This is a genomic window from Sorangium sp. So ce381 (genome assembly GCF_051473845.1).
GTDB classification, from domain to species: domain Bacteria; phylum Myxococcota_A; class Polyangia; order Polyangiales; family Polyangiaceae; genus Sorangium; species Sorangium atrum.
The window spans coordinates 2,994,245-3,109,587 of the sequence record NZ_CP150336.1; the positions used below are offsets into that span (position 1 = coordinate 2,994,245).

General features: G+C 69.7%; 93 protein-coding genes and 3 pseudogenes (1 of these 96 cut by a window edge). 47 read left to right on the forward strand and 49 right to left on the reverse strand.

Features of this window, described 5'->3' with window-relative positions; genetic code table 11:
* Both WMF29_RS11405 and WMF29_RS11410 read left to right on the forward strand, forming a co-directional pair.
* A protein-coding gene (locus tag WMF29_RS11405) for a DDE-type integrase/transposase/recombinase (RefSeq protein WP_437324083.1) crosses the window boundary here: on the forward strand, positions 1–361 show its 3' end. The gene continues 1,010 nt to the left of window position 1, outside the view; only the last 361 of its 1,371 coding nucleotides appear in the window; its start codon lies beyond the left edge, outside the window; it ends in the stop codon at positions 359–361.
* Positions 358–1,173, forward strand: coding sequence for an ExeA family protein (locus WMF29_RS11410; protein WP_437324082.1), 816 nt, complete (start codon positions 358–360; stop codon positions 1,171–1,173). Before WMF29_RS11405 ends, WMF29_RS11410 begins: the two co-directional genes overlap by 4 nt.
* Positions 1,174–2,015: 842 nt before the next feature.
* Here the strand turns inward: WMF29_RS11410 and WMF29_RS11415 are convergent.
* Both WMF29_RS11415 and WMF29_RS11420 read right to left on the reverse strand, forming a co-directional pair.
* The gene (locus WMF29_RS11415; RefSeq protein ID WP_437328862.1) at positions 2,016–2,918 is read right to left on the reverse strand and encodes a hypothetical protein; all 903 of its coding nucleotides are present in this window, start codon (positions 2,916–2,918) and stop codon (positions 2,016–2,018) included.
* Between the two features lie 216 nt (positions 2,919–3,134).
* Positions 3,135–6,014, reverse strand: coding sequence for a P-loop NTPase fold protein (locus tag WMF29_RS11420; protein ID WP_437328863.1), 2,880 nt, complete (start codon positions 6,012–6,014; stop codon positions 3,135–3,137).
* Between the two features lie 175 nt (positions 6,015–6,189).
* Here WMF29_RS11420 and WMF29_RS11425 point away from each other — a divergent pair, with 175 nt between their 5' ends.
* The 3 genes from WMF29_RS11425 to WMF29_RS11435 all read left to right on the forward strand — a co-directional run bounded on the left by WMF29_RS11425 (position 6,190) and on the right by WMF29_RS11435 (position 7,481).
* On the forward strand, positions 6,190–6,531 hold the full coding sequence (locus WMF29_RS11425) for a helix-turn-helix domain-containing protein (protein WP_437328864.1): 342 nt from the start codon (positions 6,190–6,192) through the stop codon (positions 6,529–6,531).
* 22 nt (positions 6,532–6,553) lie between these two features.
* On the forward strand, positions 6,554–6,748 hold the full coding sequence (gene tnpB / locus WMF29_RS11430) for an IS66 family insertion sequence element accessory protein TnpB (protein WP_437328865.1): 195 nt from the start codon (positions 6,554–6,556) through the stop codon (positions 6,746–6,748).
* Positions 6,749–7,034: 286 nt separating this feature from the next.
* Positions 7,035–7,481, forward strand: a complete 447-nt coding sequence (locus WMF29_RS11435; RefSeq protein WP_437328866.1) for a hypothetical protein — start codon at positions 7,035–7,037, stop codon at positions 7,479–7,481.
* A 331-nt stretch (positions 7,482–7,812) separates the two neighbouring features.
* On the opposite strand, the pseudogene ltrA reads toward WMF29_RS11435, so the two are convergent.
* A pseudogene (ltrA, locus tag WMF29_RS11440) lies at positions 7,813–9,302 on the reverse strand (group II intron reverse transcriptase/maturase); the annotation flags it as partial.
* 516 nt (positions 9,303–9,818) lie between these two features.
* Between ltrA and WMF29_RS11445 the strand changes: the two are divergent.
* Positions 9,819–10,136, forward strand: coding sequence for a hypothetical protein (locus tag WMF29_RS11445; protein WP_437328867.1), 318 nt, complete (start codon positions 9,819–9,821; stop codon positions 10,134–10,136).
* A 260-nt stretch (positions 10,137–10,396) separates the two neighbouring features.
* On the opposite strand, the gene WMF29_RS11450 is transcribed toward WMF29_RS11445, so the two are convergent.
* On the reverse strand, positions 10,397–10,951 hold the full coding sequence (locus WMF29_RS11450) for a MarR family winged helix-turn-helix transcriptional regulator (protein ID WP_437328868.1): 555 nt from the start codon (positions 10,949–10,951) through the stop codon (positions 10,397–10,399).
* On the opposite strand from WMF29_RS11450, the gene WMF29_RS11455 reads away from it, so the two are divergent.
* Both WMF29_RS11455 and WMF29_RS11460 read left to right on the forward strand, forming a co-directional pair.
* Positions 10,950–12,086 (forward strand): FAD-dependent oxidoreductase, encoded by a 1,137-nt coding sequence (locus WMF29_RS11455; protein ID WP_437328869.1) that lies wholly within the window; start codon positions 10,950–10,952, stop codon positions 12,084–12,086. The genes WMF29_RS11450 and WMF29_RS11455 overlap by 2 nt on opposite strands.
* Before the next feature lie 4 nt (positions 12,087–12,090).
* Positions 12,091–12,299, forward strand: a pseudogene (locus WMF29_RS11460) (IS3 family transposase); the annotation flags it as partial.
* Between the two features lie 162 nt (positions 12,300–12,461).
* Here the strand turns inward: WMF29_RS11460 and WMF29_RS11465 are convergent.
* On the reverse strand, positions 12,462–13,328 hold the full coding sequence (locus WMF29_RS11465; protein WP_437328870.1) for a DUF899 domain-containing protein: 867 nt from the start codon (positions 13,326–13,328) through the stop codon (positions 12,462–12,464).
* Positions 13,329–13,752: 424 nt separating this feature from the next.
* Here WMF29_RS11465 and WMF29_RS11470 point away from each other — a divergent pair, with 424 nt between their 5' ends.
* Positions 13,753–14,745 (forward strand): aldo/keto reductase, encoded by a 993-nt coding sequence (locus WMF29_RS11470; RefSeq protein ID WP_437328871.1) that lies wholly within the window; start codon positions 13,753–13,755, stop codon positions 14,743–14,745.
* Positions 14,746–14,804: 59 nt separating this feature from the next.
* On the opposite strand, the gene WMF29_RS11475 is transcribed toward WMF29_RS11470, so the two are convergent.
* From WMF29_RS11475 to WMF29_RS11510, 8 genes are all read right to left on the reverse strand, one after another.
* A complete protein-coding gene (locus WMF29_RS11475; RefSeq protein ID WP_437328872.1) occupies positions 14,805–16,214 on the reverse strand; it encodes a PLP-dependent aminotransferase family protein in 1,410 nt (469 codons plus the stop codon).
* Between the two features lie 381 nt (positions 16,215–16,595).
* On the reverse strand, positions 16,596–16,784 hold the full coding sequence (locus WMF29_RS11480; protein ID WP_437328873.1) for a hypothetical protein: 189 nt from the start codon (positions 16,782–16,784) through the stop codon (positions 16,596–16,598).
* 283 nt (positions 16,785–17,067) lie between these two features.
* On the reverse strand, positions 17,068–17,373 hold the full coding sequence (locus WMF29_RS11485; protein ID WP_437328874.1) for a hypothetical protein: 306 nt from the start codon (positions 17,371–17,373) through the stop codon (positions 17,068–17,070).
* Between the two features lie 218 nt (positions 17,374–17,591).
* Positions 17,592–18,218 carry a hypothetical protein gene (locus WMF29_RS11490; protein WP_437328875.1) on the reverse strand — a complete coding sequence of 209 codons (627 nt, stop codon included), beginning with the start codon at positions 18,216–18,218 and terminating at the stop codon, positions 17,592–17,594.
* Positions 18,219–18,503: 285 nt separating this feature from the next.
* Complete coding sequence (locus tag WMF29_RS11495) at positions 18,504–18,743, reverse strand: hypothetical protein (RefSeq protein ID WP_437328876.1); 240 nt, start codon at positions 18,741–18,743, stop codon at positions 18,504–18,506.
* A complete protein-coding gene (locus WMF29_RS11500; protein ID WP_437328877.1) occupies positions 18,740–19,933 on the reverse strand; it encodes a hypothetical protein in 1,194 nt (397 codons plus the stop codon). Before WMF29_RS11500 ends, WMF29_RS11495 begins: the two co-directional genes overlap by 4 nt.
* Positions 19,934–20,314: 381 nt before the next feature.
* Complete coding sequence (locus WMF29_RS11505) at positions 20,315–20,527, reverse strand: hypothetical protein (RefSeq protein ID WP_437331267.1); 213 nt, start codon at positions 20,525–20,527, stop codon at positions 20,315–20,317.
* Positions 20,470–21,048, reverse strand: a complete 579-nt coding sequence (locus WMF29_RS11510; protein WP_437331105.1) for a transposase — start codon at positions 21,046–21,048, stop codon at positions 20,470–20,472. Before WMF29_RS11510 ends, WMF29_RS11505 begins: the two co-directional genes overlap by 58 nt.
* On the opposite strand from WMF29_RS11510, the gene WMF29_RS11515 reads away from it, so the two are divergent.
* The 4 genes from WMF29_RS11515 (at position 21,012) to WMF29_RS11530 (ending at position 26,129) form a co-directional block, all read left to right on the forward strand.
* Positions 21,012–21,149, forward strand: a complete 138-nt coding sequence (locus WMF29_RS11515; protein ID WP_437331268.1) for a hypothetical protein — start codon at positions 21,012–21,014, stop codon at positions 21,147–21,149. The two genes, WMF29_RS11510 and WMF29_RS11515, sit on opposite strands and share 37 nt — an antisense overlap.
* A 3-nt stretch (positions 21,150–21,152) precedes the next feature.
* Positions 21,153–21,476, forward strand: a complete 324-nt coding sequence (locus WMF29_RS11520) for a hypothetical protein (protein WP_437331269.1) — start codon at positions 21,153–21,155, stop codon at positions 21,474–21,476.
* An 89-nt stretch (positions 21,477–21,565) separates the two neighbouring features.
* Positions 21,566–24,607, forward strand: a complete 3,042-nt coding sequence (locus tag WMF29_RS11525) for a glycoside hydrolase family 3 protein (protein WP_437328878.1) — start codon at positions 21,566–21,568, stop codon at positions 24,605–24,607.
* Positions 24,608–25,697: 1,090 nt separating this feature from the next.
* Positions 25,698–26,129 carry a hypothetical protein gene (locus tag WMF29_RS11530; protein ID WP_437328879.1) on the forward strand — a complete coding sequence of 144 codons (432 nt, stop codon included), beginning with the start codon at positions 25,698–25,700 and terminating at the stop codon, positions 26,127–26,129.
* Between the two features lie 190 nt (positions 26,130–26,319).
* Here the strand turns inward: WMF29_RS11530 and WMF29_RS11535 are convergent, their stop codons facing one another.
* From WMF29_RS11535 to WMF29_RS11550, 4 genes and pseudogenes are all read right to left on the reverse strand, one after another.
* A complete protein-coding gene (locus WMF29_RS11535; protein WP_437328880.1) occupies positions 26,320–27,186 on the reverse strand; it encodes a PAS domain S-box protein in 867 nt (288 codons plus the stop codon).
* 117 nt (positions 27,187–27,303) lie between these two features.
* A complete protein-coding gene (locus tag WMF29_RS11540; protein WP_437328881.1) occupies positions 27,304–27,582 on the reverse strand; it encodes a hypothetical protein in 279 nt (92 codons plus the stop codon).
* Between the two features lie 55 nt (positions 27,583–27,637).
* A pseudogene (locus tag WMF29_RS11545) lies at positions 27,638–27,925 on the reverse strand (homogentisate 1,2-dioxygenase); the annotation flags it as partial.
* 19 nt (positions 27,926–27,944) lie between these two features.
* Entirely contained in the window at positions 27,945–28,319 is a 375-nt protein-coding gene (locus WMF29_RS11550; RefSeq protein ID WP_437328882.1) for a transposase, read from the reverse strand.
* A gap of 98 nt (positions 28,320–28,417) precedes the next feature.
* On the opposite strand from WMF29_RS11550, the gene WMF29_RS11555 reads away from it, so the two are divergent.
* The 4 genes from WMF29_RS11555 (at position 28,418) to WMF29_RS11570 (ending at position 29,813) form a co-directional block, all read left to right on the forward strand.
* Positions 28,418–28,555 carry a hypothetical protein gene (locus WMF29_RS11555; RefSeq protein ID WP_437328883.1) on the forward strand — a complete coding sequence of 46 codons (138 nt, stop codon included), beginning with the start codon at positions 28,418–28,420 and terminating at the stop codon, positions 28,553–28,555.
* Positions 28,556–28,673: 118 nt separating this feature from the next.
* Positions 28,674–29,036: a hypothetical protein gene (locus tag WMF29_RS11560; RefSeq protein WP_437328884.1), complete on the forward strand. Its 363-nt coding sequence runs from the start codon at positions 28,674–28,676 to the stop codon at positions 29,034–29,036.
* Between the two features lie 89 nt (positions 29,037–29,125).
* Positions 29,126–29,371, forward strand: coding sequence for a hypothetical protein (locus WMF29_RS11565; protein ID WP_437328885.1), 246 nt, complete (start codon positions 29,126–29,128; stop codon positions 29,369–29,371).
* A gap of 1 nt (position 29,372) precedes the next feature.
* The gene (locus WMF29_RS11570; protein ID WP_437328886.1) at positions 29,373–29,813 is read left to right on the forward strand and encodes a hypothetical protein; all 441 of its coding nucleotides are present in this window, start codon (positions 29,373–29,375) and stop codon (positions 29,811–29,813) included.
* A gap of 410 nt (positions 29,814–30,223) precedes the next feature.
* Here the strand turns inward: WMF29_RS11570 and WMF29_RS11575 are convergent, their stop codons facing one another.
* The 4 genes from WMF29_RS11575 to WMF29_RS11590 all read right to left on the reverse strand — a co-directional run bounded on the left by WMF29_RS11575 (position 30,224) and on the right by WMF29_RS11590 (position 34,967).
* On the reverse strand, positions 30,224–30,373 hold the full coding sequence (locus WMF29_RS11575; protein WP_437328887.1) for a hypothetical protein: 150 nt from the start codon (positions 30,371–30,373) through the stop codon (positions 30,224–30,226).
* A gap of 561 nt (positions 30,374–30,934) precedes the next feature.
* A complete protein-coding gene (locus WMF29_RS11580) occupies positions 30,935–32,137 on the reverse strand; it encodes an IS110 family transposase (protein ID WP_437324568.1) in 1,203 nt (400 codons plus the stop codon).
* A gap of 606 nt (positions 32,138–32,743) precedes the next feature.
* The gene (locus tag WMF29_RS11585; protein WP_437328888.1) at positions 32,744–33,823 is read right to left on the reverse strand and encodes a hypothetical protein; all 1,080 of its coding nucleotides are present in this window, start codon (positions 33,821–33,823) and stop codon (positions 32,744–32,746) included.
* 19 nt (positions 33,824–33,842) lie between these two features.
* On the reverse strand, positions 33,843–34,967 hold the full coding sequence (locus WMF29_RS11590) for a glucuronyl esterase domain-containing protein (RefSeq protein ID WP_437328889.1): 1,125 nt from the start codon (positions 34,965–34,967) through the stop codon (positions 33,843–33,845).
* Between the two features lie 1,208 nt (positions 34,968–36,175).
* On the opposite strand from WMF29_RS11590, the gene WMF29_RS11595 reads away from it, so the two are divergent.
* The 4 genes from WMF29_RS11595 (at position 36,176) to WMF29_RS11610 (ending at position 39,706) form a co-directional block, all read left to right on the forward strand.
* Entirely contained in the window at positions 36,176–36,883 is a 708-nt protein-coding gene (locus tag WMF29_RS11595; RefSeq protein WP_437328890.1) for an RNA polymerase sigma factor, read from the forward strand.
* The gene (locus WMF29_RS11600; RefSeq protein WP_437328891.1) at positions 36,880–38,118 is read left to right on the forward strand and encodes a FecR domain-containing protein; all 1,239 of its coding nucleotides are present in this window, start codon (positions 36,880–36,882) and stop codon (positions 38,116–38,118) included. The genes WMF29_RS11595 and WMF29_RS11600 overlap by 4 nt, the downstream gene beginning before the upstream one ends.
* Positions 38,119–38,277: 159 nt before the next feature.
* Complete coding sequence (locus tag WMF29_RS11605; RefSeq protein WP_437328892.1) at positions 38,278–39,435, forward strand: hypothetical protein; 1,158 nt, start codon at positions 38,278–38,280, stop codon at positions 39,433–39,435.
* Between the two features lie 37 nt (positions 39,436–39,472).
* The gene (locus WMF29_RS11610; protein ID WP_437328893.1) at positions 39,473–39,706 is read left to right on the forward strand and encodes a hypothetical protein; all 234 of its coding nucleotides are present in this window, start codon (positions 39,473–39,475) and stop codon (positions 39,704–39,706) included.
* 290 nt (positions 39,707–39,996) lie between these two features.
* Here WMF29_RS11610 and WMF29_RS11615 read toward each other — a convergent pair whose 3' ends face one another.
* Together WMF29_RS11615 and WMF29_RS11620 are read right to left on the reverse strand one after the other, a co-directional pair.
* Entirely contained in the window at positions 39,997–41,340 is a 1,344-nt protein-coding gene (locus tag WMF29_RS11615; RefSeq protein ID WP_437328894.1) for an endo-1,4-beta-xylanase, read from the reverse strand.
* A gap of 378 nt (positions 41,341–41,718) precedes the next feature.
* Complete coding sequence (locus tag WMF29_RS11620; protein WP_437328895.1) at positions 41,719–42,675, reverse strand: L-type lectin-domain containing protein; 957 nt, start codon at positions 42,673–42,675, stop codon at positions 41,719–41,721.
* 403 nt (positions 42,676–43,078) lie between these two features.
* Here WMF29_RS11620 and WMF29_RS11625 point away from each other — a divergent pair, with 403 nt between their 5' ends.
* Both WMF29_RS11625 and WMF29_RS11630 read left to right on the forward strand, forming a co-directional pair.
* On the forward strand, positions 43,079–43,777 hold the full coding sequence (locus WMF29_RS11625) for an alpha/beta hydrolase family protein (RefSeq protein ID WP_437328896.1): 699 nt from the start codon (positions 43,079–43,081) through the stop codon (positions 43,775–43,777).
* A 296-nt stretch (positions 43,778–44,073) separates the two neighbouring features.
* Complete coding sequence (locus tag WMF29_RS11630; RefSeq protein WP_437328897.1) at positions 44,074–45,462, forward strand: cytochrome P450; 1,389 nt, start codon at positions 44,074–44,076, stop codon at positions 45,460–45,462.
* A gap of 74 nt (positions 45,463–45,536) precedes the next feature.
* Here the strand turns inward: WMF29_RS11630 and WMF29_RS11635 are convergent, their stop codons facing one another.
* Entirely contained in the window at positions 45,537–46,670 is a 1,134-nt protein-coding gene (locus WMF29_RS11635) for a hypothetical protein (RefSeq protein ID WP_437328898.1), read from the reverse strand.
* Positions 46,671–47,987: 1,317 nt separating this feature from the next.
* Here WMF29_RS11635 and WMF29_RS11640 point away from each other — a divergent pair.
* A complete protein-coding gene (locus tag WMF29_RS11640; protein WP_437328899.1) occupies positions 47,988–48,848 on the forward strand; it encodes a hypothetical protein in 861 nt (286 codons plus the stop codon).
* 10 nt (positions 48,849–48,858) lie between these two features.
* Here the strand turns inward: WMF29_RS11640 and WMF29_RS11645 are convergent, their stop codons facing one another.
* From WMF29_RS11645 to WMF29_RS11660, 4 genes are all read right to left on the reverse strand, one after another.
* Positions 48,859–49,503 (reverse strand): hypothetical protein, encoded by a 645-nt coding sequence (locus tag WMF29_RS11645; protein WP_437328900.1) that lies wholly within the window; start codon positions 49,501–49,503, stop codon positions 48,859–48,861.
* Positions 49,504–49,506: 3 nt separating this feature from the next.
* Positions 49,507–50,193, reverse strand: coding sequence for a hypothetical protein (locus WMF29_RS11650; RefSeq protein WP_437328901.1), 687 nt, complete (start codon positions 50,191–50,193; stop codon positions 49,507–49,509).
* Positions 50,190–53,480 (reverse strand): DNA methyltransferase, encoded by a 3,291-nt coding sequence (locus WMF29_RS11655; protein ID WP_437328902.1) that lies wholly within the window; start codon positions 53,478–53,480, stop codon positions 50,190–50,192. Before WMF29_RS11655 ends, WMF29_RS11650 begins: the two co-directional genes overlap by 4 nt.
* Positions 53,481–53,545: 65 nt before the next feature.
* Complete coding sequence (locus tag WMF29_RS11660; RefSeq protein ID WP_437328903.1) at positions 53,546–54,166, reverse strand: glutathione S-transferase family protein; 621 nt, start codon at positions 54,164–54,166, stop codon at positions 53,546–53,548.
* A gap of 539 nt (positions 54,167–54,705) precedes the next feature.
* On the opposite strand from WMF29_RS11660, the gene WMF29_RS11665 reads away from it, so the two are divergent.
* From WMF29_RS11665 to WMF29_RS11675, 3 genes are all read left to right on the forward strand, one after another.
* Positions 54,706–55,314 carry a hypothetical protein gene (locus WMF29_RS11665; RefSeq protein ID WP_437328904.1) on the forward strand — a complete coding sequence of 203 codons (609 nt, stop codon included), beginning with the start codon at positions 54,706–54,708 and terminating at the stop codon, positions 55,312–55,314.
* A gap of 110 nt (positions 55,315–55,424) precedes the next feature.
* Entirely contained in the window at positions 55,425–55,970 is a 546-nt protein-coding gene (locus WMF29_RS11670) for a hypothetical protein (protein ID WP_437328905.1), read from the forward strand.
* Positions 55,971–56,141: 171 nt separating this feature from the next.
* Positions 56,142–56,696 carry a hypothetical protein gene (locus WMF29_RS11675; RefSeq protein ID WP_437328906.1) on the forward strand — a complete coding sequence of 185 codons (555 nt, stop codon included), beginning with the start codon at positions 56,142–56,144 and terminating at the stop codon, positions 56,694–56,696.
* Positions 56,697–56,795: 99 nt separating this feature from the next.
* Here the strand turns inward: WMF29_RS11675 and WMF29_RS11680 are convergent, their stop codons facing one another.
* From WMF29_RS11680 to WMF29_RS11705, 6 genes are read right to left on the reverse strand one after another with little or no spacing between them, the layout of a single operon-like run.
* Positions 56,796–57,383, reverse strand: a complete 588-nt coding sequence (locus WMF29_RS11680) for a chemotaxis protein CheW (RefSeq protein WP_437328907.1) — start codon at positions 57,381–57,383, stop codon at positions 56,796–56,798.
* Positions 57,380–59,146: a methyl-accepting chemotaxis protein gene (locus WMF29_RS11685; protein WP_437328908.1), complete on the reverse strand. Its 1,767-nt coding sequence runs from the start codon at positions 59,144–59,146 to the stop codon at positions 57,380–57,382. Before WMF29_RS11685 ends, WMF29_RS11680 begins: the two co-directional genes overlap by 4 nt.
* Positions 59,143–60,864 (reverse strand): chemotaxis protein CheA, encoded by a 1,722-nt coding sequence (locus tag WMF29_RS11690; RefSeq protein ID WP_437331106.1) that lies wholly within the window; start codon positions 60,862–60,864, stop codon positions 59,143–59,145. Before WMF29_RS11690 ends, WMF29_RS11685 begins: the two co-directional genes overlap by 4 nt.
* 5 nt (positions 60,865–60,869) lie before the next feature.
* Positions 60,870–61,388 (reverse strand): chemotaxis protein CheD, encoded by a 519-nt coding sequence (locus tag WMF29_RS11695; protein WP_437328909.1) that lies wholly within the window; start codon positions 61,386–61,388, stop codon positions 60,870–60,872.
* A gap of 2 nt (positions 61,389–61,390) precedes the next feature.
* Complete coding sequence (locus WMF29_RS11700) at positions 61,391–62,140, reverse strand: GAF domain-containing protein (protein ID WP_437328910.1); 750 nt, start codon at positions 62,138–62,140, stop codon at positions 61,391–61,393.
* Between the two features lie 13 nt (positions 62,141–62,153).
* The gene (locus WMF29_RS11705; RefSeq protein ID WP_437328911.1) at positions 62,154–62,522 is read right to left on the reverse strand and encodes a response regulator; all 369 of its coding nucleotides are present in this window, start codon (positions 62,520–62,522) and stop codon (positions 62,154–62,156) included.
* A gap of 338 nt (positions 62,523–62,860) precedes the next feature.
* Here WMF29_RS11705 and WMF29_RS11710 point away from each other — a divergent pair, with 338 nt between their 5' ends.
* The 4 genes from WMF29_RS11710 (at position 62,861) to WMF29_RS11725 (ending at position 67,588) form a co-directional block, all read left to right on the forward strand.
* Positions 62,861–64,378, forward strand: a complete 1,518-nt coding sequence (locus WMF29_RS11710; RefSeq protein WP_437328912.1) for an isochorismatase family protein — start codon at positions 62,861–62,863, stop codon at positions 64,376–64,378.
* On the forward strand, positions 64,375–65,079 hold the full coding sequence (locus tag WMF29_RS11715; protein ID WP_437328913.1) for a glutathione S-transferase family protein: 705 nt from the start codon (positions 64,375–64,377) through the stop codon (positions 65,077–65,079). The genes WMF29_RS11710 and WMF29_RS11715 overlap by 4 nt, the downstream gene beginning before the upstream one ends.
* 804 nt (positions 65,080–65,883) lie before the next feature.
* Positions 65,884–67,362, forward strand: coding sequence for a vWA domain-containing protein (locus WMF29_RS11720; protein WP_437328914.1), 1,479 nt, complete (start codon positions 65,884–65,886; stop codon positions 67,360–67,362).
* Positions 67,340–67,588, forward strand: a complete 249-nt coding sequence (locus WMF29_RS11725) for a putative metal-binding motif-containing protein (protein ID WP_272102995.1) — start codon at positions 67,340–67,342, stop codon at positions 67,586–67,588. The genes WMF29_RS11720 and WMF29_RS11725 overlap by 23 nt, the downstream gene beginning before the upstream one ends.
* 45 nt (positions 67,589–67,633) lie before the next feature.
* On the opposite strand, the gene WMF29_RS11730 is transcribed toward WMF29_RS11725, so the two are convergent.
* A complete protein-coding gene (locus WMF29_RS11730) occupies positions 67,634–68,431 on the reverse strand; it encodes a CPBP family intramembrane glutamic endopeptidase (RefSeq protein WP_437328915.1) in 798 nt (265 codons plus the stop codon).
* A 275-nt stretch (positions 68,432–68,706) separates the two neighbouring features.
* A complete protein-coding gene (locus tag WMF29_RS11735) occupies positions 68,707–69,585 on the reverse strand; it encodes an alpha/beta fold hydrolase (protein ID WP_437328916.1) in 879 nt (292 codons plus the stop codon).
* 273 nt (positions 69,586–69,858) lie between these two features.
* On the opposite strand from WMF29_RS11735, the gene WMF29_RS11740 reads away from it, so the two are divergent.
* Positions 69,859–70,833, forward strand: coding sequence for a CheR family methyltransferase (locus WMF29_RS11740; RefSeq protein WP_437328917.1), 975 nt, complete (start codon positions 69,859–69,861; stop codon positions 70,831–70,833).
* An 88-nt stretch (positions 70,834–70,921) separates the two neighbouring features.
* Here the strand turns inward: WMF29_RS11740 and WMF29_RS11745 are convergent, their stop codons facing one another.
* Positions 70,922–73,681 (reverse strand): MXAN_6577-like cysteine-rich protein, encoded by a 2,760-nt coding sequence (locus WMF29_RS11745; RefSeq protein WP_437328918.1) that lies wholly within the window; start codon positions 73,679–73,681, stop codon positions 70,922–70,924.
* Positions 73,682–73,997: 316 nt separating this feature from the next.
* Here WMF29_RS11745 and WMF29_RS11750 point away from each other — a divergent pair, with 316 nt between their 5' ends.
* The 7 genes from WMF29_RS11750 to WMF29_RS11780 all read left to right on the forward strand — a co-directional run bounded on the left by WMF29_RS11750 (position 73,998) and on the right by WMF29_RS11780 (position 83,611).
* Positions 73,998–76,523 carry a DUF3656 domain-containing U32 family peptidase gene (locus tag WMF29_RS11750; RefSeq protein ID WP_437328919.1) on the forward strand — a complete coding sequence of 842 codons (2,526 nt, stop codon included), beginning with the start codon at positions 73,998–74,000 and terminating at the stop codon, positions 76,521–76,523.
* Positions 76,524–76,720: 197 nt separating this feature from the next.
* Positions 76,721–77,146, forward strand: a complete 426-nt coding sequence (locus tag WMF29_RS11755) for a hypothetical protein (RefSeq protein WP_437328920.1) — start codon at positions 76,721–76,723, stop codon at positions 77,144–77,146.
* A 700-nt stretch (positions 77,147–77,846) separates the two neighbouring features.
* Positions 77,847–78,875, forward strand: a complete 1,029-nt coding sequence (locus WMF29_RS11760) for an ABC transporter substrate-binding protein (protein WP_437328921.1) — start codon at positions 77,847–77,849, stop codon at positions 78,873–78,875.
* Positions 78,876–78,973: 98 nt separating this feature from the next.
* Positions 78,974–80,512 (forward strand): sugar ABC transporter ATP-binding protein, encoded by a 1,539-nt coding sequence (locus tag WMF29_RS11765; protein WP_437328922.1) that lies wholly within the window; start codon positions 78,974–78,976, stop codon positions 80,510–80,512.
* On the forward strand, positions 80,505–81,587 hold the full coding sequence (locus WMF29_RS11770) for an ABC transporter permease (protein WP_437328923.1): 1,083 nt from the start codon (positions 80,505–80,507) through the stop codon (positions 81,585–81,587). The genes WMF29_RS11765 and WMF29_RS11770 overlap by 8 nt, the downstream gene beginning before the upstream one ends.
* A 2-nt stretch (positions 81,588–81,589) precedes the next feature.
* On the forward strand, positions 81,590–82,594 hold the full coding sequence (locus WMF29_RS11775) for an ABC transporter permease subunit (protein ID WP_437328924.1): 1,005 nt from the start codon (positions 81,590–81,592) through the stop codon (positions 82,592–82,594).
* 24 nt (positions 82,595–82,618) lie between these two features.
* Positions 82,619–83,611, forward strand: coding sequence for an NAD-dependent epimerase/dehydratase family protein (locus tag WMF29_RS11780; RefSeq protein ID WP_437328925.1), 993 nt, complete (start codon positions 82,619–82,621; stop codon positions 83,609–83,611).
* Between the two features lie 76 nt (positions 83,612–83,687).
* On the opposite strand, the gene galK is transcribed toward WMF29_RS11780, so the two are convergent.
* The 4 genes from galK to WMF29_RS11800 all read right to left on the reverse strand — a co-directional run bounded on the left by galK (position 83,688) and on the right by WMF29_RS11800 (position 88,371).
* A complete protein-coding gene (gene galK, locus WMF29_RS11785) occupies positions 83,688–84,800 on the reverse strand; it encodes a galactokinase (RefSeq protein WP_437328926.1) in 1,113 nt (370 codons plus the stop codon).
* Between the two features lie 285 nt (positions 84,801–85,085).
* Positions 85,086–86,096, reverse strand: coding sequence for a vWA domain-containing protein (locus WMF29_RS11790; RefSeq protein WP_437328927.1), 1,011 nt, complete (start codon positions 86,094–86,096; stop codon positions 85,086–85,088).
* Between the two features lie 371 nt (positions 86,097–86,467).
* A complete protein-coding gene (aroE, locus tag WMF29_RS11795) occupies positions 86,468–87,292 on the reverse strand; it encodes a shikimate dehydrogenase (RefSeq protein ID WP_437328928.1) in 825 nt (274 codons plus the stop codon).
* Between the two features lie 176 nt (positions 87,293–87,468).
* Positions 87,469–88,371 carry a bestrophin family protein gene (locus WMF29_RS11800; RefSeq protein WP_437328929.1) on the reverse strand — a complete coding sequence of 301 codons (903 nt, stop codon included), beginning with the start codon at positions 88,369–88,371 and terminating at the stop codon, positions 87,469–87,471.
* 198 nt (positions 88,372–88,569) lie between these two features.
* Here WMF29_RS11800 and WMF29_RS11805 point away from each other — a divergent pair, with 198 nt between their 5' ends.
* Positions 88,570–89,886, forward strand: coding sequence for a metallophosphoesterase (locus tag WMF29_RS11805; protein WP_437328930.1), 1,317 nt, complete (start codon positions 88,570–88,572; stop codon positions 89,884–89,886).
* Between the two features lie 33 nt (positions 89,887–89,919).
* Here WMF29_RS11805 and WMF29_RS11810 read toward each other — a convergent pair whose 3' ends face one another.
* From WMF29_RS11810 to WMF29_RS11825, 4 genes are all read right to left on the reverse strand, one after another.
* Positions 89,920–91,650 carry an ATP-binding protein gene (locus WMF29_RS11810; protein ID WP_437328931.1) on the reverse strand — a complete coding sequence of 577 codons (1,731 nt, stop codon included), beginning with the start codon at positions 91,648–91,650 and terminating at the stop codon, positions 89,920–89,922.
* A gap of 110 nt (positions 91,651–91,760) precedes the next feature.
* The gene (locus WMF29_RS11815) at positions 91,761–97,634 is read right to left on the reverse strand and encodes an AAA family ATPase (RefSeq protein ID WP_437328932.1); all 5,874 of its coding nucleotides are present in this window, start codon (positions 97,632–97,634) and stop codon (positions 91,761–91,763) included.
* 156 nt (positions 97,635–97,790) lie between these two features.
* A complete protein-coding gene (locus WMF29_RS11820) occupies positions 97,791–98,033 on the reverse strand; it encodes a hypothetical protein (RefSeq protein WP_437328933.1) in 243 nt (80 codons plus the stop codon).
* 52 nt (positions 98,034–98,085) lie between these two features.
* Positions 98,086–98,352: a hypothetical protein gene (locus tag WMF29_RS11825; protein WP_272103018.1), complete on the reverse strand. Its 267-nt coding sequence runs from the start codon at positions 98,350–98,352 to the stop codon at positions 98,086–98,088.
* 315 nt (positions 98,353–98,667) lie between these two features.
* On the opposite strand from WMF29_RS11825, the gene WMF29_RS11830 reads away from it, so the two are divergent.
* A complete protein-coding gene (locus WMF29_RS11830; protein ID WP_437328934.1) occupies positions 98,668–101,049 on the forward strand; it encodes a glycoside hydrolase family 9 protein in 2,382 nt (793 codons plus the stop codon).
* Positions 101,050–101,251: 202 nt separating this feature from the next.
* On the forward strand, positions 101,252–103,273 hold the full coding sequence (locus WMF29_RS11835; protein ID WP_437328935.1) for a bifunctional serine/threonine-protein kinase/formylglycine-generating enzyme family protein: 2,022 nt from the start codon (positions 101,252–101,254) through the stop codon (positions 103,271–103,273).
* A gap of 56 nt (positions 103,274–103,329) precedes the next feature.
* Here WMF29_RS11835 and WMF29_RS11840 read toward each other — a convergent pair whose 3' ends face one another.
* Positions 103,330–104,136 carry a nuclear transport factor 2 family protein gene (locus WMF29_RS11840; protein ID WP_437328936.1) on the reverse strand — a complete coding sequence of 269 codons (807 nt, stop codon included), beginning with the start codon at positions 104,134–104,136 and terminating at the stop codon, positions 103,330–103,332.
* A 780-nt stretch (positions 104,137–104,916) separates the two neighbouring features.
* Between WMF29_RS11840 and WMF29_RS11845 the strand changes: the two genes are divergently transcribed.
* Entirely contained in the window at positions 104,917–106,368 is a 1,452-nt protein-coding gene (locus WMF29_RS11845) for a DUF1501 domain-containing protein (protein WP_437328937.1), read from the forward strand.
* 11 nt (positions 106,369–106,379) lie between these two features.
* A complete protein-coding gene (locus WMF29_RS11850) occupies positions 106,380–109,775 on the forward strand; it encodes a DUF7452 domain-containing protein (RefSeq protein ID WP_437328938.1) in 3,396 nt (1,131 codons plus the stop codon).
* A gap of 179 nt (positions 109,776–109,954) precedes the next feature.
* On the opposite strand, the gene WMF29_RS11855 is transcribed toward WMF29_RS11850, so the two are convergent.
* Positions 109,955–110,563, reverse strand: a complete 609-nt coding sequence (locus WMF29_RS11855; protein WP_272103024.1) for an ATP-dependent Clp protease proteolytic subunit — start codon at positions 110,561–110,563, stop codon at positions 109,955–109,957.
* A 123-nt stretch (positions 110,564–110,686) separates the two neighbouring features.
* Here WMF29_RS11855 and WMF29_RS11860 point away from each other — a divergent pair, with 123 nt between their 5' ends.
* From WMF29_RS11860 to WMF29_RS11870, 3 genes are all read left to right on the forward strand, one after another.
* Positions 110,687–111,601 (forward strand): helix-turn-helix domain-containing protein, encoded by a 915-nt coding sequence (locus tag WMF29_RS11860; protein WP_437328939.1) that lies wholly within the window; start codon positions 110,687–110,689, stop codon positions 111,599–111,601.
* A 159-nt stretch (positions 111,602–111,760) separates the two neighbouring features.
* Positions 111,761–112,162 (forward strand): YciI family protein, encoded by a 402-nt coding sequence (locus tag WMF29_RS11865; RefSeq protein ID WP_437328940.1) that lies wholly within the window; start codon positions 111,761–111,763, stop codon positions 112,160–112,162.
* A 435-nt stretch (positions 112,163–112,597) separates the two neighbouring features.
* Positions 112,598–113,728, forward strand: coding sequence for an alpha/beta hydrolase family protein (locus tag WMF29_RS11870; RefSeq protein ID WP_437328941.1), 1,131 nt, complete (start codon positions 112,598–112,600; stop codon positions 113,726–113,728).
* A 43-nt stretch (positions 113,729–113,771) separates the two neighbouring features.
* Here WMF29_RS11870 and WMF29_RS11875 read toward each other — a convergent pair whose 3' ends face one another.
* Together WMF29_RS11875 and WMF29_RS11880 are read right to left on the reverse strand one after the other, a co-directional pair.
* Positions 113,772–114,365 carry an HdeD family acid-resistance protein gene (locus WMF29_RS11875; RefSeq protein WP_437328942.1) on the reverse strand — a complete coding sequence of 198 codons (594 nt, stop codon included), beginning with the start codon at positions 114,363–114,365 and terminating at the stop codon, positions 113,772–113,774.
* Positions 114,366–114,544: 179 nt separating this feature from the next.
* Entirely contained in the window at positions 114,545–115,282 is a 738-nt protein-coding gene (locus WMF29_RS11880; RefSeq protein ID WP_437328943.1) for a hypothetical protein, read from the reverse strand.
* Between the last annotated feature and the right edge of the window lie 61 nt (positions 115,283–115,343).

Here is a 115,343-nt window from a genome sequence, read left to right on the forward strand (position 1 = left end):
GCGCGCCGCGCTGACCGAGCGCAGCCGGCGGCGCGTGTCCAGCGACAATGTGATCTCCATCGACGGCGAAGCGTGGGAGCTCGACCAGGGCTACCTGGCTGGCCAGCTCGTCACGGTGGCTCATTGTCACGTCGCCCCGGACGCGACCCCGTGGGTCGAGCACGAGGGCAAGCGCCTGCCGCTCCGCCACCTCGATCCGGCGAAGAACGCGCGGCGCCGGCGGCCGCCACGCGGCGGTCCGCTCGCACAAGCGCCGAGCCGCCCCACCGACTTCGCTCCGACGAGGGCGCTGCTGCGGGCTGGAGGCGAAAGGCCGCAGGCCCCGGAGCCCGACGACAGCTCCGAGGGAGGTGCTCGATGAGCGAGTCCTTCGTCCGATGCTTCGGGCTCTCCGAGTCGCCCTTCTCCAAGGAGATCCCGGACAGCGATCTCTGGCTGCCGCCCTCGAAACATGAGCTCGTCGAGGAGCTGTGCGACGCGGTCCACGAGCGCTCCCAGGTGCTGCTCGTCGGCGAGCCGGGCGCCGGCAAGACGTGCGTGCTGCGCGCGCTGCGCCATCGCTTGCCGCAGGCCGGATTCCGCCTGACCTACTGCCACAACGCCACGCTCGGGCGCCGCGACTTCTACCGGCAGCTCTGCCAGGCCCTCGGCCTGACCCCTGCAGCGACCGCAGCCGCCGTCTTCTACGCGGTCAGCGCGCACGTCGAGAACCTCGGACGAGAGCGGATTCACCCGGTCTTCCTGCTCGACGAGGCCCATCTGCTTCATCAGGACACGTTGGACCATCTTCACATCTTGGCGAATTACGAATGGGACAGCCGCGCGCTGCTGAGTCTGATTCTGGTCGGGCTACCCGACCTCAAGGACCGGCTTGAGCTGCGCAAGAACCGCTCCCTGTACTCGCGGATCGACCGGCGCCTGTCGATCGGACCGATGACGGCGGATGATACGAGCGAGTATGTCCGCCTGCGGCTCGGCCGTGCCGGTTGCGATCGCGATCTCTTTACCTCCGAGGCGCTGACCTCGCTGCACGAGGCCGCCGGCTCGAGCCTGCGCGAGATCGACCGCGTGGCCACCGCCGCGCTGCGCGAGTCGGCTCGGCGGAAAAAGAAGCTCGTCGAGCGGGACGTCATGGCCCGGGTGATCGGCGACGTGAAGAGTGACGCCGACTGAACGGCGTCTACGCTCACGCGTGGCAGGCGCCGGCAGCCATCGCGCCGTCGGCGCCTACGGGTCATCCGCCGCGATGGCCATCGCGCGTTGAGGGCCCCCGCGCGCCGGAGATGGCCATCGCCCAGCGGCGCCGCCCGTGCACGCGGGTGATGGCCATCGCCCTCCTCGACCTCGCCCGCGCAGGCTCGTGATGGCCATCAACCAGACGGCGCGCAACGCCATCAATCAGCCTGAGCGTCAACAGCTACGAGCGGGCAGGAGCGGGGCGCGTGATGCGCGGCCGCGGAAGGGGGTACCTCTTCAGCGTAAGCGCCCGACCATCGCCATGGGCATGGCCCCTTGCGGCTCTCGCGGGGGTCGACGATGTTGGACGCGGGGCGGCGTCGGCCCACGACTCGGCGCGAGCACAGGTGGTCCTGAAAGAGAGCCTGGCGAGGCGGTCTCTGCCTGCATCGGCGGCCGAGACTCGCGTTGTTCAGGTCGCGTCAGCGTCGCAGGCGGAGGCCACCTCGCCGGGCCCTCGCCCCTGTTTCAGGACCGCCTGCGCCTGCGCCGAGTCGTGCGCCGACGCCGCCCCGCGTCCAACATCGTCGACCCCCGCGAGAGCCGCAACAGGCCGTACCCATGGCGATGGTCGGGCGCTCACGGGGCGCCGTCTTCGCGCGCTCCTCGGGCGTCGCCGGTCGCGCGCTCCTCGGGCGTCGCCGTTGTTGCCCGCGCTCTGCCGTCGCTGTCGCATCGCGGGGACAAGCCTATGTCCGCAGCCCACTCCGCGTCCGGATGCTGGCCGCCGAACGGATACCTGAATTCCAGTAAGCATACTCTGTTGCTGGCTCGGTCAATTACTTAAATTCATCGCTGCCATCCTCATTTCGACACTCTTCCGAATTGAGATGTTGGTCGGACCTATCTCCAGGTATGTTGCTCGCTATTAGATCCGACCGGCGACGCGCTTCTTCGTGCAACGCTATGGCGGACGCTGGGACGATTGCCACGCCAAAAAACTGGCTCTCGATAGCCTTACTGGTGAGAACGCCATATTTGTTCCTGATGTATTCCCACTGAGAATTTCCTACGCGTGGATTTTTGAAGTCCGTATCCAGCATGAGGGCGCGACCATCCCTGGCTAAAATTTCGGCGTCCACTACTGCGCCCTTTTCGTGTACCCGTGAATATACATGACTGGAGCGAAATCGGTCGAGATTGGGCGAATGGTGGTTCACAAAAAGCTGGCCGCCTTCTCGTGTGCACAGCATGGCCGCATCAATTTCCGGACAGCGCTCAAATTCATTGTCGTTATAATAATAACATTTTAGTGGCTCGGGTGATTTGTAGAGGTCACGAAGCGCGAAAAGTAGGTGAGTTCCGAGGAGCTGCTTCTCCATGCAGTCGATCACGAACCTGTCGTCTTGATGGAGAGCAACGACCCAGAGAATGCGAAAGGCTTCGGGAGAAGCCGGAGTTGCGACTAGTTGCGCGCGTGCCTTTATGATGGTGTTCGACAGAATCGTCCAGGGCTCGATTTCTCGCGAGGTCGTGGCATATCCGTTAGCGTGAGCGCGCTCTCTGGCAGCATGCCACTCACGGTGTGGCTCGCGAAACTTTGCTTCGACGACGTACTCTTCTTCGTTCCAAATGGCCCGAAGATCTGCACGCTTTTGCCCCTCCACAACTGAAATATCCTCGACCTCGCAGCCCAGGGAGGAAAAAAATGTGCGTGCGTGTTCAGTGGACGGCTCTCGCATGCGTGTCTCTCATGTTTGGTTGGCAACGATTTGTGCTGCAGGGGTCAGCGTGGTGTAGACAATATTATACAGCCGAGTGAACTCGTTGGATCTGTTGGTTTTTGTAGGCGGATCAGTGGACCGTACTTTTTGTACGTTAGCGGGAGATTCTTGACAGGTCGGAATGGCTTTCGCGGGCTATCCTCCAAAACGGCTATTCGTCACCACAACCACAGGTCACAGATAGAACGAATAGCGACGCGTCCGCTCCAGCCAGAGCGTGAAGGTCGCGAGATCGAGCACATGCGCGTCGTCGCCGAGCGCGGCGCCGAGACACCTCGCCACGTCGCGGTCCTGCTCGTGCGAGCTGTCGGCGAGGGTGGCCAGCCACGCGCCGACCTTCGTCTGCGGCGGCTGCGCCTCGGCGCTCGCCACCAGCGCGAGCGCGCGACGGCGCTGCGTGGCCAGCATGGCGAGCAGCGCCATGCACACGCGGTAGGGCGCCGGGTTCGTCGTGGTGAACACGTCCAGCTCTACGTCCGACAGCGCCGTCTTCACCAGGCGATAGGTGTTGGCGAAGCGCTTGAGCGCGCGCGGGTTGCCATCGAGGAGCGAGCCCAGCGCCTCCACGTGGTCCAGCTCGACCTGGGTGATCTCCACCTTGCTGGTGAGCGTGGCGCTGCGCTCGGACCGCTTCGTGTGCCCGGCGCCCGCGTCCTCGGCGGCGCTCTCCGTCTGCGGTGACCCGGCGCGCGGCTGCTCCAGCGCTTTCTCCTGGATCCGCGGCGTCTCCGGTAATCGCGGCGGCGCCGGCGCCCTGGGACCGAGCAGGGCGCGCACCAGCGCGGGCCGCTGCGTGGTGGGGATGGGGCGCAGCCACAGGGGGATCTGGAAGATCTTCTCCAGGTAGTAGGCCGCCGTCGTGGCGCCGCCGAGCATCTGCAGCTCCTGCTCGCTGAAGGCCGACGCGGCGAGCAGCAGGCCGGGCTCCTGGCGCAGGCATTGGGTGACCCAGCGCGGGTCCACGGCGACCACCACCACGAAGAGCGGGAAGGCGAGCAGAAGGTGGACCGCGCGCAGCACCTCGATCACCTTGTCCTCGGGGCAGCGATCGAGGTCGTCGATGTAGAGCACGATCCGGCTCACCGTCGGCGGCGGCGCATCCTTCTTCTCGGGGTCGTAGTATTCCTCGGAGGCCTTGGTCATGAGGCGCGAGAGGCGTTCGAAGTCGTTCCGCACCTGCGCGAAGATGCCCAGCTCGCGCCGGTAGGTTTGGGTCGCCTCGCGGTCGCCCACGAACTCCTCGAGCAGGACGTTCGTGGAGAGCCGCTCCAGCTCGCGCCTCCGCTCTGACAGCTCGGCGTCGGCCTTCGCGCGGCGCTCCACGGCCTCGGCTCGCTTGCGCTCCAGCTCCGCGAGCTCCTTCTGCTTGGCTGCGGGCGCGTTCTCCAGGCGGCCGAGCTCCTCGCGCAGGCGCGCGATGTCGGCGACGTGCGCGTCGACGGCCGCGCGGGCGTTGGCCAGCTCGGCCTCGTGGGCGTCGGTCACCTGCTTCGCGGCGGCCTCCGCGCGCCCCTCGATGGCCCTCTTCAGCTCCTTCCCCTTTGCCGCGACCTTGCTGAGCCGCTCGCGCCACGCCTCCGCGACGGGGCGCGCTGCTGCGATCAGCGCCAGCGCCGAGCCGATTGTGGGGGCGATCACGTGAGCGTACGTGTTCGTCGTCATGAACCGGGCCACCACGGCGATCAGCGCGACGGCTCCCACGCCGAGCAGCAGGTGCTCGACGCCGAGTGCGGATACCTCGCGGCCTTGCTTCACGAGGTCGTCGAGAGCGCCCTCCGCGCGGCTGATCTCGTTATCCTCGCGGAGCTCGCCGATGACGACGTCGAGCGCGGCGCGCGCGGGAGCCTGGGCGCGCCGGCGCTCGATCTCGTCCGCGACGCTCTGGAGGCGCTCCGCCAGCGTGTCGCGCGCCGCGTCGAAGGCCTGCTCCGCGGTGCTCAGCTCGGCCTGCCTCGCCTTGATGTCCTGGTCCAGGCCCTGGATCTCCGCGGCGACCTGCTCGTGCTCCCCCTTGGCCCGCTCGACCTCGTCCTCGCGCTCCTTCACGGACGCCTCGGCGCCGCGGATGGCCTTGAGCAAGGCCTCCTTGCGCGCCGCGAGCTCGGCCTGCTCCTTCTCGGCGTCAGCCTGCGCGTCGAAGCGCAGGTTGCGGAACAGGTGATCCACCATGCTCGCGATGATGTTGCGCTCGCTGTAGTGCCAGGCGTTGAACTCCACCTGAGCGATCTGCCCGTGGTACGCGCAGGCGGCGCGCTCCTCGCTGGACACGTGGCGGGCCAGCGCGGCGAGCGCGGCCACGCGTTCGCGCACGGCGCGCATGAAGAAGCTCTTGCCCGATCCCCACGCGCCGAAGATGCCGATCGAGAGCGGCGTGATCGTCATGCGCCCGGCGATGAGCATGGCGAACGCCTCGACCTCCCGCTCGATGTTCAGAAGATCGGGCCCACGTGGACCGTCGGCGTCGAAGCCGGGCACGGAGACGGCCGGGGCGCGCGCCGCGAACTCCTTCCATGCCGCCGCCTCGGCGGGGAAGCGCGTGGACATCTCCTCGGCCAGCTCCAGGCACAGGGCGCGCCGATCGATGCGCAGGCGCAGGAAGTCGGCGAGGTGGTAGTTCTTGCGGATCGCGTATGCGGCCAGAAAATGGCGGACGTCGAGCGTCCCGGACCCGGTAGCGTCGCGGATCGCCTTCGCCTCGTGGAGCGCATCGCGGAAGGACGTGGTCGTGAGGGTGGGGCTCGTGGAGACGCCGCCCTTCACGTTCGAGCGCGCGCCAACGATAGCGGCGGTGCCGACGCCCCGCCTGGCGAGGTGGCCGCGCAGCCATACGCAGACGTCATCGCGACCGGCGACCATCGCCGCGAGCATCGACGAGAAGGTGAGGGTGCAGTTGTCCTTGGTTCTCTGCTGAGCGAGGGTCCACCCGTGCCCGTACGCGAAGAGATCTGCCAGCGCGGGCGTGACGACCTCCATCCACGTCCGCCCGCGAGGTGGGTCGACGGTGTCGTCATGGAGAGAGACCGATTTCTCGCTCATGCTGGTGCCGGTGCTCATGGCGCGCCCCTCGGTGCCGCGATGGTACTTGCTTCGCGCGTGGTGTGGTGGCGAAATAGCCGATTTACCGCCAAAACTGAGGCTGCGCGGACGCGCGGGACCGGGGTCACGGTAGCTCGTCTAGCGAGGGGATTCGTCGATGACATTTTCCCCGTGCTGGGCAAAGGTCGCGGCCATGTTCGCGATCGTCGCGGCCGTGATCGGGGTGCTGCTGTCGGCGTTCAAGCCACGAGCGAGCCTGGTGACTGAGAACCTTGCGCTCCTTCAGCAACTGGCGGCGCTGCGCCGCGAGGTGCGCCGGCCGCATCTTCACCCCGTGGACCGAGCCTTCTGGGTCCTTCTGTCACGCGTCTGGTCGCGGTGGACCGACGTGCTGGCGATCGTCCGGCCGGCGACGGTGATCGCATGGCATCGCCGCGGCTTTGCCCGGTTTTGGACGTGGAAGTCGCAACGCATGGGTCGTCCGCCCCTGAGCGAGGAGCTTGTGCAGTTGATCGAGCAGATGGCTCTTTCATAATCGTGCTCGCACCCACCTCAAGTTGCTTTGGCACGACGGTTCCGGATATTGGGTGGTGTACAAGCGACTTGATCGCGGCTCCTACCGCATCCCGCTCGCGATCCCCTCGAATGCTGCGCACGTCACCGTTGGTGCGCGCGAGTTCGCCCTCATGCTCGAGGGGGCCGACTGCGCCGTCCTCCGCGCGGCACGTCCCTCCGCCGCGCTGCCGCGCTGATCTCCTCTCCTGATCTCTTCACGACGTCCTTGCGCCCAGCCGCACGATGGTTATTCGTGCGCCCATCTTGGACTTGACGGCGTGCTCGCAGTGCGACGTTCTTCGAGCCGAGCTCGATGTCGCGCACCGTCGAATCGTCGAGCTGTAGAGGGAGACCGCGTCGCTACGCGGCCAGCTTCGCGAGGCACTCAAGCTCGCCGACGTACAGAAGACCGATCTCGATCGGCTCCGCGAAGAGCAGGAGCGCTCTCGACCCAACCGTCCCGAGCGCGCGCCCAGCCACGAGATGCAGCTCGCCCTCGAGCGCGTCGTCGCGACCTTCGGCGACCTCGCGCCCGCCAACGACTTGCCCGCTGCCGAGCTGCCCAAGAAGCCCGACGACACCGCGGCTGTCGCGTCCTGCGACAAGACCCACGAGCCCAAGGCCAACAAGCCGGACAAGCGACGCGACCCGCACGGTCGGCGGTGGCTCGATCTCACCCGTCTGCCCGTCGAGGTCATCGAGGTTGATCCCGACAGGATCGCAGCGTGGTGTAGACAGTATTACGCAGGTCGGAATGGCTTTGTGCGGGCTATCCTCTCATCGTCTGGCTCGCTTTCGGCCTGCTGGCGCTGGTTCTCGCCTGCTCCGGTCCTGTGCCACCTCGGCCGCCATCGCCGACAGTGCCGGCCAAGGGCAAGACGGTTCGATCTCCGCGGATCTCCGCACCTGTTCTATCCGGGCGCCTCGTGAATGCGGGTTGCTACCGTCGGCGCGACCTTTCTCTCCCCTCCGGTGCTGGCACCAGGCCGAGCAGGCGACCGATCGCCTCGTGAACGATCCGCGCCGCCTCCTCATCCCCAAGGGCGACGGCGCGGTTCAGGGTGCCGGCGAGCGAGGCAACCACGATGGCCCGAGGCGAGGGGTCGGCCGACGCGAGCTTCCCAGGATCGAGGCTCACCGGTTGGGCCCGGGTTGGGCCCACCCCCACCGACGGGCTGCGATCGGTCGATTGCGGTAGGGACGGCCCTTCGCCTTGTGGGCTCGGGCCGCCCCCCGCGCGGATCCCAGCGAGCGGCACTACCGCACTGGGCTCTTGCCTCGGGTTCTGACGCGGAAGCGCTCTTCTGGCCAGGGATGCAGAATGCGTACAGGGGGGATCCAGCGCTGACCGAGTCGCTGCATTCGCGCCCAGGTGGTGCGGTCACGCTGACTTCGGCGGCGGAGCGCTCGATGCCAGTGACGGGTCACCTGGGTACGGAACCACTGCAACGATTGACCGTTGGACGGAACGGCGTAATACAAGAAGTGTCCTTGCACTACACTTCGCAGCCACTTCCCCTGCTCGGGGATGAGGTGATGTCGGCGCCGCTGCAACTCGGCCTTGACTTCGTGCAGCTTCTTCCGCATCCGCTCCCGCATGGTTCGCCGTACGATGAGAAACTTCCCCATCCAAGTCTTCCCGCAAATGTGCGTGAAGCCCAGGAAGTTGAAGCTCTCCGGCTTTCCCTGACCTTTCTCCTGTCGATTGGACGCCGCGTAGCGACCAAATTCGAGGATGCGGGTCTTATCGGGGTGCAACTCCAGCGCAAACTTCCGCAATCTCTCGCGGAGATCTTGCAGGAACCGCTCGGCGTCCGTGCGGTACTGGAATCCAACGACGAAGTCGTCCGCAAAACGCGTGATGATGACGCTCCCGCGCGCATGCCGAATCCTCCATTGCTGGACCCACAGGTCGAGTACATAGTGGAGATAGATGTTCGCCAGCAAGGGTGAAACCGTTGCTCCTTGCGGAGTACCCTCCTCACCTCTCGTCCACTCCTCACCCTCTATCACTCCTGCGCTCAACCACTTCTGGATGAGACGCAGCATCCGCCTGTCCGCGATTCGGTGCTCGAGAAATCTCACCATCCACCCGTGATCGATGGCATCGAAATAACCACGAATGTCGGCATCGAGCACCCAGCTCACCTTGCATCGGCGAATCCCGACGGCGAGGGCATCCAGCGCATGGTGCTGGTTGCGCCGCGGCCGAAATCCGTACGAGAAGCCGAGAAAATCCGCTTCGTAGATGGTATTCAGCACTTCGACGACGGCTCGCTGGACGATCTTGTCCTCCAACGAGGCTATGCCGAGCGGCCGCTGCCGCCCGTCTGCCTTCGGAATGTACACCCTCCGCGACGGTTTTGCCCGGTACGCCCCACTGCGCAATCGAGCGTGCAGATCCAGGAGGGTGTCCTCCAGTTTGCCCGCGTATTGCTCCCACGTCACCCCGTCGACTCCGGGTGCCGCATTCCGTTGCAGGGCAATGAATGCGGCTCGTAGTCGGTCGATGGTGAGATGGTGGAAGAGCGCCGTGAACTTCGCTTTCCTGTCCCATCTTGCGACTTCCCGTACGCGATCCAACGCACTGGGCACGCTTGTCCGGCGCTGCGTCCGGGGCGTGTTTTGCTGGTTCGCGTTCCCCTTGGCCAGACCCCTTCCCTCCACGGCCTCCGCGTCCGGTTGCCCGGCCTTGTTCGGCAGCTTCGTCGGTACTATGGGCCTGTCTGACCTCCCCTGGCCGTTCATCATCGGCTTACGGCCTTGGCCTTTCCTTTGCGTCCCACCTCGCCATCGAGGGTGGGAGGCCAGGGGATCTCCCGGTTCTCGCACACGGAGAGTCCGCACATGCTCGGGGTCTTCGACCGCGCGGGGTCGCCCAGGAGCTCGCGCTGGCGCTCCTGGTCGTGTGGCCTTCCGCTTGCGTGAACAGCGTCGGCACCCCGATCGAGGGTATTTCGCGGCTCAATGTCCCTGCCTGCGCGTACCCCTGCCAACGCTTCGCCGACCTCCTCACGGATGCCTGCGCATGACTCGGGGCCATCATGGCTCGCTACGCCTTTGATGTAGGTCTCTTGCATACCCATCTCCGTGCCGGTTTATCCCGGCGCACTCACGCCCTCCCCAAATCCCCGGGGATGCGACGGATCGCGACGGTTCGCCACCGCGGAATCGTCCCGCCAGAGAAATCGGTCGATGACGAGCGGTCGCCGGAAACAGTAGAGATTTTCATGGTTTCCGCCTGTTTCGCTGCCGAGGGCGGCTCCGGTGTGGCCCAATGGGGCGCCCTCCGCCGTCGCGTCGCCCGCCGCCTGGCTCCGCGACGCGCTTGCGCTGGCCGCGCTCCAGTGGGACGCGTGCCATCGCGCGCCGCTCCTCGACGGCGAGGGGCTCGGCCTCGGCTGGCTCACCGCCGCCCTCCGGCGCCTCTTCCAGATCCACGACGCATGCGTCGTCGATGACCTCGTCGCAGGCGCGCTGCACACCTTCCGCCTCGCCTACCTCGATCGCCTCGGCCCCCCACGGCGTCGACGCGATCATCGCCCTCGTCGAGCGACGCCGCGCCACACTCGCACCCACACATGACGCTGCGACACCCGCGCGCCTCGGTATCATGCTGCCCCACCGGGCGAAACCGCGCCCTCCGCTCGCTTGCCGAACCAGGCGGCAAGACATGGGGATCAGCACAGGGTTCCGACGCGGGCCGGTCGGCCGTGGCGTCCGCAGCAGATCGCGCGGATGCTGAAGTAGGCGCCGCCGCTCCGGCGTGGGGCAGGGCACCGCCTCGCCGGAGGGCGATCGGGAAAGTGCCTTTTGGGGGGCGTCGGATGCGGCGCCTGCTGGGGTCACCGCCGACGCCCGCGCGGATTACGGCGTGTAGCGCGTTCGCGCTCCGCGTGCGCGTCCTCGCCGAGGGCACTGGAGACCTCGCGGAGCAACGCGACGAGCGTCCTTTGCTTCATCTTCGTGAGGCAGCCGAAGATCGCGTCGTTCGCGTCGCGCACGGTGGCGACGGCGGGCTCGACGCAGGCGCGTCCTGTCTCCGTGAGCCGATAGCGTCGCGCGCGCCTATCGTCGGGGTCGGGAGTGCTCACGAGGAATCCGTCGCGCTCCATCCGGGCGAGCATCTGCGCCATCGCAGGCTGGCCGATCTCCGCGCGCCGAGCGAGCTCCTTCTGCGCCAGGGTCTCGCCTTGTCGAAGCGCGCCGAGGACAGGGAGCCACGCGACGCTCACGCCCAAGCGCGCGAGCAACTCGTCGTTCCGGCGCGCGAGCAGACGCGCGAGCCGCGCGACGAGGTAGCCGGGGGAGCTGGTCGGGTCGAAATCGTCGGGGAGGACTTGCATCACCGCCAATGTAATATACATTGGCACCGATATATCTTCCGGAGACATGCTCATGAACCAGTTCCCTCGCATCGCCATCGTCGGCGCCGGCCCTGCCGGCCTCACTACCGCCCGCGTCCTCCGACAGAGCGGCATCGCTGCCACGATCTTCGACGCCGACATCGGCGCGAACGCCCGCGACCACGGAGGCTCGCTCGACCTGCACTCCGACAGCGGCCGAGTCGCCATCAAGCTCGCCGGCCTCGAAGAAGCGTTTCGCGCGAAGGCTCGATTCGAGGACCAGGGCACTCGCCTCGTCGCACACGCGAGCGCAACGATCGTCCACGACTCGCGTCCCGAAGATATCGACGCGCGACCGGAGATCGATCGCCGCGAGCTTCGAGAGCTCCTGCTCGATTCACTCGCCCCCGGAGCGCTGCATTGGGGCAAGAAGCTCGTGCGCGTCGAGTCTGTGAGCGATCTGCAGCGCCTCGTCTTCGAGGACGGCACCACAGACGACTTCGACTTCGTGGTGGGCGCCGATGGGGCCTGGTCAAAGGTGCGCGCGGCGTTGACGGACGTGAGGCCGGTCTACACGGGCGTCACGTTCTTCGAGTGCTGGCTCGACGACGTCGACGCGCGCCACGCGGAGCTCGCCGCGCTCCTCGGGCACGGGACGATGTTCGCGCTCCACGGACGGAAGGGCATCGTCGCGCAGCGCAACGCGCATGGCCATGTGCGCGTCTACGTCGTAATCCACGTCCCCGACACTTGGGGCGCCGAGCTCCTTCGCTCGGCAGGTATCGCTGCTGCGAAGAAGGTGCTCTGCGCGCACTTCGAGGGCTGGGCCCCGGCGCTGATCGCGTTTATCGAGCGTTCCGGCGATCACCTCGCGAGCCGCCCCATCCACGCCCTTCCTCCGGACTTTGCTTGGACATCGAACTCGGGGCTTACGCTCGTCGGCGACGCAGCACACCTGATGCCTCCGGTCGGCGTGGGTGTGAACCTCGCGATGCAGGACGCAGCCGACCTCGCGGTTGCACTCTCGAGCGGTCCCGCGTGGCGCGTGGCGGTGCGCGCGCACGAAGAGAACATGATCGCGCGCGCTCAGGCGCTCGCCCCCGAAGCGGCGGCTGGCTTCCAGGAGATGTTCGGCGCGGATGCGGAAGCCCACGCCCGCGAGCATTTGGCGAAACGCGAGGCCGCCTGAGCGGCACCTGCACAGCAGCATCCGCGTCGTCACGCCCGACGAGCGCCACCGGGGCCGCGATGGCGCGCTCCTCGCCGCCCGGCACGCCCTCTACCAGCGGGCCCGCCGCAGGACGCCCCGGCGCTGGACCGGCCAGACACGCAACTGGACGCCTATCGGCCCGTGACCCTCAACCCCCACACGCACGAGGCTCAAGCACTCACGAGGATGTGACCGAATCAACGGACAACTATCTTGACACCCACCGTGAGAGGTGTTCAGGCGTGATGCCGTGCAGGCAGATCCGTCACGGCGAGGCGAAGCCGCGCGGCCGGCGTGGCCGGTGCCGGCCGTCGGGGGTCGCGCCGGCGCCGCGCGCGGCGCGAGGCCCGCGGTTCAGCGCCGCAGCCGCGAGCAACAGTCGTCGGCCTCGGGAGCGGCGCTCGCGGGCCGCGCGCCGCTCGAGTCGGACAGATCCTCCTGCTCGTCGGGGTAGCGGATGCGCTCGTCGCCGGCCTTGGCGCCCCGCCCGGTGTTGCGCCCCTTGGGCTCTTCCCAGTCCTCCTGGCGCCCGAGCGCGGTCAGATCGAGGAAATAGTATGACCCGCCGGTCGACTCCGTGCCGCGCCCGTAGGTCGAGTAGGTGTGGTACACGCGCTCGCCGTCGCGCAGGAAGCAGCTCAGCCCGTGCAGGTCGAATGGCTGCTCGCCGCCGAGATAATACGCGGAGCCCGCCTGTTCGTGCTCGGCGGGCGTACGGTAGTTGTACTCCACCGGCGCGACCGACTCGTCCAGCGTGACGTGGTAGTCGTGGTTGAAGCGGCTGCCGTCCGACGAGTACCAGGGCACGGGCCAGCCCATGCGCGCCTTGAACGGCGCGATCTTCTCCCAGGGAGCGCGCGAGATGAACGCGAACGTGGTGTCGACCTGGTGCAGGTGCCGCAGGTGGCCCTTCGAGATCTGATCGGCGAAGCCCGAGCAGCTCGGGCAGCCGCGATCCTTGGGTTTGCCGTCCTCGAACAGCCACATGAAGTGATAGACCATCAGCTGCTGCCGGCCCTCGAACAGATCGAGCAGGCGCAGCCTGCCGTGGGGCCCCGAGAACTCGTACGGCTCGGTCACCTCGACCATCGGCAGGCGCCGGCGATCGGCGTTGAGCTGGTCGCGCGCTCGCGTCAGCTCCTTCTCGCGGATGAGCAGCGCCTTGCGCGCCTCCAGCCACTCGGCGCGCGAGACGACGCGCGGTAGTTCGATCCGGGTCATGGGTAAGTCTCCATTGTCATCGGGAACGGGCCGCGCCCGGTGCGGGTGCTGCCGGGGATGGGTCCGAACGATGGACTGCCGGAGCGCGCGGAACTCATCGGTGCATCGTCGAAAAAGGTGTCGCCGGCCGCTCTTTGTATTTCGGCTTATATTTGCGAGGTTTCGCGGGGATGGCGCTCTTCTCGAACGTGCTCCGGGCGACGGTCCTGAGCCTCTTCGGCGGCCTCGGCCTCGGCTGTGCCTCCCGGGATCCGCTCGCTTCGGCGGCGGTGCCCTCGGAGCCCGCCGATCTCGTGACCAGCACGCGGGTGGTCCACGCTGCGCACGCGGGTGGTCCACGCCGGAGCCGCAGCGGCGGTCCTCGTTCCGGCGCGCCTGCGGCCTCATACCTGGGCCCGGACACACGGTCCACGAGGAGGACGCCATGAAGCGACGATGGGAGAGAGCGGGTATCGAGACGAGCGCGCTGGGCCTGGGGTGCTGGGCCATCGCGGGGAAGTGGAACGACCCGGGCGCGAGCTGGGAATGGCACGGCACCGACGACGCGGAGTCGATCCGGGCCATCCGCGCCGGCGTCGACGCCGGCGTCACGCTGCTCGACACCGCGGACGTGTACGGGGCGGGGCACAGCGAGGTCCTGGTCGGGAAGGCCATCCAGGGGATCCGCGACCGCGTCACCCTGGCCACCAAGTTCGGGCACCTCTTCGACGAGGAGAAGCACGCCAACCTGGGCACGACCGACGCCAGCCCGGCGTACATCCGGCGTGCCGTGGAGGGGAGCCTGCGGCGGCTGGGGACCGATCGAATCGACGTCTACCAGCTCCACATCTGGGAGTACCCACCGGAGAGAGCCGGCGAGGTGGTGGAGGTGCTCGAGCAGCTCGTGAAGGAAGGGAAGATCCGCACGTACGGCTGGAGCACCGACGTGAAGGCCTCGGTCGAGGCCTTCGCCCGCGGCCCGCACTGCGGCGCGGCCCAGATCCTGCTCAACGTGTTCGAGGGGAACGAGCGGCTGATCGCCTACGGCGAGGGCAAAGGGATGGCGCTCCTGTGCCGGAGCCCGCTGGCCATGGGCATGCTCTCGGGCCGGTACACGAAGGGCGAGACCTTGCCTCGCGGCGACGTGCGGACCAGCAACTTCGAGTGGATCACCTGGTTCACGGACGGCAAGGTGAACCCCAACTACGCCCGCCGCCTGGAGGCCGCTCGCGAGATCCTGACCAGCAACGGCCGGACCCTGGTTCAGGGCGCGCTGGCGTGGATCTGGGCCAAGAGCCCGAACACCATCCCCATCCCCGGCTTCAAGAGCACGATCCAGGCCGTGGAGAACGCGCGGGCCATGGAGAAGGGGCCGCTCACCGCCGAGCAGGCGCGACAGGTGGCGGAGCTGGTGGCGTACGAGGATCGGAATCTGTAGGGCCGCCCTTCAACTCCGCCTGTCCTGAGCGCAGCGCCGCAGGCGCGGAGACGACGGGCTCAGGGCGAACGGCTCTCACGGCCTGCGTTCCGCTCGACGAGGGCTCCAAGCAGCGTGAGGCCCTCGTCGAGCTTCTCGTCCGCCACATTGCCGTAGCCGATCACCAGCGCGTCGCTCTCGCGCGGCGGCTCGGCCCGGAACTCGGCCTCGGTCGAGATCCGCAGCCCCTCCGCGCGGCAGAGGTCGGCGAAGGTCGGGCCGAAGTGCCGCCCGGCGAAGCGGACGTGCAGGTGAAAGCCGGTCTCGCTGCCGCCGGTGCGGACCTGATCTCCGTACCGGGCCTCCAGGAAGGCGAGGATCGCTTCCATCCGGGCGCGGTAGCGCCGCTTCATGGCGAAGATATGGCGCTCGAGGTGGCCCTCCTCGATGAAGCGGGCCAGCGTCCGCTGGTGCGGGATAGAGCCCCGGAGGTTGGTGCGCCGCACCAGGTCCGCGATCGGGCCGACGAGGTGGGGCGGGGCGATGAGGTACCCGACCCGCACGAAGGGCGCGAGGCATTTCGAGAAGGTCCCCAGGTAGACGACGCGCTCGGCGTCGAGCGCGGCGAGCGGCGGGACCGGGCTGCCGCGGAAGCGGAACTCGGAGTCGTAGTCGTCCTCGAGCACCAGCCCTTCCGCCGGGGCGCAGAGCTCCAGGAACTTCACCCGTCGCTTGAGCGGCAGGAGCGCGCCGGTCGGGAACTGGTGGGAGGGCGTCAGATAGAAGAGCGCGCCGCGGGGCACCTCGCCCAGGCCGGACGGGAGCGCGCCGACGTCGTCGACGTGCACCGGGCGGCAGCGGAAACCGGCCGACGCGAAGACGTCGCGCGCGAAGGTGAGCCCGGGCTCCTCGCAGAAAAGGGTCGTGGCGGGGAGGAGCCGCGAGAGCAGCGACAGGGAATGCGAGGTGCCAGAGGTGATGCAGATCTGCTCCGGATCGGCGGCCAGCCCGCGGAACCGGTACAGGTAATCGGAGATGGCCTGGCGCAGACGAACATCGCCGAGCGGCGGGCCGTAGGAGAGATCGGCGGCGTGCGCCAGCGAGAGCGCGTCCTCGGCGGCGCGGCGCCACGCCTGCCGCGGGAACCTCGCGAGATCGGGGATGCCGGGGGTGAGGTCGAAGCGGATGGTGGGCCGGCGCCCCCGGGGGGTGGCCGCCCCCGAGACGCTGGCGTGCGGCGTCCGCACCGGCAGCGCGGTGGCGTAGGTCCCGTGGCCCGCGCGGGTCTCAAAATAGCCCTCGCCGGTGAGCTGCTCGTAGGCGTCGGTCACCAGCCGCCGGGAGATACCCAGCTCCGCCGCCAGCTGGCGCGAGGGCGGGAGTTTGGCGCCAGGCGCGAGCTCGCCGGCGACGACCGCCTTGCGCAGCCCGTCCGCGAGCTGGAGCGCCAGCGAGCGCCGCGAGGCGCGATCGAGCACGATGCCGAACACGGGACCGATACTAGTGCTGCGCCACCCTGGAGCGCCACCGCAACTCCGTGGGCTGCGGGGTGCTCCCGCGGCTGCTCGGAGCGTGGGCAAATCAAGCCGGATCGCAGCGCGAGGAAGTGTAACGCAGCAAGCCGAAAGGGTGGGAACGCGAGCGTCGTGATGGCTCCGTCCGATCGCACATGTGCCGCGCAAGAGCTCATCTGACGTCGCAGGGCGCGGTCCGATGCGCTTGCGCGCCAACGTGGGCGACTCGCCGAGGCGAGCACCCCCGCGTACTTGACGGTGTGAAAGCGCGGCGCTCGACGTCCTCCTCGACGTCGTGCTCGATCTCGAGATGCCCGTGCCGCCGGAGGTAACGGAGCATCCGCCCGACGGCGTGCTCTATGACCTGACCGACCTCGCGTTTTCGCAGGTGACCGAGCTCGTTCCACACGAGCTCGGCAGCCCGAGCAGCCGACCGAGCGCCTCGTGAACGACCCGCGCCGCCACCTCGTCCCCGAGGGCGACGGCGCGGCTCAGGGTGCTGGCGAGCGAGGCGACCACGGCCGACCGGGGCGATGGATCGGTCACGGCGAGCTCCCCAGGCCCGGGGCTTGACCATTGGGCCCGGGTTGGGTCCACGCCCTCCGAACGGGTGCGATCCGTCGCCACGCCCTCCCGAAATCCCCGCGGAAGCGACGGATCGCCACGGTTCGTCCCCGCGGAACAGTCCCGCCAGAAACATCGGTCGATGACGAGCGGTCGCCGGAAACAGTAGCGATTTTCATGGTTTCCGCCTGTCTCCCCGCCGAGGGCGGCTCCGATGTGGCCCAACGGGGCGCCCTCCGTCGCCGCGTCGTCAACGGGGCCGCGTTCACTCCACAGTAGGCGGCGGCAGGAACAGGGTGGGCCGCCGGTTCCGCCCCTTGCAAGCTGGGCACTCGAGGAGGTCGATCGCAAATGTGCGGCGCAGGAGCTCGTCCCACGGCCGATAGCCGCCACGCGCCGGGGTGCTCGGCTCGACGCAGATGACCTCGCGGGTCATCACCTCCACGACCAGGGTGATGGCCGGATTGCGCCGGGCCAGGATCACCCGCGTCATCACGTCCCGTTCGCTGAGGATGCCGCTCGGGGACGAGTCGATGCTCACGAGCAACGCGCCCACGTGCCTCGCGCACATCAGGGCGGGCGGGTGGTCGGCATGATCTCGATCGGCGATCTCGTGCACTGGGCGAGCCGCGAGCAAGAGGCCGAGATCAAGATGCTCACCGAGTACGTACAGGGCCTATATAAGGGGCAATCCCCCGCGGCGGCCTCCAGCGGACGCGCGCGGGGCGCGTCCAGGGGGCGACGCGGCGATCGGCGGGAGCGCGCCCTGCGCTGGTATCGAGCAGTCCCTCAGCGGCCGCCGCACGGGCCATCCAGGACGGCGAGCCAGGCTCCGCCCTCGCAGACGAGGGCGACAGCTCTTCCGTGACTATCCTTGACGCAGACGTCCTCGTCCGTGTCGGCGCAGGCACAGCCGACCGCGCCGAGATCGTACGCCCTCTCGAGGTTCTGCGTGGGGCTGAAGCACACGGGAGGGAGAGGCGCGCACGGGCCGTCCTCGACGGCGTCCCAGCGCCCGTCGTTGCAGACGAGGGCGACCCCGCGCCCGGTGCTGTCATCGACGCACACGTCCTCGTCCGCGTCGGTGCAGGCGCAGCCGACCGAGCCTGGCTCGTACGCCGTGTCGAGGTTCTGCGTGGGGCTGAAGCACACGGGAGGGAAAGGCGCGCACGGGCCATCCTCGACGGCCTTCCAGCGCCCGGCGTCGCAGACGAGGGCGACGTCGCGCCCGGTGCTGTCTTCAACGCACACGTCCTGGTCCGTGTCGGCGCAGGCGCAGCCGACGGCGCCTGGCGCATACGCCGTGTCGAGGTTCTGCGTGGGGCTGACGCATTCGCCACCGTCCCCATCCACGGTACAGGAGAACATCTGCGCTGACAGGACCACACCGGCCAAGAGCCTTGCTGAGAGTTTCATAATTCACCTTCCTCTGCGCAACGGAATTGCAAGATGAGGGCCGCCGAAAAAAAGCCCGGGCACTCCAGCTCTTGCGGGTGGCATGGCTGTCACGCTCTGGCACAACTCGCTGAAATCGTGCGGTGATCGCTGTCGTGTATTCCGGCCGTGATCCGCGGGCCCACGGGGCGGACAGGAGGAGCCGAACGCGTGAGCCGCGGCGCTGCCCGGCCCACGCGTCTGCCGCGCTGGCGCTCGCATCGGCGGCCGCCCGAGGCCGGCTCGTTCGTGCTCGGCCTCGTCGTCTCAGCGCTTCGCCGCTTCCTTCAGCGCTGCCAGGGTCGCGACCGGGCCCGCGGCGCCGGCGCCGTGCGCCCCGACGATCCGCTCGACGTCCAGCTTCAGGCGGGTGATCGCGTCGTAGAGCTCGCCGGCCGACTTCTCGTTGATCGGGTCCCCAGGGCTGAAGAGGTCGGCGTTGAAGAGGAGCTTCTCCGCGGGCAGGTACACGACCACCATCCCCTGCGCGTGCTCGGTCTCGATCACGTGGAGCTCCACCTCCCGTCCCGCCGGATCGGTGAGCCGCTTGAGGGACTCCACCTCGTCGATGGCGACCGGGACCTTCGCCTGCTCCAAGCGGTCGGGGCTGACAGTGTGCGCTCGACCAGCACGACGTGATCGCTCATCTCGATGAGCAAGCTGTGGTGGGTGGTCCCTGTCAGGAGATGAACGCCCGGGGCGAGCTCCGCGGACTTCGGGGTGCCGGTCTGTATGTCGTAGAAGATGGGCAGTCCCATGAACTCGAAGCTGAGGAGCCACTCCGACGAGCGCTGCGCGAAGGCGGCGTGCCCGTGGTCGTGGGGCGCGGCCGAGGTGTCCCCCAGCAACGCGTAGAAATCCGCGTCCGTGCCGACGTTGAGCTCGATCTTCGAACGCACCTCCTTGTGGATATCCAGGCCGTCGACCCGGAGCGTGACGGCGTGGGGCAGCGTCAGAGCGTCGACCTTGCGGTAATCTCCGTAAATCGCCTCGACGGTGGCGTCGCCGACGGGGGGATGATCCTCGGTGGTCTCGCTCTTCACGGGCAGGTGGCTCGCCGGGTCGAGGAACATCCGGACGTCGGGGCGCCCGGCCAGCGTGATCCGCAGGACCTCGAGCTCTTTCCCGTCGACCTCGGCCAGGCCGTCGGCCCGGATCCCTCTCTCCTCTGCGAGCGCCCGGCGGAGGAGGCGCAGCGGCGACACCAGGTCGGCGTGCTTCTCCGCGCTGGCGACGCGCGCGGCCGGGATCGCCAGAGGGGGCGTCGGCCCGACCGCGAAGACGTTGTCATGGCCGGCCACGTAGCCGCGCCCGCCGCTCCTGACCTCGGTGAAGGCGAGCTCCGCGCGCCTCGGGAACGCGACGTCGACGTTGAGCTCGGTGCGCGCCCTGTCCGCTCCGAGCTCGGTCGTCGCCGTCATGGTGAACTCCGAGACCAGCCACGTGGTGCCGGGGACGCTCGACTCGCCAGGATCGAAGCGCTCCCCGCTGGCCGTGATCCTCTCGTTGGTGGTTGCCTCGATGGCGTCGCGCCCGCCGAGCGCCGCGACGAGCCTGTCGGTCGGCGAGCCCGCGTCCCCGCCGGCCGTGCCGCCGTCGTTGCATGCAGAGAGCGTCAGGACCCCTGCCAGCGCCGCACGCGCGGCGACGACCCCCAAACCCGTGCGTCGATGGACGCTGCTTTGAGCTGTTCGCATGTTGTCCTCGTTCGAATCCAGATGACCCGACGGGAGGATGGCCACGGCGTCATCGGCGGCCATGTCCTGGAAGACACGGTGCATGTCCTGCCGAGCGCGTAGGTAAAAGAAGCCGGATCGCAGCGCGAAGCAGTGTAGCGCGTAGGTAAAAGAAGCCGGATCGCAGCGCGGGCACGTAGGTAAAAGAAGCCGGATCGCAGCGCGAAGCAGTGTAGCGCAGCAAACCGAAAGGGTGGGACCGCGAGCGTCGTGATGGCTCGGTCCTGGGCCGAAAGAGCGTGGTCCGGGCGGCGCCGAGCGCGCTACGGGGCGCATCGACGTGCCGTGGGCACACGTGTCCGTCCGGGCTTTGGTCTGGCCCGGGAGGCGCGTCGCGAGACGCTATGCGGCGTCACCGGGCGCCTTGCGGCGCAGAACGGTGCTCTTCCAGTACGGCGGCCCTCGGTTGGGAGAGCGAGCAGGGACGTCGGTCGGCTCGCCGAGCACGGAGAGGAAGCGGGCGAGGTTCCTTCGCTCGGTCACCATGGCGACGAGCTTCATCCGCCCCTTGCAAGCTGGGCACTCGAGGACATCGATCGCAAATGTGCGGCGCAAGATCTCGGCCCACGGTCGATAGCCGCCACGCTTGCGTTTCGGAGCGGCGTCATCGTCCGCCTTCGTAGGCTCTTGTGGCTTCGCAGGGCGCAGTCCGATGCGCTTGCGCGCCAACGTGGGCGACTTGCCGAGGCGAGCACGCCCGCGTACTTGACGGTGGGAAAGCGCGGCGGCGGGACGCTGGCCGCGAGGCGGCACAGGAGCGAGAGCGGATCCATGTCCACCGCGACAGTCCCGTCAGCGAAGGCGCGCTTGAGCGACAGCCGCACCAGGCCGTCCTGCTGCGGCTCGACGCGCTCGTTTGCGATCGGGGGTCGCAGCACGTAACGCAGCAGCGCCTCCCTCGCCGCGGCATGGTGCGCACCGGCGCGCGTCGCTGCGTGCAAGGTGAAGCCGTCGAGCGCAGCGCACAGCGGCTTGTCGTACGCGAGCGCGCTCGGACAATACGACGAGAGCCCGCGGAGCCATTGCGGGGCGACGACGTGTGGCGCGGCTCTCGTCCCGAGACGGCGGAAGCACAGAGCGCGGCCTCGGGCTCGTCGTCCTCCTCGACGTCGTGCTCGATCTCGAGATGCCCGTGCCGCCGGAGGTAACGGAGCATCCGCCCGACGGCGTGCTCTAGGACTTGACCGACCTCGCGCGTTCGCAGGTGACCGAGTTCGTTCCACACGAGCTCGGTGCCGTCTTCGTGATAAGCCCCGTCGAGGAAGACCACGTGCAGGCTCACCGAGGTGGAACCGCCGCTCGCCGCGCCGGAGGAAGCGTCCTGCTCGGGGTCGGCGCAGGCGGCGTCGAGCAGCGCAAAGGCGAGCAGCGCGCCCGCGATCGTCCAATGTTGCGACATGGCGTTCTTCCTTGCTGCCTTGGTGGCTGGAGGAGGATCGAGGATACCGAAAGCCTGGTTCGCCGAGAAGCGATGAATCGTGGTCTGCGTGTAGGTGTGGCGTGAGCGATGGCCGACAGAGGTCCTGATAGAAGCAGACTGCGGGACTATAAATTTGACGCCCCACTGCGCCGGGACCATGCTCCGGCGCTGGTATGAAGCATTGTAACCAATACGGTAGATGGCTGCTGGTCGCAGCCCTGACCATCCCTGTTCCCGCCTGCGGGGACGACTCCACGGATCCCCCGGCTGACGCGACAGGGGCGGGCGGCTCCGGCGCAGGCTCCACCACCGGCACCACCGGCACCGCCGGTGGCGGCGGCGACGGCGGCTCCGGCGCGGGCTCCACCACCGGCACGGCCGGCGGCGGCGGCGAGGGCGGCTCCGGCGCGGGCTCCACCACCGGCACGGCCGGCGGCGGCGGCGAGGGCGGCTCCGGCGCGGGCTCCACCACCGGCACCGCCGGCGGCGGCGGCGAGGGCGGCTCCGGCGCAGGCTCCACCACCGGCACCGGCGGTAGCGGCGGCGCGGGCGGCTCCGGCGCAGGCACCACCACCGGCACCAGCGGCAGCGGCGGCGCGGGCGGCTCCGGCGCCGGCTCCACGGGCACCGCCGGCGGCGGCGGCGAAGGCGGCTCCGGCGCCGGCTCCACCACCGGCACCGCCGGTGGCGGCGGCGCGGGCGGCGAGAGCGCGTCGGTCGAATGGCCGACGGTGACGAGCGAGATCGCGCTCGACCCGGAGATCGAGGACGCCATCGCCGAGCTGCTCGCGCAGATGAGCGTGGCGCAGAAGGTCGGCCAGATGGTCCAGCCCGAGATCCTGGCGATCACGCCGGACCAGGTCCGGGAGTACCACATCGGCTCGGTGCTGAACGGCGGCGGCTCCTGGCCGGGCCGCTCCAAGCACGCGACCGTGGCCGACTGGGTCGACCTCGCGGACGCCTATTACGCGGCCTCCATCGACACGAGCGGCGCGCCCGGCGAGCACCTCGGCATCCCCGTCATCTGGGGCGTGGACGCGGTGCACGGCCACAACAACGTGATCGGCGCGACGCTGTTCCCGCAGAACATCGGGCTCGGCGCCATGAACGATCCCGATCTCATTGAGGAGATCGGCGCCATCACCGCCGCCGAGGTCGCCGTCACCGGGCTCGACTGGGCCTTCGCCCCCACGCTCGCCGTGGTGCGGGACGATCGGTGGGGCCGCTCCTACGAGGGCTACTCCGAGGATCCGGAGATCGTGAGGAGCTACGCGGGCCGGATGATCCGGGGCCTGCAGGGCCGGCCGGCGGACAGCGCGGACCTGTTCAACGGCGCGCACGTGGTCGCGACCGCCAAGCACTTCATGGGCGACGGCGGGACCGAGCAGGGCAAGGACCAGGGCAACACCGTCTGCTCCGAGGAGGCTCTGCGCGACATCCACGCCCAGGGCTACCTCTCCGCGCTCGCGGCGGGCGCGCAGACCGTGATGGCGTCGTTCAGCAGCTGGAACGGCGACAAGATGCACGGCAATCAGTACCTGCTCACCGACATCCTCAAGGGCCAGCTCGGCTTCACCGGCTTCGTCGTCGGCGACTGGAACGGGCACGGCCAGCTCCCGGGTTGTAACAACACGCGGTGCGCCGCGGCGATCAACGCCGGGGTGGACATGATCATGGTGCCCAACGACTGGATGGCGTTCATCGAGAACACCATCGCCCAGGCGGAGAGCGGCGAGATCCCGATGGCCCGCATCGACGACGCGGTGACCCGGATCCTGCGCGTGAAGATGCGGGCCGGCCTCCTCGGCCCCAGGGCGAGCAAGGGCGCCCCGTCGACCCGGTCGGTCGCCGGCGACGCCGCGCTCCTCGCCGCGCCGGAGCACCGGGCCGTGGCGCGCGAGGCCGTGCGCAAGTCGCTCGTCCTGCTCAAGAACAAGGGCGATGTCCTGCCGCTCAGCAAGTCGATGAACGTCCTCGTGGCCGGCAAGACCGCAAACAACATCCAGAACCAGTCCGGCGGCTGGACGCTGACCTGGCAGGGCACCGGCAACACCAACGCCGATTTCCCGAACGCGCAGTCCATCTACGCCGGCATCGAGGAGACGATCACGGCCGCCGGGCTGAGCGGCGCTGCGACCCTGAGCCCCGACGGCACCGCCGCGGCCGACACCTTCGACGCCGCGATCGTGGTCATCGGCGAGACGCCCTACGCCGAGGGCCAGGGCGATATAGGCAAGTTCGAGACGCTCGAGCACGCGAACCTCTACCCCGAGGACCTCGCCGTCATCGAGACCATCCGCGCCCAGGCGCCGAGCGTGCCCATCGTCACGGTGTTCGTGTCGGGCCGCCCGCTCCACACCAACAAGGAGCTCAACCGGTCAGACGCGTTCGTGGCGGCCTGGCTGCCGGGCAGCGAGGGCGGCGGCGTCGCCGACGTGCTCTTCGGCGATCACGAGTTCCAGGGCAAGCTGTCGTTCTCGTGGCCCTCGGCCGACTGCCAGACGTCCATCAACAGGGGAGACGGCGAGGAGCCGCTCTTCGCGTATGGCTATGGCCTCGTGACCACCGACGCCGACGCGCTCGGCGACGATCTGCCCGAGGTCTCCACGGGCCACGGCTGCGATGCCCCGGACCCGGGGGCGGCCGGCACCACGAGCGAGCCGCTCGAGATCTTCGTGGATGGCGAGGACAAGGGCGACTACGTGCTGCGCATCGGCGGCCCCTCGAACTGGGGCGGCATCGACGTGGGCATGGGGGCCACCCTGCCCGGCGGCGAGGTCAGCGTGAGCACGATCGACGGCGAGATCCAGGGCAGCGCCAAGCAGGTGACCTGGAGCGCGACGGGCCAGATCTACGCGCAGGTCTCGGCGGGCGCGCCCGGGGTCGATCTGTCGCCTTACTACAACTCGGAGACCTCGATCGTCTTCCGGGCGCGCGTCGATGCTCCGCCCGAGGGCCCGCTGGTCACGCTGTCAGCCCACTGCGTGTATCCCTGCCTCGGCGACATCAACATCGCCAATACGCTGACCTCCATCGCGGACGGGGAGTGGCACGAGGTCTCCGTCCCGCTGAAGTGCCTGACGGACAACGGGCTCGACATCACCAACGTCAACACGCCCTTCCTCCTCTACTCGGAGTCGCCGATGGACGTGGCGATCGAGGACGTCCGCTGGGAGCCCTTCACCGCCGGCCCCACCCCCACCTGCACGTTCTGATCCTCTAGAGCGGCGGGCCCCCGCTTCGGATACGGGCCCACCTCGACGTTTTCGGTGCTCAGCTCCCTTTCGTGCGCTTCCGCGCCGAAAACACCGATCTGGGCCCGTCTCCTGTGCGGGTGACCGCCGCTCTGTTTCTCATGTACCGGACGCGGCTGAGCACCGCTCCCGGGCGCCTTTCGGGCGCCCCGCTTCACCCCTGGAGCGCCGGCCGGGCCGCCGCCGCGCGTGCCGGGCGCCTCCCGCGGCCGGCGTCGCTGCCGCGCGCCGCCGCCGCTCGGGTGGTGTACCCGGCGATGCGCGCGTAGCGCGTAGGTAAAAGAAGCCGGATCGCAGCGCGAAGCAGTGTAGCGCAGCAAACCGAAAGGGTGGGACCGCGGGCGTCGTGATGGCTCGGTCCTGGGCCGAAAGAGCGTGGTCCGGGCGGCGCCGAGCGCGCTACGGGGCGCATCGGCGTGCCGTGGGCCCACGTGTCCGTCCGGGCGTTGGTCTGGCCCGGGAGGCGCGTCGCGAGACGCTATGCGGCGTCCCCGGGCGCCTTGCGGCGCACAACGGTGCTTTTCCAGTACGGCGGCCCTCGGTTGGGAGAGCGTGCTGGGACGTCGGTCGGTTCGCCGAGCGCGGAGAGGAAGCGGGCGATGTTCCTTGGCTCGGTCACCATGGCGACGAGCTTCATCCGCCCCTTGCAAGCTGGGCACTCGAGGACGTCGATCGCAAATGTGCGGCGCAGGAGCTCGGCCCACGGTCGATAGCCGCCACGCTTGCGTTTCGAAGCGGCGCCTTCGTCCGCCCTCGTAGGCTCTTGTGGCTTCGCAGGGCGCGGTCCGATGCGCTTGCGCCATGGCCTGCTCCGCCGGGTTGGGACAAGCAAACGCGTTCCGCAACGTCAAGATTCCCGGAGCCGTTCCTGGCTCGTGCAGTCCGACTGTACGAGATCATTGACAGAACGGGCCTTGTGCGATCAGGCAGGTCTTCCACGCCTGAAACACCTGGGATTACCGCGACGTCGCACCAAGCGGAAGGCATGTTACCGTACGACTGTACCCTACTGGCTCGACAAAGTACCCGAATTTCTGGGAAGATAGACCCTATGGGGAAGAACCTGACCTGGAAGACTCAGGACCGTCTCTCCGTGGTCGTGCACAACGAGTGTGCGCCCACGGATCTTGAGTGGAACATCTATCTCAATCACGTGCGTGAGAACGTGAACATTCCCAATCTGAGGGTCTTGGTGTGGACCGATGGTGGATCCCCTGATGGGCGGCAGCGTAAGGCCATGGAGGTGGTGGCACGTCAGGGCTATCCCAACCCTCCGCCGCTCGCGGTGGTGACTCAGAGCATTGTCGTGCGGGCGGTGATGAAGCTCGCGTCCATCTTCAATCCGCATATCCGCTGCTACTCCCCCGATCAGATCTCCTTGGCGTATATGTATCTGGGGCTCACTCCGGCCGAGCGCGACCTCGCCTCCCAGCTCATGAGGGAGCTCAGAGGGGAATTACGCAGCACGAGGATCGCGTCATGAGTCCTCGTACTGCCAACGAGCCATGTTGCCGCGGCAGGCGCGGGAGCCATGGCGCTCCGACGCCACCTCTTGCCTCGACACCCACACGCTCGAAGTGATCGAGGCCGTTGAGCAGCACCTCCGGTGGTATCGACTCGATGCGAGGCGCTGGGGGGCTCGGCCTGCGACGGAGCTGGCGCCTGAGCGCGGGTCAGCGCCGACGCAGGGCGTCGGCGACGCCCTGCTGCAGGGTGCCGCACGTCGTGATCCCGGTCAGATCCATGCCGGCGCGGACGATGTGCTCGGCGACCTCCGGGCGGATCCCGGTGAGGATCGCCCGCGCCCCGAGGAGGCGGACGGCCCGCGTGGCGCGCAGCAAGGCGTCGGCGACCTGCTCGTCCACGTCGGGCACGCCCGTGATGTCCAGGATGGCGACCCGCGCGCGCCTCTCGGCGACGCCGCGCGAGAGGACCTCGATCACGGCGCTCGCCCGCTCCGGGCTCACCGCGCCGATGAGCGGGAGGATCAGCGTGTCGTCGGTGATCGGCAGCAGCGGCGTCGAGAGCTGCGCCACCATCGCCTGCTGGGCGAGGAGCGCTTCCCGCTGCACGAGCGCGACGCGGGTCGCCTCCTCCGCCCGCCTCCGGTCGGTGATGTCCCGGATGATCGAGACCCTCACCGACCGGCCCTGATAGGGGACCTTCCGGCCGCGGACCTCCGCGAAGAACCGGGAGCCGTCTTTCCGGAGGATGTGGTGCTCGTACGTCACCTCGCTCCCGGAGCGGACGTGATCGATCACGATGTGCCGGTCCTCGGGCGCCGCGAAATCCAGGGCGCTCCGGCCGATCATCTCGTGGGCCTGATACCCCATGAGATCCTCGACGCGAGCGTTCACCTCGACGAGGATCCCCTGCTCGCTGATGGCGATGACGTCCGGCGAGGCGTCCACGAAGCGGGACAGCCGCTGCTCGGTCTCCGCCAGCCGCGCCACGGTCTGCTGGTGCTCCGCGAGCGACCGCGTCAGCTCGTCGACGCGACGCCGCAGTTCCTCCGCGTTCTCCCGTGCATCGTGTTCCATCGTCTTCGTAACCCGGACTGTCCCGCCGCCCCTCGCTCCGGCCTCGCGCGCTCGGCGAGCAGGCGCCGGCGACCACGCAGCCCGGCGCTGGCCACGGGAGGGGCGAGCGGATCGAGGCTACAGGCAGCGCAGGACGTTGTCGCGCACGAGCTGCCAGATGGTCTCGGGGATGTGGCCCAGCCAGCAGACGTCGCGCTCGACCGGCGCCTCGGCGTCGTCGAGCGGGTCGTCGGGGCTGTAGGCGAGCCGCCACAGCCGCTCCCTCACCGAGCCGTTCCGCTCGATCACGAAGCGCTGGACGAGCTTCGTCGCCAGCTCCTCGCCCTCGACGTCGAGCAGCAACGAGGGCGGCGCCACCTCGATCTCGCCCGCGCCGCGCAGCGGCTGGAGCCGCACGTACGCCCCCTTCGTGAGCTCTCCTTCGTCCGGCGGCTCGAACCCCGCCGCGCGGTCATGCGCTGCCGGGCCCCGATCCTGGACTTGCGATGAAGCTGTCCTGGTAGCCCGGGTCCTCCACCTCGATGGCGTCTGCGGTGGCCGAGAGCGGGCGGATCGTGTCGAGCATGACCGCAAGCTCGCTCGTCCCGCGGCTCCCCAGGCTCGCCTCGTACGCGCCCGGGTGCGGCCCGTGTGGAACGCCCGCGGGGTGGTGGGAGGTGCTGCCGGGGCCGACGCCGCGCCGCGAGGTGAAGTCACCGCTGCAATACAGGATGACCTTGTCGCAGTCGACGGACAGGTGGTGCTTGCGCGGAGGCAAATCAAGCCGGATCGCAGCGCGAGGAAGCGTAGCGCGGCAGAGCGAAAGGGTGGGACCGCGAGCGTCGTGATGGCAGGGCGCGGTCCGATGCGCTTGCGCGCCAACGTGGGCGACTCGCCGAGGCGAGCACGCCCGCGTACTTGACGGTGGGAAAGCGCGGCGGCGGGACGCTGGCCGCGAGGCGGCACAGGAGCGAGAGCGGATCCATGTCCACCGCGACAGTCCCGTGAGCGAAGGCGCGCTTGAGCGAGAGCTGCACCAGGCCGTCCTGCTGCGGCTCGACGCGCTCGTTTGCGATCGGGGGTCGCAGCACGTAACGCAGCAGCGCCTCCCTCGCCGCGGCATGGTGCGCACCGGCGCGCGTCGCTGCGTGCAAGGTGAAGCCGTCGAGCGCAGTGCACAGCGGCTTGTCGTACGCGAGCGCGCTCGGACAATACGACGAGAGCCCGCGGAGCCATTGCGGGGCGACGACGTGTGGCGCGGCTCTCGTCCCGAGACGGCGGAAGCACAGAGCGCGGCCTCGGGCTCGTCGTCCTCCTCGACGTCGTGCTCGATCTCGAGATGCCCGTGCCGCCGGAGGGTTCGGAGCATCCGCCCGACGGCGTGCTCTAGGACTTGACCGACCTCGCGCGTTCGGCTCGGGCGCTACCTGCAGAGCGATCCGATCGGCTACGAAGGCAGCCCCGTCAACCTGTATGCCTATTGACCCAACCCGCTCGTCCAGGTCGACGTGCTCGGCCTCGACCACGATGGGCAGTCGAGCAAGTCCAACGACCAGGACAAGAGCAAGCAGGACAAGCCGCCAAAGGACAGGGACAAGAACCCCAGCGAGGACGCACCCCCGACGCGCGGAGATCCAGTCGAGATCCGGAGCAAGGCGGGCAAGCCGATCGGCACCTGGATGCCTGGCGAGAGGCTGGAGATCAACCGGGTGGGCAAGAATAAGCCACCGCTTTATGGGGGCAACACCATCAAACTCGATCCGAACAAGACGACCACGCTGACGGGCAGCCTCAGCGATGTCAACGTCGTCGTCGAGCGAGGCGCCCGTGCCCCGGGCCTGACTGCCAGCGGCGAGATCCTGGAGGCATAAACATCCTCCGCTCGCCGAAATGGGGTGAGATCCAGGAGAAGCACAAGCCAATCCTCGACGCCGGCGATGAGCAGCGCTACTGGCGCACCGTGTCGGATGAATTCTGGGAGACAGCGAACAAGCCATGGCTAGACGATGCAGTTGCCCGCGGCGACAATTTTCGGTTCGTGTCGGATCCCAAAGACCCGAGAGCGACACACTACTACGATGACGATGGCGCGCCGATCATGCACAATGGCGAACACGTCAAGTCCATCTTCGGACGTGAAGTAGACTACCTCGAGGCCAACGGCTATACGTTTCAGCCAGATGGAACTGCCGTGAAGGGAACATAACATGACTGATCCTGCGTTCATGACCGAAAAGGTGCTTGGTGATGTACTGGCCGAGTTCGAGTGGCTTGCCCCCTACACGTTGAACGACGAAGACCTGCCGGACGGCATTGACGTCGCCTTTCCGAGGTGCAGCCTGTTCTTCTCCGAAGATTGGACGGGCTGCGTCCATGTCGCGTTCAGCGCTGAGCACACTGGCCTCGATGAAGCCGTCGACATGAGGGGCGTACGCGAGGTGTTGGGCGGTGGTAAAACGCCTGGATTGATCAAGGACATCGCTGGACCAGGCTCATCGAAGAAGGTCCAGAATCAGATCCGAGACCTGGCGAAAATATTGCTCAACGAGTTCGCGTCATCGCTCGTGGGTGAATATGCATGGATCCCTGCGTACACGTCCGTTCTCGCCCGAGAGAAGCAGAGCCGCGAGGGAGGGCAGGGCGCATAGCTAGATAGTCGTTCAATGGTTGATGAGGTGCGCATGTCTCTCATCTCGCCGATGGATGGCTCGGTGCCGGCGTATGCGAGCGGGCGCTCGTCCTTGGCAAGCCAATCGCGAGCAGTCTCAATGAGAACGTCAAGAATCTGCTCGACGCTCCCCGTGGCGTCGGCAGTTCCGCCATGGCGGCGCCATGCAGCATCGCGGCGAGAGGGTCGTCGCCTGCGCACGCCGCCGCGCTTGCCTCCCGGCACAGGCCTGGTGCTTGCCAACATCACTTTCCGGATGCCTCCGGGGCGCTTCGGCACGCAACCACCGCGCGCGGGCGATCCCAGTAGAGCCTGCGGGCACTGGCGAGCGGCAAGGCTCCGGCAGCGAGTCGACGCGGGCGGCGGGCTCGACGTTCGGCCCAAGCTTGCTCACCGCTCCGGTGCCACCGGCAGCCCGAACAGCCGACCGATCGCTTCGTGAACGACCCGGGCAGCCACCTCATCCCCGAGGGCGACGGCGTGGCTCAGGACGCTGGCGAGCGAGGCGATCACCGCAGCCCGACGTGCCGGCTCGGTCACGGCGAGCTCCCCAAGCCCGGGGCTTGGCCCTTGGGCCCGGGTTGGGCCCATCCCTCCCGAGGGTGTGCGATCCGTCGTCACGCCCTCCCAAAATCCCCGGGGATGCGACGGATCGCACCGGTTCGCCCCCGCGGAATCGTCCCGCCAGAAACACCGACGATGAGGCAGCCCTGAGGTCAAGGGCTTTAGCGCTCTCTTTCCGCGGCTGGTCGGCTTCGGCTCGGCATTGGTAGCGCTCGGTGTCGTCAGTGCAGGTCGTTTCGGCATGGACGTCTCCCTTCGCCCCGGTGGGGCGTCGTTACGGTTGGACTGGAGCGCCGCGTCGCGTCCGCAGGAGCGAGCTGTGGCTCAATCGACGATCCGCATTCACAGGCCGGCAGTCGCCTTGGTGGCCTGGATGCACGCTGTGGTCCGAAACGGGATCGTGGAGGCGCAATCTGTCGAACGGCGTGTTCGACCCAGAGGTGGATCACCCTCGGTGTTTCCGCGCTCATCCACGTAGCCCTCGTTCACGCTCCTGGCGTGGCGCGCTCGTGGCGCATGTCCCCCGGGTGGGGGAAGTCAGTTCATCGAGGTCCTCCTTGAGGTCGAGGTCGGCCTCGATGGATCCGCTGCCGCGGCGGCGTCGAGTCCCTTGTCGATCGACCGCTGCCGGCGGCGCGCTTTGACCGTGGCTTGCTTCATGGCCTGTGCCTGCTGCTCGACCGACTGCGCCTGCAGGCGCAGGCCCTTGGCCGAGGCGGCCGCTGCGCTCTGTGCGTCGTAGAGCGTGCCGTCGCGCCACATGGCCCACAGCACCCCCGAAAGCCGCCGCGCCAGCGCCACGACCGCGATGTGTCGACCCCGGCGTTCGGCAATGGCATCGGCCCATCGACGCAGCGGGTCGTCGCCGCTCTTGTTCTTATGCCGCAGGATCGTGTGCGCGGCCTGCGTCAGCAACGTGCGCAGGTACGCGTTGCCTTGCTTGGTGATCGCGCCCAGCCGCCGCTGGTCGCGCCCGCCGGAGGTGTCCTCCAAGGGAACCAGACCCAGGTAGGAGGCGAGTTGGTGGGCGTGGTGAAAGCGCTTGGCTTCATCCACGACCGAGACGAACGCGGCGGCGACGACCAGCCCCACGCCGGGCGCTGTGGTCAGCCGCGCGATCACCGGCTCGTGGGCGCACAGCTGCTCGAGCGCGGCATCGACCAGCGCGATCTGGGGGTTGAGCACCTCCAGCGCGGTCACCAAGGGCCCGATCAGCTGACGGGTCCCGGCCGGCAAGGCGGCCTCGCTCAGCCGCGCGAGGAAGCCCTCGGTGGTGCAGGTCGCGAGCTTGTGTCCGCAGGCGCGCAGCAGGCCGCGCACGGTGGTGACATACTGGGCCCGCGTCTCGACCAGAGCGCGCCGGACGGCCAGCTGGTGACGAATGGCCCGCCGGTGAGGCGACAGCACGTGAGCGAGCGGAATGCCCCCGCGCTCGACGGCGCGCGCCAGCGCCTCGGCATCGAGGCGATCATTCTTGCGGCCGTGCTGGCCAATGCCGAGCTGACGTGCTCGCGTGGTATCGACGACCAAGACGTCGTGACCCCAGTCGCGGAGTTTGTCGTGAACCACCCAGGCCTCGCGGCACGCCTCGATCGCCACCCGGGCCGGCGAGGACGACGGACCGAGGACATCCTGGAGCGAATCGAGCGAGCGGACCGTGCGTCGTAGCACCACGGCCCCGCCCGCCACTTCGCAGAACGAAATCTCGTTGACCCCCAGATCCAGCGCTACACTTCGCATGGCTGACCTCTCGTGGGCCCCCGTCAACTGCGTCATCGAACGCGTGGGGGTGCCTGCAGGCACCCCTGCAGGCGAGAGGTCAGCCACGTTGCTTGCTGCTTCGAGCGGCTCTTTCCTGCGCGCTCCAGCACGCTCTGCTGCCGCTGGGCTGACCTCCACGGTGCTGCGGGCTGTCTTCGCAGGCCCCGCCGCGCGAACGCGTCGAGCAGAAGCTCGGGTCGGTGCGGTCGGCATCGTGGGTCCAGGCGCCGCGTGGGCTGCCTCATCCCATCTGTCGATGAGGAGCGGCGGCCGGGAACAGCAGCGATTTTCGTAGCTTCCGCCTGTTCGCCGCCGAGGACGGCTCCGGTGTGGCCGAGCGGGGCGCCCTCAGCCGCCGCGTCGCCCGCGGTGAAGGGCCCGCGGCATCACCGGTCCCACCCTGCAGCCACGCCGCACGCGCTGGTTGACATAGAACACCTCATGCGACCAGGCAGGCCTTCCACGCCTGAAACGCCTTCGATTTCCGCGACGCAGCACCAAGCGGAAGGCGTCCTGACGTAGAGCTGTACCCTGCTGAGCGTCAACCGCGCGGCGGTTCGACGCGAGCCGCGAAGGAGGTCGCCATCACTCCCAGCCGGACACGCCGTTCGTGTCGCGCAGGATGGCGTGGACGGCGCGCACCTGACCGCCGGACATCTTGATCATATGCATGTCCAGATGCCCGTCCGTCATGAAGTCGAAGATGGTGAGACCGATGGCGATGCCGCGCACCTCGTCGGCCAGGATGACGCGCGGGATGAAGGTGCCGCCGGACCCAGGATCGCCGGCGCTGCAGGATGCTCCGGTGCGGCAAGAGAAGTTGCCGCCCCCGTTCTCCAAGCGCTTGCAGGCTCCCGTGACGTCGCAGACGCCGGAGGGGAACGCGCGGAAGTACTTGTCGATCCAGCTCGTCAGCTCTTCCCGGGTGGCCCGCTCGGCCTCCGGGACCTCGTCGTGCCAACCGATCTCGTCCGAGATGGCGATGATCGCGGCGGGATTCGAGGCGACCGCGAACGATGCCGTGTAGTCGCCCGGGCGGACGACGATCGTCTCGATCTCCGTCAGCTCCGAGCCTTCCACCTTGATGCGGAGGGCGACGGGAAGATCCCTGCCGCCTTCCGGGATCACCGCCTGAGCGCCGGCGCTGCACGCCTCGGTATCCAGGGCACGCTGCGAATACTTCACCTCGCCAGCGTCCCTCCAGAAGTCCGTCGTGCCGATCTCGGCCTGCTTGCCGTTCTCGGTGAACTTCACGCCTTCTGCCAGGGGTAGGCTGGAAGGATCTCCGGCGGCGAGGGCGGCGAAGTAGTCGTCCAGGAGGCCATCCAAGAGCTCGCGCGTGCAGGCGCCACCCGGAGCGCCGCCCGCCCCAGTCGCTCCGCCGGTGGCCGCTCCGGAGCCACCGCCGCTGGAGGTGCCGCCGCTCGGCCCCGCGCCGCCGGTCGACGTCGCGCCGCCGCTGGCGCCGCTCGATGAGGCGCTGCCGGTCTCTTGCGGCGTGCCGCCGGCGCCTCCCGCGGAGCTCTGGCCGCCCGAGCCCACCGCGCTGCCCGAGGCTCCACCACCTCCGGTCCCGCCCGTGGCGTCACCGTTTTCGCCAGGGCCGCAAGCGCCCAGCGTCAGGGCGAGGGCGACCCCGAGAGAGAAAAACGAGCTAGGGTTCATGCGCTACCTCTGCGCTGGATCAAAGCTCGCCGCTGAGCGTCGGCGCTGTCCAGTCGATGTGGTCCAGGTGGTTGGGCTTGTTGGGGAGGTCCGTGGCGAAATTGCCCGTCGCCGTAGCGTTGCTGCCCTTCAGGAACTTGTCGATCATGGCGTTGAGGGATGCAGTGTACTGCGAGCGCCAGCTGCAGTGGCTCCCACCTGCGCCCGTATAGGCGATGTGGTCTCCGACGCCGAGCGCCTCGAAGATCATCTTGCCGACGTTGGCGGTGACCCACGCCGAGTTCCGATCGAGCCCGTTGTACATGGTGCTCGGATTGTCCACGATGTAGAGGCCGCGTGGAGCGATGAGGCCCATCATCTCGTGCATGTCGACGGGCAGCTTGTTCGTGTTGTCGGCCCCAGCGTTGTTGCCCGTGGTGAACTGACCGAGCGCCACCTCCGAGAGCCAGCGGACGTAGCTGATGCCATGATAGGGCCATTCGGAGCCGCTGTAGCTATCGAGCACCTCGACGAGGCGCAGGCCGATCGTGCCCCCGAGACCCGACTCCACCGGGATGGTCAAGGCGATGCGGTTGTCGAGCACGCCGGCGACGAAGGCACCCTTGCCCCAGCGCGAGCAACCCGTCACACCCACCCGGCGTGGATCGATGACGCCGGGGTTCTGCTCCAGGACGTCGAGGACGCGACTGATCTGCCAGGCCTGTGCCGTGAGGTAACCCGCGGGATGATCCGAACCGTACACGCTGTAGAACGGCCCGTTCTTCGCGCCGCTGGTGCCTTGCGACTCGACCGCGGTGAAGGTGATCGTCGCGACGCCGCTCGGAACTGGCATGCCGCTCAGGCCGCCGTAGCCGATGATCGCCGGGGCGGGCGCGGTCGCCCCGTTCATGTTCACGGTGAGGTTGAACGAGGCGCTGCCGCTGCCATCCTTGACCTCGACCGTGATCCTGCTGTTGCTCACGGTACCGGACACGGCTCCCTTTGCCGGGACAGGCTTGTCGCCGTAGATGAACTTGTAGGCTTGCTGGAGGATCTCTTCGCGCCGGCAGGCCCACTCGCTCTTGCTGGCGATGCGGTTGCCGTCCATCTTCTTGAAGGGGTCCGGCAGCTTCGAGTTCGCCGTGAGCGAAGCGACGCTTGGCATCGGTCCGACGGTGCACCCGGCTCCAGGGTTTTCCACCTCGCCCCACTCGGCGCTCACGGCGTTGCCGCCGTCGCCACTGCCCCCGGCACCACCGGTTCCCGGCGCTCCTCCCGTTCCGGCCGGGCCCCCGCCACCGGTGCTGGCTTCGCCCGTCGTCACGTCGCCGCCCGTCCCGGTCGGGGTACCGCCCGAAGAAGAGGACGATCCACCAGTGCCCGTCGGCGTCCCTCCGGTGCCGGTGCCGGTGCCGCCCCCCGTGCCGACTGCAGAGCTTCCTCCTGGACCGATAGGATCCGATTCGCCTCCGGTGGCGCAGGCGGCAAGCATCCAAGGCAGCGCTGCGAACAAGACCAAGGAGATCGTGGGACGTGCAGTGCGTAGACGCATGTTGAGCGCTCCTCGTGCGGGGGGTCGTCAAGCAGGCTCCCGCCGGGGTCGGGCGATGGGATGGCGGACGAGGGCCCGACCCGCGAGTGCCGCCGAAGTTATTCCCCACTTTGCCGGTCGTCTTCAAGCTGATTTTGTGCTACTTTTCGTAACAATCGCGCGCTGCACGTGCCGCTCAGGTGGACTGTTCTCGGGCACGATGAAAGAATACTTTGACTTCTACGCGAAGGTATTAAGATGCACGAACGAGTTCTCGCAGACGTTCGGCGAATGGGCGCTTACGAGATCCGCGGAGGAAGAAGGGGGTGTGAATGACCTCGCAGGGGGCGAGGCTCGCCCAGGGCGCCGAAGCGGCAACTCCGCGCCCTGAGGTACATCTCGCTCCCGAGCGGGCCGTGGCCGAACTCGTGACCGGGAGCTGCGGTGACACTCCCTTGAGCCACGGGCCCCTGCTCCGGGAGGACTGGAAACAGGGACCGGGTTCTCGTCGACGCGACACGCTCGCTGCGGACTCTCGAAGGAGGGAGGGGGGCGCGCGGCGTTGCACGTGATCTGAGCCAGCTCACCCGGGCTCCCGGTAACCACACGACGGCATGGTCTCGTGATCGCTCGCGAGCGTGAGCGCCTCCGTCTCCGCACCCGGTCCAGCAGAGGCAACGGAGGCGTCGACATCTCTCTCCGGAGCCTTGCCGGACTCCTGCCGGGCGGAACCAGGGGGGCGGTGCGGCGGGATCGGGGTGGATAGGGGGCGCGGCGGCGGGCATCCAGGACGATCCTTCGCCGGCCAGCCTGCTTTCCGGCGGATCGGCTACTGAAGGAGCATGGGAACCGCCGAGCCACACCCCCCAAGCCGCCGGCTCAGGCTCGTCTCCTCCCAGGGCGCCGGGGGGCAGGGCGCCGGGGGCCAGCCCTCCCCCGCGACCGCCAGCGACGAGGAGCTCCTGCTTGCCTTCCAGCGGGGCGAACGAGGGATCGGCCTGCGCCTTTACGAGCACCTGCTGCCCGTCGTCGACCGGACCCTCTACCGCATCCTGGGTTGCCGCGAGCAGGACCACGCCGACCTCGTGCAGGGCGCGTTCGAGCAGATCGTGAGCACACTTACCAAACGCCGGTTCGCGGGGGAGTGCAGCCTGGCGGGCTGGGCGTCGGTCATCGCCTGCCATGTCGGCCTGAGCGCGCTGCGCGCCCGCCGGCGCGAGCGCAAGGTCATCGATCGCACGCCGGGGTCGCCGGAGCTCGACGCCGAGCCCGAGCCGCCTTCGCAGGGCGCCGACCCCGAGCGAGAGGTGAGCGCGCAGCGCGATCTCGAGGCCCTGCGCCGGCACCTCGCGGCGATGGACGGCGACCGCGCGGCCGCGCTGCTGCTCCACGCCATGGGCTATTCTCTCAAGGAAATCGCTGATTTGACAGGTGTTTCCGTGGCCGCGGCCCAGTCGCGGCTGTCGCGGGGGCGGCGGGAGCTGCAGGCGCGCTTTGAACCCGAGGCGGCGGCGCGACGCGACCCCGCTCGACCCGAGGAGCCACGATGAAGCAGGACGACGTTGACGCCACCCCGAACGAGCGCGCCGCGGCGGCCGGCGTGGACGGCGTGGAGGCCTCGCTGCGGGCGCTTGTCGAGCAGCCGGTGCCGCCGCTGCCCAGGGTCCAGGCGAGGTACCTCCAGCAGCGGATCGCCGGCCGCATCGATCAGCTCGCCGCCGAGGCGGCGGAGCGGCGCGCCCGCGGCGCCCGGCAGAAGCGGGCCGCCCTCGCCGCGGCGGCGCTGGCGGCCGCCCTGACCGCGGCGGCCGCCGGCGTCTTCATCATGGTCCGGACGCGCGAGGCCCCGCCCGCCGCGGCGCAGGTGACGGCGCTCGAGGGCTCGGTCGAGATCGCGGCCGAGGGCGCCACCCGCTCGCCGCCGTCGCTCTCCCTCGTGCCGCTCGCGAGCGACGAGGAGCTGCGGACCGGCGAGGGCGCGCGGGCGAAGGCGTCGCTCGCGACGGGCGCCACCGTCGAGGTCGGGCCCTCGACCCGCGTGAGGTTCGCGCCGGTGGGCGCCGGGCGCGACCGCGCAGGCGACGTCGTCGCCCTCGAGCAGGGCAGGATCGCCGTCGAGGTGCCGCCGCTGCCGGCGGGCATGAGCCTGTCGGTGCACACGTCGGACGCCGTGGTCACCGTGCACGGGACGCGCTTCTCCGTCGAGCGGCGGCCCGACGCGGCGGGAGAGCTGGCCGAGACGCGCGTGTCGGTCGTGGAAGGGCGGGTCGCCGTGCGCCGCGGCGAGGTCGAGCGCTTCCTGAGCCCAGGCGAGACGTGGTCGTCCCGCGACGAGGAGCGCCGGTCGGACCGGCCCGCCGACGGACAGCCGGGCGACGCGCCGGCGCCGCCTCCCGATGGGCAGGACAGCGCCGCCGGCGAGGGCGGCAGGGGCGACAAGGCCGGCGAGGGCGGCGCCGGGGAGCCGCGCGCGCCGCGCGACGCGCGCGAGGCCCCGGCGCGCACCTCGCTCACGGCCGAGAACGAGCTGCTCCAGGGCGCGATGGCGGCGCGGCGGCGCGGGCAGCCGAGGCGGGCGCTCGAGCGGCTCGATCTCCTCCTCGCCCGCTACCCGGACTCGCCGCTCGCCGAGATCGCCCGCGTGGAGCGCCTGCGCGCCATCGAGATGCTCGGCGACAAGGAACGGACGGCGGCGGAGGCGCGCCGGTACCTCAAGGACTACCCGCAGGGCTTCGGGCGCGAGGAGGCCACGTCCGCCTCCCGCCCCGGCGGCGCTCGCCCCTGAGCGCCCGCGCGCGGGGCCGTCTCGATTTTTTTTTGACGAACCCTGCCTGCTCCCGGCGCCTCCGGCGACTTTCACTTCATCGAGGAGATCATCGCGCCGGCGATCGGGTTCGCCGGCTGCGCTCCAGGTCGTGCTTGCTTTCGAATTGGGAGGATCCCGATGCGTTCATTCGCGTTGACAGGGTGGTTCTGTGGTGGGCTGTTGTCGCTCGCGGCCTTCGGCACGGCGTGCTCCCTATCGGGCACAGGAGATGCAGACGGCCGCATCATCTCCGGCGAAGACTGCGTCCCTTCGGACGACGGGGGGAATGCGCCGGCGCCGAGCTTCCCTGGGTCCGGCATGTCGGGCGCCGGCGACCCCATCACGGCGGACCTCGATCCGCAGTCGTGCGGCGCGAGCGCCCTGGGTGTCCCCGTGGACAACACCGCCCAGGTCGACTGCTATTACACGAACAACAACCCGACGACCCCGATGGCCTTCGTCGAGCGGGTCGTCGAGATCGCCGAGAGCGAGGAGCTCGTGCACGTGCGGCTGACGCTCAACCCCGCGTTCGTCGACAACACGTATGGCGAGACGGCCATCGGGTGGGGCGGCGACCAGGAGCCTGCCGGCCCGCAGCCCGGAGGCCCGCAGCCCGGCGGCCCGAAGCCCGGCGATGGGCCGAAGCCGAAAGGGCATGGGGGCCACACCTTCAAGGATCTCGTGGGCAGCGACAAGGCCCAGTTCCAGCTGACGGACGGGAAGGGAGAGCTCGTGCTCGACTTCTACGTCGACTACCTCTCGGTCGACGAGGCGAGCCCCTCGGGTTATGCGTCGCTCGGCGTGCTCGGCGGAGAGGGCAAGATGCTCCTCGGAGACGCCGGCGCCGTCGTCGCGGCGACCACCTCGCTCGACCGCGATCTCAACGCGTGCGGGTACGGCGCGTACCTCGAAGACTCCCCGGAGACGGACGAGAGCTACACCCCCAATGCGGAGACGCCGAACTGGGATTACCGCGTTGTGTACGACGTGTGGGTGAGCGCCTCGGCGTTCGGCGCGGCGGGCTTCGGCGACGCGACCATCAGCTACGTGCACGCCTCTCCGAGCAAGTACCCGTCGGACACGGTCACCGTGACGCCGGGGCCGTGCCCCACCCCGACGACGTGTGAGGGCGACGACCCGCCCGCCGGCGGCGGGGGCAGCGATGCAGGCGAGGATCCGGGCGGAGACGTGGAATGCAAGGAGTCCGGTGGGGAGTGCACGGCCAACACGGACTGCTGCTCGGACGGCGATGTGTGCCTGAGCGGCGTGTGCCAGCAGATCGTGATCCCGCAGTGAGCTGCGGCTCCTAGGCGCACTCGGGGCACGGTTCGAGGTGCTGCGCGGCCTCGCGCAGCGCCTCCGGCACTGGCGCCCCCTCCGCGACGAGCTCGGCGTACTGCGGCGCGTCGTCGCAGGCCAGCTCGTCGGGCTTCGTCGCGAAGACGGCCGTGGCCAGATTCCGGATCTCTTCCCCTCGCGCCGCGTTCTCCTACCGCCGAACGTTCACGTTTACGTGGTCGTGGTCGTGGTCGTGGTCGTGGTCGTGGTCGTCAACGATAGGCCGTGAACGACCACGACCACGACCACGACCACGTAAACGTAAACGTAAACGTAAACGTAAACGTAAACGTAAACGTAAACGTAAACGTAAACGTAAACGTAAACGTAAACGTAAACGTAAACGTAAACGTAAACGTAAACGTTGGTGACCGATGGTGGGGTGGAGGGGGGCGGGCTTCGCACCGGCTGGTGCGGGAGGACGAGGACCCGCCCGCCGGCGGCGGGGGCGGAGAGACAGGCGAGGATCCGGGCGGAGACGGGGATGAAAGGGTCGCCGCCCGCGGATCGCGGAAGGCGCTACTTGCCCAGCAGGGCGTTCATCACCCGGTTGTAGGTCTCCTTCTTCCCGTACTGGTCGTTGAAGAGCAGCGACTGCGAGCTTTGCCCGTTGCACAGCGCCCCGCTCCAGCTGTTGAGCCACGACCTGCCGTCGTTGATGCCCCAGAAGGTGATGCCCGTGCACTTGGGCAGCTTGAAGCAAGCCTCGACGATGTCGTGGTAGTACGCGAGCTGCTCCTCCGCCGTGACCACGCCGCCGCAGCGGTTGATGTCCATCTCGGAGATCAGCACCTCCAGGCCCAGGTCGGTGAAGCGCTTCAGGTTCGCCGCCACGTCCGCTCCAGTGGCCTCGTTGTTCGGCGGCCCGATGTGCATCTGGAACCCGACGCCGTCGATCGGGACCCCCCGATCGACCATCCCCTTGACCATGTTGTAGACGAAGTCGACCTTCGCGTTGCGCGCGTCGATGCTGTAGTCGTTGTAATAGAGCTTGGCCTTCGGATCCTGCTCTCTCGCGATCTGGAAGGCGAGGTCGATGTAGTTCTCCCCGATCTGGTTGAGGAACACCGAGGGCCTCATGCGGGGATTGCCGACCCCGGTGTCGCTGTCGGTCTGGACGGCCTCGTTGACGACGTCCCAGGTGTCGACCCGGTCCTTGAAGTGCCCCATGACCTGGGTGATGTGCCTTCGCATGGCCGCCGTTACATTGTCCTTGCCGGTCATGGAGCTCATCCAGCCAGGCAGCTGGTTGTGCCACACCAGGGTGTGGCCCTTGACCTTCATGTTGTTCTGGCGCGCCCAGTTCACGATGTTGTCCGCGGAGCCCCAGCTGAAGTTCCCCGCGCTGGGCTCGAGCGAGTCCCACTTCATCTCGTTCTCAGCCGTCACGTAGCTGTGCTCAGCGCCGGCGACGCGCTTGTAGTCGTTGTTGCCGAGACCACCACCGGAGATGGCCGCTCCGATCAAGATCGGGGGGTTCGCCTTCTCACCGGCCTCCCGCAGCGTGCTGGCGCTCGCCGCAGGGACTCTGGCGCTGGCGCCGCCGCCCGCGCCATCGCTGCCGCCCGCGCCTTCGCCGCCCGCGCCGCTGCTGGCGCTCGTCGCGCCGCCGCTGCCGCTCGTCGCGCCGCTGCTGGCGCTCGTCGCGTCGCCGCTGCCGCTCGTCGCGCCGCTGCTGGCGCTCGTCGCGCCGCCGCCGCTGCCGCTCGTCGCGCCGCTGCTGGCGCTCGTCGTGCCTCCGCCGGTGCCGCCCGTCGCGCCGCCGCTGCCGGTCGTCTCGTCTCCATTGCCGTCACCGCTGTCCGAGCAGCCGGCTGCAACCAGGAATGCCGAGAGGAGAAGTGTAAAGGGTGCTGATCTCATGCTCGCATGCTCCAAAGTAAAATGTATTTACTAACTCACGCGACCTGGTGCCTTGATCATCCGCGGGTCCACGTCGCGCGCGGGCGGCACCCGAGGTGGTGCCGAACCGGCAGTATATCGGCCGCTGTCTCCCAAGCATACAGCTTCACGAGGCGGACCCGAAGGATAAGGGGCTCCGGAAGGGAATTCCAGGGCAGTTCGAGAATTTTGACATGGGGATAATGTGCGCCCGAGACCGAGTCGGTAGGGCGCCCCACACGCGGCTCGCCGTGCTCCTGGGGTGCACCTGCTGCTGGGGCGCACCTGCTCCCCGGAACGAGCAGGAGGTCGCCGCAGACCTCGACGATCGCGCGACGAAACGTCCTTTGGCGCCGGCGTTCAGAGGCAGCGGGGAGAGGGGAAAGTGATCTTCACATTCCGGATCTCCTGGCGCGCGGTGGCGTCTCCCGTGCCGGCGGCGAAGCCATAAAAGAACTTCGACCCGACTGGGAAGCCGGGGATGGCGAACCCCTGGAACTGGAGCTTGCCGTCGATGTTCAGGCTCACCTTGCCCTTGTCGAGCTCGATCTGCGCTTTATGGAACGCGCCGTCGCCGAGCGCGACGCCGCTCGTCCCCTGGCCCAGCGAGCCGAGGACGCCCCCGTCGCAAGGCTTTGTGAGATCGTCCACGCCCACGTGGTTCTTGTTGGAGTCTGTGCAACCGAGGTTGTGGTAGGTGTCGATCTCGACGCCGAAGCCGGCGAGCCCGGCCATACCGAGGCCGCCGCCGCCATCGCCCACGGCCGTCTCTCCTGTCGTCTGGAGCATGAAGCCCATCCCGTCGCCGCCGCCGAGGCGGAACTCGAACGTTGCCGTGAAAACATCGGCGGCGATGGGATTCCTGTAGATGATGGTGCCAGCCTGCCCGTGTCTGGCCTCGGTGAGCACGCCAGCCAGCCTGTCGGCATCCCAGAAGGCGTCTCCATTGAAGGACCACCCCTCCGGCGGTGAGGCCATGTCCGCGGCGAGGCTCACGCCGCAGGCGGTTCCAGCGGGGCATGTGCCCTCGTCGGTCTGCCCATCGCAATCGTTGTCGACGAGGTCGCACGCCTCCCCGCGCGCCGGCACGCTCTCGCCGGTGCACGGACCCCAGGCATTGCCGGAGCAGACTTGATCGCCCGCCTTGCACACCCCGACGCCCTGGGTGCCCGGAGGGCCCGAGTAACAGCTCCGTCTTTCGCCCTCCGCGCAAACGCAGCCTTCATCGACGATCCGATCACAGTCGTTGTCGAGGCCGTCGCACACCTCCGGCGCCGGGACACACCCGGGGTCTGGCTCGTCGGGGTCTGGCTCCACGGGGCCTGGCTCCTCCGGGCCTGCTCCCTCGGTGCCTGGCTCCAGGAGGAGTTCGCTCCGACCGCCGCACATGGATACGGCGGCGGCGAGCGCCGGGAGCAGGAAGAGGGCCTTTGCGCGCGCTCGCCGGCCTGCGCCCGACGCCGCGTGTGAAGAGCGGAGTGGCTGTGAAGATTGCATGGACTCGATCCTCGGCGCGACCACGGATCGCGCGGAGGACACAGAACACCCTCGCGCCAGCACGCCTGCACCGCAGCGTACCAGATCGAGGCGAGCGCACCTCCAGGAATCCGGCGAGTGAAGGTCGGGATCCTGCCGAGCTCGGCGCGGCCGCGCCCTCTCGGGGCGTTCGACCGGCGTGCGTCTCGACGAGCGGCGCCGGTCCATGGCATGGATGGGCCTCATGGCCGAGCGCTCCCTCTCGATCCCGATCGTCGGCAGCAGCCCTGTCTCGGGCGTGATCCACGCCCCGAGGACGCGAGCGAAGCGCTCCGGCCTGGCCGTCGTCCTCGGCCATGGCGCCGGCAACGACATGAACGCGCCCCTCGTCGTCGACGTCGCCGGGCGACTGGCGGCGCGAGGGCACACCGTTCTCCGCTTCAATTTCGTCTACAAGGAGCTCGGCCGGAAGGCGCCCGATCGGCAGCCGCTCCTCGAGAAGGCGTTCGAGGCGGCGATCGGGCGGGTGCTCGAGGACCGGCCGGAGCGCCTCGTGATCGGCGGCAAATCGATGGGCGGGCGGATCGCGTCGCTCCTCGCGGCCCGCGGGGTCCGCGCGGACGGGCTGCTGTTCCTCGGCTATCCGCTCCACCCCGCGGGCAAGCGCTCGCCGCTCCGGGACGCGCACCTGCCCGCGATCCCCGCGCCGCTCCTGTTCCTCCAGGGCACGCGTGACCCGCTGTGTGATCTCACGCTCCTCCGGCCCGTCCTGAAGCGCCTCGGGGAGCGGGCCAGCCTGCATGTGATCGAGGGCGGCGACCACTCGCTCGATCTCCTCAAGTCCGCGGGGCGGACCAGGGAGAGCGTTCTCGAGGAGATCGACCTCGCGATCGACGGTTGGCTGAAGGCGCGGGTCCTCGCCTCACGCCCGAAGGCGCCGTGAGGGCGAGCGCCCCCGGCCTGCCGGAATGATGGAGGCGCCAAGGCGCCAGGCACAGGATCTTCTCTTGGCGTCCTCGGCGCCTTGGCGGCCCCAGATTCTGCGCTTCTCTGGTGTCAACCAGGTTGTCGCTCCAGGGGCGTCCGGCCCGAAGGGGCCGGACGGTGATATGGCGATATCTCCGCCGATCCTGCGACATCGTCTCATCGGATTCGGGCCTGGAGCGCTCGGCGCGCGCCGTCGTACGATGCTCTCCGGCCGAACGCAGACCTCCCGCTGCGGGCCAGGAGAGCGCGACCATGCTCGAACAACTCGACCCTCTGTCCCGAGCTGCCCCACCCTCCGCGCGCAAGCCATCGCCGCGCGCCCGCGGCTATCCGGTGGTGGGGCTCCTCCCGGCGCTGGCGCGCGACGCGCCGAGCGTCCTCCGTCAGCTCGCGCGGCAGCACCCGGGTGAGCTCATCGAGCTCGATCTCGGGCTCACCCGGGCCTACCTGGTGACGCACCCCGAGCAGGCCCAGTACGTTCTCAACGACAACTGGCGCAACTTCACCAAGGAAGGCGGGATGTGGAAGCCGATCGGGCGGCTCCTTGGCAACGGCCTCGTGACGGCCGGGGGCGACGAGTGGCTCCGGAACCGCCGGCGCATGCAGCCGCTCTTCTCGTCGCGGCAGCTCGCGGGCCTGGTCGATCTCATGTTCGATGTCGTCGAGAGCGACCTGCCGCGGCTCGAGGAGCGGGCTCGCGCCGGCGCCGTCGTCGACATGGACAGGGAGATGATGCAGCTCACCCAGCGCGTCATCCTGGCGACGATGTTCGGCGTCAGCATCGGCCCCCGGGAGGCCGACAGCCTCGGCGAGGCGATCCTCGTCGCGTTCCAGGCGCTGAACGCGAGGATGTTCCTCTACTTCATGCCCGATCGCCTGCTCCCGGGCGAGCGCGCGCTCAGGGACGCGATCGCGAGGATCGACCAGGCGATCCTGCGCCTCGTCCGGGAGCGCCGCAGGAGCAAGGAGGAGCGGGACGACCTCCTGTCGCTGCTCTTGCGCGCGCGGGACGAGTCCGGCTCCGGCATGGACGACCGCCAGCTCCGGGACGAGCTCGTCACCATGTTCATCGCCGGCAACGAGACGACGGCGATCACGATGACCTGGCTCTTCTACCTGCTCGACAGGAACCCCGTCGTCGAGCGCAAGCTGCGCGCGGAGATCGAGGAGGTCGTCGGCGACCGGCGGCCGACGGCCGCCGACCTGTCGAGGATGGAGTACACGAAGATGGTGATCCAGGAGGCGATGCGCATGTATCCGCCTTCCTGGCTCCTGCCGCGCACGGTGAAGGAGGACGACCAGATCTGCGGCTATCCCGTGCGCGCCGGCGCGACCCTCATCGTCAGCCAGTACGTCATGCACCACGACCCGGCGTTCTGGGAGGCCCCCGCGGAGTTCGACCCCGAGCGCTTCACACCGGAGCGCTCCGCCTCCCGCCCGCGCTACGCGTACATGCCGTTCGGCGGCGGCCCGCGTCAGTGCATTGGCAACCTGTTCTCGATCATGGAGGCGCAGATCCTGATCGCCGTCCTGCTCAGGCGGCTCCGCATGCGCCTCGTGCCCGGTCACCCGGTGTCGCCGCAGGCGCTGACCACCCTCCGGCCGCGCCATGGGCTCAAGATGACGCTCCACGCCGTGTGATCGGGCGGAGCGCGACGAGCGGCGGGCTCGATGAGCCGATGCGCCGCCGCCGTCGTCGCGCTCGCCGTGGGGCATCAATTGATGATGGCCGGGTCCTCGATCGTGAAGCACTCGACGGACGACGCCGCGTACTTGATCGCGTTGTACCAGAACTGCGAGATCTGGAAGACCTGCGCCGCGGATCTCTCGTAGCAGGGGCTGTTCGGGTCCGTATACATCTGCGGATTGAGGCACGCGGCCGTACCGCGCCACTGACCCGAGTAGGTCACCCACTCGTCGCCGAACGCGACGACATGGCCCTTGCCGATCTCCTCGTGCACCGCGAAATTGTTCCTGCCGTCGGTGCTATCGACGGTCGCGGTCGTCGACTTGATCGAGCGCGCGATGTAGGCGCCCACGCTCTGGATGTTCCTGCCGATCGGCGTGTCCTGGTTCCAGGTGCCCACGGCCACGGGGAGGTCGCCGCCGAGCGGCAGCGAGCCGCCCCAGCAGTTGCAGTTCGCGCAGCCGTTCCGCGCAGGGTCAATCAGGCCATCGGAGTTGAACTGGATGTCCGTGAACGAGAGGAGCTGGTTGGTCGCCGTGATGTCGTGGATGGTGCATCCCTGCCCATTGCACTGATAACCGCTCAGCGCGATGAGTCCGCCGCCGTTGTTGACCCAGTCCTTGAGCGCGTTCACCTCGTCCGGCGTGAACTCCCACGGCGCCCCGTCGTCGTTCTGCGCGCCCTTCGTCACCATCCACTGGAGGAGGATCACGTCGTACTTGGCGAGAAACTCCGCCGTGAGCGTCGGTTTCTCCCTGTTGTAGTTGTCGACCTGGGCCGTGCTCTGCGTGTTGAGCCAATCCTGGAGCGCCGTGGTGCTGTCGCTGCTGCACGGGCCCCAGACTCCTTCGCGGCCGATCGACGCGATGTTGATGCAGGTGCAGTTGCCCGCGTCGTCGCACGTCGTCTCGTGACCGGCGTCGGGCGGCGGGTCGCCGCCCGGACCCGTGCTGTTCAGCCCGATGTCGCCGCCGGGATCCTCGCCGGTGCTGGTGGTGCTGACGCTGCTGACGCTGCTGGCGCCGCCGGAGCCGCCGGCGCCCTGGCCGACCTCGGCGTTCCCCGTGGTGTTGCCGTTGCCGCCCGATGAACAGGCGATGACGGGCAGCCAGAGGGCGGCGAGCACAGCGCAACAACGCGTCGCGAAATGAAGTCTTGTCATGATCCCTGAGACTATCACTTCCCGCGCCTTTCCGGAGATCCAAAATCATGCGGAGGCGCTCACTCCGAAGCGCTACAGGCTGCTTGATTTCCAGCTCCAGCCACGCGAGCCCCCGCGCGACAGCTCCGGCGTGAGCGTCGCCCGTCGCCCCCCATGCTCTACCGGCCGGGCAAGCGCGAGCAATGATACGAGCGTGGCGATCGGGCCATGCGGTGTCTTGGGCGCAGCTATGCGCACGTGTGGCTGCGGGTACGTGTGGTGTGGGCGAAAGAAAGCGGTGCTGGAGGAACGGTCGAGAGTGCGGGCGCGGGAAACGTGCCATGCGGTTTTTGAACTCTCGCAGGGCTTGCGCCTGGAACACAGCGTCAGACATCGACGCGCCGGGGTTGCGGCGGCCGGGCCAGGTCGGAACGGGTGGTCAGATACGCCGGAATACGCAATGTAGGATTCCATCTGGGCGAAATCCTTGAGACGAGCGGCTGTGGTGCCTGACCCCCGTCTGTGCTTCACAGGTTGCGAGATAGGGCAGCGCTGCAGGGAGCGTGATGGCCGACGCGGCGACGCGAGGCGGCGCGAGCTCGCCCCGTAATGAGCCTCGGCTGCGACAGCAATGTCGTTGAGGAGCTCGACGATACCTGCAGCAAACGTTGCAGCGGCCGAGCCAGTCGTTTATGTCTGGGAGGGGCCTTCCTGGGGTGGCCGGCGCTTGCCGGACGCGTCGAGGGGCCCTTCGCGACGCACGCCAAGGTCCAGAGTGTCGTCCCCTCGCGGAGATTTTCTCATGTGGCGCCATGAATTGAGGAACTGGGTGGCTGCCCGGAACACCCGGACGGCGGTTCGGCTGGCATCCATGGTCATTACCGCTGCTGCCGCGGCGCTCGCTCTCGAGGGCTGCACGTTCGGCGATGATCCGCAGAGGGCGCAGCCCATCGTCGGGAACTGGTTCGATCAGCACTGCATCCCCGTGGAGTGCTTGCTCGAATGTTGCCAGGGGTGGAGTTATTCTAGAAAGCCGCTCCTCCACGGAGGACAGTGGTATGGCACTCAGTGCGAGAACGTTCGGAGTAAAAATGCTGCCTATTCGGAGTACGTTTCTCTGATGTTGGACGTCCAGAATTGATGCACTGAGGGCTTTACCTACTTCGAGTCGGGATACTGTGCAATCGTTGAGCCCCCCGACGTCGTCAAAGAGTTCGGCCCCGATGGACAGCCCGTGTATGCGGGGTTGAGCTTCTTGGTCTGCCCGCCGAGGGGACAGCCAGCGGCGCACCCGATGGAGGATGTGGAGATCATCCCCGAGGAGTGAGGGGGGTAGTGATGGTCATGCCTGCGCGCATCCTCGCGACCGCCATCATCGTCGCCTCCGCCTTCGTCCGACCCTCGAAGGTCTTTGCCCACGAGGGCCCCTGCACGGCCCCCGAGCCCTTCAACGGGTTCTGGGGCGGTGGGCAGGTTCAAGTGAGAGAGCGCGTGGCGGGAATTCCGCTCCTCGCCACGACACGCTTATGGTACAGGCAGATTCGATACTCTCCCTGCGCCAGCGGGATTCCCGTGTTCCCTCCTGGGGTCGGCGAAGCGAGCATCAGCGTGGGGATCCCTCTCTTCGACAACCGGCGCGGCGGGTTGCTTCTGCAAATGGCCGCCCGGGGGCAGGGCTCGCAGAGGTCGAACGAACCCGTGAGCGGTGTCATCACGGGCGCACCCGCCACCGCGGGCCACATCAACCTTTGGGAGACCTCGCTGCCGTTGATCCAGCTCACGGGGGCTGTGTCGGCGGCCATCATGCCGCAGTCCTCAGACGTTCCCCTGTCGATTGCGTATTTGGGCGGTGTGCGGTTCTACGCTCTTCATAACAAGCACGCGCAAGCGAACTTGGGGATCATGGTCGGCGGCAAGAATGCTGTTGTCAACGCTGTCCCCTCGCTCGCGGTCCGGGGCAGCGAGCTGGCGATATGGAGTCATAAGGTTGCGATCGGATTAGAGGTCCGCTCACCCATCGAGTTCTCTGGTGGCCCGATACCCGTTCGGTGGCGGCTCTGGGGAGCCTTGACCTTCGCGCTCGACAAGCTGGACGACCACGCGCGCGACACGCAAACGCACCGGCCTTCCTTCGACCTGGTCCGTTCACCCGTCGAAGCCGCCCCACCCACCCAGACGGCCTGGGAGATGACATTATGATGACCTCCGTTCATTCGGCAGACAGTCCGAACCTTTTGCGGCATCTGCGGAATGTCTCTCGCACCTCGTTGGTCAAGTTGTTCTTTGTCTTAATTGCGCGGTTCTGTTGTGACTGTGAGATTCTGAATTTTTCTTCTTGCGTTAGCTCGTCTTCGTTCAGATGTTCTGGAAAGCCCTCGAATTTTGAGCACTTTTCGAGGCTATTGACGAGAAACTCTCCAACCCCCGCCTCGTCCACGCATGACGCGCTGTATGTCAAGACGAACAGTAAGTTGCTGTGGTCTGTGATGGTGCCGCAAACATGAGCATCGGCCAAGGTCTCTCGTGCTATGCATTCATTTACCTCCTTTTGCAGTGCCTCGACCTTGGCGGTCTTCTCCAATCCGGCGTCGTCCGTTTCTCCCGGAGGAGACGCCGCCGTGGCCGGCGGGATGGCTGTCGGTTTCGCGCGCGCTCTCAATTCTCGTCGGCACGCAGCGAGCGCTCGCTTCACCTCCGCATCAGGGATGGACGCCGCGCTCTTTCCCATGGCCGGAGGTCTGCGCTCCCGCGTCGCCCAGCCGACCAGCACGCCACCACCAAAGACGAGGCCGAGCACGGCCACCGCTATAAGGAGACGAACCATGAGGCCAGCGCTCTCGGGGCGTTCGCTCATGCGTCAATCTCCCTGAGGCTTCGGTGCCTGCTTCGGCATCGGAGGGAGCTTCGGGGGCGTCTCCGTGCACGTCCAGACGAACTCTTTCAGGCTGCGGAGCAGCTCGTCTTCCGTGAGCGTCCGGCGAACCCGGAGCGCTTCCGCGACGAGGCTCGATTCTTCCTTCGTGAGATCGTCCGAGCGAAAATCAGCGGGAATGTCCGAAAGCGCCGCGCAGCTCTCGAAGTTCTTCTCGATGAGATCGGCAGACCTGGACTTCGGCCCGCACATCAACCCATCCTTCGGTAGAGCCATCAGCGCATTGAACTGGCGAGCGGCGGCGCTGCAAACCTCAGCGTTGACCAGGATTTCGCTTTTCTTGCACCGTTTCAGCTCCGCCTCGAGCTCATCGACGGTAGCCACTCGTCCGGGCGTGTCTTGTCTCTCTTCCCCCGGAGGAGCCTCGGCCGCCGAGGCGGTCGTTCGCGGCTCCGAACGAGCTGCCAGCTCTTCTCGACATGCAGCGAGCTCTCTCCGGTCTATCGGCATCCAGGGATCCGAAGCAGGCTCCGCTCTCTTCTCCTTCGCTGGCGTCCTCTGGTCCAGGAGGGATCTGCCGACCAGCACGCCAGAGCCAAAGGCAGGGACGAGCAAGAGCGTCGCTGCGAGAACACGAATGGCGTGCCCCGTTTTCTTGCCGTTCTCCGTCACGACCCGCCCTCGGCTCCAGCCTGCTTCTCCTCCGCGGCGCGCGCCTCGTTCAGCGCGAACAGCCGGTCGATCAGCGCGTCCTCGAACGCGCTCCGCGCCTGCCGCTCTTCCGGCGTCGCTGGCTCCGCGTACGGGGGGACCTCCACGGCGTCGAACCTGTAGGCCGCCAGGACGGCCCGGTCCATCTCCTCGTGGAGGCCGCGCAGCTCGACGATGCTCGGCTCCTTGCATCTCGGGTCCCTGATGAGGTTGTACGTCTCCGTCAGCCCCAGCCGTGACGCCAGCATCCACCGCGCGCGGGCCACATAGAGGCGCTCGCCGGCGGCCTCGAGGCGGCCGCCCTCGGCGAGGTGGTCCGGGCGAGGGAAGGGGAACGTCTCCACGCAGTCCGACGGCGCGTACCGGAGGCCCTCTCCCATCGTCGAGGAGAGCAGCCGCGCCCAGGACTCGTGCGCGCGCGACTGGAGCACCGCGAAGCGGGCGTAGTCGTCGATCGCGAAGACGCACAGCTGGTCGGAGAACGTCCGGCCCGCGGGCTGGAAGGCGAAGCACAGGTGCTTCGTCACCCGCGCCGCGACGAGGCACCGCTCGAGCGGCGCGATCTTGCGCCGGAGCTCCGGCCGCGTGTTGGCGAACTGCCACCACCGCGCCCGGTGGCCCGCGTCGATGCCGGTGCCCTTCAGGCGATCCCGCGCGGGCTTCACCCGGCTCCGCACGATCGAGAGCAGCGCGGGCCACCGGCCGGCCTCCTCGAGCCCGCGCTCGCCGAAGTCGATCACGTGGCGGTGCGGGCTGTGCGAAGGGGACGAGTTGACCTCCTCGCCGCCGAGGAACGGGCGGAGCACCTCGCCGGCCGCAGGATCGCCCGCGAGGAGCGCCCGCGCCTCGGCGTCGGTCAGGACGAAGCCGTCGCCCCGGAGGAAGCAGCCGATGAAGCACAGATCCCGGCTGGCCCCGAGCGGGCGCGGGTCGGGGCGCTCGGGCATCGCGCGCAGGTGCGAGTTGATGTGGCTTACAGGCACGCCGTCGAGCCGCGGCGGCGGCACGCCGTCGCCCGGCGACATGCCCAGCGCGAGGTGGACGACGGCGACGTGGACCGCGGCGTCTCCTGGCCACGGGACGCTGCGCACGGCGTGGTAGATGAGCGCGCCCCCCGCCTCCACGAGCGGCCTGAGGCCCGAACGCCGGGTGTCGCCCTGAGCTATCGTGTTCGTGGCGATGAGCCCCACCGTCCCGCGGCGCCCGAGCAGCGCGGCCGCGCGGCGGAAGAAGTGGGCGGCCAGATCGGTGTTCTTCGTGGCGCCGTGCAGCTGCTCGAGCCACGCGGCGTAGAGCTCGCCGTGATCCGTCGAGATCCGCTTCCCGCCCAGGAACGGCGGGTTCCCGACGAACGCGCAGAGCCGCGCTGGCCGCGGCTCGAGGGCTCCGCCTGGTCCGTCCGGGCGCGGCTCCTGGAACACCTCCGGGAGCTCCAGCGGCCAGTGGAACGCCGGCAGCGGCGGCGGCCCCCCGGGCGTCCCCTCGCGGAGCGCCCGCTGCATCGACAGGAGCTCTTCCGAAGGCGGCTCGCCGCTTCGGAGCCACGCGAGCGCAAGCGCGGCCCGCCGGTCGCGCTCTTTCAGCCGGTCACGGTCCTTCTCGTGCGCGAAGAACGCCCCTACCACGAGGTCGCCGAGCAGGCGCGCCCGGGCGAGCGCCTCGTCCGCCTCCTCGGCGAGCCGCCGCCGCAGCTCGAGCGCCCGCGCTACCGCGGCGTCTATCGCCTCGCAAAACGGTGATGCCGGCGCGGCGGGCTTCCAGTGGAAGCCGCGCAGCTGGGCAAGGTCGAGCCCGACGAGCGAGTCGCCGTGCCGGAGGGCGTGATCGACGAACGTGAACGGCTCGTCCTGCGCGCGCGTCACGAGCCAGAGCGACAGCCTCGCCAGGCTCACCGCGAAGGGGTTCTTGTCGGCGCCGTAAAGGCAGCGCCGCGCGACGAGCCGCCGCGCGTGGCTCAAGGCGCCCTCGCCCGGCAGGGCGAGCCGCGCCGCCGCAGCAGCGTCGCCGCGCGCGGCCTCCCGCGCCCAGGCGGCCACCACCTGGTCGGCCAGGTACCGGCACGCCTCCATGAGGAACGCGCCGGAGCCCATCGCCGGATCGCAGATCGCGAGCCGGAGGAGCGCCTCGGACGCGGGCTCCTCGCCCAGCTGCCGGAGCAGCGGCTCCAGCGTGCGCGCGACGATCGGCGCGGACAGGCTCCTCGGGGTGTAGTGCGAGCTCGTCCGCCGCCGCTCGGCGATCGGCTGGAGGAACAGCCGCCCCGCCCCGAGCATGTCGGTGTCTCTCGCGCGGAGCGGTCCGAGCGCCTCGAGGACGCCGGCCGCGGTCTCCGCGGCGACGAGCGCCTCCCCGAGCTTCCCCGCCTCCCGCCGCGAGATGCCTGCCCGCTCCGCGAGCCACGCCGTCCGTCGCGCCGTCGGCTGCGCGAGGGCCTCGGCCGCGCCCACCCAGACCCTGTCGGGCCGGAGGCACACCGTCGGCCCGGCGGCGCGCTCGACCCGGTAGCCCATGAGCGCCTCGTAGAGGCCGCCGAGCTGCTCGACGTCGATCGCCCGGTACCACAGCAGGCGCCCGTCGAGCACGAGGAGCCGCTCGAGCACCGCGTGCACCGTGCCGTCGTCCACCGACGGCGCGCGCGGCGCCGCGGGGGCGTCCGGCGCCGCGTGTTTCGTCGGCCTCGCACGGTCCTCTGGCGGCCCCGCGCGTTCCGCTGGCCCCGCACGTTCCGCCGGCTTCGCACGTCCCGCCGGCTTCGCGCGTTCCGCCGGCCCCGCGCGCTCCAGGAACGGGTATCGCTCGGGGTCGAAGAGCTGCCCTCCGCGCGCCGGCAGGGTCAGCTCGGGGCGGTGGAGCCCGTGGAAGATGGCGCGGAACAGCGCGACGAGCCGCGGCCACGCCCCGAAGCGCCGCCGCAGCGCGCCCGGGCGTGCGCCGCGCTCCGCCGCGAGCTGCTGGAACAGCGGGCGCACGCCGAGGTGCGCCGCGTAGTACGGATCAGAGGCCGGCAGGAGCCCGCGGTCCTCCGCGTGCAGCAGGAAGACGAGCCGGAGGATCGCGGTGAGCAGGCCGCCGTGGAGGTGCTCCGGGCCGCGGGCGAGCGCGTCCTCGAGCGCGCCCGTCCCGTCGCGCTCGGCCGCGTCCTCGAAGCCGCGGAGCAGGACGCCGAGCGCGTCGAAGGCCCGCTCCGCGAGCGCGCCCGCGACGTCTGCCTGCTGCGCCCTGCTGTCCCCGGGGACGGGCTGATCCATGCCGAGCGCCCGGAGTGTACGCGAGCGCGGCGTGCTCTGCTGCAGGTTCTAGCTGAGCGGGGCCTTCAGGGCTTGATCTTGGCCGCGAACGCCCGTGTGACCGCCGGCCTCGCCTTGATCGCCTGCTCCCAGCGCGCGAGGTTCGGGTACGGCTCGATGGCTACCCCCATGCGCGCGACCCCGGAGATCCACGGAAACGTGGCGATGTCCGCGATCGAGTACTCGTCGGCGAGGTACTCGGACTCGGCGAGGCGGCCGTCGAGCACCTTGTAGATGCGGTCCTGCTCGTTCTGATAGCGCTCGATCGCGTAGGGGATCTTCTCGGGCGCGGCGCTGCGAAAATGGCCGAGCTGGCCGAGCATCGGCCCCACGGCGCCCATCTGGAACATCAGCCACTCGATGACGCGCGACCGGCCCGGCTCGCTCGCGGGCAAGAGCTTGCCCGTCTTCTCGGCGAGGTAGATGAGGATCGCGCCCGACTCGAAGACGGTGACTGGCCCGCTCGGAGGGTCGTGATCCTGGAGTGCGGGGATCTTCCCGTTGGGATTGATGCGCAGGTACTCCGGCGTTTTCTGCGCGCCGGACCCGATGTCGATCGGCTTGATCTGGTAGGCGAGCCCGAGCTCCTCGAGGAGGATGACAGGCTTGTAGCCGTTCGGCGTGGTCCACGTGTACAGGTCGATCATCTGGCTCTCCCTCCCATCCGCGGTGCCTCCGGCACCCGTCCCGGTGACTGCCGGGATGGTCCTCGGATGACCCGCGGAGGTCAAGCGAGGGCTGAACGGCCCTCGCGCTCCCCCTCGCGCGGCACGTCGATTTCACCCGAGCGAACTCGCGCGAGCGAGCCGCCGTGTGCGCCCAGCACGCCGCCGATGTCGTGGCCGGCCCCGGCTGGGTGGTTCGCCCCGATGTCCGGGACCGCAAGTATCCGAACGCCGACCGGGAATGGCCTTGGCAAGGGGTCTTCCCAGCCGCGGCGGCCTGACCGTCCGCAGCGCACCGGCGGCCCGTCGGCCCGAGTCTGTGGGGTGCCCTCGGATCCCTGGAACGGCGGCGCCTGCACCCGGTGTTAGACCGATCTACTCTACGGCGCTGGACAGCATTTGTGGCTTGCGGCGCAGAGCTGGTCTGTGAGATTTTTCGTGTGGAGGTCCCAAAAGGCGACGAACTGGACAGACCTGGTCCTGCGGCTTCGGTTGACCAGGCGACTGCTCGTTGGCCACACATGACCATGCTCCCCGAAGACCTGAACCCAAGCACGGCCTTCGAACAATCGCGCGCAGTGTTACGCGGCGCCGTCCATGCGGTGGATGTTCCCGAGGTGCGGAAGATGGCCACGATCATCTTGGCGCCGCAGCAGGCCGACGTGAGCATATCCCGTGGCGGCTTCCAGGTGGACTTCGGATTCAGCCAGGGATCGCTGTCGTATTGGCCAAAACTCGCGGCACCTACGCTGTACGCTTTGTGCCGCTCTCATCTTGGCTCACCGTCCGCGCGCTTCTCTTTGAACACCGAGCAGCTCAGGCAGATCCGGATCGGGGAGACCAGGACCGACCGCTGGCTATGGCTCTATGAAGAGCCTCGGCGAATTCTCGTTTTCTGCAGAGAGGCGACCCAGGAGATCCAACCCGAGAACCCAGGTCAGATCGAACGATGGGTGTCGGCGAGAAAGGTGTGGGCCGTGTTCGAGCAGCCCATGACCTGTCCGCACTGTCGCACCAGCGCGGCGCGCTTCCGTGCCGTGGAACGAGCTCTCGTCTGCCAGGCATGTGGACGCTCGTGGGCCGTAGATCGCGGCGTCCTGGAGGGCGCAGTCCTTGAGACAGGTGGCTAACTCGCCGTTGCTGACCGAGGGGCCGCGCCACCGAGCGGAGCGAGGCTGCGCGGCCCTCGGCAGAACGGCAGTCGTCAGGCAGACACGGCAACCCCGCAGGAGGTCCTCGCATGCCCTTCGAAGTTCCACCGCTCCTGCTTGAACGCCTGCGCGCTCGGCGTCTTGACCAACGTCAGCTGCGGGCAACCCGCAGCGCTCCCGGCGCGCCGCGTGAGCAGACGGGCGGCAACTTCGTCGATTCCATCCGACACCTCTTCTCTGGAACTTCTTCCGTCGATCAGGTGGCAGGGCGGTACGTCGCGGCCATGAACGCTTGGCAGCGCGAGGTTGAAGACAAGTACGACGCGTTCTTGCTCGATCCCGGCATGGGACCGATGACCTACCTGACCTCCGACGGCCGCGTCCTCGAAGACCTCCGTGGTTGGGACGGCGATGAGATCGTCGAGGTTGGCGGTTTGCACGCACATTCCGCGCTGATCGTCGGCGCCCGGAAGACGGGCATCGCCGAGCTTCTGGAGCTGATCCCGAAGCCACCTCCGGGGTCGTCAGCCTGCTCAAAGTGCAACGGCAAACGCGTAGCTGAACCGGCGCCCGGATTCGGAATCGAGCTCCCCTGCGACGCGTGCGACGCGCGCGGGTGGATTGATGCTGTCTAACTGCTGATCGTTGGGAGGTATGCGAGCTGTCGTTGTTGACTGCGACATCGTCCAGACAGAGGCCGACATCTTCGATCTCCTGCGACCGTTGCCGGCGCCGTTCTGTGTTCTCCACGTGCTCGTGGCGTCCCCGCTCGCGACAGAGGCCCGTTCGGCAGGAAAGGGGAGGCGATGCTTTCATGGCCTGAAGTGAAGCGGCTGATCTCGCAGATCGTGGGCCCGCGACTCGCCGATCTCGGGTTCAACAACCCAGGCCGTGCCATGTGGCGGGTTCGCCCGTACTTCGTCGACGTCGTATGGTTTCATTGCCCGCGCGCCGGCATCTTCCAGGTCGAGTTTGGCTCTGGGCTGCGAAACGCCGTCCGAAACAATCCGGCTCCCCGGCATTGCCAGTTCCGTACGCAGCCGGCGCGTTCGTTCAACTGGGAGGATTCACCCTGGTCGTTTCGCCTGTCGGAATCGGAGCAGGTCGAGGTCCTTCGGCTGCTGGCCCCTCGGGTCGTGGCCGCCGCAAAGCGGTGGTTCGCTCACTTCGACACGATCGACAGCGCCATCCGCGCACTGGAGAGCAATCCGTGGTCGGGGCCGCGAAATGTGGCGCTCTGCGCGCCAGGCAGTCCTGCATACAACGAAGCGATGTCCGTGCTGCGCGACGCGGCGGCCGGTGTGGCCGGACAATCCGCTGCGGCGGACGAGGCCGGGGCTGTGCACCGCCCTCGTCGCTGAGCCCGAACGCTGTCGCTCGCGATGAGCGGCGCGCAGGCCACCACGCCGGGAACTGAGCAGCTACGGCTGCTCTCTCCCTTTAGCGGCTGACGCCTACGCCTACGCGGAAGGCCGCGGACCGCCGCTGCCGGTGCCGAGCGCGCCGACGCCCGCGGGCTCGCCCTGCGCCGGCGCGCCCGGGAGCGCCGCGCGGGCGCCGCCTTCGGCCTCGAGCGACGCGGCCGCGAAGAGCTCCTCCGGCGAGAGGATCCGGTCGATGTCGAGCAGCAAGAGCAGCCTGTCGCCCACCTTGCCGAGGCCGAGGAGGTGGTCGAGGCGGGCCCGCGTGCCGAACGGCGGCGGCGGCTCGATCGCCGCTGCGTCGAGGTCCACGACGTCGCCCACGGCGTCGATGAAGAGGCCCATCCGGGTGAGCTCGCCGTCGAACTCCGTCTCGACGATGAGGATACAGCTCTGCCGCGTGATCACCGACGCCGGGAGCCCGAGCCGGACGGCGAGGTCGATGACCGGGATCACCCGCCCCCTCAGGTTGAGCACGCCGAGCACGGCCTGCGGCATCCTCGGCACCCGCGTGATCGCGGTGATCTCGACGATCTCGCGCGCGCGGAGGATGTCCACCGCGAGCTCGTCCCCGCCGACGAAGAACGAGATGTACTGCGACGATCGAGGCTCCGGCGCGGCGCTCACGGGACCTCCGCGCGCCCGGAGGTAGCCCGATCCGCGCCCCGCGGCGGAAAGCGCTCGAACTCGGCGTCCTCGTGCAGCGCCGCGGGGGCGCGCGCGGCCCCGTTCGTCCTGGCCCGGGCGAGCGTCGCGAGCACGGCGGCGCCGTTCGAGCCGCCTGGCGAGGCCGGGGAGCCCTGCCGGGAGGGCGGCGGGAGGCGCCGCGCGTCGCCCGCGCCGGGGGCGCGCGGCACGCGGGGGCGCTCGGGGAACGCGAGCTCGTCGCCCACCTGGAAGAAGCGCAGCATGCCCGAGAGCGCGTCCGCCTGCGCCGCGAGCTCCTCGGCCGTGCTGGCGAGCTCCTCGCTGATCGCGGCGTTCCGCTGCGTCACCTCGTCGACGCGGCGCATGGCGCTGTTCACCTGGCCGACCGCGTCGGCCTGGCTGAGAGATGCGGTCGCCACCTCCTGCGTGAGCGCCGAGGTCTGCCGGATCGAGGGCGCCATCTCCTCGAGCAGCTGCCCCGAGCGATCGGCGACCTGCACGCTCGTCGACGCGAGCGCGCCGATCTCCTTGGCAGCAGCCTGGCTCCGCTCCGCGAGCCGGCGGACCTCGCTCGCGACCACGGCGAAGCCGCGGCCGTGCTCGCCGGCCCGGGCCGCCTCGATCGACGCATTCAGCGCGAGCAGGTTGGTCTGATAGGCGATCTCCTGCACGATCGAGACCTTCTCGGCGATGTCGCGCATCGCGGCCACGGTGCGCTGGACCGCCGCGAGGCTCTGCTCCGCGGCGGCCGCGGCGCCGGTGGCGAGCTCGCCCGTCTGCTGGCTGCTCTCGGCGTTCTTCTGGATCGAGCCGCTCACCTCCGAGAGGCTCGCCGACGTCTCCTCCACCGCAGCCGCCTGCTCGCTCGTGCCCTGCGACAGGTTCTGCGAGGTGGCCGAGATCTGCGTCGAGGCCGCGGCGAGCGACTCGGCGCCCGTGCGGATCTCCAGGAGGACGGTCGAGAGCTTGTCCGCCATCTCCGCCATCGCCTCCTCCAGCTGCCCGAGCTCGTCGCGGCCCGCGGCCACGCCCCGGTGCCGCAGATCGCCGTCGGCGATCCGCCTGGCGAGCGCCACGGCCGAGCTCAGCGGCCCGGTGATGCTGCGCGAGACGAGGACGCTGACGATCACGCCGAGCCCGAGCGCCGCGAAGGCGATGAAGCCCATCTCCCTCGAGGCGCTCTGCGCGTCGCCGCTCAGGGACGCCTGCAGCGCCTGCATGTCCTTCGTGCTCGACTCGGCGAAGCCCTCGGCCGATTCCTCGAACCGGTGGATGTCGTCCTTGACGCCGGTCATCACGGCGTTCGCCGCCTGGGCCGTGGGCAGCTGCCCGGCGAGCGCGTCCTGCATCACGCGGCGAAAGCCGATGACGTAGCTCGCCAGGTCGCGCCGCATCGCGGCGACCGACTCCCGCTCGTGGGGCAGCGTCACGAGGCGGTCGAGATCGTCCAGCCGGCGCTGGGTCTGCACCTCGATCTCGTTCCATTTCTCCTGATACCCCTGCTGGACCGGGCGATCGCCCATGCTGAGGAAGCAGTCTTTCTCGTAGCGGCGGAGCTCCATGAGGTCCCGCTCGAGCTCCATCGCGATCGCGAGCTCCCGGACGTCCGACACCAGGATCGAATGCGTCTTCTCCGCGACGGAGGTCAGGCCGAGGTGCCCGGAGATCGCGATGGCGACCATGAGCATCGCCATGAACGCGAGCGAGAGCGAGAGACGCAGCGCTATCCTGAGCCGGTTCATCGTGTCCTTCCCTCCGGATCCATCGCCCCTTCCCGCGCCACCGAGGGGGGAGCTCGCCGCCGTCGATCCAAGGGCGGGAGCTCGCCGCCGCCGTCGCGGCCGCGGGAGAGGTCGTTCAGCAGAGCGTCCACATCGAGGATCAGCGCGAGCCTGCCGTCGCCGAGGACCGTGGAGCCGGTGATGCCCCGGGTGCGGCGGAAGAGCCGGCCGAGCGGCTTGATGACGGTCCTGCCCTCGCCGTCGAGCGAGTCGACGACGAGGCCGGCCTGGCCCCCCTCGTGGGCCACCACCACCACGCTCTCGCGGGCCGGCGCAGGCCCGGAGAGGGCGAAGAGGTCGCGGAGCCGCACGCACGGCAGCGCGCGCCCGTGCACGTGGAGGATGCCGCCAGGGCCCGCGGCGGAGGCGCCGCTCGGGAGCCCGACGCAGGAGACGACCGCGCGGAGCGGGATGACGTACCGCTCGCCGGCGGCGCTCACCGAGAAGCCCTCGATGGTCGCGAGGGTGAGCGGGAGCCGGAGGATCAACGTGGTGCCGACCCCCGCGGCGCTCTCGATGCCTATCGAGCCCTCCAGCGACTCGACGCGGCGCCGCACCACGTCCATGCCCATCCCCCGGCCGGACAGGTCGGAGACGGTCGCGGCGGTGGAGAAGCCCGGCTCGAACACCATGCCGTAGATCTCGCTGTCGGAGAGCGCAGCGGGGTCCGCGCACCTGCCCTGCGCGCTGGCCCGCGCCGCGATCCGGGCGCGGTCCATCCCCGCGCCGTCGTCGGAGACGCGGAGCGCGATGCCGCCGCCCTCGTGGGTGGCGCGCAGGGTGATGGTCCCGCGCGGGTCCTTGCCGCACGCCTTCCGCACCTCGGGCGGCTCGAGGCCGTGATCGATGCCGTTGCGGATGAGGTGGGTCAGCGCGTCGCGGAGGCGCTCGATCACCGCGGTGTCCACCTCGACCTCGCCGTGCACGACCACGAGGCGCGCGAGCTTGCCGTGCGACCGCGCGAGATCGCGCACCGCGCGCTCGTACTGCCGGAACCAGGGGCCGACAGGCACCATCCGCGCGCGGCGGATCGCCTCCTCGAGCTTGGTGTTCAGCCGATCGAGCTCCTCGAGGCCGTCGCGCAGCGCCGCGCCGACGGCTCCGCCCGCGAGCTGGACCTCGCGCGCGATCCGGTTCCGGGTGATCGCGACCTCGCCGATGAGATCGACCATGCAATCGAGCTTCTCGACCGTGATGCGGACCGTCTTCGCGCCCGAGCCCCGGTCGCCCTCGTCCGCGGCGCTCGAGGTGGCCCCCTTCGACGCCGAGGGGGTCCCCTCGCGCTCGGTGCGCCGGGCGTTCCTGAGCCGCTCGAGCACGCCCGCGGGCAGCGAGGTCGACCCCGGCGGCTCCTCTCCGCCGTCCATCTCCGCGAGCTGGCGGCGCGCCGAGTCGACCGTCTCGAGGAGCAAGGAGACCACCATGCCGGTCACCGGCAGCGTGCCCCGGTGGAGATCCTCGATCACGTCCTCGGCGGCGTGGGTGAGCTCGCTCAGCCCGTGGGCGCCGACGGAGCTCGCATTGCCCTTCATCGTGTGGGCGACGCGGAAGATGCGCTCCAGGAGGTGGCCGGCGTCGGGCCGCCGCTCGAGCTCGAGGAGCGCGCCCTCGAGCTCGTCGAGGTGCTCCGCTGTCTCGGCGGCGAACATCTGCATGAGCGCGGCCCGCTCGGCATCCATCGCGATCACAGGAGCTGGATGGCGGCGCTGCCGTCGTCGGTGCGGAAGATGAGCTTCCGGCCCTGGCTGCCGCCCGTGTCCTGGTGGACGACCCGGATCCCGGCGGCGCGCAGCATCATGAGCCCGACCGCCACGTTCTGGTGTCCGAGGTGAGAGTCCCGCTCCCGGAAGGCGGAGATCATGCAGGCGCCTCCGACGATCCGGGCCTGGAGCGAGCGGGGCGTGGCGCCGAAGGCCGCGAGGCGATCGACGAGCTGCTGAAAGGCGGTATCTCCGAAGCGCCCGAGCGCCAGGTTGAGGTTGGGGCAGCTGGGGAGCACGTAGTGATTCATGCCGCCCACGCCGAGCGCCGGCTCCCAGAGGCAGATCGCGACGCACGAGCCGACGATCGTGGTGATGATCGTCGGCTCGTCCGACGCGAAGATGTTGCCCGGCGTGAGGTAGTGGGCCAGCGGGCCGCTCGGGGGGGGCACGCTCAGCCGCGCTCCTCCCGCGCCGAACCGCTGCGACGGGGGCTTGAGCATCGTCATCGCACCTCCAGGGCGCCGCAGCGCTCCCGCCCCGCGCAGAACGGTCCGGCAGCCAGGGTGCCGAGCGCTTCGAGAAGACCCTTATCGAGCGGCCCGAGCGCGGGTTTCTGCGAGAGCAGGTGGAAGACGGCGATGACGCCGACCACGCGCTCGTCCATCGTGAGCGGGACACAGGCCATGACGTCGCCCTCGCCGCGCGCACAGGGGGCCTGGGGGGCGGCCGCGTCGCTGCCGAGCGCGGCGCCCTGCCGGAAATACGGCTCGATCCGCCGCGCCACGCGTCCCACGACGCCCTCTTCCGGCGCCACCAGGACGGCGGACGACGGATCGACGCCGTAGGCCGCGACGACCCTCGCCGCCCCGCCGCCATCGATCTCGAAGACGGCGATCTCCTCCGAGCCGACGAGGTTCGCGATGATGTCCTGGAGGGCGCGGCACGCCTCCTCACGGGTCCGGAGCGGCAGGAGCCGGCGGCTCGCGACATAGAGGCTCGCGAGCTGCGAGCGCTGCTGTTCCTCTGCTGCGCATCGGCCTTCGGCGTGCGCGAGCGCCGCCTCGGCGCGGGCGGCGCGGGCCTCGAGGCGCCCATGGGCCCTCCGAGCCCGGCCGAGCAGCCGGCCGAGCGCGCGGGCGCGCCGCGCGAGCCTCTTCTTCTGCCCTTCGAGCGCGCTCACGTGCGCTCTCGGCGTTCCCTCGCGGCGCACCGCGTGCTCCACCCAGCGCTCAGCTTGTCCATCACGCGACATGTCGGTCTTCACCTCATTCGCCGAGACAGCTCTTGACCTTCTCGAGGAGCTCCAGGGAGTCGATCGGCTTCGTGATGTAGTCCGAGCAGCCACTGCGAAACCCCTCCTCCCTGTGCGAGACCTCGCCTCGGCTCGTGACGAGGACAATCGGCGTCTCCCGCGTCGCCTCCTCCGATCGCAGCCTCCGGCAGGCCTCGAATCCATCCATCGCCGGCATGATCACGTCGAGCAGGATCAGATCAGGCCGCTCGGCGAGCGCCTTGACCACCCCGGCGCTGCCGTCCTTGGCAGTGACCACGTCATAGCTCTTCCGGAGGATCATCTGCTCCATCATCAGGACGGTCTCCGAGTCGTCCACCAGCAGGATCTTCTTTCGAGACACCGCCGCCTCCCCTTTCAGGCAACGAAGACCACTCGAGCGCTCGCCCGTGCGGCTCGACCGCCACCTCTCCCCAAGGGGCGTCGCCTTTGCTCAAGGTACGCTCGGGTCACGCCCCAAGTAAACATCAATCGAGGCGAGACCACTTTGGCATACAGCGTCTTTCCTGCTGAGCCTGCGGTTCGGCCCGCCGGACTCAGCCTCCTCGACAGCGCAGATGCGAGGCTGGGCGCCACGGCGAGAGCGCCCGTGTCTGGCGGAGCCCGGCGGGCCTCTGTTCCGGGTTGCGCGTCGCGGCGCCGGAGCTTGGCCGTGCGATCGTCCGGTGGTACCAGGACACGATGGACGTGAGAGCCGGGCCGCCTTCCCATGATCCTGCGCGCACGGCGCTGCTGATCATCGACATGCAGAACGACTTCCTCGCGGAGGGAGGCGCGTTCTCGAAGCGCCACTGCGATCCGCGCCAGCTCGCGCAGACCGTGGCCTGGCTCGTGCGTGCGGCGCGCGCGCAGGGGCGGGTCGTCGTGTGGGTGACGTCGGTCTACGGCGAGATCGACGCGGCCCCGGACGCGCTCCGCGGGCAGACGCACACCGGCAGCGCGTGCTGCGCCCGCGGCACATGGGGCGCCGAGCTGTTCCCGGCGCTCGTCCCGGCGCGCGCCGAGCGCCCCGCGGGGACCGCGGAATGGCATGTCGAGAAGCGCTGGTATTCGGCGTTCCGCGAGACCGAGCTGCACGCGCGGCTGGAGGAGGCGGGCGTGACCGCCGTGGTCCTGTGCGGCGTCGCGACCAACGTGTGTGTCCTCGCCGCCGCCCGCGACGCGCGCCGGCTCGGCTACGACGTCGACGTCCTCGGGGACGCGACCGCGGCAGGCACCGCGGGCAAACACGCCGTGGCACTGCGCGAGATCGAGGGCCTCGGCGGCCGGCGACGCAGCTGGGCCGACCTCCTCTCCGACGGACCCGGGCCGGTGCACATCGCAGGTATCGGCGCGGGCGAGACGGCGCTGTGGTGCGGCGCCCTCGACGAGCGCCTCGCCGGGGAGGCGGGGGCCTTCGCCGCTGTCGAGCGCGAGGTCGCCTGGACGACGATGCGCCACCGGGGCGGGGAGGTGCCGCGCCTCGTCGCGATCCAGGGCGAGCGCTCGCCCGACGGCGCCATGCCGCTCTATCGCCACCCGGTCGACGAGCAGCCCGATCTCTGCCCCTTCACCCCCGCCGTCGACCGCATCCGCAGGGAGGTCGAGCGCCGCGTCGGGCACCCGCTCAACCATTGCCTGCTCCAGCTCTACCGCACGGGGCGCGACTGGATCAGCGAGCACTCCGACAAGACGCTCGACCTCGTGCGCCCGTCGTTCATCGTCAATGTCTCGCTCGGACGACAGCGCACCATGGTGCTCCGGCCCAAGCGCGCCGAGGACGGGGACGCTCTCCAGAAGGTCCCTTTGCCGCACGGCTCACTGCTCGTCATGGACCTGGAGACGAACGGCCGATTTTATCACGCCATCCGCCAGGAGGGGGACGCGGAGGGCGAGGGCGACGGCCCGACGTCGCCATCGCGCATCTCGCTCACCTTCCGGCACATCGGCACGTTTCACGATCCGGCGACCGGGGCTGTCTGGGGCGTCGGCGCGCCCACGTCCGATCGCGCCGCGGCCGAGGCGCGCGCCCGAGCCCGATCCGCGCTCCCCGGGCCGGAGCGCGAGGCGGCGGAGCGCGCCGAGGCAGAGCGGATGTTGCAGCTCTTCCGCGCCGAGAACATCGACCCCACCTTCGACGCCGCCGCGTACCGCCCGGGCTTCGAGGCGCTCAATTTTCGCACGCTCCGCGCGTTGCAGGAGCCCGGAGGCGACCGATGAGCGCGCAGCGCGCGGTGTATTTCGTGAACGGCTCGATCTCGAGCTGGCGCGTCCTGATGGCGGTTCACGAGAAGGGCCTCGCCTTCGAGCCACGCCGCCTGCGCGTGATGCGGGAGCCCCGGGAGACGCGCACCCCGGAGTTCCTGGCGCTCAACCCGCGGGGCCAGGCCCCGGTGCTCGTTGAGCCCGACGGCACCGTCATGAACGAGTCGCTGGCGATCCTGACGTACCTCGAGCTGCGGTATCCCGAACCCCCGCTCCTCCCGCCGCTCGCCGAGCCCGGCGCGCTCGCCCGCGCGCTCGCCTTTGCGCAGGAGTCCGAGGCCACGGCGTGCGTCTACGACCCGCTGGAGAGCCTCTTCGAGGCCGGCGCGGCAGCCATCTCGCCGGACCGGCGGGCGGCCATCCTTGGCGCGCTCTCGGGCGTGGAGCGGGAGCTCGCGCTGTGGGAAACGCGGGCCCAGGAGACACGGTTCATCGCGTCGGACGCCTTCACGCTCGCGGACTGTGCGTTCTACCCCGTGCTCGCCTACATGCAGCGGCGCGGGCTGTCGCTCGCCGGCTATCCCGCGCTCGACGCCTACGAGCGCCGCGTGCGGAGCCGCCCCTCGGCGGTGGCCTCGTACCCCGAGGGCTGGTCCCACGACCGGCCGCGCCCCGACCTGTTCGCCCGGGCGCGGGCGCTCGCCGCTGCGACGTAGCGCGGCTGCCTCGCCGGCAGCGGGGTGAACGCGGCCCGCTCGACGCGTGGACAGGTCGTCGAGCGGGTCGCCCTCGCGCGCTGGCTCGAGCTCACGAATCTGTGATTCAAGGTGATCGATCGCGTTCGCCGAAATGGTCTCGGGGACGAACTTCGGCGATGCGGCGCTTCATCTGGGCTGAAGTCGGCCATCGCCACTGAACCTTTCGGAGCTGTCATTCGACCGGGACTCACGGAGCACGATCGATCGCCGTCCCATTGCGTGGTGAGCTGAATAGTTGAACTACCTTGTTCTTGACAGGAAAGCGCGTTCGAACGTCTGATTGCGCCGCGATAGCAGCTGCCGTTCCGGTGAGCGCAAATCCAACCGACGAACGTTGATTGTGCTCGCTCCAGGGCAAGCCCCAACGCTGGAATGATGGCGCCGTTCGGAGAGCGTGAGGCCCGGACCGAGCCGATGGCACCGAAGCGTGGAGCGGGCTGCCAGACACCGCCTCTGCCCATCTGGACTCACCCACGGCCTGACCTGTGGCACCGCCCGGCGCCGCAAACGCGTGAGTCCGATGGAGTCAGGGGGCTTGAGCCGGCGCGGTCGCCGCGATGGATAGCTCACCGGAGCGGGCCTGCGCTCTGACGCCGCTGTCATAGAGCAGGCTGGAGAGGCGCGTGGATGCGCGCCCCCGCCAGACGAGGTGCGCGTCGAGGCGTTGGCACTGAAGCTGCACCCTCCGCGGCAGGATGCGGGGCGAGGACGTGTCGCGATCCTGCGCGACCTGTCCGCTCAGGCGTTCGAAGGAGTGACGGCATGAATCGACTCTTTGGGTTCATCATGACGGCCGCGTCGAGCATCGCGGTTGTCGGCTGCGGAAACGACATGGCCTCGGGCTACGCTGGCGATTTCGGCGCGACGCCCGGGGGCGTGAAGGATATGGGCTTCGCCCGAGGTCTCGTCGAGAACGGCAGGGTGCCGCCGCCCGAGGCGTTCGTCGTCGAGGCGATGTTCTCGGAGCACGATTTGCCGCTCGAGGGCGCGCCGTGCGCGACGCTCCTCTGCGTGCGCGCCGCGATGGGGATCGCGCCGGACGCGCAGGGGGAGAGCGCCGCGTGGGTACAGGTCGGCATGTCGTCGACGATCGATCCCGAGACCTTCAAGCGGCCGTCGATGGCGATCGTCGCGACGGTCGACGTATCCGGCTCGATGTCGTGGAGCTACGGCGATGGCGGAGGCGGGATGCCCGCGGCGATAGCGCACTCACTCCTCTGGAACGTGGCGAGCCACCTCGACGCCGACGATCGCTTCGCGCTCGTCACGTATGGCTCGTCGGTCGACACGCCGCTCGACTGGACGCGAGGGAACGACCCCGAGATCAAGGAGGCCATAGGCGAGCTCTCGGAGGACGGCTCCACCAACATGGAGGCGGGCCTCCTTCGGGCGTACGAGCTCGCGCGCGAGGCGAAGGGCACGGCCGACGAGGTCCGCGTCATGCTCTTCACCGACGTTCAGCCGAACGTGGGGGCCACCGGCGGCAGCGAGTTCGAGCGCCTGGTCGCGAAGGGCGCGGACGACGGCATCGGGATCAGCGTCTTCGGCCTGGGCCTGGGGCTCGGCGCCGAGGTCATGAACCGGATGTCGCACCTGCGCGGGGCCAACGCCTTCAGCCTGATGAACGCCGACGACGTCGGGCTCTTCATGCAAGACAATTGGCCGTGGATGGCGACGCCGATCGCCCATGATCTCAGCCTCGTCGCGACCCCTTCGCCCGGCCTCTCGCTCGCGCACGCCTATGGCTTCCCCACGGGGGAGGCCGGCGCGACGTCGATCGCGTCGCTCGACGTGGCGAGCGTGTTTCTCAGCAAGCGCAAGGGGGCGCTGCTCCTTTCCCTCACGCCGGCGTCGCCGGAGGAGATCGCGGGGTCGGAGGTGGAGATCGCGCTCAATTACGTCGACCGCTCGGGAGAGCCGGTCACGAGCTCCCTCTCGGCGCGCTATGACGGCGAGGCGCTCGACGAGCGCGGCGTGGTGATGCCGCAGGCGAGCGTCGACAAGACGGTGGCGCTCGCGCTCCTCGTGCAAGCGATGCACGACGCGGCGCAGGAGTACGGCTCGGACCACGCCGCGGCGATTGCCACCTTGGAGCCCGCGCTCGCGCGCTTCGCGGCCGACGCGGCGGCGATAGGAGACGTCGGCATCGACGAGGAGGCGGCGTTCTGGCCCGCGCTCCTGGACCTCATGAAGGCGGACGCCCCGCGAGGAGATTTTTATGGTGATTTCAGCGGCAACTGACCCTCTCCGGAGGCTCGTGATCGTCCTCGGCTGCGCGCTCGTCACGGCGTGCGGCGCGTCCCCGGATCGAGACGGCGACGGGTTCGACGCGTCGGATGACTGCAACGACGCGAACGCCGAGGTGCACCCGGACGCCGCCGAGATCTGCGACGACGGCATTGATAACGACTGCGATCTCATGGTCGACGTCGCCGACGCGGCCTGCTCCGGCGGGTCGGGCGCGTGAGCTAGGCGCCGAGCGAGCAAGCCCGATCCCAGCACCCCGGACGCGTCACGCCGGGCGGGGCGCAGGCTGCGCCGTGGCGGCGCCCCGTGCCTGTAGCTGCATCCACCGCGCCGTGATCACCGCGGCCACGAGCGCGACGATCGTCGTGACCAGGAGCGGCGTGGCGCCGTCGCCGGACATGTGCGCCCGAGAGACGTTGTCGAAGTGGATGCCCAGGTGCGCCGCCCACGCGACGAGCACGCTGCCGCCGGCGCGGAGGTGCAGCGCCGTCATCAGCACGCTGAGCGACGTGATGAACAGGAGGCTGAGCGGCCACGACCACCACGGGACGCCCGGCAGGCACATGGCGGGCAGGTGCCAGAACGTCCATGCGACGCCGAGGACGAGGCTGGCGCGCACGGGTCCTTGCGCCGGAAGGAGCCGCCGGAGGGCATAGCCGCGCCATCCCAGCTCCTCACCCAGCGGGGCGAGGACGGCGATCCCTCGGTGTTCCGGTGTGACAGGCGTATACAGGAGCGTCGAGGGGAGGCTCCCGCCGGCGAGCGCCAGCAGCCCGAGGCCGAGGAGGTGCAGCGCCGCCGGTATGCACAGCGCGAGCGGCGCGTAGCCCCAGCCCGTCGGGGCGCGGTGGGGTGACAGGAGCCCGGAGAGCCCCGCTCGGCCGCCCTCCTTCCAGGCGCAGACCGCGGCCGCGAGCGAGGGGCCGACGGCGCCGAGCACGAGCGGCGCCATGGCGACGCCGGGAGGGATGCCGGCGCCCCACTGCTGGAGCAGCAGGGGCAGTTGGCAGAGCCATGTGATGGCGTAGGCGAGGAGGAAGAACCGGGCCACCGGACGAGGCATGGACCGGCGGGACAGCGGCGCGCGCAGGATGTTCCCCGTGGCCGCGCCCGGGCGGCAACCGGAAGGAGGCGTCGGCAGCGACCGCCACGGCGGCCGGGGTTGTCCCCGCTCCAGCCATTACGCGAAGCAGCCGGGTCAAATGATGGAACCGCCAAGTCGTCATAAGACGCCAAGACTTTGTGATTCTCTTGGCGTCCTTAGCGGCTTGGCGGTTCAAAAGACCCCCACCTTTGGCCAAAGTCGTCCACCACCCCCGAAGGCATCCCGCGTGGGGCTCACATCCCGCGCGTGCGTCCCAGCAGCGAGCGCAGGATCTCCTCCGCATGCGTCCACAGCAGCGACCCTCCCGCCTCCGGGAGCACGCGCCGCTCTGCCGCGCGCAGCCGTCCGGCGAGCGACGCACCGAAGTCCGGCGAGTGCACCGTGCTCGTGTCCCGCGCGCCGTACCACAGGTCGACCGGCGCGCGGATGCTCCCTGGGTCGAACGGCCATGGGCTCATCGTCAGCACCGTGTCGCGCGCATAACCGGCCGGCCCCTGCGAGAAGGCCTCATCCATCGCGCGCCGGTAAACGCGCTCGAACACCGGGGCGGTGTACACCGCGCGGTCGACGTCCGCGAGCGTCGGAATGACGAAGCTCCACATCGCCTCGGCGCTGAACCCGGAGAAAAATGCCTCGGCGCGCGCAGGGTCGGTCGCCACGAGCTCCACGAGCCGCCGCACGTCCGGCGCCAGCGCATCGGCGAACACCGGATTCGCCAGCTCATCGGTCCCAGCGACCACGGCCACGCCACCCACGACGCCGGCCGCCGCGCAGGCCAGGGCGAACGGCGCGCCCGCCGAGAACCCGACGGCCGCCACGCCGGACAGCTGCCGCGCCTCGAGGAAGCGCCGTATGTCCTGCGCCCAGTCGCCGAGCGTGCGGCCCGGGGCCTGGTCCGACGCCCCGAGCCCCGGGCGATCCACGGAGATCAGCCGCACGCCGAGCCCGCCGACGACGTCGCCCCCGAACCCCATCGACCGGCTCGTGGCGCCGCCGGGGCAGAGCAGCACCGGGATGCCGTCCTCCGGTCCCCACTCCGCCCAGCCCAGCCGCCGGCCGTCTGGAAGCGCCGTCTTCCCGAGCCGGACCGGCTCCACCACGCCGTTGATCATGGCCCCAAGGTAGTTGACCTGCTCCGAGGATGCCAGGTGCTCCGTGCGTGTCGGGAAGGCGCCGAGACCGACCGGGGTCAGGACAGTGTACCAGGGAGCACACGTGTACGAGCTGCGCAGTTCCGCATGGAGCTGCCACGGACTCCCGTGGTACGGTGATGTTGTCAGGGGTGAGTGGGGTGAACCTGTGATCGAGCCCGCGCCGGCCTTCGGCACGCAAGTGCGCATGAATCAACCGCTCGACGGCGCGCCGGCCGGGGAAGGGGACAGGCCATGATCGCGATCGCCGAGCCGGGCGCGCGCACGCTCAGCGACGACGAGTTCGTCCTGTTCCAGAGGCTCGTCAAGCGCCTCTCGGGCATCTCGCTGGGCCCGCAGAAGAAGCCGCTCCTGCTCTGCCGGCTCGGGCCCCGGCTCCGCCTGCTCGGCCTCCGCAGCTTTGGCGAGTACTACCGCCGGGTGACCGCGGCGGGCGGCGAGGACGAGCTCGTGCACATGCTCGACTGCATCTGCACCAACGAGACCCATTTCTTCCGGGAACGCGAGCAGTTCGCGCTCCTCGAGCGCGAGATCCTCCCGGCGTGGGAGAAGAGCGCGGGGCACGGCGCGCCGGACCGCGGAGCGCCCCGCGCGCGCGTCCGCCGCCCGCTGCGCGCGTGGAGCGCGGCCTGCTCGACCGGGGAAGAGCCCTACTCGATAGCGATGACGCTGCTCGACAGCCTGTCCTCCTCCTCCGACGGCAGCGGCGCCGCGGGACGGGCGTCGCGCTGGGCAGGCGGCGCGCCTGCCGGCGTTCCGGGGATCGGCGTCCTGGCGACGGACCTGTCCGTCCGTGCGCTCGAGCAGGCGCGACGCGCGGTGTGGCCGATCGAGCGGGCCTCGGAGATCCCCGACGAGCGCCTGCGCGCCTACATGCTCCGCGGGACGGGCGCAAGCGCGGGCCTGATGAAGGCCGGGCCGGAGCTACGCCAGATCGTCACCTTCCGGCGCTTCAACCTGCTCGACGCGGCGCCCGAGCGATTCGGCCTGTTCGATCTGATCTTCTGCCGGAACGTCTTCATCTATTTCGACGCCGTGACGAAGGCGGAGATCGTGGCGAAGCTCATCGCCAGCCTCGCGCCCGGAGGGTACCTGTTCCTCGGGCACGCCGAGGGCCTCCACGGGACGGACCCCCGCGTGCGATGCATCGCGCCGTCCGTTTATCAGCTCCAGCCTCTGGCAGGGCTCAAGGGAAGCCGGAACCCGTAGCGCTCCTCCGGGAAGCTGCTCCTGAACAGCAGCTCGTCCGACGGAGCCTCTCTCGATGTGACACGCGACGCCGCTCGGCGGTGCGCGGTTAGGGATGGATGTTGAGCTTGTAAACGCCGGATTCCTGGAACGCGCCGTCGACCACGATGACGATGGTCTGCCCAGCGTCGAGCGACACCGTGACCTCCGACGTGAACAGGTGCAGCTCCTCCCCGAGCACGTCGTCGCTGCACGCGATCTCCTCGCCATAGCAGTCCCCGTCGAACACGGCGAGCACGGTGTCGTAGTCGGAGCCGACCGTATCGATCGTGTACGTCCCTGCCTCCGGGGCGGTGAACAGATAGACCACCTCAGGCGCGTCGATGCCGCCGCAGCTCGCGTCCACCTCGGCGAGGCTCCCCTTGGTCGTCCCGGTCGCGGTCTGCGAGGCGAGGGGCGTGAGCTCGATGGGCTTATCGCACGTGCCGGTGCCGTCGAACAGGTCCAGGTTGAGCATGTAGGCGCCCTCCGCGCCGTGGCTGTCGACGCTGATCAGGGCGGTCTGGCCGGCGTCCAGCCACACGAGCTTGCTCGAGTCCCTGCTATCGTTGACGCAGGCCATCTCGTCGCCCTCGCACCCGCCGTCGCGCACGGACAGGACCGTATCGACCGTGGAACCCACGGTGTTCATGCGGTAGAAGCCATCTGCGGGCGCGGTGAAGCTGTAAGTCGCCTCCCCGCCGGGCACCGAGGCGCAGGAGGGCGCCAGGAGATCGGGATAGCCCTCGGTGTTGCCCGTGACCGACTGCGGGACCACGGCGTCGAGCTCGAAGAGGGGGCACGGCGGCGCCTCCCGCTGGGTGATGTTGAGCATGTAATCGCCGCTCGTCGACACGCTGTCCACGGAGACGATCACCGTCTGACCGGCGGAGAGGAACAGGCTCGCCCGCGAGTGGGTGACGACCCCCGCGGGGTCCACGTTGTCATTGCACCTGAGCGAGGGGCCAGAGCACGAGCCGTCCAGCACCTCCAGGACCGTATCGAGCGCCGAGCCGTTCGTGTCGAAGACGTAGAGCGCGTCGGCCGGGGCGGTGAAGCGGTACGTCGCCTCGGGGGCCCCGCGAGAGGCGCAGTCCGGCGCGAGGTGATCGGCGAGATCCGCGGTCGTGCCCGTGACCGTCTGCGGCACCGTCGAGCCGAGATCGATCAACGGGCACGGCACCTCGTCGACCTCGAGCCGGTAGTCGCCCGTCGCGCCCGCGGTGTCCACCACGAGGACGACGGTCTCGCCGGCCGCGAGCGAGAGCGTGATGAGCGCCGGCTCGAACAGGCCGTCGACGCACGCGATGAGCTCGCCGTCGCACGAGGCGCGGCGCGCCTCCATGAGGACGGGGAAGCTCGAACCGGACGCATCGAACGTGTAGAGGCCCTCGCGCGGCGCCGTGAAGCCGTAGGTCGCCTCGCCCCCGGTCGAGAAGGTCGCGCAGGCCGAGATCAGGTTGCGGAGGTGCTCGTTGTTCCCGGTCACCGCCTGCGGCAGGGTCCCGCCGATCTGGACGCCCGGGCACGGCGGGGCCTCGAAGAGATCCAGCGTGAAGCTCGCCAGCGGGCCGGCCGGGTCCGCCACGGCGACGAGCACCGTCTGACCGGCCTCGAGCGTCGCGAACGCGTTCGACTCGCCGGCGCCGTAGCGGCAGTTGAGCGAGGGGCCCGTGCACGTGCCGCCGTCGAGGACCTGGACGATCAGGTCCGACGGGGCGTGCGCGCTGAACACGTAGGTGCCGTCCGACGGGGCCGTGAACGAGTACGTGGCGTCCGGGGTCGCGCTGATGTCGCAGGTCGCGGACACCGTGTCCTCGCGCAAGACGGTCGTGCCCGTCACCGTCTGCGGCACGACGGGATCGAGGGCGGTCGGCGCGCACTGGACCGGCCCGGGCTCGGCCACGCGGAGCGTGAAGTCGCCCTGCGCGCCGCGCGCGCCGCTCACCACCACGAGGATGCGCTCGCCGTCGGCGAGATCGACGGAGATCTGCGACTGGAGGCTCCCCGCGTTGTCGTTGCAGGCGAGCTCCTCGCACGTGTCGGCCCGCAGCGCGCCGAGCGCCGTGTCGTAGGGAGACTCGAAGGTGTCGAACAGGTAGGTCCCCGCGCGAGGCGCCGTGAACAGGAACGCCTGATCGGCCGCGCCGGGCCCCGAGCAGGTCAGCCAGCGGCCGTCGTCGGCGCCGAGCGTCGTGCCGGTCACCCGCTGCGGGACGGCGGAGCCGATGTCCCGGGAGGGCTCCGCGCTGCACGCGCAGGTGCCGCCCTCGCAGGGGCGCCCGGGGTCGCAGGCGCGATCGCACCGGCCGCAGTGCTGCGGATCTGCGGCGAGGTCCACGCAGCTGCCGGCGCAGTCGGTGAGGCCCGGGAGGCAGATCGGCCGGCATGTGGAGCCGGCGCACGCGCGGCCCGGCGGGCAGTGCGCGCCGCACTTGCCGCAATGGTCCGGGTCGGTGCGCGTGTCGACGCACGCGTCGCCGCAGCGCTTCACGTAGCGGCCCTCGCGGCACTCGGATGGCCCGCCGCCGTCACCTCCGCCGCCGCTACCACCGTCGCCGCCGCCGTCGTCACCGCCGGTCCCCAGCGGCTCGCAGGCGCCCTTCACGCACGCCGCCCCGGCCGGACATTCCTGGCCGCACGCGCCGCAGTGCTCCGGATCGGCGTGCAGCGCCACGCAGGTCCCGTCGCAGACCGAGTAGGGAGCCTCGCAGCGCGGCGCCAGGGCGTCGTCGCCGCCGCACGCGGACGTCGCCGAGAGGACCGCGGCCGGGAGCCAGAGCGCGGCCATCGAGAGCGCGTGCCCGAAGCGAAATCCGTGTCTGTTCATCGGCATCCCCCTGCGGCGCGCGCCGTCGACCCGCGCGAGCCGGCGGAGAATGCGAGCGCCTCTCCGACGTCCGGCTCCCGGGCTCCGCGCTGGTGGTTGATGGCTGACGTGGCCGCTCCGCTCATCCGACCCTGCCATCGAGGCCTCGCTGCGCCGGCCGGCGACGACCCGACGGCACCTCGGCCGGGTGGGCCGCTGCACGATCGTGCCTCACGTCGCGAAGCGAGGTCAAGGCGCGCGGTCTGGCAGGCTCTTCGGGAGGGCGAGCTCGCGCTGGAGAGCGACAACGGCGCCACCCCTTGCTAGAACCGCCCCCATGTCGCGGCCCGCGCGCCCTGAAGTCCTCGCTCCCGCCGGTGATCGCGCCGCCATGGAAGCCGCCGTGCGCGGCGGGGCCGATGCCGTCTACTTCGGCCTCCGGGGGGGCGCCGCGGGAGGCGGCGCGGCGTCGCCCTTCAACGCCCGCGCGCGGGCCGCGAACTTCGACGCGGCGGAGCTCGAGGAGGCGGTGCGCTTCCTCCACGCCCACGGCGTGAAGGGCTACGTCACCCTGAACACGCTGGTGTTCGACGACGAGCTCCCGGCGGTCCGCGGCGCGATCGAGGCGTGCGCGGCGGCCGGCGTCGACGCGGTCATCGTCCAGGACCTCGGGGTGATGCGCCTCGCGCGGGCGCTCGCGCCCGGGCTCCCGATCCACGCCTCCACGCAGATGACCTGCACCGACGCGGCCGGCGTCGAGCTCGCGCGATCGCTCGGCGCCGCGCGCGTCATCCTCGCCCGGGAGCTCTCGCTCGACGACATCGCCGCCATCCGCCGGGCGACCGACGTCGAGCTCGAGGTCTTCGTCCACGGCGCGCTCTGCATCGCCTACTCGGGGCAGTGCCTGACGAGCGAGGCCATCGGCGGCCGCAGCGCCAACCGCGGCGCCTGCGCCCAGGCCTGCCGCCTGCCGTACCGCCTCGTCGTCGACGGCGCGCTGCGCGACCTCGGCGACGCAGCCTACCTCCTGTCGCCGGAGGACCTCGACGCCACCGACGTCATCCCCGACCTCGTCGCGCTTGGCGTCGCCTCGGTGAAGATCGAGGGGCGCCTCAAGGGCCCGGAGTACGTCGGCGCCACCGCGCGCCTCTACCGCGCCGCGATCGACGCGGCGGTCGGCGCGGGAGCGGGCCCCGGGGCCACGGACCGGGAGGCGGCGCTCCAGGCGTTCTCGCGGGGCTCGGGCCCCGGCTTCCTGCGCGGCGTCGACCACCAGCGCCTCGTCGACGGCCGCACCTGCGATCACCGCGGCATCGAGGTCGGCGAGGCGCGCGGCGCCGGGCGCCGGCGCGGCCACGAGGTGGTGGTCGTGCGCGCCGCCCGGCCGCTCGCGCGCGGCGAGGGGATCCTCGTGGAGGGCGGGTTCGCCGGCGAGGGCGAGATCGGCGGCCGCATCTGGGGCCTGTGGGCCGCTGGCCGCGAGGTCGAGCGCGCGCCGGCGGGGGGCGACGTCGAGGTCTGGCTCGGGCCGGACCGGCGGCTGCCGGAGGACGTGCTGAGCGGCGCGCGGGGGCTGCACGGGCGCCGGGTCTTTCGCACGAGCGACCCCGTCGCCACGCGCGCGGTCCGCGAGGTGCTCGACCGCGCCCCGCGGCGGGTGCCGATCGACGTCCGCCTCGAGGGCCGCCTCGGCGAGCGCCCGCGGCTCTCGGCGGCGACGGAGGGCGGGGCGTCGGCCTCGGTCGAGATCGACACCCCGCTCGGCCGCGCCGATCGATCGCCGCTCGACGAGGCCACGCTGCGGAAGCAGCTGGATCGGCTGGGCGACACGCCGTTCGTCCTGCGCGGCGTCGGGCTGTCGCTCGACGGGCCTGCGCTCGTGCCGCCGTCGGCGCTCAACCGCGCCCGCCGGGCGCTCGTCGCGGCGCTGATCGAGGCGTCGCACCGCCCCCATCCGTCGGCGCCGCTGGAGGCCGAGGGGCTCGTCGCCGGGATCGCTCCGCCGGACGCGCCGCCGCCGGCGCCGGGCCTCTTCGTGCTGTGCCGCAACGTGGCGCAGGCGCGGGCGGCGCTCGACGCCGGCGCGAGCGGCGTCTACCTCGATTTCCTGGAGATGGTCGGCCTCGGCGCCGCGGCGCGCGAGCTGATGGCGGCCGGGGCCTCCGTCGGGGTGGCGCCGCCGCGGATCCGCAAGCCGGGCGAGGAGAAGATCGACAGGTACCTGCTCTCGCTCGGGCCGGCGGCGATCCTGGTCCGCAGCCTCGGCGCGCTGCTCGACGCCACGCCCGGCGTGCCCCGGATCGGCGATTTCTCGCTGAACGTCACGAACAAGCTGGCCGCGCGCGAGGTGCTCTCGCGGGGGCTCGCCGCGTTCACGCCGTCGTTCGATCTCGACGCCGCCCAGCTCGAGTCGCTGCTGGACTCGCCGTTCGGGCCGTTCGCCGAGGTGGTGGTGCACCACCCGATGCCGCTCTTCCACATGGAGCACTGCGTGATCGCGGCGACGCTGTCCGAGGGCAAGGATCACCGCACCTGCGGCCGCCCGTGCGAGCAGCACGCGCTGTCGCTGCGGGACCGGGCGGGCATGGATCACCCGCTCGAGGCGGACGTGGGGTGTCGGAACACGGTGTTCCACGCGGCGCCGCAGAGCGCGGCGCACCTCGTGCCGAGGCTCGCGAAGAGCGGCGTGCGGCGGTTCCGGATCGAGCTGGTGCGGGAGGACGCCGAGGGGGCGCGGCGCGTGGTGGAGGCGTACCGGCGGCTGCTCGCCGGGGAGGTGGCGCCTGCGGAGGTCGCGCGCGGGCTGCGGGCCGAGGGGAGCTACGGGGTGGTGCGGGGATCGCTGCGCGTGCTGCAGGCGTGACAGGAACGGCCATGGCGCTCGACCTGATCCTCACTTGAGGAGAAGGGCACCCCGACCTCGGGACGGCACACCTTGCTCGGTGCGCCAGCGGCCATGATCGGGGTGTCATGCGCTGCGCGCTCCTCGTCGGCCAACCCCGTTCGCTTCTCGCTCCGGCATGCGAGTTGCTGAGCTCCGCGGGCATGAAAACATGGGCTATGATGGTGGCGGGGTGTTGGTTGCTCGCTGGCTGCAACGGTGCCGATTTCGACGACAACCGCGCGAAATGGCGCGCCGACCGGCCAGCGGAGTATGTCATCCAGATCTGCGGCACTGGCTTTAACGGTGGCTGTACGCTCGCCGCGGTCTCCGGCGATACCGTGGTCGCCACCGCTCACAGCGGGATCGACGCTCCGCGCGGCGATTGGACGTTCGCTGAGGCGCCCGAGCAAGCAGATCCGGTGGAAGCCCTGTTCGACCGAGCAGAGCGCGAGAGCGATAGCTGCGAGCTCCGCAGCGTTCGCTTCGACGACCGCTACGGCTATGTGGCTGATTACTACTGGGACTGTGGTGAAGAAGGAAGCGGCGAGGAAGTCACATGCTTCCAGCCCGACACGAGCGACGTGACGCGCTGCGCGGAGTGAGCGGGGGCGAGGTCGGTCCGGATGAAGGGGGTCCCGGTCCTCATGACGACCCCAGTCCTGGGCAAAGCCAAACGGGCCCAGAGGCATAATGTGAACGTTCACAATACCGATGTCAATTCGAAACGGCCGTCAGCGACCGTCCTCGCGCCCCGATGGCGGACAGGTCTCCTCCGGAGCGCCGCGTCAAGAGGGGCGGGCATCGGGCTGCGGTCACACAGGCGCTTCAGCGCGGTCGCCGCCAGCGCGCGGCGGGCCGGCGATGATCGCGGTAAGGCGCCCGCGCCTCTTGCCGCGGCGCTCCGGAGGAGCCCCTCCAGCCTCGTGCTCCCTCGGGCTCGGGAACCTTACGGCCCGGTCGATTGGAATTGACGGTGCTCATGTGATCGTTCACATTGTTGGCGAGGGGTATCCTTGTTGCTGTGCCTTGCTCGGGTCGCCACGCGCACCGAGGCATTCGTCTTCTGAACGATTTTTACACCAGCTCCGTTCGCTCGGTCGTCGCGGAAGCGATCGCTGAACGATGGGGATTGGCATCGGGCCGAGGGTGCTCCCAGAGAACACGTCATACCGCGCTCGTTCGGCGGCTGTCGTGAAATCTCGAGTGCTGTTCACCGGAGATGATTCCTTACAAAGATCCGGCGGTGCTGGCGACGCGGCCGGCTGACCACCGTCGGGGGCGGCGTGATCTATGTCGAAGAGCATGAACCCTCAAAACCACGTGTCACGGAGGCTCTTCCTGGCCATCCTGGGCTCGGCGTCCGTGGCCGCCGGCTGCTCCCGCGAGGAGAGCGACGCGCCGCGCGCCTCCCAGAAGCCGGCGTCGGACGCCGACGCCGCGGGGCGGAAGCCGAAGAAGCTGTCCGAGATCGTGGTCGGCTTCTCGCAGACGGGCGCCGAGAGCTCCTGGAGGATCGCGCACAGCAAGTCGATCCAGGAGGAAGCGGAGAAGCGCCACGTGCAGCTCCTCTTCGCAGACGGTCAGAACGTGCACAACAACCAGGTCAACGCCGTCAACGGGTTCATCACCAAGGGCGTCGACGTCATCGTCATCGCGCCGCAAGAATCCGTGGGCTGGAAGCCCACATTGAAGGAGGCCAAGCGCGCCGGGATCCCGGTGGTGCTCACGAGCCGGGGCGTGGACGCCGAGGAAGATCTGTACGAGACGGTGATGGTGGCGGACTTCGTCTGGGAGGGGCGCAGGGCAGGGGAGTGGCTCGCGAAGCAGACGAACGGCAACGCGCGGATCATCGAGCTCGTGGGCACGCCAGCGGCGGACGTGGCGGTGATGCGCAAGACCGGCTTCGCCGAGGCCATCGCGAAGCATCCGGACATGAAGATCATCGCGAGCCAGAGCGGTGACTTCACGCGCACCAAGGGAAAAGCCGTGATGGAGACGCTGCTCTCGGCCCACAAGGGCGAGATCAACGCCGTCTACGCGCACAACGACGACATGGCGCTCGGGGCGATCCAGGCGATCCAGGCGGCAGGGTTAAAGCCCGGGCAGGACATCCTGGTGATATCGATCGACGCCGTGAAGCCGGCGTTCGAGGCCATGATGGAGGGGAAGCTGAACGCGACGGTCGAGTGCAACCCCCTGCACGGCCCCCTGCTCTTCGATACGATCGACAAGATCGTGCGCGGTGAGAAGGTGCCGAAGCGCACGATCGTCCCTGGCCAGATCTTCGAACGCGAGCAGGCGGCGGCGGCCATCGCCTCGCGGCCCTACTGAGGAGCGATCGGCGCCGGCGCCCCGCTGGGGCGGCGCGAGCACCATCACGCTCGTGAGCCCGCCCGTCGCGCGGCGCTCACGTACGGAGCAGCAGCCGCATGCCTGGTTCGAAAGCCTTGCTCTCTGTCGAGGGCCTCAGCAAGTCCTTCCCCGGAGTTCGCGCTCTGCACGACGTGCACGTCGAGGCGCGCGCCGGCGAGATCCAGGCGTTGATGGGGGAGAACGGGGCCGGCAAGTCGACGCTGATCAAGCTGCTCACCGGCGTCTATTCTCCCGACGCCGGGACCTTGCGCCTCGGCGGCGCGGTGATCCGGCCGACCTCTCCCCGCCACGCTGAATCGCTGGGGATCAGCGCGGTGCACCAGGAAATCAGCCTGATCCCGCACCTCTCCATCGCGGACAACATCATGCTGGGCCGGCAGCCTCGGCGCTTCGGCCTGATCGACGGGCGCGCCGTCCGCGCGAAGGCGCGTGAGGCCCTCGCGCGCCTCTCGCTGGATCTCGACGTGTCGCGATCGGTGGCGGCGCTGCCCACCGCGCTGCAGCAGATGGTCGCGATCGCCCGCGCGCTCGCCGTGGACGCGCGGATCCTGATCCTGGATGAGCCCACCTCCAGCCTGGATGAAGCGGAGACGCTGCGGCTCTTCGACGTCATGCGGGGGCTGAAGGCGCAGGGGTTGGCGATCCTCTTCGTGACTCACTTCCTGGATCAGGTCTACGCGGTCAGCGACACGATCACGGTGCTCAGGAATGGCTGCTTGGTGGGGCAGTACGCGAGCAGCGCGCTGCCTCGCCTGGAGCTCGTCCAGGCGATGCTGGGCGTCAAGCTCGGCGCAAAAGACAGGGCCGCGCCAGGCGGCCCTGCCGGTCCGGGAGGGGGGGCGAGCGCCGCGGAGCCGGCGCTCGCCGCGCGCGGCCTCGAGAGAAAGGGGGTCATCGGACCCATCGAGCTCGCGCTGCGGCCCGGCGAGGTGGTGGGGCTGGCGGGGCTGCTCGGCTCTGGTCGAAGCGAGACCGCCAGGATGCTCTTCGGGATCGAGCCCGCCGATCGCGGCGAGCTCGCGGTGAACGGGCGCGCGACCGAGATCAAGACGCCACGGCACGCGATCGGGGCCGGCCTCGCGTACTGCCCGGAAGACCGCAAGGTGGATGGCATCATCCCGAACCTCTCCGTGCGAGAGAACCTCCTGCTCGCCTTGCAGGCCTCCCAGGGGGCGCTGCGGGTGCTCCCGCGCCACGAGCGGGAGCGTCTTGTCCAGCACTACATCAAGACCCTGAGCATCAAGACGCCGTCCCCGGAGACGCCCGTCAAGCTGCTCTCGGGCGGCAACCAGCAGAAGGTGCTGCTCGCGCGTTGGATGGCCATGCAGCCGCGGATCCTGCTGCTCGACGAGCCCACGCGCGGCGTGGACATCGGCGCCAAGCTGGAGATCGAGGCGCTGGTGAAGTCGCTCAGCGAGAAGGGGGTCGCCACGGTCTTGATCTCGTCGGAGCTCGAGGAGGTCGCGCGCAACTGCTACAGGGTGGTGGTCCTGAGAGACCGCAAGCAGCAGGGCGAGCTCGTGGGAGAGTCCGTGACGCCTTCGTCCATCATCCAGGCCATCGCCCATCAGAAGGAGGCGCCGCCCGATGCTTGAGAAGATCACGGAAGCGGCGCCCACGAACGCCAACCCCACGGGCATCGCGATCCTCCTCTTCACCGGGTGCGCCGGCGCCCTGCTGCTCATGCGCGGGCGCCGCGAGGCTTGGCCTTTGCTCGGCCTCCTGGCGCTCCTCCTGTTCAATTCGGTCCTGTCCAAGAACTTCTTCTCCATCGTCGAGCGCGACGGGGCCTATTACGGGACGCCCATCAACCTGCTCAACCAGGGCTCGGAGGTGATGCTCCTCGCGATCGGCCTGACCCTGGTGATCGCCGTCAGGGGCATCGACCTGTCGGTCGGCTCGGTCATGGCGTTGTCCGGCGCCACCTGCGTGATCCTGATGAAGGAGGCTCACTGCGGGCCGCTCCTGGCTGCGCTCTTGTCCCTCGCCGTCGCCGGCGGCGTCGGTCTGTTCAACGGCGCGCTGGTGACGGCGCTGAACATCCAGCCCATCATCGTGACCTTGATCAGCATGGTCGGTGTTCGCGGCGTCGCCATGCTCATCACCCGCGCCGAGCCCGTGACGCACACGGATGCGACGTTTGCGTTCATCGGCAACGGTCACGTCGGTGGCTTGCCGTTCTCCATGTTGCTGGTGGCCGCCGTGTTCGTCGTCGCCGCGCTGCTCTGCCGGAGGACGGCGCTCGGCCTGTTCATGGAAGCGATCGGCGACAACGAGCGGGCGAGCCGGCTCGCCGGCGTCGACGACCGCCGCATCAAGCTCTGGTTGTACGGCTTTTCCGGCCTGTGCGCCGGCATCGCCGGCCTCGTGGCCGCCTCGTACATCTCCACGGCCGACCCCGATCGCGTGGGGCGCCTGCGGGAGCTGGATGCCATCTTCGCCGCGGTGATCGGCGGTACGGCGCTCACCGGCGGGCGCTTCTACCTGGGTGGCACCCTGATAGGAGCGTTGTTGATACAAACGCTCTCCACCACGATGTACATCCAGCACGTCCCCTCGGAGATCGAGCCGATGCCCAAAGCCGGCGTGATGCTGCTCAGCTGTCTGCTGGTCTCGGAGGAGTCGCGCCGGCGGCTGCTCGAGCTGCTCGGCCTCAAGCGGGGGCAGTAGGGATGCTCAGCTGGGATCGGCGGGATCTGCCGCTCATGGTGACCGCGGTCCTCCTGATCGCGCTCTACGCGGGGGTGCTGGTCTGTTACGACGCGGCGCGCAGCCTGCGTTTCCTGGTCGACCTGATCAAGGGGAACGCGGCGATGGGCCTCTGCGCGGTGGGCATGACCTTCGTCATCCTGTCGGGGGGTATCGACCTCTCGGTCGGCTCCGTCGTCGCGCTCACGACGGTCCTCGTGGGCACGCTGGTCGCCGGTGGTTGCCACCCGCTGTTGGCGTTCTGTGTCGGCCTCGCGGTGTCGGTCGCGTTCGGCGCGATGACGGGGCACCTGATCCATCGTTTCTCTCTGCCCCCGTTCCTCGTGACGCTCGCGGGCATGTTCTTCGCCCGCGGCGCGGCGTTCCTCGTCAGCATGCAGCCCATCGGCATCGATCACCCTGCGCTGGACTGGATCGTCGATGAGCTCGGCTTCGCGGTGGCGATCCCGGGCCTGGACCGGACCTGGGTCCCGGCGACGGCGCTCCTGTTCTTGATCGTCCTCGTGCTCGGCGTGATCCTTGGCCGTAGCACGAGCTTCGGCCGGAACGTCCTCGCCATCGGCGGGGACAGGCAGGCCGCGCTGCTCATGGGGGTGCCGCTGGGCGCCACGACGGTGTGTCTTTACGCGTTGTGCGGCCTGTGCGCGGGCCTCGGCGGGGTCACGACGGCGCTGATCGACAGCGCCGGAAAGCCGAACATCGGCGCCGGGCTGGAGCTCGAGGCCATCGCCTCGGTGGTGATCGGTGGAACGCTGCTGACCGGGGGGGCTGGCAGCGTCGTCGGCACCGTGATGGGCGTGATGATCACGGGCATCGTGCGGGCGGTGATCAACCTGGATGGACGGCTGCCGTCGCCCTGGCACCACATCAGCATCGGGCTGCTGCTGCTGGTCTTCATCGTCATGCAGCAGGTCCTGATCCGATCGGCCCCCGCAGCCAGGGGGGTGGAGTACGGTCATCATCGATGATGCCGGAGAGCGAGGAGCGATAGAATGAGCGAGACCAAGCGAATTCTGGTCACCGGGGCGGCGGGCAAGGTCGGCCAGACATTCATCCGAAGGTTCCTGTCGAACCCCGCGTTCGAGGGGTGGAAGGTCCGCGCGCTGTGCCACAACCGCATGCTGGAGCGGACGGCGCGCGTGGAGGTGCTGCGTGGGGCCATCGAGGACAGGGCCGTCGTCAACGAGGCGACCGAGGGGGTGAGCCACGTGCTGCACCTGGCGACCAGCAAGGAGACCCCCGAGAGCATCATGGACGTGGCCGTCAAAGGCATGTTCTGGCTGCTGGAGGCCTGCCGCGTCAGCCCCACGTTCGAGCAATTCATCCTGGTCGGGGGCGACGCCGGGATGGGCCATTTCTTTTATCCGCACCCCGTCCCCGTCACGGAGGCGCAGCGGCACAGCGCCTACCCGGGCTGCTACGCGCTGTCCAAGGTGCTCGAGGAGGTCATGCTCGAGCAGTATTACATTCAATATGAGCTCAACGGATGCTGCCTGCGCGCGCCCTGGATCATGGAGAAGGACGACTTCAAGGCGCAGCTATCCTTCGGCGACGACGTGTTCGGAGGGCCGAGGTGGCGCGATCTGGTCGGTGCCGAGGCCGCAGAGGGGTACGTCCGCTCGAGCGCCGTGCCGGTGATGCTCGACCGCCGCGGCGAGCCGGTGAAGCGTAACTTCGTGCATGTGGAGGATCTGGTCACCGCGATCCTCAAGGCCATCAATCATGAGAAGGCGCGCCAGCAGACCTTCAACATCTGCATGGACGAGCCGGTGGACTACGGGGAGCTGGCGCGTTACCTGGAGGCGACACGGGGCCTGCCGAGCGTGAGGGTGAAGACGCCGTTCCATTCGACGTGGCTGGACAACTCGAAGGCGAAGTTTCTGCTCGGTTGGCGGCCGCAATACGACCTGGCGCGGCTCACGGACGCCGCCTTCGACTACGTGCGCGCGCCCGATGATCCGCGCGTCACGTGGTACCCTGGTTGATGGGCCCTGCCTCCCCACGGCGGCCCCTTCCCGCGGTGGACGAGCCTGACGATCACGCCGACGCCGAGCTTCTCTGCTAGGGGACGGGCCCGCCTACAAGCACTCTCGCCCGGCGGTTCGGCGTGCGCGCGTAGGCCTCCACGACGGCTCGCCCCACGCTCGCTGCGCGCCCGCGCTTCACCAGGGCCACGATCGCGCCGCCGAAGCCGCCGCCGGTCAGCCGGGCGCCGAAGACGTCCGGCTGCGCCCGCGCGCTCTCCACCAGATCGTCGACCGCCGGCACGGACACCTCGAAATCATCGCGCATCGACCGGTGGGACGCGTCGAAGAGCTCGCCCAGACGGCCGAGATCCCCCGCGCGGAGCGCGGCCACGGCGGCGAGCACCCGGGCGTTCTCGGTCACGACGTGGCGGGCGCGCCGGTCGAGCGGCGACGGCAGCGACGCGATGCGCGGCTCCACGGTGGCGTCGACGTCCCGGAGCTGTGGGACGCCGAGCGCCGCGGCCGCGCGCTCGCACTCCGCGCGCCGTGTCTTGTAATCGCCGCTCGCGTGCTGGTGAGCCACCCCGGAGTCGATCACGAGCAGCTCGGCCTCCGCGGGCAGCGGGATGCGCTCGAACGCGAGCGTCCTCGTGTCGATGAAGAGCGCCGTGCTCTCGTCGGCGAGGCTCGCGGCCATCTGATCCATCGTCCCGACCGGCGCACCCACGAAGTCGTGCTCCGCGGCGTGCGCGATCCGGGCGATCTCCACGTCGTCGATGGAGAGGCCGAGCATCGTCCGCAGGGCGCGGGCGAGCGCCACGAGCAGCGATGCGCTCGACGACAGGCCGCTTCCGAGCGGCACCGTCGACTCGATCCTCGCGTCGAAGCCGGGGATCGATGCGCCCCGGCTGCGGAGGACCGCGGTGATGCCCTGCACGTAGTCGAGCCACAGTCCGCGGCGCGCCTCCTCGCCGGCGCGGAACGAGAGCTGGGCGCCGCCGTCCACGTTCGCCGTCGCGACCTGGATGAGCCGGTCGTCCCGCGGCGCGAGCTCGACGCGCGTCTTCTGCGGGATCGCCGTCGGCAGCACGTAGCCGCCGCTATAGTCGGTGTGTTCGCCGATCAGGTTCACGCGCCCCGGCGCCTCGCCCAGGACCTTCGCCGGGCGGCCGAAGACGACCTCGAAGCCCTTGCCCTTCACCGTCATTGCAGCGCACCCATGTCGACGGGGCACAGGAAACCCAAATGTTCCGGAGGCGTCAAGCCACAACTGCGGGATCTGCGCCGGGCTGGCAGAGCAGTTTTTACGTCGGTTTTACGCCGGTTTTACTCCGGTCCGCCCGGTCTCGTGAAGACGCGGTGCGTGCAACCGCGCTCGTCTCTGCGGCGATCGAAGGGGCGGTATTCACTCCGCGGCCCGCGGGAGCCGCCTTGGCTCCAGGCCTGCGGGCGACGTCAGCCGCCGCAGCGGGGGCGACGACAGGCGGTCCGATCAAAACGCGAGCACCTCGCTCCCTGACGCGAGCTCGCACGCGCCGTCCTGGGGATCACCGCCGGTGCGGAGGATCTCGGACGGCTCCGGCTCGCGGTAGACGCCGGAGAGCGCGATGTCGACCATGCGCAGGATCGCGCGATCGAGCTTGGTCACGTAATAACAGGGGATCGTCGGCTCCTTGTGCGCCCCGCCGACCCCGGAGTCATCCGTCAAGAAGAGGTATCGACCGCCCGTGAGCTGCGCGGCGGAGCGCATGCTGAGCTCGGTGAGCTCATCCACGCCGCTCGACGCGACAGGATAGACAGCGACCCCGAGGTCCTTGAGGGCTCGTATCCCGCCTGCCATCGCCGCGGCGTTGTTCTCGTGGTGGGGCGCGTCCGCGACCCAGAAGGCGAGGCGCGCGGTGTCGTCGCCCGTGCGCCAGGAGAGGTCGGCCGTCTTGGATAGCGCCATGTCCGGCGCCTCCGGGAAGTCGCCGCCGCCGTTCGCCCCTTGCTCGGCGAGCTTCTCCTGGAACTCGTCGGGATCGGCGCGGAAGTCGAACCAGCGGACGATGTAATCGTCCTCGGTGTCTCTGTACAGGACGAGCGACCAGCGCTGCTGGGCGTTCGGGTATTTGGCGAAGATGGAGTCGGAGAGCGCGATGAACTCCGTCTGGAGATACGTGATCTCGTCGCCCATGCTGCCGGTCGTGTCGATGATGAGCGATACGTCCAGCGTCTCCTTCTTTCCTGGAGGTGCCGCGAAGAGGCTGTGCGCGGCCTGATGGTCGGCCTCGGTGAACGGCAAGATGCCCGGGAGCTGCTGCGAATAGAGCGTGCTCCGGTACGAGAGGAAGAAGTCGAAGTTGCGGTTGTCGTCCCAGACGCCCGCGGTGAGCGTGCCAGGCGCGATGCTGGCTCCGCCGCCTGCGCCTCCGCCGCCTCCGCCGCCTGCGCCTCCGCCGCCTCCTGTGCCCAGGCTTCCGCCGGGGGAGCCTTCGCTCGGAGGGCCGCTTCCATCCGACACACCTCCCGAAGCGGCTGAGCCGACCGCAGCGCCTGTGCCGAAGCTCGCATCGGGGCCAGCACCGGGGTCAGCGCCGGCGCCCCTCCCCGGGATCTCTCCGTCACCGCCCTCCGCCGAGCTCGATCCGCCCGAGCACGCTCCCAGCGCGAGAAGGCCTCCCACCATGAAAGCGAAGCGGAAACGGGTATGCATTGGGATCTCCTCGGCCGCCTGGGTCGTCGCATGCCGACGTCGGACGCGGCCGGACATGCCGCGATGCATGGCGCGTACCGGGTCAGAGCCGTGTGATTTCCGGCACTTACGTGGCTAGACAGGGGGCGTTCTGTGCCAAGGCGCGCCGGAGCGCGACCCCGGCGGCTCGGGCGCGCCTCTCAGGCTCCCCGCAGCGCAGCGATCACGGGCCCGGTGTCGGGCCGCATGCCGCGCCACAGGGTGAAGCACTCGGCGCCCTGCTCGACCACCATGCCGAGGCCGTCGGTGGTCTGACCCACGCCGGCCGCGCGTGCGGCCTGCACGAACGCGGTCGGTTCCTTCTTGTAGGCCATGTCGTAGGCCAGCGAGCCCTCGTTCCACACGTCGGCGGGCAGGGGCGGCACCTCGTTGGCCATCGAGGAGGCGGAGCCGTTGATGATCACGTCGAAGCGCCCGGAGATGTCGGCGAAGCCGCCGCCGGCGAGCTGGATGGCGCCGGCATGCGGGCCGAACTCGGCCGCGAGCTCCACGGCCTTGCTGGCGGTGCGGTTGGCGACGAAGATCTCGGCCGGCTGCTCATCGAAGAGCGGCAACAAGGCGCCGCGAACCGCGCCGCCCGCGCCGAGGAGCAGCACGCGCGCGCCTTCGAGGCAGCGACCGAGGTTGTGGGTGATGTCGCGCACGATGCCGAAGCCGTCGGTGTTGTCGCCGAGGAGGGTGCCGTCGGCGCGCAACGTGAACATGTTGATCGCTCCGGCGGCACGGCCGCGCGGCGTCAGCTCGTCGGCCAGCGCAAAGGCCTCGATCTTGAAGGGCATGGTGATGTTCATGCCCTTGCCGCCGCTCTTCTGGAACTCGCGCACGGCGGCGGCGAAGCCATCCAGCTCGGCGAGGATCGCGCCGTACACCATGTCCTGCCTGCATTGCTCGGCAAAGGCGGTCTGCAGCGCCGGCGACTTGGTCTGGGAGATGGGATTGCCGATGATGGCGTAGCGGTCGGTCATGGTAGTGTGCAGGCCTCAGCGACGCGGGGCCACGCCCGCGAGCGCCGCAGATCTACGATACTGTCCAGCAGATTGCCAAGAGCGCGCGGCGTCGCCATGGCGGCTGAGAGGCAGAGCGCCTTCCACCGCCCTCCTCGGGAAGAGGCGAGAGAGGAGCTCCCATCGCCGCGCCGCGCTCAGTCCTGGTAGCTCTCGGCCTTCGACGCCATCACCAGGTTGAGCGGCGACGACCCCAGGAGGTCGCGCTCGATGGTGTCGCAGATGCGCGTGAGGGGCAGGTCGTTCGGCTCGTGGCCGAACGGGTCGTCGAGCTCCCCGCCGAGCGCCTCGATCATCAGGACGGGATACGCCACCATCATCGTCACGACGGGCGTCAGCACCCCGAGCGCCTCGACGAGGGCGAGGGGCAGCGTGGCCAGGTAGAGCGCCACGCCCCGCTGTAGCAGCAGGATGTAGCCGAGCGGCGTGGGGGTCTTGAGGATGCGCTCACAGCCTCCCAGGCAGTTGACGAGGACGCTCAGCTGCTCCTCGGCGCACACAGCCATGTTGCGCTCGAGGCTCCCGGCCCGGACGAAGGCCGCGAGGCGCTCGGAGATCTGCTGCGCTGCACGGAGCGGCGGGTGAGCGTGCTCCGCGAGGGCCTCGATCTGCTCCGCCGGGAGCAGCCGGTCGATCTCCGGGCGCTCGGCCTGCCCGCGCAGCGAGCGCCGCGCGGCATGGACGAACACCACCACCCAGACGGCGACCTCGCGCGCCGCGCCCGGGTCGACCGCGGCGTGCGCGTTCACGATGCGCGTGATGTTGCGGCTCGAGTTCACGATCGAGCCCCAGAGGGTGCGACCCTCCCAGAAGCGGTTGTAGGCCGTGTTCGTGCGGAACGCGAGGATGAGCGCGATCACCGCGCCGGCGACCTCGTGAATGCCGATCGAGAGCGACACGCGGGGGATGAGCCTGTGCGCCAGCCAGAGCGCGGCGGCGATGGCCCCGAAGGCCAGCACGCGTCGCATCACGCCCGGCGACAAGGAGCCCCGCGGCGAGACAAGCATCGGCAGCCAAGCGCGCCTGGTGTAGGGGATCATCGGGACGACCCTCGCGGCGATGCCCTTCCGGAGCACCGGAAGGAGCCATGGACATGAAGAGGCCTCAGCCCCTCATCGAACGTACCAATCCTCGCGCCGCAACGCCGCCGGGAGCGAGCCGGCCGGCGAGCGTGGCGAGCAGGGCGCCCGACCGGCGCGTCCACGCCGGCGCCCCGCAAATCAGGCGGTCGGTCTCCGGTGGCGCCTGGCGCGGACGCGCTGGACGCGGGACACTCCGCGTCCGTCCAGGCAGAGCTGACCACGGTGGTCCTGTGCGCCTGGGTCGCCTGGAGCCGTCGATTGAAGTTCGTGTCCCCCATCGTCCTGTTCTGGGCGGCCTCCGTCCTGGCCTGGCTCGTCGTCGTGGCAGCGGCGAGGCGCCGCCGGGGCGGGCTCTACGCCCGGTTCGTCGGCGTGCTGCTCGGCATCCACACGTTGATCTCGTGCGCGCTCTTCCGCCACGTCGGCCCGCTCGCGCCGGGCTTCGCGTACCTCCAGGGCGCGGTGTACCTGCACTTCCTCCTGCTCTCGCGCCCCCGGATGCGGCCGCTCGCCTACCGCGTGCTGGTGAGCATCCCGGCGTCCTACTTCGTGGCGGCGATCTTCCTGTCATTCCCGTGGGCCATCGCGAGCGGGCTCGGGGCCACGCCGTACGGCCTCTGGGTGCCCTTCGCCCTCGCCGTCGTCGGTATCCTCCAGTCGCTCACCGCCCGCCGGGAGGAGATCGAGCTCGTCGTCGACCGCGCCCCCGTCGACGGGCTGCGCCGCCACCCGCTCCCGCGCGATGGGGCGCCCGGCGCGCGCCGGCCCCTCCGCATCGTCCAGATCACCGATCCGCACCTCGGTCCGTTCATGTCGGTCGCTCGGCTCCGCGGCATCTGCGAGCGCGCCGTGGAGCGCGATCCCGATCTCGTCGTGCTCACCGGCGATTACCTGACCATGGAGTCTCAAAACACCGCGGATCACCTCGCCGAGGCCCTGTCCCCGCTCCGCGCCCTGGAAGGGCGTGTGTTCGCGTGCCACGGCAACCATGATCACGAGTCGCCCCGCCACGTCGCGACCGCGCTCGCGCGCGCGGGGGTGCGGCTGCTCGTGGATGACGCGGCGCTCGTCGAGACCGCCGCCGGGCCGGTCCAGGTCCTCGGGATGGACTTCCATTACCGCGATCGCGCGGAGCGCATGGCGGCGGTCTGCGCCCGTCACCCGCGCATGAAGGGCGCGCTCCGGCTCGTCCTGCTCCACGATCCGGGCGCGTTCCGCCACCTCGGCGAGGGGGAGGGCGATCTCGTGCTCTCGGGCCACACCCACGGCGGGCAGCTCGGCCTGGTCAGCCTCGGAGGCTCCTGGACCGCGCTCCAGCTCTTCGTGAAGATGCCCGATCATGGCCTGTGGGCCCGCGGCCCCGATCGGCTCTACGTCCATCGCGGGACAGGACACTACGGGTTTCCCCTCCGGCTCGGCGTGCCGGCGGAGGAGAGCGTGCTCAAGGTCCACCTCGCCGGCGACGGCATCTGACGGGCCGGGCGCCGTCGCCTTCCCGCAGCAGCGCTAGACCGAGCGCGCTTCCCCTGCGTCGGCCGAAGGCGGAGCAGCGGTCTCCTCGACCACCGGCATCAGAGGCAAGTCCACGATGAACACCGCGCCCCGACCCTCGCCGGCGCTCTCGGCGTGAACCTCTCCGCCGTGCATCCTCGCCAGATCCTGCACGATCGAGAGCCCCAGCCCAAGTCCGCTGTGCCAGCGGGTGGTCGAGCTGTTTGCCCGGCGAAATTTGTCGAACACGTGGGGAAGAAATTCTGCGCTGATTCCCTCGCCGGTGTCGCTGATGCGGAGCTGGGTCTTTGCTCCCATCTCCTCCAGCGACACAGCCACGCGCCCGCCAGCGGGCGTGAATTTGACGGCGTTGCTCAGCAGATTGCGCACGATCTGCTCCAGGCGACCGCGATCGCCCCAGACCCGGCCGGTCGTTGAGCGGAGCGAGAGCGAGATGCAGACGTCCTTCGCTTCAGAGGCTGGAGTTACAGAGTCGACGACCGCCTGGATGACCTCGGCCATGCTGACCGGCTGACGCTTCAGGTCCACCTGGCCGCAGAGGATGGCGGAGACGTCGAGCAGGGTCTCGACGAGCTCCAGCTCGGCCATGCCGTTGCGCTCGATGACCTCGAGGCCGCGCTGCACCCTGGCCACGTCCGACTTGTCCGCGCGGAGAAGGATATGCGCCCAGCCGAGGATAGAGGTCAGCGGCGTTCGCAGCTCATGGCCGAGCGTGCAGAGGAACTCGTCCTTCATCCGGTCGGCGGCCTCGGCCTTGGAACGCGCCGCCTGCTCGCTGGCCAGCAGCCTCTCCCGCTCTTCCTCCGCCCGCTTGCGTTCGGTGATGTCCGTGGAGATAGCGCACACAGCGTAGGGCTTGCCTTCCGCGTCGAACAGGGGGCACTTGACCGAGATATAGGTGTGCATCCCGTCGCTCTGCGGCACCACCTCCTCGGTCTCCAGGGGCTCCTGGGCCTCCAGCACCCGCCTGTCGAACGAGCGGAATATCTCCGCCTGCTCCCGAGGGAAGAGGTCGTGGTCGGTCATGCCGATGATCGACGCGATCGACTCCGGCGTCGCGTGGAACAGCTGCCTGAAACGGCGGTTGCTCAGCAGGTATCGGCCCTGCAGGTCCTTGACGTAGACCATGGCCGCCGAATTGTCGATGATCGCCTGCAGCATGCCTTGGCTTTCGCGCAACGTCTCCTCGGCCCGCTTACGCTCGCCGTTCTCTTGTTTCAGGAGATCATTGGCCGCGGCGAGCTCGGCCGTGCGCTCCGCCACTCTCCGCTCCAGCTTATCGTGGGCGCAGCGCAGCGCGGCCTGCAATCGCTCGCGCTCCTCGATCTCCCGCCGCAGTTGCACGTTCTGCGCCTCGAGCTCCGCGCGCATCGTATACAATTCCAGGTGTGTCTTGACTCGCACCAGAACCTCGTCGAGCTCCAGAGGCTTGACGACGTAATCGACGCCGCCGGCTTCGAACCCGGCCACCTTGTGGGCCGTCTCTCCCAGGGCGGTCATGAAGATCACCGGAATGCCCTTGGTGCTTTCAGACGCTTTCAGGCGCCGGCACGTCTCGAAGCCGTCCATTCCCGGCATCAATACATCGAGCAGTATCAAATCGGGAGAGAGGAGCTCGGCCCGCTCCAACGCATCTTCACCATCTTGAGCGACCGCCACCCGAAAGCCGCGCTCTTCGAGCTGAGCGGCTGTCACGGCCATGCTTTCGGGCACATCGTCGACCATCAGGATGGTATACGACGGGACACCGGGCTCTGAGGTTCTGTTCATCGGAGACGATGGCAACGTAGCGCCTGCGTGAACCGGTCGCGACAACCTTCTAACACGTCCCCTCACTATAATTTTTCGCCTGGGCGCGCCCGCCATTGCCGTCTTTCGGGCTGCGCGGTCGGGGGAGCTGCCGTGATGCCGTATCGGAGCTGCGCCTGGAGCAGACCGCGGAGCCGCTTGATCTGGAAGCTCCGCGCCACCGCGCGCACCTGCCCGGTCCACGCTCCGAGCTCGGGGTCGGCCTCCTCGAGCCGATCGAGCTCGTTCAGCACCTGGGAGACGAGCCCTCTGTCGGCCAGCTCGACGAGCCGCGCCAGCGCCTGGGCCCGTGGGGCGGGGAGCCTGCAGAGCTCCGCGTCGGTCATCGAGGGCATGGTCACGGCGGCGCCCTGCCCCGCTCGGCGCTGCCACTCGAGCTGGAGCGTGCCTCGGAGCAGCTCCAGGAACGCGCCGGCCTGCACCGGCTTGGGCAGAAAGTCGTCGCATCCCGCGCTCAGGCTCTCGTGCCGCTCGACCTCCGAGGTGCTGGCGGACGAGGCGATGATCGCGGTCCGGGCGAGCTCCGGCCTTTGCCGCAAGCGCCGTGTCGCCTCGTACCCGTCCATGCCCGGCATGGCCAGGTCCATCACGATGACGTCCGGCGTCCGGTCGAGGGCCAGCGCGAGCGCGCGCTCGCCGCCGTCGGCCTCCAGCAGCTCGAAGCCGAGCGGCTCCAGCAAGTCGCGCAGCAGCGCGCGGTTCTCGGCGTCGTCGTCCACCACGAGGATCGTGCGGCGCTCGCCCTCGTACCCGATGATCGCCTCCCACGACAGCCCCGCGCTCCCCTGGGGCGCGGTCGCCTCGAGCAGCCGGAGCGTCGCGGTGAAGACCGTGCCTCGGCCGAGCTGGCTATCGACCTCGATGCTGCCGCCCAGCCGCTCGATGAGCTTCTTCGTGATCGCCAGCCCCAGCCCAGTGCCCTCGGCGTGCCGCTTCTCGTCGCCGACCTGCTCGAAGGCCTCGAAGATGCGCCCGAGGTGCTCGGGGGCGATGCCGGGGCCGGTGTCCTTGATCTGGAAGCGCACCGTGCGCCATCGGTCCTCCGGCGGCTCCTGCACCTCGACGCGCAACGTCACCCCGCCCTGCTCGGTGAACTTGATGGCATTGCCCAGCAGGTTGAGCAGCACCTGCATCAGGCGCTTCTCGTCGGCGCGCACCCCCAGCCGCTCGGGGCCGACACGCTCGTAAGCGAACGAGATACCCTTCTCCACGGCGCGCACCCGGCAGAGGTTGGCCACGGTCCGGAGGAGCGTGGGCAGGTCGACCGCGGTCGGGCGCACGTCCATCTTGCCGGCCTCGATCTTGGCCAGATCGAGCACGTCATTGATGAGCCCGAGCAGGTGCGTGCCGGCGGTGTGGATGATGCGGGCCGCGTCCGCGGCTTTGGCGGGCAGGTCGGGCAGCCGGCCGAGCAGCTGCGCATAGCCGAGGACGCTGTTGAGCGGCGTGCGCAGCTCGTGGCTCATGCTGGACAGGAACTCGCTCTTGGCGCCGCTGGCGCGGTCGGCCGTCTGCTTCGCGGCTTTCAGCTCGGCGGTGCGCTGCTCCACCTCGCGCGCCAGCCGCTCGCTGTAGGCCGAGAGCTCGGTATAGAGCGTGGCGTTCTCCACCGCCGTCGCCGCCAGCGCGCCGAGGAGCGTCACCAGCTCGACGCGGGCTTGGGGGAAGGCGTCCTCCACGCTCGGGTGCTCCAGGTACATCACCCCGGAGAGGCGCCCCTGGTGCACGAGCGGCACGGCGAGCACCGAGCCGGGCCGGTGGGCGAGCAGGTAGGGGTCCTCGTCGAAGCGGCTGTCGCTCGCCGCCTGCCCGAGCACCACCGGCTCCTTGCCGCGCGCGACGTACTGCACCAGCGTCGCCGGCAGCCGCGTCGAGCCGGCGACGGGCTCGTCGAGCGCCAGCTTGACCTGCTGGGGATTGACGGTGAGCAGCGCGGCGATGACGAGCTCGCCGCCCTGCATGAGGGCGAGCACGGCGCGCTCGGCGCCGGAGTACTCGGCGAGCAGGCGGAGCATGTGGCCGACGAGCGAGCCGAGGTTGCGATCGCCGGAGAGCGCCTGCGCGGCGCGCAGCGCGGAGGCGATGTCCAGGTACGCGTGGAGCGTGCGGTCGGTGATGATCGTGCTCGTCGGCGCGGACGCCCCATCCGGCGGCTCGTCCGCCGCGAGCGCCGGGCGGCCCCGAGCCGCGATGCTGTCCGGGTAGCGCCGGGCGAGCCGCGCGGCCGCTGCGCGCGCCCCCCAGCGCAGGTAGGCGTCGTGCGCGGCCGAGAGATAGGCGCGGGCCAGGGCGCGGTGCCCGCGGGCGAGGCGGTGCTCGCCGGCCAAGCGCAAGCCGAGCGCCTCCGTGCTGACCAGATCCTGGTCGCGGGCGTGCTCGATCGCCTGGTCGTACAGCCGCCCGGCCTCCTCGTGCTCCTCCCGGGCGCGAGCGCGGCCCGCCTCCATCAGCAGGCGCGCGGCCTCGAAGCTCTCGGGGCAGCCCTGGGCCCAGAGGGCGAGGCGCGCGCCGTGAAAGGCCAGCCGATCCTCGAGCAGCGCGCGCCGCTCGGCGGTGGCGGTGGGGAGGGCGTGCGCTCCGGCGACGCAGAGCGCGAACGTCAGGGCGATGAGCATGGGCGTGCCCCACGAGACCTGCCACTCCGGCTCGACGGCGAGGACCGCCTCGACCGCCCACGCGTCAGCGCCGAAATGGACCCCGGTCCACCCCGCCATGGCCATCGTGGCGGTCAGGAGCGCCATCGCCTTCGCGTCCCGCGCGGGTCGCGCGATCTCCGCGAGCGTCCGCTCGACGGCGCGCGCGGCCTGGGCCTGCGAGAGCGCGGCGGCCGAGCGGGCGATGATGTTCCGGAAGTCCATGGCCATCGGGTCGCGGTAGGCCATGCGGTCGAGGTCGCGCGCGACGCGATCGAGGTCGTCTCCGGCGATCAGCTGGAACATCGCCCCCTGGATCTCGCTGAACGCCTCGGCGACAGGGTCGCGCTCCTCGGCGGCGGTGCGCGCCGCGCGCGCGTACAGCTCCCTCATCTTCGGAGGCGGCGTCCAGTACATGGCGGCCACCGTGGCGTTGAAGCGCGCGGTGGCGCGCGCGACGTCGTACCGATCGATGAGCGCCAGCATGGGCTCGTTCAGCTGGCGCGCCAGAGGCAGCTTCCCCAGGAGGTAGGCCAGGAGCAAGGCGGTGCACACGCAGCCCGCGAACGAGCTCTTCGTCAGCCCGTACCGCAGCGTCTCCAGCACGATCATCGGCCAGCAGCACCGGCTCAGCGAGGACATCCAGAAGGCGGCGCAGGGCCCCAGCACCTCCAGGATCCTGCACCGCAGCGCGTGGGCGCGGTCGGCGCTCATCGGCAGCGCCTCCCAGTCCTCGACGGTCATGCGATGCAGGGCGGGCTCGATCTCGGTGATGAGCGCGTCGAACAGCGCCTGCTGCTCCTCCGGGGTCCTCGGCAGCGGCCGCCCGAGCCACGCCATCGCCGAGAGGCCGAGCTCGATGGCCTGCGCGAAGCGGCCGGTGACATGAAGAAACACGATCGAGACGCTGGCCACGCGCGCGCGCTCGAGCGGGTCCCGCGATCGCTCCAGGCAGCGCTGAAAGAGCCGCTCCGCTTCGTCGACCTGCTCCGCGAGCCAGAGGGCCTCGGCCATGACCAGGTGCACCTCGAAGGTCGTCTCCGGGGCCTCGGTCCACCCCTCCTCGCCCAGCAGCGACGCCGCCGTCCCGAGGAACGCCGCGGCCTGTGCGTAGGCCGCGCTGGCCTTGGCCCGCTGCCCCGCGCGCAGGTTCTGCTCCGAAAGATCGCGCTTTTCCTGGGCGTCCGTGAGCCGCTCGGCGGCCCGGTTGCGGTGGTAGAGCGTCGCGAACAGCTCCCCATCGGCGCACGCGACGCCGTACCGAGCCCGCAGCGCTCGGCCGATCCACAGGTGCAGCGACAGCCGCTGCTCTGCCGTGAGCGCCTCGTAGGCGGCCTGCTGGACCCGGTCGTGCACGAAGGCGTAGGCCTCGTGCCCCCGCTCGGCCTCGTGCACCAAGAGCCCCTCGCGCGCCGCCTCCGCCAAAAGGGCGCTGACCGTCTCCACCTCTTGCCCCGAAAGGTGCGCCAAGAGCTCGGCGTCGAACCGATCGCCGACGCACGCCGCCGTCTGCAGCGCCCGCTGCAGCTCGGGCGACAGCAGCTCCAGCCTGCGGGTCAGCAGCGCGACGACGTTGTCCGTGATCCCCGCCCGCTCGATCGCCTCTCGCTGCCATCGCCACCGCCCCGTCTCCGCGTCGCGCGAAAGCAGCTTCCGCTCGTGCAAGAGCCGCAGAGACTGCCCGACGAAGAACGGGCTGCCGTCCGTCTTGTCCTTGACCAGCCGCGAGAGCTCCTCCACCTCGGCCTCGGGCCGGTCGAGCATGTCCGCCACCATCGCCGCGACCGCTTCCGCGCCGAGCGGCGAAAGCGCGATCCGTCCGGTCACGGCGCCCGGGGCCGCGGAGGCCGAAAGCAGCGCGTTCAACGGGTGCTCTGGGCTCACCGCCTCATCCCGGTAGGCCCCCACCACGAGCAGGTGCTGGCCCGCAGGCTCCTTCAGCAGCTCGCCCAGGAGCGCCAGCGACGCCGCATCCGCCCACTGCAGGTCATCGATGAACAGCACCAGCGGGTGCTCGGCCGTGGCCAGCGTCCGCACGAAGCGCAGCACCGTCGTCTGGAAGCGGAGCTTGGCCTCCATCGGCCCGAGCTCGACCAGCGGCTTCGGCTCGCCCAGGATGTGCACCAGCTCGGGCATGAGCTCGACGAGGATCTGCCCGTTCGGCCCCGCGGCTTCCTGAAAGGCCTGCCTCCAGCGCTCCAGCACCTCGGCCGGGTCCGCCAGCCGCCGCCGCACCACCGACCGCAGCGCCTGCGCCAGCGCCGCGTACGGCGTGCTGCGCTGCAGCTGGTCGAACTTGCCGGTGGCGAAGATCCCCCGCCGCGCGCGCACCTGGCCCTGCAGCGCCTGCACCAGCGCCGACTTGCCCACGCCCGACGGCCCTGCCACCAGCGCCAGGACCGTCGCGCCGCCGCACGCCCGGTCGAACAGCGCCGCGAGCGCGGCGCCCTCGCGCTCCCGGCCGAACAGGCGCGAGGGCGCTCGGACCCGATCGTCCCAGTCGCGCCTCGCCAGCGGAAACGGCGCCACTGTTCCCGTCTCGACCCAGGCCCGCGCCGCCCGCTCCAGATCCCAGGCCGCGCCGCTCGCCGTCTGGTAGCGGTCCTCGGGGCTCTTGGCCAGCAGCTTGAGCACGATCGCGCTCACGGCCTCGGGGATGTTTCGCTCGGGCGCGCGCTCGTGCGGGGGCACGGGCGCCTGGGCGATGTGCGCGTGGATCAGCTCCAGCGTGTCGGTCGCGTCGAAGGGCAGCGCGCCGGTCAGCAGCTGGTAGAGCGTGGCGCCCAGCGCATACAGGTCCGCCCGGGCGTCCGGCGCTCGGTTCATCCGGCCCGTCTGCTCGGGCGCCATGTACGCCAGCGTTCCGGAGACCGCCTCCGGCGACCTCTGCGCGGCGAGCCGGGGCGCGCAACGGGTCGCGAGCCCGACGTCGATCAAGCAGGCGCGCGTCCGCTCGGCGTCGACCAGGACGTTGTGCGGCTTGATGTCGCGGTGGAGGACGCCGCGCCGGTGCACCTCGCCCAGGCTGCGCGCAAGCGCGGCGCCCAGGCGCAGCGCGCCCCCCACCGGCAGCGGGCCCTGGTCGAGCACGCGCGCCAGCGAGGTATCGCCCCAGGGCTCCAGCACGAGGACCGGCTTCGCGAGCGCGCGCGGACTCGGCGGCTCGCCGCAGAGAGCGTTCTGCATCGCTGGCGCGCAGCTCTTGGACTCGGCCGCTCGAGCGACGCACGTATCCGTCTGCAGGACCTCCCCCGTAACGTGGTCCATGTTTCATTCTCGACGATGCGATGGCGCTTGTCACTCGCTATCGTGAATGAGCTCGATCGCACGCGCTGGTTTCTATGGTGCCTCGCGTTGCGTTCTCGCCTCCAGCACGCAGCGAGGGATCACGCGGCGTCGTCGAGAGGCTCTATCCGCGTGGCGTCACGGAGCTCCTGGAGGCGCTCGTCGGGCGGCAGCACCGGCCCGACCGCGGCCAGCTTGCCGGCCGCGAAGGCCGTCCCGAGGCGCCGCCTCTGGCACGACGAGGCCCGGCAGGTTGATGTCGGTGCCCCTCGGGCCCTCCGGGCCCAGGCGGTCGACCACCTTGATGTCGGCCCGGCTCGCGCCGGGCAGGCGCAGGCAGCGGTCCTCGATGCCGCGCTCGCCGCCCCTGCTCCGAGCCACCGCGCTCCCGCTCCGGGGCGGGAGCGCTCGCCGGCGTGCGCCCCGAGAGGGCTCAGGCCGTCTCGAGGAACTTGCGCACCTGGGACTCGATCGCGCTGCCGGGCACGATGAAGGGCTTGTCCGTGATGTCCACGGAGAAGCTCTGAGCCGAGACGGCATACGTCCCCTTCACGGTCCCCGCCGGCGTCGGCACCGAGAAGTCGCCCTTGCCCTCGTTGCCCGTGAACTTGCCGCCGGCCTTCTCGATCGCCGCCTTGGCCTTCGCGACGATGTCTTGAGAGGAACCGCTGAAGGGGACTGAGAAGCTGTGCTTTGCCATGTCGTCTCCTGGGGTGCTCGGTCGCCATCCTGGTACGGCGCGAGGTGCGGCGGAGGTTAGTGCGGCCTCGCCACGGGTACCAGCGCGAACTTGCCGGGCCTCCCGCGCGCCGCAGATCGCGCGGAATCGCTGCGCGCCGCAGCGCCGCGCGGGATGGCGGGTGATGGCAGGCTGCGCATCGCTGGCTGGCGAACGTTGACGGGACGGCCGCCGCGACGCCTCGAACCCGCGCGTCCGTAAGGATTGCGCTTGACAAGACGGACAGAATCGCCGCTTTCTATGCGCCGATTGCTCCCAGTCGTGAACCGAGGACTTATGAAGGACCTTTTTCTCAAGCAGTCGATCCTCCGCCGAGCGGGGCGGGTGTCCGCGCTCGCGCTCGCGCTCGGGCTGAGCGCTGGATGCGTTGTCACGCAGGGCCCCGGAGCGGGGGCCGCCCCTCCCGCCGGCGCGGGCGCCGACGCGAGCGCCTCGGGGGGCTCCGAGCCCGCGCGGACCAACCTGCTCAAGGCATCCGACTTCGACGACAACAAGAGCCTGCCCTGGAACACCTCGTTCACCGCGCCTGGCGCGGGCAGCGCCGAGGTGAAGAAGGGGGCCTATTGCGTCACGGTGACGAACAAGGGGTCAAACAACTGGGATGCCCAGTTCCGCCACCGGGAGATGGTGATCCAGAAGGGGCACAGCTACACCATCCAGTACAAGGCGTGGGCGTCCTCGCCCACGAAGGCGCGCCCGAAGGTCGGGATGTCGGGGCCGCCTTACGAGGAGTACTGGTCGGACACCGTGATCCTCGGGACCGAGCCCAAGACCTTCTCCGGCAAGTTCACGATGGGGAAGGCCGATGACGCCACGGCGGAGCTCGCGTTCCACATCGGCGGCGCCATGGCGTCGGCCAAGGAGCCGTTCGAGGTCTGCATCGACGACATCCGCCTGGACGACCCGCAGTTCAAGGCCGCAGCGCCCGTGACCGAGTCGGCGGCGCCGAAGGTCGCCGTGAACCAGGTCGGGTATCTGCCCGGCGCCATCAAGATCGCCAGCGTGAACAGCGCGGCGACAGCGCCGGTCGCGTGGGAGCTGCTCGACGCCTCCGGCAAGCCGGTCGCCCACGGCCAGACCAAGGTGTTCGGAAAGGACGGCGCCTCCGGCGATCACGTCCACCTCGTCGACTTCACGGCCGTCAAGGCGCCGGGCCAGGGCTACGTGCTCAAGGTGGGGGAGGAGAAGAGCTTCCCGTTCGACATCGGAACGGGCCTTTACCAGAAGCTCAAGTACGACGCGCTCGCGTATTTCTACCACAACCGGAGCGGCATCGAGATCAAGATGCCGTTCGCCGGCAAGCCCGAGCTGGCGCGCCCGGCGGGGCACCTCAGCGACAAGAGCACGCGCTGCCTGAAGGACAGCGGCTGCGACTATGCGCTCGACGCGTCCCGCGGCTGGTACGACGCCGGCGACCACGGCAAGTACGTGGTCAACGGCGGCATCTCGGTGTGGACGCTGCTCAACTGGTACGAGCGCACGAAGCACCTCGGCACCTCGAGCGCCGACTTCGCGGACGGCAAGCTCAACATCCCCGAGGGCAAGAACGGCGTGCCCGACATCCTCGACGAGGCGCGCTGGGAGCTCGAGTTCCTGATGGGCATGCAGGTGCCGGAAGGCAAGCCGCTCGCCGGCATGGTCCACCACAAGATGCACGACGAGTCGTGGACGGGCCTCGGCCTCGCGCCGCACGAGGACAAGCAGGCGCGCTTCCTCCACAAGCCGAGCACCGCGGCGACGCTCAACGTCGCGGCCACGGGGGCGCAGTGCGCGCGCGTCTGGAAGACGGTGGACGCGGCGTTCTCGGCGAAGTGCCTGAAGGCCGCCGAGCGTGCCTGGGCGGCGGCGAAGCAGAACCCGGCGCTCTATGCGCCGCCCGGCGGCGACAAGGGCGGCGGGCCCTACGACGACACGGACGTCAAGGACGAGTTCTACTGGGCCGCGGCGGAGCTGTTCGTCACGACGGGGAAGCCGGAGTACAAGAAGTTCCTTCAGGACTCGCCGCTCAACGCGCGGTTCCCGACGGAGGTAGAAGGGGGCGCGGCGTCGATGAACTGGCGGGTCACCGACGCGCTCGGCCAGATCTCGATGGCGATCGTGCCCGGCCACGTGGACGCGGCGTGGCAGAAGGAGATCCGCGGCCGCATCGCGAAGGCGGCCGACCAGTACCTCGCCATCGCCGACAAGGAGGGGTACCGGACGCTCATCGCTCGGACGCATGAAGGCAAGTACGACTGGGGCTCGAACTCGGGCCTGCTGAACAACATGCTCGTTGTGGCGCTCGCCCACGACTTCACCAAGCAGCCGAAGTACCTCGACGGCGTGGTGCTGGGCATGGACTACATCCTCGGGCGCAACCCGCTCGGGCAGTCGTACGTGACCGGCTACGGCGACAAGCCGCTCGAGAACCCGCACCACCGGTTCTGGTCGCACCAGGCGAACAGCAAGTACCCGAAGGCGCCGCCCGGCGCCGTCTCCGGCGGGCCGAACTCCTCGCTCCAGGATCCTTATGCCCAGAGCGCCGGCCTCAAGGGGTGCGTCCCGCAGCGGTGCTTCGTGGACAACATCGAGGCCTGGAGCCTGAACGAGATCACGATCAACTGGAACGCGCCGTTCGCGTGGGTGACCGGCTTCCTCGACGAGAAGGCGAAGCCGTAGCCGCGCTGGCCGAAGGCGGGGTCTTTTGAACCGCCAAGGACGCCAAGGACGCCAAGTGAGATACAAAAATCTTGGCGTCTTGTGGCGCCTTGGCGGTTTCATCCTTCCGGCAGGGTGGGGGAGTGCCCCCACCACCTGACGGCAGGCTCCGCCGGCCGCGGTGCAGCCGCCGGCGCGCCGGTGGTACCATCGCCTGGTCCTCGTGGAGCTCCGACCCGACCTCGTCATCGCGGACAAGCTGCACCTGTTGCGGCCCCTCGGGCAGGGCGGGATGGGGGTCGTGTGGGCGGCTCGGCACCTCGCCCTCGACACCGACGTCGCGGTGAAGTTCATCCGCCCCGAGCGGGCGGCGGAGCGTCCTGCCCTCGTCGCGCGCTTCCAGCGCGAGGCCAGGGCCACGGCGCGGATCGCGCACCCGCACGTGGTGCAGGTCATGGACTACGGCGTCGTCGACGGCGCCGTGCCGTACCTCGTGATGGAGCTCCTGCGCGGGTTCTCGCTGGCCGAGCTCCTCGAGCGCGGCGGCCGCCTCAGCTTCGCCACCGCGAGGTCGCTCGTGCGGCAGGTGGGGAGCGCGCTCGAGAGCGCCCACGAGCTCGGCATCGTGCACCGCGACATCAAGCCCCACAACGTCTTCATCACGGAGGGGGGCCAGGGATACCCGCTCTTCGTCAAGGTGCTCGACTTCGGCGTCGCGAAGGTCGCCGGCGACGCGGCGGTGCCGGCGGCGAACCCCGCGCTCACCGAGACCGGGATGGTGATCGGATCGGCGCCGTACATGAGCCCCGAGCAGCTCGAGGGGAGCAAGGACGTCGATCTCCGCTCCGATCTCTGGTCGCTCGGCGTCATCCTCTACGAGGCGTTGACCGGCGCGCTGCCGTTCCAGGGCAGCTCGTTCGTCGCCGTCGGCGCGGCCGTCCTGAAGGGGAGGTTCCGCCCCGCCAGCGAGCAGAGGCCAGGCCTGCCGGCGCCGATCGACGACTGGTTCTCCAAGGCGCTCTCCGTCGATCCGACCTGCCGATTCCAGTCGGCGCGCGAGATGGTCGATGCGTTTCCGGGCCTGGAGGCCCGGACCGCGGAGGTCGACGCGCCCGGTGGCCGCCATCACCCGGCCGCGTTCGCGACGACCGTGGCCGCGCCGGTCGCTCTTCCGGGCGCGGCTGACGATGCCGACGAGCTCGCGAGAGAGCCTGTCACCTCAGGCGGGCTCGCGAGCTCAGGCGTGCTCGCGGGCGATCCTGGGCCGGCGAGCCCTGCCCCTGACTCCGGGGCTGGCCACACCGTGCTCCACCAGCGCGCCGCGGAGCGGCCCGCGGCGCGGGGCCCCTCGGGCGCGCGCGCCACGCGCCTCCGGCGGGCCGCGCCGCTCGCCGCCGCCGCGTGCGCTGCGGGCGCGGGGGTGGTCCTCTTCCTGTTCCTGCGCGAGCCGTCGGCCGGCTCGGGCGGCTGCCCGGACGGCATGGTGCTCATCGAAGGCGCCGAGTTCCAGATGGGCTCCGACGCGGACGCGGAGACGCCCAGCGACGAGACGCCGCGGCACGGCGTGACCGTGAGGCCGTTCTGCCTCGACGTCACCGAGGTGACGGTGAAGGCCTACTCGGACTGCAAGGCCTGCGAGCGCCCGCGGCGAACCGTCGAGTCGGAGGGGCTCACGCCCAACGGCCGCTCCTTCTGGAGCCAGTTCTGCAACGGCCCCGAGGCGCTGGACCACCCCATCAACTGCGTCGACTGGTACCAGGCGAAGGCGTATTGCGCCGCCTCCGGCACGCGGCTGCCCACGGAGGCCGAGTGGGAGCTCGCGGCGCGCGGCAAGGACGCATGGACCTACCCCTGGGGCCACGCGCCTCCCTCGGGCGAACGCCTCAACGCCTGCGGGCCCGAGTGCAGCCGGATGCTGACGGAGCGGCTCGAGAAGGTGGGGAAGGGGCCGTGGCCTCGCATGTACAACGACGGCGACGCGGCCCCGGCGACCGCCCCCGTCGGGCGATCGCCGGCCGGGAGATCGCCTGCCGGCGCCCTGGACCTGGCCGGCAACGTCTGGGAGTGGACCGAGAGCCATTATTGCCCCTACGACAGGGACGATTGCGACGACTCCCGCCGTGTGCTCCGCGGCGGCGGGTGGGACACGGTCGAGAGCCAGTACGTGCGCTCCGCCCACCGCCGCCCGAGCGCTTCCACGGCGCGCGGCTGGAGCATCGGCTTCCGCTGCGCCAAGGACCCTTAGGCCCCGTCCCTGAAGAGCGCGAACCAAGTCATTTCGCGCTCTTCAGGGACGGGACACTAGAAGATCGGGAGTTCGCTGTCGGTCGAGGCGGGCACGATGCGCCGTGAGTCCCAGTGCTCGACGATGGCGCCATCGTCGACGCGGAACAGGTCATATACACCGTAGGCGCCTCCGCCGCGCGACACTTCGGAGAGGGTGAATACGAAGTTTCCATCGGCGACGACGTGATGCACCTTGTAGTAGGTGAGGTAGTCCCTCTCCACGTACTCGATGAGCGCGGCGGGGCCGGTCGCCGTGGCATAGCGGTGCTCGACGTAGCTCGCGTCGAGGAACTCCGAGACGCGCGCGTGCTCCCCGTCGACGAGCACGGCGTCGATGAAGCTCAGCGCGAGCGCGCGGTTCTGCGCCGTGGGCGCCTCGTCCTCGATCTCCGTCGGGCCGGCGGCATCCGAAGCCTCGGCCGTGTTGGAGTCCCAGTGCTCCACGATCTTATCGTCTTTGACGCGGTACATGTCGAAGATCACGCCGGCGTCCGAGTAGCGGCCATGCACGACCACCAGGTCGCACTCGGCCAGCGTGCGCAGGCGCTCGTAGCCGAACCCCAGCGACGCGACTTCATAGCTCATCAGTGTCCTGAACGCCGCGAGGTCGCTCGGCGCCCCCGGATGGTGCCGGAGGTACGGGTCGGCCCAGGTGCGATCGACCGCCGTGACATCCTTGCCGACGAGCAGCTCGTCGAGGGCCTGCCCGACGAGGGCCTTGTTCGCGCGCGCGAGCTCCGGATCACAGCCGCTTCCCCCTGCACCGCCCCCGCCGACGCCCGCCGGGCTGCCGCCGCCCGCGCCGCCGCTCCCCGCTGTCATCGTGTCACCGGCGGCGCCGCCGCGTCCGTCCGGAGGGTCGTCCCGCTCCCCGGAGCACGCCACGAAGAAGCAGATTGCCGCCAGTCCGAGCCAAGGAGCGAAGTGCACATGTACCGTGTATCGCACCGCGCGCCGGTAGGCAATCCGCGGCGCGCGAACCAGGGCTCCGCTCGTACCCATGGGGGCACGCTCGATCCGTGACATGTCACGCTCGATCCGTGACATGTCACGCTCGATCCGTGACATGTCACGCTCGGGCATGACTGAGCGCCTCGTGCGGCGGAGCGAGCGCCGGGCGCCGGGCGAGGCGGTCGCTCGAGGACCCATCACCAGCGACAAGGAGATGGTCTCGGCGCGGTGCAGGCAATCATCCACAGCCGAGTGAGCTCGTTGAATCTGTTCGTTTTTATAGGCGGATCCGTACTTTCTGTACGTTGTGTCGACTGCCGGTTGTCGGCGGAAAATTCTGGGTCGGAATGGCTTTGCGCGGGCTATCGTCCCGCCTCCGCCTCCCGTCTTCCTCTCTCGTCCGTTGTGCGCGTGCGCACGTGCGCTCGTGTCCGCAGCGTCGTCGAAGCACGAGCCACGCTCGCGCGCCCTCGTTGAGCGATCGCCACCCCGCGTCCCGAGCTCACCCACCAGGAATGGAACTTGCCATGGACCTCGCTTCGCTCGCAATTCCGCGAGCGTGTTGTCCGCTGCGCAGCCCGGCGCGTCGATCGCGATCACGGCCGGGCGCGGCGCTTCTTTCAGTGCCGTGTTGAGATGCAGGTGAAGAGCATGATTTCTCGACGAAAACTGTTGACGGGCGCCGGCGCGCTCGCCGCCGCAGCGGCGTTGCCTGGCCGGCCCGTCTGGGCAGATGGCCCAGTGGGGGAGTCCTGGGCCCCGTATCCGAGCGTGGCCACCTGGGGTGGGCCGAAGAAGATCCTCGAGATCTTCCTCTACGGGGGGCTCTCCGCGTGGGAGTCGTTCCATGTCGATCTGCGAGATTCCCTGTTCAAAGCCAACCTCCTCAGCGCATTCAATTCGACGGCGCTGCTGACGCACTGCGGAAGTACCCAAACTGGAGCGACCGTGCAGACGTTCGGGGGGATGAAATGGAGTGTCGCGACGTCCCCCCTGTGGAGCCGGCCCGACCTCCTGGCCCGTACGCGCGTCGTCACGATGACGCACGAGTTCTCCGCGCATCCTGTGGCGATCCCGCTCGCGCTCACGGGACGTCCTCTGGGCGATGCGCGCGCGGCGAGCCTCGGGGCCGCGATCAAGCGCCGCCACCCGGAACAGCACACGTCCTACGTCCTGATGCCCGACAGCGGGCGCTTCTTCGGCGGAGACGACAAGGCGTTCTCCGCGTGGCTCTCGGTCGGCGCGCACGGCTCCGCGGCGCGGCCCGTGCTCGTCCCCATGAGCTCCGGCGTGAGCGAGATGGCCGACTGGGCCTCGCGGACCGGCGTCAACGCGGGAGCCGATGCGCTGACGAGCTACTACGCCGACCTCTATGAGACCAACCTCGACGGATCTCGATCTCGCGGGTACGGCGCTTACAGGGCCGCGCTCGACAGCCTGTCCGGGAGCCCGAGCCTCACGAGCGTATTCAACTCGAGCCTCCGCGGCGAGGGCGCGTCGCTCGCGCATTGCTCGACGAACGTGGTCGCCCCTGGAACGCCGCTCAACACCACGGCGGCATGCCTCGATATGGCGGCGTGGCTCTTCAACACGAAGGGCACGCGTTACGTGGGCATGGTCGATGTCGGCATCGGAAAAGACACCGGAGCCGCGTACGACGGCCACGGGCATACCGCCGGCGTGACGTTCGGCAACTTGTTTCTGCTGCTCAAGGAGCTGTCTCGGGTGACGAGCACGGCCACGCCGCAGGCGAACCGCATCAGCGTCGACGACACGCTGATCATCCTCAACACGGAGTTCGGCCGCACCCCGGACCCGGACCCGCAAGGAATCGGAGGCACGGGCCGCGACCACTACGGTCGAGGCTACGTGGTCGTGCTCATCGGTGGTCCCATCCAGCCTACGGCCTCGGGGGAGCCGAAGCTGATCGGCACCATGGACTGGACGGCTGGTCCTCCGGCCGGCAGGTACACGCCGGCCAACCTCGCGTGCGTGGCCCTGACCGCGGCCGGCATCGATCCGCACGGCACGGACAACTTTGCGTTCCAGGAGCTGCCGCCGGGGATGCCGTCGTCCTACGAGCAGCCGTTCTTCCAGGCGTGAGAGGAGATCGTATGAAACCCAAGAGGTTGGAGTCGGCGCGGGGAGCGCTCGCCGTGCTGCTCGCCGGTGGTTTGCTGGCGGGCTGCAGCACGACCGAGCCGCAGCCGCAAGAAGCCCCTCCCGGCGTGAGCCAAGCGGCGCTCGCGCCGGAGCCCACGTCCCCCGGTGGAGTGGACGCGGGCGACGCGGCCTGGGTCGAGCAGGTCGTACCGGCGCTGCTCGGCAGGCCTGTGCGCAGCTTCGGCGAGCTCAAGTTCCTCACCGTCATGACCGCGCGCGTCGGCCGGGCCCGCATGGCCGAGGCGCTCATGAGCCATCCGGCCTTCGTCGATCGCTGGACCGGCGTGCTGCTCGACCGCATGCGCGTGGATCGGGAGGGCGCGCGCAGCCAGTCAGACTGCTTCTCCCAGCCGCTGCTGTCGAGCGATAACGACAAGATCAGGGCGGCGAAGGTCGTCCTCTACACGCGGCGCCTCGGGAACGCCCTCTCCCTGTCGGAGGCCGTGGCGGAGCCCCCTGTTCCGGCGTCCCCGGGCACGTACAACATGGCCGACGTCGTGCGCGGGTCGCTCCTCATGGACAACGTCTTTCCGGCCTACCGCGGGTTCGTCTTCGCGCTGGTACGCCAGTATGGATCCGATGATGCAAAGACGCACGAAAAGCAGCGCCAGATCGCGGATCATTTCACGCAGGTCTATGCGAACAAATCGATGGAATGCCTGAAGTGCCATCGCACGCACTTCAGCTCGGTGTCGTCGTCGTCGGCGTCCCTCTTCACTCCCGGTTACGACTGGGCGAAGGGGCAGGAGGGGCGCGTCTTCTCGGGCATCTCGGCATGGGCAACCGCCGTTTCGTTCCCGGCACCGACGGACGCCGACTGGGTAGGGTCCTTCCGTCGGTCCCAGGGGACGAACGTCCCCTTCGCCGGCTGGGACGGGGCGAGCTGCGGCACCTTCTCGAACGACACGTCGACCCAGACAGCGGGCGGGACCGGCCTCCTGCTCCCCGACGCGAGCAGCACGACGGTGTGGGCGCTCGATGATCGGCTGAAGGAGGGGTTCCTCGCGCTGCGTAAATCGTACGACTCCGGTGATCTCGACACGGGGGCGAACCATGCGAATCAAGGCCGGACGCTCGGCGCTTTCTGGCTCGCGGCCGCCTTCGCCAACGACGTCTGGCGGGAGTTCTTCGGCGCTCCGCTGACCATCTCGAACTTCACCTCCCGCAACACGCACGAGCACAAACTGCTCTGGAACCTCGCCGAGAACCACGTCGTCGGGCGGGGCTGGTCGCTCAAGGGGTTGCTCACCGAGATCGTCACGTCGCCCTACTTCAACCGCTTGCCTGAATCCTCGGCGACGATGCCCAAGGTCTTCGAGCCGTTCATCGATACGCCGGCCCAGGACTACGTGGGTGACGCCGTTCATCGACGCTCCGCGGATCTGCTCTTCCGCATGAAGGCGTCGGCGCTCGACTGGAAGGTCGGCGGCAAGCGCTGGGTCACTCACTTCCCCCAATCGACCACGTACCCGACGCCCTCCCAGGCGGAGGCGATGGGTCTTCATCTCTCGCGCCTGAGCACGGCGAACCCGACGTCATCGCAGTACTCCATGCTCGGGTGGGAGGCCTCCGCGGGCCGCTGCGATCGACCGGCGGCGATCTCACGCGACTGGATCGACGCGCTCACCGACCGCGCCATGACCGGAGGGGTCACCGTGCGCGGCGCCGTGGAGGCGCTGCGCTTCCGCCTCCTCGGGCGCGGCCTCTCGGCCGGTTCCGGCGAGGCGACGGCCCTCAGCACGTTCCTCGGGAAATCGATGACCGCGACGTTTGCGAGCGCGTACACCACGGCGGCGCTGGGGAATGCCGCCCTGAGAGATCTCTGCGAGGTGTTCGTCAAGACGCCGCAGTTCATGCTGGAGGGCGTCCCCCACGGCGTCGGGGTCTCCGAGACCGACTTCGATTCGCCCCCGCAGCTCCAAGTGGGTGACATGAAGAACGACGGCACGCTCGCCGCTGACACGCCCTCCGCTGCCTGCCAGAGCTGGGTCGATCCGCAGACGGCGTTCGATGGTATCTCGGTCAACTGCGCGGACGAGTCGTTCCCTCAGAACATCGACTGGTCGAAGATCTGCCCCTCCGGGGGGTGCGTCTACCGAGAAGCGGTCCTGCCCGATCTGCCGCGGCCGTGGCCCTGCCTCGGCTGCTCGTTCGACTCGGACTGGTTCACGACGCTCCCGCCGCCGGTGGATCCGCGCGTGGTGACCGACCTGCCGATGCCGATGACGCCGGCGCGCGGCGGCGTCTTCCTGGCCTGGGCCGAGGGGGCGACCATCGTGCAAGTGAGCGGACAGGCGCGGCTCGTCCACGCGGGGCAGAGCACGCCGGCTGCGCCGGGCATGGTGCTCCAGCTCGGCGACAGCCTGGAGCTGTGGGCGGGAGATAGATTCAAGGTCGTGGCGCCCAATGGGCAGGTATTCGAGAACCCCACGGGAGGCATGCCCGCCAATCAGAGCGCGCAGACCTATCTGTTCATGGCCACCGGTCCGAACGGCCTGCCCGATCCCACGGAGATGACGCCGACCACCGTCGACATGAACACGGCGAGCACCATCAAGGAGGCGATGCGCCAAGCGGCGCGAAACGAGGAGGCGGGGTCCGTCTCGTTGTTCCACGACGTGACGTCCACGACGGGTAGCATGAGCCACATCGATCATCCGGCGCTCAACGGGAAGCCGGATCTCATCCTCCTCGTGTCGCCCGTCGCCGGCGCCGTCAGCAACGACCACCACGTGGGCGTCTGGTACGACACAGCGTTGCAGCGGTGGGCCGTCTACAACGAGGACCTCGCCGCGATGCCGCTGGGCGTGCGCTTCTCGGTCCGCGCGATGCCGCCCAGCGGCAGCGTCTTCATCCATGAGGTCACGGTTGCCAACAAACCCGCGGGCTCGATCTCGACCATCGATCATCCAGCGCTCAACGGGCGCTCGTCCATCGCCGTGCAGGTGAGCCGCATCTGGAACCTGCCGGGAGCACCCGGCGTCTACAACAACCATCCTGTGGGTGTCTGGTATGACACGAGCGTGCAGAAGTGGACCGTCTACAACGAGGACCTGGGCACGCTCCCGCCCGGAGCGTTGTTCGCGGTCAAGCTGGGCGGCGACTTCAAGGTGACATCGAGCCCGGCGACACGGGTCGGTAACGCCCTCGTCATCGACGAGCCGAACATCAACGGTGTGGCCGACGCCCGCCTCTTCTTCACGCACGGCTTCAGCGGCACGGGCACCCTGCACACGAAGCGGAGCGCGCTGCGCTACGACACGACGCTCCAGAAGTGGACGATCATCAACCGCGACGGCACCACCGTCGCGAACAACCTGGTCTTCCACGTGCACCGCGGCTACTGACGGCCTTTCCCGTAGGTCCTTTCCGCGGCGAAGAGGGCCTGCTGCAGGGCACCTCCATGCGCCCTGCAGCAGGCCGAGTCGATGCCCTACACAGCCCGGCGCCTTCCGCGGTCGAGCTGCTCAGGGCGCCTGCGCCCGGCGGCTGCCAGCGGTGAGCCGGAGGGGCCGCCGCGGCGCGCTCAGACCTCCAGCGCGCTCTCGACGATGCGATGCACGAGGCCGTACTCCTGGGCCTCGCGCGCCGTCATCCACAGGTTGCGCTCGGTCTCCTGCGCGATCTTCGCGGGCGCCTGCCCCGTCGCCTCCGCGAAGATGCGGTTGAGCCGGTCGCGCGCGGCCATGATCTGGGCCGCCTCGATCTCGATGTCCGACGCAGGGCCGCGCACGCCGCCGAGCGGCTGGTGCAGGAGGAAGCGCGTGTTCGGGAGCGCGAACCGGTTCTCCCGCCGCGCGGCGACGAAGATCAGCGCGCCCGCGCTGGCGACCCACCCGGTGCCGATCACCTTGACCTCGGGCCGGATGAAGCGAATCACGTCGTGGATCGTGTCCCCCGACTCCACGTGCCCGCCCGGCGAGTGGATCAGGATCCGGATCGGCTTCTCGCCATCGTCGCTCGCGAGGGCGAGGAGCTGCGCGGTGGTCGCCTGCGCCAGCTCGCTGGTGATCTCCCCGAAGATCAGGACGGTCCGGCTCCTCAGCAGGCTGCTCTGGACCTTCTCGGACAGCGCGCGGGGGTGCGGCTCGTCGTTCGGCGTGGGATCGTTCGGCGTGGAATCGAGGCGCGTCATGGCCCCGAGCTTCCGGCGGCCCTCGCCCGCGCGCCATGACCGCGAGGCGCGGAGTCATGCTCGCGCGTCTCGATCCGCGAGCGAGCGCTGGACGAGCGGCCTCGGCGCGGGCAACCATGGGGCATGGCGGACGAGATGGAGCGGCTGCTTCCCCGCGGCGTGGTGGTCTCCCGGCATCACGGCCATCCCGGCGCGCCCTGGCGCGCGAGCGCGGGCGATCCGCCGAGCCTCCACGTCGTCGTTCAGGGCGCCTTTCGCCTCTCGCAGGACGGCGTGTGCGCGCTGGAGCTCGACGCCGGCGACGTCGTGCTCCTCGGGTTCGGCCCGCGCGGCGCGGGGCCCCGCGAGCAGAGCCTCCGCTGCGTCGCGCCGCCGCCCGGGCGCGCTCCCGCCGAGGCGGAGCTGATCTCGGCGACCTACGCCGCCGCGCCCCGCGAGACGCTCGCCTCGCTCGCGCCCGTTGTCCACCTGCCTGCCGGCGAGGTGCGGCGCGCGCCGGGGCTCTCCGCGGTCGTGGGCCTGCTGCGCGCCGCGCTCGCGGATGCTTCCCCCGGGCAGGCCCAGCTGGCGCGCTCGCTCCTCGAGCCGCTGCTCGCCTACGCGCTGCACTGCCACGAGCATGCGCGCGAAGGTCGCGCGTCGCGCGCGCTCGACCGGCGCGGCGCGCGCGCCTTCGACCGTCGCGTCGCGCGCGTGCTCCGTCTCATGCAGGAGAGGCCGGCCGAGCGCTGGGGGGTCGAGGCGCTCGCGAAGGCGGCGGGCCTCTCCCGCGCCGCGCTGGCGCGGCGGTTCCTCGCCGAGCTGGGGGTCCCGCCGCTCCGCTACCTCGCCGAGCTCCGCATGCAGCGGGCGGCCGAGCTGCTCGCCGAGGGCGACGGCTCCGTGGCCGCCGTGGCGGCCGAGGTCGGGTACGACTCGGAGTTCGCGTTCAGCCGCGCGTTCAAGCGGCACACGGGCGAGGCGCCGGGCGCGTTCCGCCGGCGCAGCCGCTCCGAGGGCGCCGCGTTCCGCCTGCCGCCGGTCCGCGCGGCGGCGTGAGCCAAGACGACGGCTCCCTGGGCTGGGCGCCCTTGATTGCGCGTGAACTACTCCTTTGAGGAGTATCGTCCTCCGCGATGTCGAGAACGCCGCCTGGGCTCCGACTCCTCTGTGAACGCGCGCCCGACGCGGGGCGCGCCCGCTGAAAGGGAGCTGACGATGAAATACGTCCTGATGATGCACGTGCCGACCAGAGAGCCCTACGCGTTGATGAGCTGGCCGCAGAAGGACCTGGAGGCGCACCTCGCGTTCCTGAACAGCTTCAACCAGAAGCTCCGCGAGTCGGGCGAGCTCGTGGGGATCGAAGCGCTGACCGCGCCCGACCAGGCCAGGCTCGTGCGCGCCGGCAAGGACGGCAGGCCCATCACCGACGGCGTGTTTCCCGAGGCCAAGGAGTTCCTCGCGGGCTTCTGGATGGTGGACGTCGCGAGCCCCGAGCGCGCCTACGAGCTCGCCGCGCAGGCGTCCGCCGCGCCCGGGCCCGGCGGCGAGCCGCTCAACATGGCCATCGAGGTGCGGCAGGTGATGAGCGGGAGCGAGCTCCCCAAAGAGCTCCTGTAAGCTCACGTGCCGCGAGCACCTCGAACGGCAGCGGCCACGGTTTCCGCCCACCCCCGAGGCCCACCGCGAGCTGATCGCGCGCTTCGCCCGCAGCGTGGGCTCGGGCGACCTGCGCGGGCTGGTCGACCTGCTCGCTCGAGATCGACGGCGGCGTGGTGCGCGCCATCCGGGCGGTGGCCAATCCCGACAAGCTGCGGTGGCTCAGCGCTGGCCGCGAGCCTTGAGCGGGACGTCCAAGCGCCTTTGTGGATGTCAACAGAGATCGACGACAGTCGAAGGCAGGTCGATTGGAATTGACATCGAGAATGTGAATGCTCACACTTGCGTGGAGGGGTATCCTTTTGCTTCGTCGATCGATGGTGTGCCGCCAGGGTCCGTGAGGCGCCTGACGACCGTGACCGTGTGCCCCGTCGTTCGAGCCAATACGGTGTCGCTATGAAAAACAAATTGAGTTGGGCTTTCACCTGCGCCGCGCTGGGCATGATCGTCGGCGCCTGCAGCGGTTCAAATGACGACGGCAACCCTGGTGGGAGCGGCGGAGCCACGGCGGGCACGGGAGGGAGCGTGAGCGGCTCCGGCGGCGAGCAGGCGAGCTCCACCGGAGGGCCTCTGCCCACGGGCCCGAGCAGCTCACAAAGCACGGCCGGAGGGGCTGAGCCCTCCGGCTCGGGCGGCGCGCCTGCGGGCGGCGGGGACATGGCGGGCGGGAACGGAGGCTCGGGCGACGGCAGCGGCGGCGCCTTTACCGGCACGTGCACCGCGTCAAAACCGGCTGGTCGAAACGTGTCGGGGAGCGGCCCTCATCAGGTCGTCGTCGAGACGAATTCAGACCCGGGCATCAACCAGGGCACCATCTTTCGTCCGGCGGATCTCGACGGGAACGCCAAGTATCCGATCTACGTCTGGGGGGAGGGCGCATGTTCGCGAGACGGGCTCGCGACGGAAGCGGCCATGGCCCAGATTGCCTCGCATGGCTACTTCGTGGTGGCGGACGGGACACCGGGGGGCAAGGAGCCCAACCGCGAGCTCGGGGGCGGAGGCGACGTGCTGCTCGCCTACGTCGACTGGGTGATCGCCGAGAACGACAAGCCTTGCAGCGCCTACTACCAGAGGATCGACACCAAGAAGGTCGCCGCGAACGGCTTCTCCTGCGGCGGCTTGATGGCGGCGGGGACCGCCGCAGATCCCAGAATGACGACCTGGGGACACACGAGCAGCGGCTCTTTCTCGGTGAATCAGGCCTTCTACAACTCGATTCACACCCCCGTATTGATCGTCACCGGCACCGCGGATAGCCTGGGCGCGAACGAGAACGGCGCGAGAGACTTCGAGAACATCGCCGCCCAGGGGGATATCCCGGTCATGATGTTCGCCAAGGTCGGCGCGGACCACGGGGGCGATCTGTGGGCCCGGAACGGCGGCGAGTTCACTCAGGTCAGCCTGGCGTGGCTCAACTGGTGGCTCAAGGGCGACGAATCGGCCACCGGCAAGGGCATGCTCGTCGGCGCGAACTGCCGCTTCTGCAACGACAGGACCTGGAACATCTCCTCTGCCAATCTGCCCTAGAGGGGATCGCCCTCGAGCCGGCGTCCGATGATCCCCGTCGCCGTCACGCTCGCGTGTGGAGCACGCGAGCGGCGCCCAGCGCGATCAGGATCATCGACATGCCGCCCGTCAGGAGGCTGATTCCGACGAGCAAGCCGAGCACCCTCACGGCGGTGGTGACGCCGCCCGTGAGGATCAGAATCCCGAGCGCCAGCGACAGGACGGCGTCGAACACGAGCCACCCCGAGCCCCGCAGCCCGCGGTGCTGATAGGCGCGGATGAGCTTGAGCGCGCCCTCGGCGACGAAGTACGCCGCTGCGATCACCATCAGCGCGAGTTTGCCGGTCATCGGGGAGAGCACAAGGAGAAGCCCGAACGCCACCTGCACGAGGGCGCTCACGAACTCCCCGCCGGCGCCGGCCCAGCCGCGGCTCTGGATGGCGTGACTGCCCTCGACCACGCCGGCGAGCACGATCAACCAGCCGAGGGCGATGGCGGTGGCCCGAGGGGCGACGAAGGGCAGGAGGAACGCGAGCACCCCGAGCACCATCGAGGTCACGCCGATCGCGAGGAACCAACCGCGGTTCTCCCGCACGGTGGCAACGTCGACGGGCGCGAAGCGCAGCGGCTTCGGGGACTCTCCGAGCGGACCGACCATGGGCACCCCTCCGGTTCGTGGAGCATGCGTGTCCCGTCCGTCGCCCGCCGCGCGCGGACGAGGTGGCCGGGACCCTGTCCGCTTCGAGCATCGTCCGTGCCAGCGCGCCCGCGGGAACATTGTGCCTGGCGCTCGTGGGAGGCGTCACGGCCGAGGGCGGCCAGGAGCGCACCGCCGGATCAGCGGGCGGTGGCCTTCGCGGCCCTGGCGCTCGGAGTGGTCGCCTGCTGGACCTGGCGTCGCTGGAGCTTCGATCCCTGCTTCGCGCGATTGGCGCTCTTGCGCGTCGACTTGCGCGACGGGCGGTCCTGCGCCGAGTCTTCCAGCGTCGCGGTGGCCTTCCGTGCCCTCCGCATCGTGTTACGCCGCGCCGTCGAGCCGCCGCCCGCCTTTCGGTCGGTCGCGCTCCGCCCCGGAGCGGCCGTGTCGACCGGAAAGTCACGCCGCGACTTCTCGGGCCGCTCCAGCGCGCTCTCGAGGTTCTCCTCGCTGCGCCCCACGCGCCGCCCGATGAAGCTGCCCTCGGGCGACGGATGGCCGAGCCGCGCCGGAGCCGCGGCGCTGCGCTTCGCCGCTCGGGCCGTGCGCTTCGGGCTGCGCGCCGGCGCGCGTGATGCGGCGCGCGGCGCGCGCTCGAGGGCGCTCTGCACTGCCCGTACGATCCCCGGGACGGCTCTGTCGATCGTCTCGCGCGGCTCGTGGCCTCGCATCTGGTAGACGACGCTGGGGTGCCCGCTCAGGACGACCTTCACGTCGCACGTGACGTCGACGCCGCCCCGTGGCCCGTTCACGTCCGTGAAGCGCACCGTGAGCCGCTCGATGCTGCGCGCGAACCGCCCGAGCTTCGCCCCGAGGCTCTGGCGCACGTGCGCCCTCGTCGCCTCGTCGACGCCGACGCCGAAGGTCCGCACCGCCAACGGAGTCTGCTCGGTCGGTGTGCGCCCGGCGCGCGCCCGGACCGGTCGTGGCACCGTGGAA

Excerpts from the sequence above, each read along its gene's own strand:
- WMF29_RS11695 (WP_437328909.1), bottom strand. The coding sequence starts at position 61,388 with ATGCTCAAGCCCCCGTCGCAGCGGTTCGGCGCGGGAGGAGCGCGGCTG.
- WMF29_RS11675 (WP_437328906.1), top strand. The coding sequence starts at position 56,142 with ATGCTTTCATGGCCTGAAGTGAAGCGGCTGATCTCGCAGATCGTGGGC.
- WMF29_RS11750 (WP_437328919.1), top strand. The coding sequence starts at position 73,998 with ATGTCGCGGCCCGCGCGCCCTGAAGTCCTCGCTCCCGCCGGTGATCGC.
- WMF29_RS11590 (WP_437328889.1), bottom strand. The coding sequence starts at position 34,967 with ATGCCAAGCGTCGCTTCGCTCACGGCGAACTCGAAGCTGCCGGACCCC.
- WMF29_RS11760 (WP_437328921.1), top strand. The coding sequence starts at position 77,847 with ATGAACCCTCAAAACCACGTGTCACGGAGGCTCTTCCTGGCCATCCTG.
- WMF29_RS11845 (WP_437328937.1), top strand. The coding sequence starts at position 104,917 with ATGATTTCTCGACGAAAACTGTTGACGGGCGCCGGCGCGCTCGCCGCC.
- WMF29_RS11525 (WP_437328878.1), top strand. The coding sequence starts at position 21,566 with ATGAAGCATTGTAACCAATACGGTAGATGGCTGCTGGTCGCAGCCCTG.
- WMF29_RS11580 (WP_437324568.1), bottom strand. The coding sequence starts at position 32,137 with ATGCGAAGTGTAGCGCTGGATCTGGGGGTCAACGAGATTTCGTTCTGC.
- WMF29_RS11455 (WP_437328869.1), top strand. The coding sequence starts at position 10,950 with ATGAACCAGTTCCCTCGCATCGCCATCGTCGGCGCCGGCCCTGCCGGC.
- WMF29_RS11780 (WP_437328925.1), top strand. The coding sequence starts at position 82,619 with ATGAGCGAGACCAAGCGAATTCTGGTCACCGGGGCGGCGGGCAAGGTC.
- WMF29_RS11765 (WP_437328922.1), top strand. The coding sequence starts at position 78,974 with ATGCCTGGTTCGAAAGCCTTGCTCTCTGTCGAGGGCCTCAGCAAGTCC.
- WMF29_RS11570 (WP_437328886.1), top strand. The coding sequence starts at position 29,373 with ATGACTGATCCTGCGTTCATGACCGAAAAGGTGCTTGGTGATGTACTG.
- WMF29_RS11500 (WP_437328877.1), bottom strand. The coding sequence starts at position 19,933 with ATGCGAACAGCTCAAAGCAGCGTCCATCGACGCACGGGTTTGGGGGTC.
- aroE (WP_437328928.1), bottom strand. The coding sequence starts at position 87,292 with ATGACCGACCGCTACGCCATCATCGGCAATCCCATCTCCCAGACCAAG.
- WMF29_RS11855 (WP_272103024.1), bottom strand. The coding sequence starts at position 110,563 with ATGACGCGCCTCGATTCCACGCCGAACGATCCCACGCCGAACGACGAG.
- galK (WP_437328926.1), bottom strand. The coding sequence starts at position 84,800 with ATGACGGTGAAGGGCAAGGGCTTCGAGGTCGTCTTCGGCCGCCCGGCG.
- WMF29_RS11585 (WP_437328888.1), bottom strand. The coding sequence starts at position 33,823 with ATGAACCCTAGCTCGTTTTTCTCTCTCGGGGTCGCCCTCGCCCTGACG.
- WMF29_RS11635 (WP_437328898.1), bottom strand. The coding sequence starts at position 46,670 with ATGACAAGACTTCATTTCGCGACGCGTTGTTGCGCTGTGCTCGCCGCC.
- WMF29_RS11630 (WP_437328897.1), top strand. The coding sequence starts at position 44,074 with ATGCTCGAACAACTCGACCCTCTGTCCCGAGCTGCCCCACCCTCCGCG.
- WMF29_RS11690 (WP_437331106.1), bottom strand. The coding sequence starts at position 60,864 with ATGGATGCCGAGCGGGCCGCGCTCATGCAGATGTTCGCCGCCGAGACA.
- WMF29_RS11470 (WP_437328871.1), top strand. The coding sequence starts at position 13,753 with ATGAAGCGACGATGGGAGAGAGCGGGTATCGAGACGAGCGCGCTGGGC.
- WMF29_RS11420 (WP_437328863.1), bottom strand. The coding sequence starts at position 6,014 with ATGAGCACCGGCACCAGCATGAGCGAGAAATCGGTCTCTCTCCATGAC.
- WMF29_RS11640 (WP_437328899.1), top strand. The coding sequence starts at position 47,988 with ATGGTCATGCCTGCGCGCATCCTCGCGACCGCCATCATCGTCGCCTCC.
- WMF29_RS11600 (WP_437328891.1), top strand. The coding sequence starts at position 36,880 with ATGAAGCAGGACGACGTTGACGCCACCCCGAACGAGCGCGCCGCGGCG.
- WMF29_RS11860 (WP_437328939.1), top strand. The coding sequence starts at position 110,687 with ATGGCGGACGAGATGGAGCGGCTGCTTCCCCGCGGCGTGGTGGTCTCC.
- WMF29_RS11435 (WP_437328866.1), top strand. The coding sequence starts at position 7,035 with ATGCAGCTCGCCCTCGAGCGCGTCGTCGCGACCTTCGGCGACCTCGCG.
- WMF29_RS11670 (WP_437328905.1), top strand. The coding sequence starts at position 55,425 with ATGCCCTTCGAAGTTCCACCGCTCCTGCTTGAACGCCTGCGCGCTCGG.
- WMF29_RS11655 (WP_437328902.1), bottom strand. The coding sequence starts at position 53,480 with ATGGATCAGCCCGTCCCCGGGGACAGCAGGGCGCAGCAGGCAGACGTC.
- WMF29_RS11815 (WP_437328932.1), bottom strand. The coding sequence starts at position 97,634 with ATGGACCACGTTACGGGGGAGGTCCTGCAGACGGATACGTGCGTCGCT.
- WMF29_RS11830 (WP_437328934.1), top strand. The coding sequence starts at position 98,668 with ATGAAGGACCTTTTTCTCAAGCAGTCGATCCTCCGCCGAGCGGGGCGG.
- WMF29_RS11710 (WP_437328912.1), top strand. The coding sequence starts at position 62,861 with ATGGACGTGAGAGCCGGGCCGCCTTCCCATGATCCTGCGCGCACGGCG.
- WMF29_RS11755 (WP_437328920.1), top strand. The coding sequence starts at position 76,721 with ATGATGGTGGCGGGGTGTTGGTTGCTCGCTGGCTGCAACGGTGCCGAT.
- WMF29_RS11485 (WP_437328874.1), bottom strand. The coding sequence starts at position 17,373 with ATGTGCGCGAGGCACGTGGGCGCGTTGCTCGTGAGCATCGACTCGTCC.
- WMF29_RS11730 (WP_437328915.1), bottom strand. The coding sequence starts at position 68,431 with ATGCCTCGTCCGGTGGCCCGGTTCTTCCTCCTCGCCTACGCCATCACA.
- WMF29_RS11450 (WP_437328868.1), bottom strand. The coding sequence starts at position 10,951 with ATGAGCATGTCTCCGGAAGATATATCGGTGCCAATGTATATTACATTG.
- WMF29_RS11415 (WP_437328862.1), bottom strand. The coding sequence starts at position 2,918 with ATGCGAGAGCCGTCCACTGAACACGCACGCACATTTTTTTCCTCCCTG.
- WMF29_RS11870 (WP_437328941.1), top strand. The coding sequence starts at position 112,598 with ATGAAAAACAAATTGAGTTGGGCTTTCACCTGCGCCGCGCTGGGCATG.
- WMF29_RS11490 (WP_437328875.1), bottom strand. The coding sequence starts at position 18,218 with ATGAAACTCTCAGCAAGGCTCTTGGCCGGTGTGGTCCTGTCAGCGCAG.
- WMF29_RS11725 (WP_272102995.1), top strand. The coding sequence starts at position 67,340 with ATGGTGATTTCAGCGGCAACTGACCCTCTCCGGAGGCTCGTGATCGTC.
- WMF29_RS11865 (WP_437328940.1), top strand. The coding sequence starts at position 111,761 with ATGAAATACGTCCTGATGATGCACGTGCCGACCAGAGAGCCCTACGCG.
- WMF29_RS11615 (WP_437328894.1), bottom strand. The coding sequence starts at position 41,340 with ATGAGATCAGCACCCTTTACACTTCTCCTCTCGGCATTCCTGGTTGCA.
- WMF29_RS11535 (WP_437328880.1), bottom strand. The coding sequence starts at position 27,186 with ATGGAACACGATGCACGGGAGAACGCGGAGGAACTGCGGCGTCGCGTC.
- WMF29_RS11645 (WP_437328900.1), bottom strand. The coding sequence starts at position 49,503 with ATGAGCGAACGCCCCGAGAGCGCTGGCCTCATGGTTCGTCTCCTTATA.
- WMF29_RS11875 (WP_437328942.1), bottom strand. The coding sequence starts at position 114,365 with ATGGTCGGTCCGCTCGGAGAGTCCCCGAAGCCGCTGCGCTTCGCGCCC.
- WMF29_RS11735 (WP_437328916.1), bottom strand. The coding sequence starts at position 69,585 with ATGATCAACGGCGTGGTGGAGCCGGTCCGGCTCGGGAAGACGGCGCTT.
- WMF29_RS11745 (WP_437328918.1), bottom strand. The coding sequence starts at position 73,681 with ATGAACAGACACGGATTTCGCTTCGGGCACGCGCTCTCGATGGCCGCG.
- WMF29_RS11625 (WP_437328896.1), top strand. The coding sequence starts at position 43,079 with ATGGCCGAGCGCTCCCTCTCGATCCCGATCGTCGGCAGCAGCCCTGTC.
- WMF29_RS11605 (WP_437328892.1), top strand. The coding sequence starts at position 38,278 with ATGCGTTCATTCGCGTTGACAGGGTGGTTCTGTGGTGGGCTGTTGTCG.
- WMF29_RS11685 (WP_437328908.1), bottom strand. The coding sequence starts at position 59,146 with ATGAACCGGCTCAGGATAGCGCTGCGTCTCTCGCTCTCGCTCGCGTTC.
- WMF29_RS11825 (WP_272103018.1), bottom strand. The coding sequence starts at position 98,352 with ATGGCAAAGCACAGCTTCTCAGTCCCCTTCAGCGGTTCCTCTCAAGAC.
- WMF29_RS11810 (WP_437328931.1), bottom strand. The coding sequence starts at position 91,650 with ATGGTCGACGATGTGCCCGAAAGCATGGCCGTGACAGCCGCTCAGCTC.
- WMF29_RS11740 (WP_437328917.1), top strand. The coding sequence starts at position 69,859 with ATGATCGCGATCGCCGAGCCGGGCGCGCGCACGCTCAGCGACGACGAG.
- WMF29_RS11465 (WP_437328870.1), bottom strand. The coding sequence starts at position 13,328 with ATGACCCGGATCGAACTACCGCGCGTCGTCTCGCGCGCCGAGTGGCTG.
- WMF29_RS11840 (WP_437328936.1), bottom strand. The coding sequence starts at position 104,136 with ATGACAGCGGGGAGCGGCGGCGCGGGCGGCGGCAGCCCGGCGGGCGTC.
- WMF29_RS11530 (WP_437328879.1), top strand. The coding sequence starts at position 25,698 with ATGGGGAAGAACCTGACCTGGAAGACTCAGGACCGTCTCTCCGTGGTC.
- WMF29_RS11700 (WP_437328910.1), bottom strand. The coding sequence starts at position 62,140 with ATGTCGCGTGATGGACAAGCTGAGCGCTGGGTGGAGCACGCGGTGCGC.
- WMF29_RS11410 (WP_437324082.1), top strand. The coding sequence starts at position 358 with ATGAGCGAGTCCTTCGTCCGATGCTTCGGGCTCTCCGAGTCGCCCTTC.
- WMF29_RS11425 (WP_437328864.1), top strand. The coding sequence starts at position 6,190 with ATGTTCGCGATCGTCGCGGCCGTGATCGGGGTGCTGCTGTCGGCGTTC.
- WMF29_RS11715 (WP_437328913.1), top strand. The coding sequence starts at position 64,375 with ATGAGCGCGCAGCGCGCGGTGTATTTCGTGAACGGCTCGATCTCGAGC.
- WMF29_RS11800 (WP_437328929.1), bottom strand. The coding sequence starts at position 88,371 with ATGATCCCCTACACCAGGCGCGCTTGGCTGCCGATGCTTGTCTCGCCG.
- WMF29_RS11660 (WP_437328903.1), bottom strand. The coding sequence starts at position 54,166 with ATGATCGACCTGTACACGTGGACCACGCCGAACGGCTACAAGCCTGTC.
- WMF29_RS11775 (WP_437328924.1), top strand. The coding sequence starts at position 81,590 with ATGCTCAGCTGGGATCGGCGGGATCTGCCGCTCATGGTGACCGCGGTC.
- WMF29_RS11665 (WP_437328904.1), top strand. The coding sequence starts at position 54,706 with ATGACCATGCTCCCCGAAGACCTGAACCCAAGCACGGCCTTCGAACAA.
- WMF29_RS11720 (WP_437328914.1), top strand. The coding sequence starts at position 65,884 with ATGAATCGACTCTTTGGGTTCATCATGACGGCCGCGTCGAGCATCGCG.
- WMF29_RS11770 (WP_437328923.1), top strand. The coding sequence starts at position 80,505 with ATGCTTGAGAAGATCACGGAAGCGGCGCCCACGAACGCCAACCCCACG.
- WMF29_RS11595 (WP_437328890.1), top strand. The coding sequence starts at position 36,176 with ATGGGAACCGCCGAGCCACACCCCCCAAGCCGCCGGCTCAGGCTCGTC.
- WMF29_RS11850 (WP_437328938.1), top strand. The coding sequence starts at position 106,380 with ATGAAACCCAAGAGGTTGGAGTCGGCGCGGGGAGCGCTCGCCGTGCTG.